At 45.4% G+C, this 115,343-nt stretch carries 103 protein-coding genes and 1 riboswitch (2 of these 104 cut by a window edge); of the genes, 30 read left to right on the top strand and 73 right to left on the bottom strand.

Translation table 11 applies throughout. The features are described 5' to 3' along the window. Positions 1 to 97: the 5' end (the start) of a DUF1003 domain-containing protein gene (locus MRBLPE1_RS11725; RefSeq protein WP_364145461.1), read on the bottom strand. The gene continues 458 nt to the left of window position 1, outside the view; the window shows 97 of its 555 coding nt (coding positions 1-97); the start codon lies at positions 95 to 97; its stop codon lies beyond the left edge, outside the window. Positions 98 to 364: 267 nt separating this feature from the next. Here MRBLPE1_RS11725 and MRBLPE1_RS11720 point away from each other — a divergent pair, with 267 nt between their 5' ends. Continuing rightward, positions 365 to 1,522 (top strand): GAF domain-containing hybrid sensor histidine kinase/response regulator, encoded by a 1,158-nt coding sequence (locus MRBLPE1_RS11720; protein ID WP_364145459.1) that lies wholly within the window; start codon positions 365 to 367, stop codon positions 1,520 to 1,522. 80 nt (positions 1,523 to 1,602) lie between these two features. Here MRBLPE1_RS11720 and MRBLPE1_RS11715 read toward each other — a convergent pair whose 3' ends face one another. Beyond that, positions 1,603 to 1,974, bottom strand: a complete 372-nt coding sequence (locus MRBLPE1_RS11715; protein WP_364145457.1) for an iron chaperone — start codon at positions 1,972 to 1,974, stop codon at positions 1,603 to 1,605. Between the two features lie 418 nt (positions 1,975 to 2,392). Here MRBLPE1_RS11715 and MRBLPE1_RS11710 point away from each other — a divergent pair, with 418 nt between their 5' ends. The 4 genes from MRBLPE1_RS11710 to MRBLPE1_RS11695 all read left to right on the top strand — a co-directional run bounded on the left by MRBLPE1_RS11710 (position 2,393) and on the right by MRBLPE1_RS11695 (position 7,135). Then, a complete protein-coding gene (locus MRBLPE1_RS11710; protein WP_414698881.1) occupies positions 2,393 to 3,781 on the top strand; it encodes an ABC transporter substrate-binding protein in 1,389 nt (462 codons plus the stop codon). A 96-nt stretch (positions 3,782 to 3,877) separates the two neighbouring features. After that, entirely contained in the window at positions 3,878 to 4,768 is an 891-nt protein-coding gene (locus MRBLPE1_RS11705; protein ID WP_364145454.1) for a carbohydrate ABC transporter permease, read from the top strand. Positions 4,769 to 4,787: 19 nt separating this feature from the next. Then, positions 4,788 to 5,621, top strand: coding sequence for a carbohydrate ABC transporter permease (locus MRBLPE1_RS11700; RefSeq protein WP_364145453.1), 834 nt, complete (start codon positions 4,788 to 4,790; stop codon positions 5,619 to 5,621). 557 nt (positions 5,622 to 6,178) lie between these two features. Further along, positions 6,179 to 7,135 (top strand): HAMP domain-containing sensor histidine kinase, encoded by a 957-nt coding sequence (locus MRBLPE1_RS11695; RefSeq protein ID WP_364145451.1) that lies wholly within the window; start codon positions 6,179 to 6,181, stop codon positions 7,133 to 7,135. Positions 7,136 to 7,178: 43 nt separating this feature from the next. Here the strand turns inward: MRBLPE1_RS11695 and MRBLPE1_RS11690 are convergent, their stop codons facing one another. Next, complete coding sequence (locus MRBLPE1_RS11690; protein ID WP_364145449.1) at positions 7,179 to 7,538, bottom strand: hypothetical protein; 360 nt, start codon at positions 7,536 to 7,538, stop codon at positions 7,179 to 7,181. Between the two features lie 169 nt (positions 7,539 to 7,707). Here MRBLPE1_RS11690 and MRBLPE1_RS11685 point away from each other — a divergent pair, with 169 nt between their 5' ends. Then, the gene (locus MRBLPE1_RS11685) at positions 7,708 to 10,068 is read left to right on the top strand and encodes a PAS domain S-box protein (RefSeq protein WP_364145447.1); all 2,361 of its coding nucleotides are present in this window, start codon (positions 7,708 to 7,710) and stop codon (positions 10,066 to 10,068) included. A gap of 169 nt (positions 10,069 to 10,237) precedes the next feature. Here MRBLPE1_RS11685 and MRBLPE1_RS11680 read toward each other — a convergent pair. From MRBLPE1_RS11680 to MRBLPE1_RS11670, 3 genes are all read right to left on the bottom strand, one after another. Further along, a protein-coding gene (locus tag MRBLPE1_RS11680) for an IS3 family transposase (protein ID WP_364145445.1) occupies positions 10,238 to 11,595 on the bottom strand; the annotation gives its coding sequence in 2 pieces (ribosomal slippage) (positions 10,238 to 11,142 and positions 11,142 to 11,595; 1,359 coding nt in all). A gap of 122 nt (positions 11,596 to 11,717) precedes the next feature. Beyond that, a complete protein-coding gene (locus MRBLPE1_RS11675; RefSeq protein WP_364145443.1) occupies positions 11,718 to 13,850 on the bottom strand; it encodes a GMC family oxidoreductase in 2,133 nt (710 codons plus the stop codon). Between the two features lie 206 nt (positions 13,851 to 14,056). Further along, a complete protein-coding gene (locus tag MRBLPE1_RS11670) occupies positions 14,057 to 14,413 on the bottom strand; it encodes a VOC family protein (protein ID WP_364145442.1) in 357 nt (118 codons plus the stop codon). 296 nt (positions 14,414 to 14,709) lie between these two features. Between MRBLPE1_RS11670 and MRBLPE1_RS11665 the strand changes: the two genes are divergently transcribed. After that, entirely contained in the window at positions 14,710 to 15,489 is a 780-nt protein-coding gene (locus MRBLPE1_RS11665; RefSeq protein ID WP_364145440.1) for a stalk domain-containing protein, read from the top strand. Positions 15,490 to 15,632: 143 nt separating this feature from the next. Here the strand turns inward: MRBLPE1_RS11665 and ypfJ are convergent, their stop codons facing one another. Continuing rightward, positions 15,633 to 16,448: a KPN_02809 family neutral zinc metallopeptidase gene (gene ypfJ / locus MRBLPE1_RS11660; RefSeq protein WP_364145439.1), complete on the bottom strand. Its 816-nt coding sequence runs from the start codon at positions 16,446 to 16,448 to the stop codon at positions 15,633 to 15,635. Positions 16,449 to 16,749: 301 nt separating this feature from the next. On the opposite strand from ypfJ, the gene MRBLPE1_RS11655 reads away from it, so the two are divergent. Further along, positions 16,750 to 17,859, top strand: a complete 1,110-nt coding sequence (locus MRBLPE1_RS11655) for an N-acetylmuramoyl-L-alanine amidase (RefSeq protein WP_364145437.1) — start codon at positions 16,750 to 16,752, stop codon at positions 17,857 to 17,859. Between the two features lie 212 nt (positions 17,860 to 18,071). Further along, on the top strand, positions 18,072 to 18,560 hold the full coding sequence (locus MRBLPE1_RS11650; RefSeq protein ID WP_364145436.1) for a CcdC family protein: 489 nt from the start codon (positions 18,072 to 18,074) through the stop codon (positions 18,558 to 18,560). On the opposite strand, the gene MRBLPE1_RS11645 is transcribed toward MRBLPE1_RS11650, so the two are convergent. The 11 genes from MRBLPE1_RS11645 to nikA form a co-directional block, all read right to left on the bottom strand. Beyond that, positions 18,523 to 19,053 carry a DinB family protein gene (locus MRBLPE1_RS11645; RefSeq protein WP_364147237.1) on the bottom strand — a complete coding sequence of 177 codons (531 nt, stop codon included), beginning with the start codon at positions 19,051 to 19,053 and terminating at the stop codon, positions 18,523 to 18,525. The genes MRBLPE1_RS11650 and MRBLPE1_RS11645 overlap by 38 nt on opposite strands. A gap of 172 nt (positions 19,054 to 19,225) precedes the next feature. After that, on the bottom strand, positions 19,226 to 24,931 hold the full coding sequence (locus MRBLPE1_RS11640) for a HAMP domain-containing protein (RefSeq protein ID WP_364145434.1): 5,706 nt from the start codon (positions 24,929 to 24,931) through the stop codon (positions 19,226 to 19,228). 4 nt (positions 24,932 to 24,935) lie between these two features. Further along, the gene (locus MRBLPE1_RS11635) at positions 24,936 to 26,588 is read right to left on the bottom strand and encodes a response regulator (protein WP_364145432.1); all 1,653 of its coding nucleotides are present in this window, start codon (positions 26,586 to 26,588) and stop codon (positions 24,936 to 24,938) included. A gap of 323 nt (positions 26,589 to 26,911) precedes the next feature. Further along, positions 26,912 to 27,823 carry a GDP-mannose 4,6-dehydratase gene (locus tag MRBLPE1_RS11630; protein WP_364145431.1) on the bottom strand — a complete coding sequence of 304 codons (912 nt, stop codon included), beginning with the start codon at positions 27,821 to 27,823 and terminating at the stop codon, positions 26,912 to 26,914. Beyond that, entirely contained in the window at positions 27,820 to 28,971 is a 1,152-nt protein-coding gene (locus MRBLPE1_RS11625; protein ID WP_364145429.1) for a glycosyltransferase family 4 protein, read from the bottom strand. The genes MRBLPE1_RS11630 and MRBLPE1_RS11625 overlap by 4 nt, the downstream gene beginning before the upstream one ends. 222 nt (positions 28,972 to 29,193) lie before the next feature. After that, a complete protein-coding gene (gene nikE, locus MRBLPE1_RS11620) occupies positions 29,194 to 29,997 on the bottom strand; it encodes a nickel import ATP-binding protein NikE (RefSeq protein WP_364145427.1) in 804 nt (267 codons plus the stop codon). Further along, on the bottom strand, positions 29,994 to 31,205 hold the full coding sequence (cntE, locus tag MRBLPE1_RS11615) for a staphylopine family metallophore export MFS transporter CntE (protein WP_364145426.1): 1,212 nt from the start codon (positions 31,203 to 31,205) through the stop codon (positions 29,994 to 29,996). The genes nikE and cntE overlap by 4 nt, the downstream gene beginning before the upstream one ends. Further along, the gene (locus MRBLPE1_RS11610) at positions 31,202 to 32,038 is read right to left on the bottom strand and encodes an ABC transporter ATP-binding protein (protein ID WP_364145425.1); all 837 of its coding nucleotides are present in this window, start codon (positions 32,036 to 32,038) and stop codon (positions 31,202 to 31,204) included. The genes cntE and MRBLPE1_RS11610 overlap by 4 nt, the downstream gene beginning before the upstream one ends. After that, a complete protein-coding gene (nikC, locus tag MRBLPE1_RS11605) occupies positions 32,038 to 32,889 on the bottom strand; it encodes a nickel ABC transporter permease subunit NikC (RefSeq protein WP_364145424.1) in 852 nt (283 codons plus the stop codon). Before nikC ends, MRBLPE1_RS11610 begins: the two co-directional genes overlap by 1 nt. Continuing rightward, positions 32,886 to 33,830, bottom strand: a complete 945-nt coding sequence (gene nikB, locus MRBLPE1_RS11600; protein ID WP_364145423.1) for a nickel ABC transporter permease subunit NikB — start codon at positions 33,828 to 33,830, stop codon at positions 32,886 to 32,888. The genes nikC and nikB overlap by 4 nt, the downstream gene beginning before the upstream one ends. An 18-nt stretch (positions 33,831 to 33,848) precedes the next feature. Beyond that, positions 33,849 to 35,486, bottom strand: a complete 1,638-nt coding sequence (gene nikA, locus MRBLPE1_RS11595) for a nickel ABC transporter substrate-binding protein (RefSeq protein ID WP_364145421.1) — start codon at positions 35,484 to 35,486, stop codon at positions 33,849 to 33,851. Positions 35,487 to 35,746: 260 nt separating this feature from the next. Here nikA and MRBLPE1_RS11590 point away from each other — a divergent pair, with 260 nt between their 5' ends. Next, on the top strand, positions 35,747 to 36,139 hold the full coding sequence (locus tag MRBLPE1_RS11590; RefSeq protein WP_364145419.1) for a YmaF family protein: 393 nt from the start codon (positions 35,747 to 35,749) through the stop codon (positions 36,137 to 36,139). Between the two features lie 52 nt (positions 36,140 to 36,191). On the opposite strand, the gene MRBLPE1_RS11585 is transcribed toward MRBLPE1_RS11590, so the two are convergent. The 5 genes from MRBLPE1_RS11585 to MRBLPE1_RS11565 form a co-directional block, all read right to left on the bottom strand. Then, positions 36,192 to 37,922: a methyl-accepting chemotaxis protein gene (locus MRBLPE1_RS11585; protein WP_364145417.1), complete on the bottom strand. Its 1,731-nt coding sequence runs from the start codon at positions 37,920 to 37,922 to the stop codon at positions 36,192 to 36,194. Next, on the bottom strand, positions 37,903 to 39,591 hold the full coding sequence (locus MRBLPE1_RS11580; protein WP_364145415.1) for a pyridoxal phosphate-dependent decarboxylase family protein: 1,689 nt from the start codon (positions 39,589 to 39,591) through the stop codon (positions 37,903 to 37,905). Before MRBLPE1_RS11580 ends, MRBLPE1_RS11585 begins: the two co-directional genes overlap by 20 nt. Positions 39,592 to 39,677: 86 nt before the next feature. Beyond that, positions 39,678 to 39,763: riboswitch (cyclic di-GMP riboswitch) on the bottom strand. Between the two features lie 300 nt (positions 39,764 to 40,063). Further along, a complete protein-coding gene (locus MRBLPE1_RS11575; RefSeq protein ID WP_364145413.1) occupies positions 40,064 to 41,236 on the bottom strand; it encodes an MFS transporter in 1,173 nt (390 codons plus the stop codon). 3 nt (positions 41,237 to 41,239) lie between these two features. Continuing rightward, entirely contained in the window at positions 41,240 to 41,641 is a 402-nt protein-coding gene (locus tag MRBLPE1_RS11570) for a MerR family transcriptional regulator (RefSeq protein WP_364145411.1), read from the bottom strand. Between the two features lie 279 nt (positions 41,642 to 41,920). Beyond that, positions 41,921 to 42,442, bottom strand: a complete 522-nt coding sequence (locus MRBLPE1_RS11565; protein ID WP_364145409.1) for a cysteine hydrolase family protein — start codon at positions 42,440 to 42,442, stop codon at positions 41,921 to 41,923. A 445-nt stretch (positions 42,443 to 42,887) separates the two neighbouring features. On the opposite strand from MRBLPE1_RS11565, the gene MRBLPE1_RS11560 reads away from it, so the two are divergent. Next, a complete protein-coding gene (locus MRBLPE1_RS11560) occupies positions 42,888 to 43,925 on the top strand; it encodes a LysM peptidoglycan-binding domain-containing protein (protein ID WP_364145408.1) in 1,038 nt (345 codons plus the stop codon). Between the two features lie 68 nt (positions 43,926 to 43,993). On the opposite strand, the gene MRBLPE1_RS11555 is transcribed toward MRBLPE1_RS11560, so the two are convergent. The 8 genes from MRBLPE1_RS11555 to MRBLPE1_RS11520 all read right to left on the bottom strand — a co-directional run bounded on the left by MRBLPE1_RS11555 (position 43,994) and on the right by MRBLPE1_RS11520 (position 50,765). After that, positions 43,994 to 44,215 (bottom strand): hypothetical protein, encoded by a 222-nt coding sequence (locus tag MRBLPE1_RS11555; RefSeq protein WP_364145406.1) that lies wholly within the window; start codon positions 44,213 to 44,215, stop codon positions 43,994 to 43,996. Positions 44,216 to 44,313: 98 nt separating this feature from the next. Beyond that, positions 44,314 to 45,150, bottom strand: a complete 837-nt coding sequence (locus MRBLPE1_RS11550; protein WP_364145405.1) for a carbohydrate ABC transporter permease — start codon at positions 45,148 to 45,150, stop codon at positions 44,314 to 44,316. Between the two features lie 30 nt (positions 45,151 to 45,180). Beyond that, positions 45,181 to 46,128, bottom strand: coding sequence for a carbohydrate ABC transporter permease (locus tag MRBLPE1_RS11545; RefSeq protein WP_364145403.1), 948 nt, complete (start codon positions 46,126 to 46,128; stop codon positions 45,181 to 45,183). Between the two features lie 103 nt (positions 46,129 to 46,231). After that, positions 46,232 to 47,680, bottom strand: coding sequence for an ABC transporter substrate-binding protein (locus MRBLPE1_RS11540; protein WP_364145402.1), 1,449 nt, complete (start codon positions 47,678 to 47,680; stop codon positions 46,232 to 46,234). 192 nt (positions 47,681 to 47,872) lie between these two features. Beyond that, entirely contained in the window at positions 47,873 to 48,979 is a 1,107-nt protein-coding gene (locus MRBLPE1_RS11535) for an SGNH/GDSL hydrolase family protein (protein ID WP_364145400.1), read from the bottom strand. 45 nt (positions 48,980 to 49,024) lie between these two features. Beyond that, a complete protein-coding gene (locus MRBLPE1_RS11530; RefSeq protein WP_364145399.1) occupies positions 49,025 to 49,789 on the bottom strand; it encodes a Cof-type HAD-IIB family hydrolase in 765 nt (254 codons plus the stop codon). Next, on the bottom strand, positions 49,786 to 50,094 hold the full coding sequence (locus tag MRBLPE1_RS11525) for a hypothetical protein (protein WP_364145398.1): 309 nt from the start codon (positions 50,092 to 50,094) through the stop codon (positions 49,786 to 49,788). Before MRBLPE1_RS11525 ends, MRBLPE1_RS11530 begins: the two co-directional genes overlap by 4 nt. Before the next feature lie 116 nt (positions 50,095 to 50,210). Further along, entirely contained in the window at positions 50,211 to 50,765 is a 555-nt protein-coding gene (locus tag MRBLPE1_RS11520) for a YdcF family protein (RefSeq protein ID WP_364145396.1), read from the bottom strand. 195 nt (positions 50,766 to 50,960) lie between these two features. Between MRBLPE1_RS11520 and MRBLPE1_RS11515 the strand changes: the two genes are divergently transcribed. Then, the gene (locus MRBLPE1_RS11515; protein ID WP_364145395.1) at positions 50,961 to 52,133 is read left to right on the top strand and encodes an ROK family transcriptional regulator; all 1,173 of its coding nucleotides are present in this window, start codon (positions 50,961 to 50,963) and stop codon (positions 52,131 to 52,133) included. 72 nt (positions 52,134 to 52,205) lie between these two features. On the opposite strand, the gene MRBLPE1_RS11510 is transcribed toward MRBLPE1_RS11515, so the two are convergent. From MRBLPE1_RS11510 to MRBLPE1_RS11495, 4 genes are all read right to left on the bottom strand, one after another. Beyond that, the gene (locus MRBLPE1_RS11510) at positions 52,206 to 56,675 is read right to left on the bottom strand and encodes an FIMAH domain-containing protein (RefSeq protein WP_364145394.1); all 4,470 of its coding nucleotides are present in this window, start codon (positions 56,673 to 56,675) and stop codon (positions 52,206 to 52,208) included. A gap of 449 nt (positions 56,676 to 57,124) precedes the next feature. Continuing rightward, positions 57,125 to 57,664, bottom strand: a complete 540-nt coding sequence (locus MRBLPE1_RS11505; RefSeq protein WP_364145393.1) for a GNAT family N-acetyltransferase — start codon at positions 57,662 to 57,664, stop codon at positions 57,125 to 57,127. Positions 57,665 to 57,854: 190 nt separating this feature from the next. Continuing rightward, complete coding sequence (locus MRBLPE1_RS11500) at positions 57,855 to 58,379, bottom strand: tubby C-terminal domain-like protein (protein ID WP_364145392.1); 525 nt, start codon at positions 58,377 to 58,379, stop codon at positions 57,855 to 57,857. A gap of 381 nt (positions 58,380 to 58,760) precedes the next feature. Continuing rightward, a complete protein-coding gene (locus MRBLPE1_RS11495; protein ID WP_364145390.1) occupies positions 58,761 to 59,624 on the bottom strand; it encodes an aminoglycoside 6-adenylyltransferase in 864 nt (287 codons plus the stop codon). Positions 59,625 to 59,955: 331 nt separating this feature from the next. On the opposite strand from MRBLPE1_RS11495, the gene MRBLPE1_RS11490 reads away from it, so the two are divergent. Beyond that, the gene (locus MRBLPE1_RS11490; RefSeq protein WP_364145389.1) at positions 59,956 to 60,138 is read left to right on the top strand and encodes an XRE family transcriptional regulator; all 183 of its coding nucleotides are present in this window, start codon (positions 59,956 to 59,958) and stop codon (positions 60,136 to 60,138) included. 161 nt (positions 60,139 to 60,299) lie between these two features. Here the strand turns inward: MRBLPE1_RS11490 and MRBLPE1_RS11485 are convergent, their stop codons facing one another. Next, a complete protein-coding gene (locus tag MRBLPE1_RS11485) occupies positions 60,300 to 60,911 on the bottom strand; it encodes a TetR/AcrR family transcriptional regulator (protein ID WP_364145387.1) in 612 nt (203 codons plus the stop codon). Positions 60,912 to 61,376: 465 nt separating this feature from the next. On the opposite strand from MRBLPE1_RS11485, the gene MRBLPE1_RS11480 reads away from it, so the two are divergent. The 3 genes from MRBLPE1_RS11480 (at position 61,377) to MRBLPE1_RS11470 (ending at position 63,977) form a co-directional block, all read left to right on the top strand. Beyond that, positions 61,377 to 62,138 (top strand): SDR family NAD(P)-dependent oxidoreductase, encoded by a 762-nt coding sequence (locus MRBLPE1_RS11480; protein ID WP_364145386.1) that lies wholly within the window; start codon positions 61,377 to 61,379, stop codon positions 62,136 to 62,138. A 211-nt stretch (positions 62,139 to 62,349) separates the two neighbouring features. Next, positions 62,350 to 63,327 carry an SDR family NAD(P)-dependent oxidoreductase gene (locus tag MRBLPE1_RS11475; protein WP_364145384.1) on the top strand — a complete coding sequence of 326 codons (978 nt, stop codon included), beginning with the start codon at positions 62,350 to 62,352 and terminating at the stop codon, positions 63,325 to 63,327. After that, on the top strand, positions 63,324 to 63,977 hold the full coding sequence (locus MRBLPE1_RS11470; protein ID WP_364145382.1) for an NADPH-dependent F420 reductase: 654 nt from the start codon (positions 63,324 to 63,326) through the stop codon (positions 63,975 to 63,977). The genes MRBLPE1_RS11475 and MRBLPE1_RS11470 overlap by 4 nt, the downstream gene beginning before the upstream one ends. Positions 63,978 to 64,587: 610 nt before the next feature. Here MRBLPE1_RS11470 and MRBLPE1_RS11465 read toward each other — a convergent pair. The 5 genes from MRBLPE1_RS11465 to MRBLPE1_RS11445 form a co-directional block, all read right to left on the bottom strand. After that, a complete protein-coding gene (locus tag MRBLPE1_RS11465; RefSeq protein WP_364145381.1) occupies positions 64,588 to 64,965 on the bottom strand; it encodes a hypothetical protein in 378 nt (125 codons plus the stop codon). Positions 64,966 to 65,086: 121 nt separating this feature from the next. Continuing rightward, positions 65,087 to 65,461, bottom strand: coding sequence for a DUF2750 domain-containing protein (locus MRBLPE1_RS11460; protein WP_364145379.1), 375 nt, complete (start codon positions 65,459 to 65,461; stop codon positions 65,087 to 65,089). 73 nt (positions 65,462 to 65,534) lie between these two features. Then, positions 65,535 to 65,894 (bottom strand): DUF7674 family protein, encoded by a 360-nt coding sequence (locus tag MRBLPE1_RS11455; RefSeq protein WP_364145377.1) that lies wholly within the window; start codon positions 65,892 to 65,894, stop codon positions 65,535 to 65,537. Between the two features lie 317 nt (positions 65,895 to 66,211). Then, a complete protein-coding gene (locus MRBLPE1_RS11450) occupies positions 66,212 to 66,808 on the bottom strand; it encodes a TetR/AcrR family transcriptional regulator (RefSeq protein ID WP_364145376.1) in 597 nt (198 codons plus the stop codon). 75 nt (positions 66,809 to 66,883) lie between these two features. Beyond that, the gene (locus MRBLPE1_RS11445; protein WP_364145374.1) at positions 66,884 to 68,353 is read right to left on the bottom strand and encodes an FAD-dependent oxidoreductase; all 1,470 of its coding nucleotides are present in this window, start codon (positions 68,351 to 68,353) and stop codon (positions 66,884 to 66,886) included. A gap of 433 nt (positions 68,354 to 68,786) precedes the next feature. On the opposite strand from MRBLPE1_RS11445, the gene mraY reads away from it, so the two are divergent. Both mraY and MRBLPE1_RS11435 read left to right on the top strand, forming a co-directional pair. After that, entirely contained in the window at positions 68,787 to 69,737 is a 951-nt protein-coding gene (gene mraY / locus MRBLPE1_RS11440; protein WP_364145372.1) for a phospho-N-acetylmuramoyl-pentapeptide-transferase, read from the top strand. A 367-nt stretch (positions 69,738 to 70,104) separates the two neighbouring features. After that, positions 70,105 to 70,422 carry a hypothetical protein gene (locus MRBLPE1_RS11435; RefSeq protein ID WP_364145370.1) on the top strand — a complete coding sequence of 106 codons (318 nt, stop codon included), beginning with the start codon at positions 70,105 to 70,107 and terminating at the stop codon, positions 70,420 to 70,422. A gap of 273 nt (positions 70,423 to 70,695) precedes the next feature. Here the strand turns inward: MRBLPE1_RS11435 and MRBLPE1_RS11430 are convergent, their stop codons facing one another. The 5 genes from MRBLPE1_RS11430 to MRBLPE1_RS11410 form a co-directional block, all read right to left on the bottom strand. Further along, a complete protein-coding gene (locus tag MRBLPE1_RS11430) occupies positions 70,696 to 71,259 on the bottom strand; it encodes a GNAT family N-acetyltransferase (RefSeq protein WP_364145368.1) in 564 nt (187 codons plus the stop codon). A gap of 236 nt (positions 71,260 to 71,495) precedes the next feature. Then, a complete protein-coding gene (locus tag MRBLPE1_RS11425) occupies positions 71,496 to 71,825 on the bottom strand; it encodes a hypothetical protein (protein ID WP_364145367.1) in 330 nt (109 codons plus the stop codon). Positions 71,826 to 71,894: 69 nt separating this feature from the next. Continuing rightward, a complete protein-coding gene (locus MRBLPE1_RS11420) occupies positions 71,895 to 72,170 on the bottom strand; it encodes a tyrosine-type recombinase/integrase (RefSeq protein ID WP_364147234.1) in 276 nt (91 codons plus the stop codon). Between the two features lie 15 nt (positions 72,171 to 72,185). Continuing rightward, a complete protein-coding gene (locus MRBLPE1_RS11415) occupies positions 72,186 to 72,596 on the bottom strand; it encodes a tyrosine-type recombinase/integrase (RefSeq protein WP_414698880.1) in 411 nt (136 codons plus the stop codon). 131 nt (positions 72,597 to 72,727) lie between these two features. Next, positions 72,728 to 73,354, bottom strand: coding sequence for a DUF5412 family protein (locus MRBLPE1_RS11410; protein WP_364145365.1), 627 nt, complete (start codon positions 73,352 to 73,354; stop codon positions 72,728 to 72,730). A gap of 740 nt (positions 73,355 to 74,094) precedes the next feature. Here MRBLPE1_RS11410 and MRBLPE1_RS11405 point away from each other — a divergent pair. Then, positions 74,095 to 74,412 (top strand): hypothetical protein, encoded by a 318-nt coding sequence (locus MRBLPE1_RS11405; protein ID WP_364145363.1) that lies wholly within the window; start codon positions 74,095 to 74,097, stop codon positions 74,410 to 74,412. Between the two features lie 621 nt (positions 74,413 to 75,033). Here the strand turns inward: MRBLPE1_RS11405 and MRBLPE1_RS11395 are convergent. Both MRBLPE1_RS11395 and MRBLPE1_RS11390 read right to left on the bottom strand, forming a co-directional pair. Then, positions 75,034 to 75,510, bottom strand: coding sequence for a hypothetical protein (locus MRBLPE1_RS11395; RefSeq protein ID WP_364145359.1), 477 nt, complete (start codon positions 75,508 to 75,510; stop codon positions 75,034 to 75,036). A 614-nt stretch (positions 75,511 to 76,124) separates the two neighbouring features. Further along, positions 76,125 to 76,724, bottom strand: coding sequence for a hypothetical protein (locus tag MRBLPE1_RS11390; RefSeq protein ID WP_364145357.1), 600 nt, complete (start codon positions 76,722 to 76,724; stop codon positions 76,125 to 76,127). A gap of 659 nt (positions 76,725 to 77,383) precedes the next feature. Here MRBLPE1_RS11390 and MRBLPE1_RS11385 point away from each other — a divergent pair. Both MRBLPE1_RS11385 and map read left to right on the top strand, forming a co-directional pair. Beyond that, positions 77,384 to 77,968, top strand: coding sequence for a TetR/AcrR family transcriptional regulator (locus MRBLPE1_RS11385; protein WP_364145355.1), 585 nt, complete (start codon positions 77,384 to 77,386; stop codon positions 77,966 to 77,968). A 7-nt stretch (positions 77,969 to 77,975) separates the two neighbouring features. After that, positions 77,976 to 78,722, top strand: a complete 747-nt coding sequence (gene map / locus MRBLPE1_RS11380; protein WP_364145353.1) for a type I methionyl aminopeptidase — start codon at positions 77,976 to 77,978, stop codon at positions 78,720 to 78,722. 95 nt (positions 78,723 to 78,817) lie between these two features. Here the strand turns inward: map and MRBLPE1_RS11375 are convergent, their stop codons facing one another. The 4 genes from MRBLPE1_RS11375 to MRBLPE1_RS11360 all read right to left on the bottom strand — a co-directional run bounded on the left by MRBLPE1_RS11375 (position 78,818) and on the right by MRBLPE1_RS11360 (position 82,627). Further along, entirely contained in the window at positions 78,818 to 79,033 is a 216-nt protein-coding gene (locus tag MRBLPE1_RS11375; protein ID WP_364147230.1) for a diguanylate cyclase domain-containing protein, read from the bottom strand. 139 nt (positions 79,034 to 79,172) lie between these two features. Then, the gene (gene lepB, locus MRBLPE1_RS11370; RefSeq protein WP_364145351.1) at positions 79,173 to 80,600 is read right to left on the bottom strand and encodes a signal peptidase I; all 1,428 of its coding nucleotides are present in this window, start codon (positions 80,598 to 80,600) and stop codon (positions 79,173 to 79,175) included. Positions 80,601 to 81,046: 446 nt separating this feature from the next. Further along, a complete protein-coding gene (locus MRBLPE1_RS11365) occupies positions 81,047 to 81,964 on the bottom strand; it encodes a DUF3885 domain-containing protein (RefSeq protein WP_364145349.1) in 918 nt (305 codons plus the stop codon). Between the two features lie 198 nt (positions 81,965 to 82,162). Next, entirely contained in the window at positions 82,163 to 82,627 is a 465-nt protein-coding gene (locus tag MRBLPE1_RS11360) for a hypothetical protein (protein WP_364145347.1), read from the bottom strand. 501 nt (positions 82,628 to 83,128) lie between these two features. Here MRBLPE1_RS11360 and MRBLPE1_RS11355 point away from each other — a divergent pair. After that, positions 83,129 to 84,880, top strand: coding sequence for a fibronectin type III domain-containing protein (locus MRBLPE1_RS11355; protein ID WP_364145345.1), 1,752 nt, complete (start codon positions 83,129 to 83,131; stop codon positions 84,878 to 84,880). A gap of 88 nt (positions 84,881 to 84,968) precedes the next feature. Here the strand turns inward: MRBLPE1_RS11355 and MRBLPE1_RS11350 are convergent, their stop codons facing one another. From MRBLPE1_RS11350 to MRBLPE1_RS11325, 6 genes are all read right to left on the bottom strand, one after another. Continuing rightward, on the bottom strand, positions 84,969 to 85,421 hold the full coding sequence (locus MRBLPE1_RS11350) for a hypothetical protein (protein WP_364145343.1): 453 nt from the start codon (positions 85,419 to 85,421) through the stop codon (positions 84,969 to 84,971). A gap of 342 nt (positions 85,422 to 85,763) precedes the next feature. Next, entirely contained in the window at positions 85,764 to 86,627 is an 864-nt protein-coding gene (locus tag MRBLPE1_RS11345; protein ID WP_364145341.1) for an RNA polymerase sigma-70 factor, read from the bottom strand. Further along, on the bottom strand, positions 86,605 to 87,906 hold the full coding sequence (locus MRBLPE1_RS11340) for an NAD(P)/FAD-dependent oxidoreductase (protein ID WP_364145339.1): 1,302 nt from the start codon (positions 87,904 to 87,906) through the stop codon (positions 86,605 to 86,607). Before MRBLPE1_RS11340 ends, MRBLPE1_RS11345 begins: the two co-directional genes overlap by 23 nt. Positions 87,907 to 88,124: 218 nt before the next feature. Next, positions 88,125 to 88,631, bottom strand: coding sequence for a GNAT family N-acetyltransferase (locus MRBLPE1_RS11335; RefSeq protein WP_364145337.1), 507 nt, complete (start codon positions 88,629 to 88,631; stop codon positions 88,125 to 88,127). A gap of 431 nt (positions 88,632 to 89,062) precedes the next feature. Then, the gene (locus MRBLPE1_RS11330) at positions 89,063 to 90,268 is read right to left on the bottom strand and encodes an acyl-CoA dehydrogenase family protein (RefSeq protein ID WP_364145335.1); all 1,206 of its coding nucleotides are present in this window, start codon (positions 90,266 to 90,268) and stop codon (positions 89,063 to 89,065) included. Between the two features lie 26 nt (positions 90,269 to 90,294). Then, positions 90,295 to 91,674, bottom strand: coding sequence for an MFS transporter (locus tag MRBLPE1_RS11325; protein WP_364145333.1), 1,380 nt, complete (start codon positions 91,672 to 91,674; stop codon positions 90,295 to 90,297). 291 nt (positions 91,675 to 91,965) lie between these two features. On the opposite strand from MRBLPE1_RS11325, the gene MRBLPE1_RS11320 reads away from it, so the two are divergent. After that, positions 91,966 to 92,385: a hypothetical protein gene (locus tag MRBLPE1_RS11320; protein ID WP_364145331.1), complete on the top strand. Its 420-nt coding sequence runs from the start codon at positions 91,966 to 91,968 to the stop codon at positions 92,383 to 92,385. On the opposite strand, the gene MRBLPE1_RS11315 is transcribed toward MRBLPE1_RS11320, so the two are convergent. From MRBLPE1_RS11315 to MRBLPE1_RS11305, 3 genes are all read right to left on the bottom strand, one after another. Continuing rightward, a complete protein-coding gene (locus tag MRBLPE1_RS11315) occupies positions 92,365 to 92,631 on the bottom strand; it encodes a hypothetical protein (RefSeq protein WP_364145329.1) in 267 nt (88 codons plus the stop codon). The genes MRBLPE1_RS11320 and MRBLPE1_RS11315 overlap by 21 nt on opposite strands. An 87-nt stretch (positions 92,632 to 92,718) precedes the next feature. After that, a complete protein-coding gene (gene sfnG, locus MRBLPE1_RS11310) occupies positions 92,719 to 93,795 on the bottom strand; it encodes a dimethylsulfone monooxygenase SfnG (RefSeq protein ID WP_364145327.1) in 1,077 nt (358 codons plus the stop codon). A gap of 333 nt (positions 93,796 to 94,128) precedes the next feature. Further along, positions 94,129 to 94,740 carry a TetR/AcrR family transcriptional regulator gene (locus MRBLPE1_RS11305; RefSeq protein WP_364145325.1) on the bottom strand — a complete coding sequence of 204 codons (612 nt, stop codon included), beginning with the start codon at positions 94,738 to 94,740 and terminating at the stop codon, positions 94,129 to 94,131. Between the two features lie 226 nt (positions 94,741 to 94,966). Between MRBLPE1_RS11305 and MRBLPE1_RS11300 the strand changes: the two genes are divergently transcribed. After that, positions 94,967 to 96,412, top strand: a complete 1,446-nt coding sequence (locus tag MRBLPE1_RS11300) for a 4-hydroxyphenylacetate 3-hydroxylase family protein (RefSeq protein WP_364145323.1) — start codon at positions 94,967 to 94,969, stop codon at positions 96,410 to 96,412. A 33-nt stretch (positions 96,413 to 96,445) separates the two neighbouring features. Then, positions 96,446 to 97,609, top strand: a complete 1,164-nt coding sequence (gene ssuD, locus MRBLPE1_RS11295; RefSeq protein WP_364145321.1) for an FMNH2-dependent alkanesulfonate monooxygenase — start codon at positions 96,446 to 96,448, stop codon at positions 97,607 to 97,609. A 300-nt stretch (positions 97,610 to 97,909) separates the two neighbouring features. Here the strand turns inward: ssuD and MRBLPE1_RS11290 are convergent, their stop codons facing one another. After that, on the bottom strand, positions 97,910 to 98,389 hold the full coding sequence (locus tag MRBLPE1_RS11290) for a DinB family protein (RefSeq protein WP_364145319.1): 480 nt from the start codon (positions 98,387 to 98,389) through the stop codon (positions 97,910 to 97,912). Positions 98,390 to 98,683: 294 nt separating this feature from the next. Between MRBLPE1_RS11290 and MRBLPE1_RS11285 the strand changes: the two genes are divergently transcribed. Beyond that, positions 98,684 to 99,094, top strand: a complete 411-nt coding sequence (locus tag MRBLPE1_RS11285; RefSeq protein WP_364145317.1) for an HNH endonuclease — start codon at positions 98,684 to 98,686, stop codon at positions 99,092 to 99,094. A 181-nt stretch (positions 99,095 to 99,275) separates the two neighbouring features. Here MRBLPE1_RS11285 and MRBLPE1_RS11280 read toward each other — a convergent pair whose 3' ends face one another. Continuing rightward, on the bottom strand, positions 99,276 to 100,361 hold the full coding sequence (locus tag MRBLPE1_RS11280; protein ID WP_364147227.1) for an NAD(P)H-dependent flavin oxidoreductase: 1,086 nt from the start codon (positions 100,359 to 100,361) through the stop codon (positions 99,276 to 99,278). Between the two features lie 389 nt (positions 100,362 to 100,750). Here MRBLPE1_RS11280 and MRBLPE1_RS11275 point away from each other — a divergent pair, with 389 nt between their 5' ends. Together MRBLPE1_RS11275 and MRBLPE1_RS11270 are read left to right on the top strand one after the other, a co-directional pair. After that, positions 100,751 to 100,972, top strand: coding sequence for a hypothetical protein (locus MRBLPE1_RS11275; protein WP_364145315.1), 222 nt, complete (start codon positions 100,751 to 100,753; stop codon positions 100,970 to 100,972). A gap of 1,290 nt (positions 100,973 to 102,262) precedes the next feature. Next, on the top strand, positions 102,263 to 103,396 hold the full coding sequence (locus MRBLPE1_RS11270; protein ID WP_364145313.1) for a hypothetical protein: 1,134 nt from the start codon (positions 102,263 to 102,265) through the stop codon (positions 103,394 to 103,396). 370 nt (positions 103,397 to 103,766) lie between these two features. Here MRBLPE1_RS11270 and MRBLPE1_RS11265 read toward each other — a convergent pair whose 3' ends face one another. Together MRBLPE1_RS11265 and MRBLPE1_RS11260 are read right to left on the bottom strand one after the other, a co-directional pair. Further along, positions 103,767 to 104,249, bottom strand: a complete 483-nt coding sequence (locus MRBLPE1_RS11265; RefSeq protein WP_364145311.1) for a hypothetical protein — start codon at positions 104,247 to 104,249, stop codon at positions 103,767 to 103,769. A 375-nt stretch (positions 104,250 to 104,624) separates the two neighbouring features. Then, entirely contained in the window at positions 104,625 to 105,071 is a 447-nt protein-coding gene (locus tag MRBLPE1_RS11260; RefSeq protein WP_364145309.1) for a hypothetical protein, read from the bottom strand. Between the two features lie 386 nt (positions 105,072 to 105,457). Between MRBLPE1_RS11260 and MRBLPE1_RS11255 the strand changes: the two genes are divergently transcribed. Continuing rightward, positions 105,458 to 105,874, top strand: coding sequence for a hypothetical protein (locus tag MRBLPE1_RS11255; protein WP_364145307.1), 417 nt, complete (start codon positions 105,458 to 105,460; stop codon positions 105,872 to 105,874). A gap of 161 nt (positions 105,875 to 106,035) precedes the next feature. Here the strand turns inward: MRBLPE1_RS11255 and MRBLPE1_RS11250 are convergent, their stop codons facing one another. The 7 genes from MRBLPE1_RS11250 to MRBLPE1_RS11220 all read right to left on the bottom strand — a co-directional run bounded on the left by MRBLPE1_RS11250 (position 106,036) and on the right by MRBLPE1_RS11220 (position 112,983). Next, positions 106,036 to 106,422: a VOC family protein gene (locus tag MRBLPE1_RS11250; protein ID WP_364145305.1), complete on the bottom strand. Its 387-nt coding sequence runs from the start codon at positions 106,420 to 106,422 to the stop codon at positions 106,036 to 106,038. A gap of 467 nt (positions 106,423 to 106,889) precedes the next feature. Then, the gene (locus MRBLPE1_RS11245) at positions 106,890 to 107,339 is read right to left on the bottom strand and encodes a cell wall hydrolase (RefSeq protein WP_169090881.1); all 450 of its coding nucleotides are present in this window, start codon (positions 107,337 to 107,339) and stop codon (positions 106,890 to 106,892) included. A gap of 312 nt (positions 107,340 to 107,651) precedes the next feature. Next, on the bottom strand, positions 107,652 to 108,179 hold the full coding sequence (locus tag MRBLPE1_RS11240; RefSeq protein WP_364145303.1) for an AAA family ATPase: 528 nt from the start codon (positions 108,177 to 108,179) through the stop codon (positions 107,652 to 107,654). Positions 108,180 to 108,389: 210 nt separating this feature from the next. Next, entirely contained in the window at positions 108,390 to 108,749 is a 360-nt protein-coding gene (locus MRBLPE1_RS11235; protein WP_364145301.1) for a hypothetical protein, read from the bottom strand. Positions 108,750 to 109,689: 940 nt separating this feature from the next. Next, positions 109,690 to 110,337, bottom strand: a complete 648-nt coding sequence (locus tag MRBLPE1_RS11230) for a 2OG-Fe(II) oxygenase (protein WP_364145299.1) — start codon at positions 110,335 to 110,337, stop codon at positions 109,690 to 109,692. A 183-nt stretch (positions 110,338 to 110,520) separates the two neighbouring features. After that, complete coding sequence (locus MRBLPE1_RS11225; protein ID WP_364147224.1) at positions 110,521 to 111,288, bottom strand: arylamine N-acetyltransferase family protein; 768 nt, start codon at positions 111,286 to 111,288, stop codon at positions 110,521 to 110,523. Positions 111,289 to 111,408: 120 nt separating this feature from the next. Further along, positions 111,409 to 112,983: a GGDEF domain-containing protein gene (locus tag MRBLPE1_RS11220; RefSeq protein ID WP_364145297.1), complete on the bottom strand. Its 1,575-nt coding sequence runs from the start codon at positions 112,981 to 112,983 to the stop codon at positions 111,409 to 111,411. Positions 112,984 to 113,607: 624 nt separating this feature from the next. On the opposite strand from MRBLPE1_RS11220, the gene MRBLPE1_RS11215 reads away from it, so the two are divergent. After that, positions 113,608 to 114,012: a CBS domain-containing protein gene (locus tag MRBLPE1_RS11215; RefSeq protein ID WP_364145295.1), complete on the top strand. Its 405-nt coding sequence runs from the start codon at positions 113,608 to 113,610 to the stop codon at positions 114,010 to 114,012. Between the two features lie 127 nt (positions 114,013 to 114,139). Here the strand turns inward: MRBLPE1_RS11215 and MRBLPE1_RS11210 are convergent, their stop codons facing one another. Then, a protein-coding gene (locus MRBLPE1_RS11210; RefSeq protein ID WP_364145293.1) for a lipase/acyltransferase domain-containing protein crosses the window boundary here: on the bottom strand, positions 114,140 to 115,343 show its 3' portion. 2,927 nt of this gene lie beyond the right edge of the window; 1,204 of the gene's 4,131 nt are visible here — the last part of the coding sequence; its start codon lies beyond the right edge, outside the window; its stop codon occupies positions 114,140 to 114,142.

Here is a 115,343-nt window from a genome sequence, read left to right as displayed (position 1 = left end):
CCCGGTCCGGGTATTGTTTTTCCAGTTCACTAAGTAGAGATGATTCCGAATCCGCTGTATGATCTAGGTTAGTTTTCATGCGACGCTTGGGTTCCATTATCATCTCTCCTTCATTGGCATCTTAACTTATACCCTTTTTCAACGCCTCCAACTCGTATTTTTTTAATCCGTCGCCAAAATATGACCAATTGTTTCTCTAGGTATTAAGTTACCCTTCCGCATTGAGCACGTACTGATGAGAATGCTATAATACTAGAATTGATTCATTTAGTCATTGTGGGAGGACGACAATATTTTAAAAACAGATTTTATAGATGTAATGTCCATTATTTCCAATAAACTGTATGAATCGGCTGCAAGTGTAATGGATACAGCCAGTAAAATGATGCCGGCGAATACTTTTTGTATTGCGAATTTAGATAAGGATTCAACGAAAGTGATTAAGGCTTTCAATCGCAGCAAAGTGATTCTTGCAGAGGGACTTGTCGTTGCGAATCAAGATTCGTACTGTGCTCTTGTTACCGAACATGCGCAAGGTCCGCTAATAATAGATAATAATATGACACACTTTCTTACCAAAGATATGGATGCCACACCTTATGTTGGAGAGTGCTCTTTTTTGGGTGTTCCAATCAAATCGGAAGATGGAAAAATCTATGGTTCTCTTTGCGCCTTTGATCATGAAATGTATCAATACCAGCAGAATGACGTAGAATTATTACTTTCATTGTCGGCGTTTTTTTCCACACTCTTGGAGTTGGAAACAAACATTCAGAACCTGAAAGAAGCTGAAATTAAAGCATCTAAGCTGATGACAGAAAAATCAAATCTCTTGGCGGTGCTTAGCCATGAAATTCGTACACCAATGAACGGTGTATTAGGTATGGCAGACTTGCTTCATTCTACAGAATTGTCATTAGAGCAAGCCAATTATGTAGATATTATAAAAAAGAGCGGCAGCAGCCTTCTTTCAATGATGGATCAAATATTGGACTATTCGAAAATAGAGGCAGGTACAATGGAACTGGAGTATACCCCGTTTAGTATCCGAGAGAACGTAAATCATGTGATGCAATTGTTCGCTGCTGAAACATTGAGCAAGGGCCTTAGATTATACGCAGAGTTTGATTCGGGGGCAGATACCATTGTTATGGGCGATAGCAATAAAATCCGGCAGGTACTTATCAATTTGATCGGAAACGCGCTTAAATTCTCTCGACAGGGCTATATTTCCATTAACGTTCAAATGAGTCTATCCCAAGGAGATACGGTCGATTTGATGGTAAAAGTGAAAGATACAGGCGTAGGTATACCAGAGAATGAGAAGGCGCATTTATTCCGGGCTTTCTCCCAAATTCTCGAAAAAGATACGCCTGGAAAATACACTGGCGCTGGTTTGGGTTTATCGATCTGCAGGCAGCTTGTGGAACTTATGGGGGGAGACATATGGCTTGTGGAATCAAGTGAGAGCGGCAGCCTATTTGCATTCCGAGTAAAATTAAAGAAATATTTAATGCCCTAAAGGAACATTCGCTTAAGCGCCGCTATCTTATAAAGATCGCTGCGCTTATTCGTTCTTGTTCCTAAGAAATATACCGGTTTCTATTTCCGCCAAAAAGTTGAACAGTCTGCCTTATCCAAAATATTGAACTCGATCATTCTCTCAAGTAAGGAGAAATCAACCGGACTATCCCACTTGATACGTACCAATTCTTTGGTATGATCATAGCCAGACTTCACAATATCATCAGAAAAATGATTAATCCCTACTCTTTCAGGGGCAACGGCCAAATGATGTTTGGCTACGCTAAAGCCAATAATAAATGTGTCGTGATCGGTAAACATGGGCTGATTCCACGCGATTTTCGGCATTAAATTCGGAAATTTCCGAGTTACCGAGCCCAAAACTTCTTCCGTTCGGGCCCGATGCAGCGGGTTATCGATACGCTCTAAAAATTCTATAAAAACTTCCATGTTATTCCCTCCTAAAATATTAATTATGTCATTCAGAGAAGTTCCTCAAACCCATTCGTCGTTAAATCCACGTTAGTATAAGTACATTATTCCACAATTTTCAGTCTCATTTTATCATGATTATAAAGTTTAAAAGCCCTCTGGTCAAAATTACTAAAGGGGGTGAAACAATTTGTTCAGATGATTTCTAACCATAAACACCACTTCCCCGGAAGTGGTGTTTATGGTTTTGTTGGATAAGTATTTAAGCGAATGCAATTCGCAAACTCAAGTACGAATATAACTCCGGCTTTTTAAATAAGCATACATAAGCAATACATCTGGCAAGCGCATTCAAAAAAAATGGCTTGCACTTCGACTAGCAGCAACTATTTGAGGAGGGAAAAAAGTGATAGCGAGCAAAAGGAAATTCATCCTAATGACAGCACTGATCATTTGTGTTTCATTGTTATTCGGTTGTACGAGCAATACCGGCAATAATGGAACGTCGACGAACGAACCCAGCAATACGAAGACCGAGGATGGGAATGCCGAGACGACAAAGAAAACGATCACGATAACGTATAGAGATGATGGAATTGGCGAGGAAGGATCGTTTTATAAATGGATTAAGGAAGTATCAGCCAGTTATCCGAACAAAAACGTGGAAATCAAACCAACGCCCATTCAAGCGTCCGAAGGCGATTATTTTGCCAAAATTGCATTGGCACTGAAGTCCAAAGATACGGCGCCTGATATTGTAACGGAAGACACGTTTATTTTGAATTCGGATGCAAGCGCAGGATTTCTGGAGCCCTTGGATGAGAGATTAAAAGGTTGGGAAGATTGGACCAATGGTTCCTTTATTGAAGCGATGAAAAAGGGCGTTACAGCGAGCGACGGCAAAGTCTATGGCGTTCCCTACAACACCGATTCAAGAGGTCTGTGGTATAACAAGGAAATCTTCAAGAAAGCAGGTTTGCCTGAGGATTGGCAGCCGAAATCATGGGATGACATCCTAAGTACAGCGAGAACGATCAAAGAAAAAGCTGGCGAGGATGTTGTACCCATCTGGATGAACCTAGGCAAAGCTACAGGTGAAGCGACATCGATGCAAACCTACGAAATGCTGCTCTATGGAACGGGAGATCGATTATACGATAACGACACCGGCAAATGGATCATTAAGAGTCAGGGTATATTGGATGCGCTAAGCTTCATTGAGACGATTAACAAGGAGAAGCTTGGGCCGCCATTGTCTAAAGTATTGAATGGTCAGGCAGGAAACACTTCTTCGAGGGAATATTTGCCACAAGGCAAGCTTGCCATTTCTTTAGACGGCTCTTGGATCACAGGCAACTATTTTGATAGCGGCGCTTCGCCTTGGCCGGAATATAAGGATGTTCTAGGCTTTGCCCCAATGCCGACAAGCAAAGGCCAGGCACCAGGATCGATTACATTGGCAGGCGGTTGGGCGTTATCTATCCCTAGCAATGCTCAGCATAAAGATGAGGCTTGGGACTTCATCCAATACGCATTAAACAAAGAGAATACCCAAAAGCTCGTTATTGCTCAAGGTAACATTACGGTTCGGACCGACGTAGCAAAGGATCCTGAATATACAAAAATGCCGTTTAATGAAATCGCGACGGAGTATTTGCAAAATGCGGAGTTCAGGCCAGCGCAGGATAAATATCCTGAAGTGTCCACTCAAATCCAAACGATGGTTGAATCCGTGACTACAGGCACGTCACCTGAGGATGCACTGAAAAAGTACGCGCAGGATGTAACAAGAATTGCCGGCAAAGAAAATGTAATAGAAAAATAAAAGAGAAAAGCTTGCTTGCTCAAGCAGATCCTAACAAGCGGATTTGCTTGAGCAGCCGCTTTTTTTGATTTTCAGCATGCGGGAGGAGAACGATGCATGAGCAGTTTGACTGGAAATGTTCTCTATAAGAAAAGAAAATCATATGCATGGCTCTATTTTTTGCTTCCATCCATAGCCATCATGCTCGTTTTTTTTATTTATCCGATTTTGTTGACCTTCTTCTATTCCTTCACGAATTTGGCATTGACCGGAGAAGCGGCCAAGGAGCTGAAATTTGTCGGGATCGACAACTATACCCGTATGTTTGAAGACCCGACAGTCAGAGTCAGCATATGGAATACGCTTGTTTTCTTGATAGGCTCTGCTGTTATCGGCCAGCAAGTGCTGGGATTTCTGATTGCGCTTCTCATGAAGCATAAAAATAAGATGTTTAGGCGCGTCGTGGGCACGATTGTGCTGGCAGGCTGGGTAACCCCTGAAATTGTATGTGCATTATGCCTATACAGCTTTTTCGGAGATGAAGGTACACTCAATGCCATAATTACATCCATTGGCCTCCCTGAGGTCCTTTGGCTGTACACCGTTCCTATGGTCACCATCATAATTGCAAACATTTGGCACGGCACGGCTTTCTCTATGCTTGTGTTCCAAGCAGCGCTGGATGATGTGCCGACGGAGATTGAAGAAGCGGCCGTTGTAGACGGGGCATCAGGTTGGCAGATTTTAACGAAAATTACGATTCCTTATATTAAAGATACGATCACAACGAATATGATGCTCGTAACGCTGCAGACGCTTGGGGTGTTTGGACTGATCTATGCGATGACCGGCGGAGGACCGGGAACTTCGACCACTACCTTGCCTATCTTTATGTATAACCAAGCCTTTGTAAATTATCAGCTCGGCTATGGCACCGCAATATCCTTATTGCTGCTGTTCATCGGTATTATTCTTAGCTTGTTCTATATCCGCTCGATGAAAGAGTAAATGTACAAGGAGACTTCGTATGAATGCGAAACATCGTAAACTGATTTATCGAGTCCTGCCGTATACGATTCTTACTTTGATCGGAATTTGTTTCTTGCTTCCTCTTCTATGGGTATTCGTGGCATCCGTTGACCCCAACGCGATGCAATCGCTTAAATTACCGGATCAAATAACGGGCAGCAATTATGTTGACGTGATTACCAATCGTGTCAATCAGCGCGCATATGTCATTGGCCTTATCATGTCAGTTGGCCAAGCTATACTCGTCGTTATATTAGCTTTGCTCGCTGCCTATCCTTTGTCTCGCTATCAAATGAAACATAAGAAATCATTTATGCTGACGATTTTATTTATGACTTCTTTGCCGATTACAGCTGTAATGGTACCCGTATATCAACTGTTTTTAAGCCTGAAATTGTATGATAATATTTTCGGGGTCATATTATTTTATGTCGCATCCTCGATGCCATATGGCATTTGGATGCTGAAAAACTTCATGGATTCGGTGCCGAATGACTTGGAAGAAGCCGCTTGGGTCGATGGGGCGTCTGTCTTCGTTGGCATCCGCAAGGTTGTTGCGCCATTAATGATTCCGGGCATTTGTACGGTAGCGATTTTCACATTTTCCGGAAGCTGGGGCAACTTCTTTGTTCCGTATATATTATTGCAGACACCTGAAAATTTTCCGGCTTCATTGAAGCTGTATCAGTTTTTCGGGCAATACGGCATGGTGGAGTATGGCAAGCTTGCGGCGTTTTCCGTGCTGTATGCGGTTCCTTCGGTCGTGATGTATATCCTCTCCCAGCAGTTTATGTCCAAAGGTTTTGGACTGCAAGGCGGGACGAAAGGGTAATGATATTTAAGCGGTTTGAACCCTATCCTATTCATTGAACATGCCTGTTAAGGGCATGTTTTTTTTGTAACCTCCGCTAATCCCCATTACTGTTAAGAAATTTTAAAACCCCAAGTAATTCCCAGTCTATCACCTATTAAAAATTTCATGTCTATTGTACAATAATGACTATTTAATGGACGATTGTGATAGATTAAAAGTGCCTATTATTACAATGGCAGAAAGGTGACTTCTCTTGAGCATAACTCGGGATTTCTTGCTGCAGTTCTCATTAGTTATTGTGCCTTTCGGCATTTATCTGGCTTATTTGTTTGGTCATATACGGATAAAAAAACACATTCGCATTTTTTTGATGGCCCTATGGGGAAGTTCGATTATATTATGCATCTCATTTCCGATGAGTTACGGTTACAATATGAACCATGACTTCAGAATCGTCCCCTTACTGATAGGGACTTTGTACGGGGGGGCGGATAACCGGCGTAATCTTAGCCGCATTAATTATTCTATATCGTTTATACCTGTATGGAGCGAATATAGGCAGTCTCACTACCTTTTTGGCCATCATCATTGGATTTTCTCCCATTTTGTATTTTCAGAAGAAATTCGAAAACTCATCAAAAGGAAACCGCATTAAACTTGCCATTATGCTTGCAGGGTTTTATTGTCTCGTAGGCGCTTCGCTTGTTGGCTTATTCCGAGGAATCTCAGCAGAAAGCATTACAGTGCAGATCGCCCACTTCGGATTGGCTGCAGGTTTTGCCTGGCTAATGGTCGTTTTAATTGAAAACATGGCAGAGATCTATACCATGCGTAAAGAACTGCATAACGCCGAGCGGTTACGACTTATTGGGGATTTAACTGGCGTATTTGCTCATGAAATTCGTAATCCAATGCAAGTAGCACGGGGGTTTCTCCAATTGCTAGATACACCAGACCTGCCGGCTTCAACTAAGAAGCATTATATTAAGTTGTCTATTGAAGAACTGGACCAGGCAAATGATATCATTCGTGAGTTTTTACTATTGGGTAAGCCCTCCACTGAAAATAATGAAGACGTGGACGTTGGTATTCAACTAGAACGAACCGTGAATCTCATTCAAAACTATGCTTTGAGCAAAAATGTTTCTATCGAAACCAAAATCGATGTTAACTGTATGGTTAACGGAAATACGCAGAGATTGAACCAGTTCTTACTCAATATCATGAAGAACGCGATCGTAGCAATGCCTGACGGCGGAACAATAGTTGCCTCATGTTTTTTTGCAGATGATTCATGTATTGAAATCCGTGTCAAAGATGAAGGTATTGGGATGTCGAAACATGAAGTTGAGCGACTTGGATCTCCCTATTACTCTTTGAAGGAAAGCGGTACAGGGTTGGGTATGATGGTTAGCTTCCAGATCATCGAATCTTTTGCCGGAAAACTCCACGTATTCAGTGAAAAAGATATTGGAACGGAAGTAGTAGCAAGAATTCCAGGCGTAAAACGATCTATGAACAAGCCAGTATGAGCAGTATAACTGCCCCTTTATACAGCTAATTTTGCGTTCGATTTTATCTTTGCAGCTCTAGTGATGTTCCCCATTCAATCTTAACAACTGGTTTCGTTTGAACGATCAAAGGGGTTACGTAATTTTCCTTATCAAAATGCACCTTAAAGCCCTCTATTTTTCCTTCTTTTATGATTTGGATTTCTGTTACGTTTTCTAAATCTAAATGTATGATTGTTTCTCCATTAACTTCCAACCTAAGTTCGCCGTTGCCGCTTGCAGGATTAACATAAAACTTGATCAATTTATTCTCTCTCATCAGCGAAAATGAAACACCTGTATAATACCAAGGTATTTCTTCATCCACTATTCGAGCATCACATTCAAACAAGTACTCCAACTCATACAGTTCTGGAGTTTTCAATACGATCACCACCTACTTTTATATGAACACGAAATCCGCGAAGACGTACTGTTATGTACCCGCCCGCTGTTTTCAAGCATCACCGCAAGGTGTATTATAAGGTGTATTATATCGAATATAAATTCATTTAGCTCGGGATACCTACCTAGCTGCGAGGAGCTGCAAGAGAATGAAGGTTGACCCCCGCGATTCCTTAATTACCCGACAGTCCGATGAAATCGCCGCTTTGCGTTCCCAAATAGAAGAACTTAAGCATATCGAGCGTCGATACCGCCTGTTGACCGAAGTATCGCCGGATTGGATTTCCCTGCACAAGCCGGACGAAAACACTACCATAACCTATTCATCCCCCAGCTGCCGGGCCATTCTGGGTTATGAACCCGAAGAGATAATCGGACTCAGCGGCATGTCTCTCGTGCATCCCGAAGATCGGGACAGAATCCGGGAATTCTTGTCCGACAAGAACCCGGAAGGGCGCATCGTGAAAACTCGTTACCTCTGCAAGGACGGCCAATATAAGTGGCTGGAGATTTCCACTCGTTATTTGTTTGACGATCATGGCCACCTGGAAGAGCTGATCGCCATCTCGCGGGACATCACGGATAACATCCATGCAGACCGGCTTGTTCAGGAAAGCGAGCAGCGATACAAATCTCTGTTCGACCACAACCCGGCCGCCGTATATTCGATGAATCCGGACGGAGATTACCTTACGGCCAACGCCAATCTGGAGAAGATTACCGGCTACACGCTGGAGGAATTGATAGGCATGTACTGGGGCCCGATCGTGCATCCTAAAGATTTGTCTAAGACCCTTTACTATTTTAATCTGGCAAAACAAGGCGAGCCGCAGAGCTATGATCTTACGATCATCCACAAAAACGGCCACCCTGTGGAAATCAATTCCACGAATATTCCGATCATCGTAAACGGCGAAGTCGTCGGCGTGTACGGCATCACGGTTGACATCACGGAACGTCAGCGTTATCTGGAACATATCGAGAATCTCAGCGGCGAAAACAAGCTGATATTGGATTCCGTTTCCGAAGGCATTCTCGGCACGGATTCTCTAGGAAAAGGAATGTTCCTGAACCCCGCCGGCGCAGAAATGCTGGGATATAAGCGACATGAGAACGAATATGCAGGTCGCCCTCTGCCGACGGACGATCTTCCGCTGGTTCAGGCTATTCGGGATGGAAGGCCGCATTACAATTCGGAAGCCATATTCTGGCGTAATGACGGCTCTACCTTCTTGGCGGAATATCACGCGGCACCACTGCGGGATAAAGGCGAACTGAAGGGATCGGTCGTTGTTTTCCGCGACATTACGGGGGAGAAAGAAATCCTTCGGGCCAAGGAGTCTGCGGAAAAAGCCGATCGGGCGAAGTCGGAATTCCTGGCCATGATGAGCCATGAGATTCGTACCCCGATGAACGGCATTATCGGAATGACGGAGCTTCTCACCGAAACGGAGTTGTTGGAAGAGCAGCGCGTATACGCAGATACGATTAAAGAAAGCAGCTTTGCCCTGCTCCGGATCCTGAACGAAATCCTGGACTTCAGCCAGATCGAAGCCGGCAAGTTGGATCTGCATATGGAGGAAATTGTTCTGGAGCCGTTGCTTCAAAGTGTCATGGAACTCTTCTCTCCCCGTGCATCCAGTCAAGGGATCGGTCTATCATTTCGGAAGGAGGAGCGCGTCCCGACCTGTCTGATCGGGGACGGAGGCAGACTCCGTCAGATCCTGGTGAATCTTATCGGCAACGCGGTCAAATTCACCGACCAAGGCGAGGTAATCCTCTCCGTGGAGCTGCTGTCGAACCGGCATCCGGGCGAAATCATACTGCAGTTCCATGTAACGGACACCGGCATTGGTATCCCAAATGATAAGTTCGACCTTCTCTTCCAATCCTTCTCCCAACTGCACCCCGCCATGAACCGAAAATACGGGGGTACGGGCCTCGGCCTTGCGATTACCAAGAAGCTGGTGGAGCTGATGGGCGGAACAATCGGAGTGGTAAGCCGTGAAAAGGGTGGCTCCACCTTCTATTTCACGCTTCCGTTCCGGGCGACGCAGGAAGAACCGAGTCAGGAGCCGTCGTCACCCGCGCTAAAAAATAACGAGACCGGAGCTGGGTCAGCCGTCTATTCGACGTTGAAATATGGGCCCTTGAAAATCTTGATCGCGGATGACGATGAAGTCAACCGTTTTTTGCTGGCCACTTGGATGCGCAGGCTGGGGTACGAGCCCGAGTTGACCCAGGATGGGGACGAAACCGTACGGGCCGTCGCACGAGAAGATTTCGATATCGTGTTTATGGATCTGCAGATGCCCGGAATGGATGGGCTGGAAGCCACAGCCGCCATCCGGCAGCTACAAGGGAAAGCCAAACGTCCGGTTATTGTGGCAGTAACGGCATTGGCCCGAAAGGAAGACCGGGACCTATGCCTGTCTTCCGGCATGGATGATTACATCAGCAAACCGCTGGGGGTGGATGAAGTAGAACGTGTTTTGAAGCATTGGTCGTAATGCTGCAAAGCCGGTTGGCGTCGCGCTGGCAATGTTAAGAAAGCGGTTGATAAACCTAACCAAAGATGGCGATCCATTGTTTTTAACACCGAACTACTCGGCTCCCGTTTAATTTAATAAAATGAGCAGGCACATCGTGAAGTGACCCCTTAAAGTTAGACAAATATTTTTATGCAACCTGTTGGGCATGAGCTCGGTACTGTACCGGGCTCATGCCTTTTAATTTTGACTTGATACGTTTGTGATTGTAGTAATCAATGTATCGTTCTAGTTCTTGCTTAAAGTACTCTACACTTTCAAACTCATTAAGATAAAGAAACTCCGACTTCATAATGCCAAAAAAGTTTTCCATTACCGAGTTATCGTAACAATTTCCTTTGCGCGACATGCTTTGGGTAATTCCTTGTTTCTTCAAAGCATGTTGATACTGCTTCATCTGATAGTGCCAGCCTTGATCCGAATGCAGGAGGAGTTCATCCTCGTCAGATAAGCGTTTAAAGGCCTTATTTAGCATCTCGGAGACTAAGGAATAGGTAGGGCGAGTCCCTATTGTGTAGGTGATAATCTCGCCGTTAAACAAGTCCAGAACAGGTGATACATACAGCTTTTCACCAAACAACTTAAATTCCGTAATATCGGTAACCCACTTCTCATTTGGCCTATCTGCTTGAAAATTACGATCCAGCACGTTAGGCGCAATTTTACCTACTGTTCCTCTGTAGGAACGATATTTTTTCATACGTACCACAGATTTCAAATCTAATTCTTTCATGATACGTTGCACTTTTTTTTGATTAACTTGGTGGTCCCGATTAACTAGTTCATCACGAATACGACGATATCCATAACATCCCTGATATTCCTCATATAAGGATTGAATAAGGAGTTTCAGTTCTTCGTCTGGGTCTGGCTTCCCAAACTGTTTCACCCAGTAATAAAAGGTGCTACGTGGGACTTCAGCGAGCTTTAGCAATTCAATCACCGGGAATTTGAGCCTTAATTCATAGACTACTTGCGCTTTGTCTTGTTTGGTGATTTTTCCTTGTTTTGAACTAAGGCATTCAACTTTTTTAAATAGGCGTTTTCCATACGCAAACGTTCTAATTCAGCTTGTAGTGCTTCAACTGAGCCCTCGGCAGGTTCTTGTCTTTTGGTTCTCTTTTTATCCGTCATGGATGGTGGACGCCCCTTTGGCTTTGGTTTTAGGGCGTCGATTCCATCTGCATTAAATTGGCTGCGCCATCTGCGAATAACCCCTGGAGAAGAGATATTGAAGATGACAGCTGCTTCATTTGGAGACGTCCCATTCTCTTTCATAAAGTTGAGTACGTCTAGTTTATATGGAATGCTGTAAGCTGTATAGGATTTTTCGAAAGCTTTCTCGCCGTGGTGTTCGTATTGCTTTATCCACATTCGTAAGACCTCATGATTGATGCCTAGTGCTTTCGCAATGCTTTTCACTCCTTCATTCCCTGACAAATAACGATGAATAGCCTCTATTTTCAAATTCATATTAAACTTAGACAAAAAAACTGAACCTCCAGATTGTTAGATGGTGTCTAACAATTGGGGTGCAGTTCATCTGTGCCTGCTCATTTGCGTTTGTTATTTAACTATAATTTCTCGTTAGCGTAATAATCATCATTTCTCTACCCTTGTTTCACCAGGTTTTCCGCCGTGCGGAAAGCCAAGGCAAGAATCGTCAACACCGGGTTAACGCCGCCATTGGTCACATGCACAGAGCCGTCGCTCACCCAGAGATTATCGTATCCATGTACGCGGCCTAAGGGATCCGTAACGGATGTCGCAGGGTCATTTCCCATACGCAGGGTACCCGCCTGATGCTGACCGGCGCTAAGCCCGCCGCCCGGCCGAGTCCGCCATACCTCGTGTGCTCCCGCGGCCCAAAGCCACTTCTCCGCCTGCTCTGCCATCATGGCTGAAGCCCGAAGAGACTCGGGATGGACACTTCCGGAGAGTTGCGCTGCGGGCATGCCAAAGCGGTCTTTTACCGTCCTCGATAGCCGCACTCTGGATTCGGCGCTCGGGATCTCCTGGATCGGCCCCTGAATTTGGCTGGTGCGCAAGTAACTCACGCGCATCGTTTCCTTGCCCGCGCTTCCCCATCGCGCCGCATCCGGCGCAAGCGCTCGGTACCAGTGAATGAGCGGCAGCCGGGTGAACTCGTTAGCAAGCAGCCCTCCCCCGATAATTCCGCCTTCGTTACTATGGTCAAAGCGGAAGGTGGCAATACTAACCCCCGGACCTAGACCATCTTGAACCGGTTCATCGAAGAGGCCGTAAGCACCGGAATAGACATGGCCTTGAAGGTTTCTTCCTACTTGTCCGTTCCGATTGCCTATTCCGTCCGGTTCCGAATCACTTGCCGAGTTGAGAAGGAGGCGTGCGCTTTCGATGGCTCCGGCGGCAACCACAACGTGCCCGGCCCGTACTTGCCTGCGCTGAATTGAGCCTTCCAATTGCTGCACAAGACGTATGCCTGTGGCATGCCTTCCTCCCTCGGCATCAATGCGTTCCACCGTAGTATCGCAGATCAGATCACAGTTACCGGTAGCAATCGCCCTCACTAACATCGTATTGTGCCCGCCATTCTTACTGTTGGTTGGGCAGGCAAATCCGACACACTGGCCGCACCGCCCACAAGCCGGCCGACCGTCCCGGTCGATGGAGTTGATGAGGAGAGGCACCGGCCCCGCTTCCCATCCGAGTTTCTCTGCCGCCCGAGCCAGTCGCTCTGCTTCCAGCGTAAGCGGCAGCGCTGGCATTGGATAAGAGCGCTGCCGCTTCCCGCGTCCAGAGTGGGCATTCCCATCACCGGAGACGCCGACTTCCCACTCGGCCCGCGCGTAATAAGGTTCGAGCTCCTCATAGCGAATCGGCCAATCGCTTAGCGAACTCCCGTCTGGTATCCCATAGCGACTCGCCATACGGAAGTCATCCGGATGAAACCGCCATGCCTGCGCCCCATAGATCCGTGTTCCTCCCCCCACCGTCATTGCGTTATTATGATAGTCGCCTTCAAAAGGCGATGTGATCCGCTCATCTCCGCCCGGCAATAGAATCGTACGAGGATTACCTTCCAATCCTGGTCCCGTATTATGTCCATACTTGCTAAACCGATGGTTACGCAAATGATCGCTGCCTACCTGACTGTATCGAAGCCAGCTTCCGCGCTCTACGACGAGAACCTGAAGCCCAGATTCGGCTAATACAGCCGCCGCTACCGAGCCTCCAGCCCCAGCACCTACGATGATGACATCATAATGGTCTCGAAGTTGATCGAAGTTTTTTTGCGGTAAATCGGTTTCCGGGGCCGGGGCATGGCTTCCGGATACAGGGCCTGGCCGAAATCCGATCATGTCCCATGACCTGCCTTTACTATTCCCTCCCGCCTCAGGGCTTCCATAGTAACCTTCGATGACCAGACACAATAAAGTGTCAAAGAAGCGTTTTGACGATACGGGCCAGTCCCGAAAGGAATCCTGCTCGACGTCGTTAAGCAGTCTATCTTTCTCATGAGCCGACAATTCCGAAAATGGTTGGTCATGAAGAGCAAATGCTTCTGTATCCAATGAGCGAAGTCCAGGTTCTATCACATCTGTCCAGGTAGCGGCATCTTGAGCGGCACTGCGTTTCAGATATTCCAGAACTCCACCATCGGTCGCCGATGGCCATGCATCCTCCGGAATCATTCGATCAGCAACCGCTTTCAAAAGCAATGAAACCTCGTTCGTAAAATACTTCTGATCTCCTAGCCTCATCTACCTTCCACGACCCAATGACATTCGGCAGCAGCATATTGACTCATCTTCATGAACGCCCTCCTTTATTTGTCCAAACGGTAGCTTTATATCCATATTATACTTTTCACCGAGTTGTTCAAGTACTTTCCATACCTTGTTCATCCAAAAAATAAACGGGTGCCTTCGTCGTACATGTGAAGAAACCCGTTTGTTTGGAATCCCTCTTAACATTTGCAAATCATCAACATGTTCCCATCCGGATCTTTAAAATTAAACCAGTGGCCATTTTCAATAGCTGTAATGAGTTCAACTCCGCGTTCTTTCATAAAATAGTAAGCCTTATCTATATCGTCAGTGTTAAAATGAAAGGCAGGATTTCTAAAGTATGAATCCTCATTGTAAATCTTGCTATCTAAAACAAGATTTAATCCGTTGTTATCCAACGGAATGCAGCAGAGATGGCCTGCGATAATATCAAACGCAGGTTCCAAACCAAGAATGGAGCAATACCATTCCCGTGCTTTTCTAATGTCGCTTACCGGGATAAAAATAGCTCCTACTTTACTCGAAATTTCACTCATACTGTTCACTCCTATACTTTATTATCTCGGTGATCTCGGATGGTCACTTCACTCCATCCCTCGGTCCAAACTCCCCGTTAAAGGATGTCACCAAACCAATAATACTATATTTAGGGAATTATGCGCCGTAAAATTTTATAAGATATAGGTCAGCAAAGCCATCTCACGCGTATAAAGTGAGAAGTCGATCTTATTCATAGATCTCCTTAAGTCTTTCAGTGTACCCTCAAAAAACCTTTATGCCCTCCGAATAGTTGTAGGTGTCGCACAAACTACATACTCATGGAGGTAATAAAATGAAAAAATCCGTAATTTTAGCTGGTGCAATATCACTTAGCCTAATGGCATCCACTGCTTTTGCCGCACCTGGAAATCAAAGCAAAAACGAAGCAGCTATCAAAGTAGAAGCAGAAGGTACTACTGTCAGCGGCTCCGTCTATGGCGACGGAAATAACGCTGGCTCTAAAGGTCTTCAAAATGCGTATGAGAACGTTAAAGACAAACCCGCAGGCGTTCGGATTGCCGAGCTGCTTAAAACAAAATATAACATTGACGTGAATGCTGACACTAGTTTAGCTGCTCTGGTTACGACATTGGAGAAGGATGGAGAACTAAAAGCCGCAGCAGAAGTACAAGCCGAGGTTGTCTTGCAGGATCCTGCCAATATTGAAGGATATAAGAAACTTAGCAAGATTAAAGTGAAGCTTGGCGACAAAAAAGTGAAGGTTTATGTAAATGGCAAAACACTAGGTACTGAAGTATCTCCCGTTGTTGAGAGCGGACGCACGCTTATTCCGTTCCGCGCGATCTCCGAATCGCTGGATGCCGTAGTTACTTATGATAATGTTTCGAAAACGGTGACCGTTACGCGTGATGGTGTAGTGGTCAAACTGACGCTGGGCAGTAAAATCGCTACGATTAATGGAAAAACCGTTACGCTTGACGTTGCCGGTAAGGTTAAAAGCAACAGAGTTTTAGTACCGCTGCGTTTTCTTAGCGAAGCACTGAACACCAATGTAACATGGGACACAGAAACCTCCAGCGCAATTATCATCGATAAAAACACGGAAGCATGATTATCTAAGCATGTTAACTGATCTTAAAAAAACAGCCCTCCATATTCTCATGAATATGGAGGGCTGTTTTTCATTTGTGTTGATCCAATGCGGCTTTTCGAATGAAAATCTCGTCAGGCTTCGTAAAATAAATAGGAGCAGCATTAGAGCTCGTTCGTACGAAAAGTATCTCCGCCTTCGATCGAGCCGAGCTCGAAGCCTTTATAAAACCATCGCTTTCTCTGCTCGGCAGTTCCATGCGTGAAGCTCTCGGGCACTACATATCCTTGACCCTTTTTTTGAATGGTGTCATCGCCGACTGCGCTCGCCGCATTCAAAGCTTCCTCAAGATCACCCGCTTCAAGCACATTCATATCCTTAGCATGATGGGCCCACACGCCAGCCAGATAGTCAGCCTGTAACTCCATGCGGACAGAATCTTCATTGGACATTTGCCGACCCGGCGCAGCCTTCCCTGTTCCCAACAGGGTCTGCACGTGATGCCCCACTTCATGCGCGATCACATACGCCATTGCAAAGTCCCCGGGAGCCTGAAACTTTTGCCGGAGCTCATCATAGAAGCTTAGGTCAATGTATAGCTTATGGTCACCCGGACAATAGAACGGCCCCACCGACGAACCGGCAGCTCCGCAGGCCGACTGGACGCTGTCCGTGTACAATACCAGTATCGGCTTTTCGTATTCCAAGCCTTCCTGCTCGAATAGCTCTGTCCATACTTCCTCCGTATCTGCGAGGACAACGGATACGAATTGCGAGAGCTCCTTCTCCTGCTGCGTTTCCTCATATGGAACGACGCTAGAGCCTGTATCCATATTTAGAAGCTCTCCTGGATTTCCGCCTAGCAGTGTCACTATAAGTAAAATGATTATTCCGCCAATTCCGCCTCCGACGAGTGTTTTGCCTCCTCTTCCCCGTCGGTCCTCCACGTTCGCGCTTCCTCTTCTTCCCTTCCACTGCATAGCGATTCACCCCTTAGCCATGAGATTCGTAGATTGCACACAATTACTCATGTCTAAGTTATTTACCCACGATTGCTAGATTTATTCGAGCTAGATGAAATTAACAAAAACAGGGCTTGCCTCGATACGGCCAGCCGTTCCGCTAAATTTTTCTGTTATAAATTTTATGGCTTAAACCCTAGCTTTTTGGCGGTGCATGGAGAATTCGGTCGAAATTTTACATATATAGGTCTGCAAGAATCTAGTAATTGCTGGTATAATAGTAGACCTACATAGCCTAAGAATACTAAAGGAGACTTGTATGAAAAAAATTGTATACCTGATGATTTTGATCTGTGGGTTGATTAGTATTTCCGGTTATACACCAAACCGGGCGGAAGCAAGCGGTAGTTATACAGCCAAAGTATACACCGACTCATTGAATGTCCGCAGCGAGCCATCGCTTGAAGCGTCGATCGTGGGTGCTTTGAGCAATCGAGAGATCGTCACCGTTTCGGATGAAGCGCACGGCTGGCTGCGCATCAAGTCGGATCGGGTCTCTGGCTGGGCGGCAGGTTATTTTTTCAAGAAGGTCGATGGCAGTATCGTAACGGTATCGTCGACAGATCAAGTGGACACTGTGCAAACGAGTTCTGCAGCCAACCGTGCGACTGTGCTGGCGGATTCGCTGCGAATCAGGTCCGGCGCCGGATTGGACTATAAGGTTCTTGGAGGCCTAACCAAGGGCGAGACTGTTACGATAGTGGACAGCCTGGAAGGATGGGTTCAGATCCAGACTCCGGATGGGCAAACCGGCTGGGTATCAGATCGTTATATCGCGAAAGATACAATACAAACGGCAGCGGTTTCTTCGGGAAAATCGAAGGGGCTTCAAGGGAAGGTAATCGTCATTGACCCCGGTCACGGCGGAGACGATCCCGGAGCGATCGGAATGAAATATGAAACGATGGAGAAAGAACTTAATTTGAGCACTTCCTTCTACCTCGAGGATGAGCTGCGCAACCGCGGAGCGCGCGTCCTCATGACCAGAACGAAGGATGAGGAGAAGCCCAAGCTTTCCGACAGGGTGCAGATAAGCGAATCCGCCGGCGCGGACGCTTTCGTCAGCATCCATTATAATTCTTCGGAGAAAAACACGTCCGGCATACTTACCTTCTATTATTCGGAAACGAAAGACCGGTCATTGGCCCGCGCGATAGAAAACAGGCTTGCGGATGGCATCGGCTTGAAGAGCAATGGGATTTCTTTCGGCAATCTTCACGTTTTGCGGGAAAATGATACGGTATCTACACTCGTTGAGCTCGGTTTCTTGACCAACGCAAAGGATGAATCGATCATCCGCAGCTCCGACTACCAAAAGAAAGCAGCCAAAGCGATAGCGAAAGGGCTGGAGGATTACTTTAGCATGTAACTGCATACTAGGACGAAAGCAGACCGCCAGCTATGGGCGGTCTGTTTTTTTAATGAAATGAACAAAATGCACAAGAAACTAACCTGTCTTCTAGTGTGACGCAATATCCATCAAATGACTCTCGTCATCTCAATATAATTACCTTTGTCACTATCTTGGACATGTCAAAGCCATTAACATAAGAGTATCCAATTGATGAGGCGGGCGAGATAATGAACGGAAGCACTTTTTATGTGATGATTGTTTTTATAGCAGCTTTGGTTTTGTGGAGAAGAACGAGAAGCATGTACCGTCCTATACGGGGAAACGGGATTCGACTACTGGTGCCTCTGTTATTCTTGTTGCCTGGCCTGTCTTTGATTTTTAATTCTAACGTGCATGAACCAGCATGGACTTTTGGAGCTGCCTTCGGACTTGGCATTTTATTTTCCATCCCATTGATTTGGACTACCAACTATGAGGTAAGAGAAGACAACTTGATTTATGCCAAGAAAAACTGGGGATTTTTCGCAGCTTTCATTGGCATTGTGCTCCTACGGTTTGCTCTTCGTCAAGAATTATCCGACATAGATCCTCAAGGTAAAACGGCATTGTTCCTATTAGTGGCTTTTGGATATATCATTCCTTGGAGAGCTGTTTCGTTTATCAAATTTCGGCGTGTGGTCAACCAATCGTATTCTTCCCAAAATACCACCTTCTAAGCTGATTAATTTGAGCTTGATGATAGCGGTTATGGTCAGCCATATGCCATAGGCCCCAACGTTTGGTTGCTTTCTTTTCATTCTCATGTCCAAAAGTGACAACTTTATCTAGATCGGCATCCGATAAGTGCATACACGAATCCTTCAACATCATAAAGACATCTTCATATTTAGACATAAGTGTGGTCAAAGATATCCCTTTGATCATTGGGAGCCTATTATTCTCATCTATCATGGGGCCATATTGCTCTTTTAATGACTGAGGAAGCGGCCGTCCTTTTATTCTATAAACCCAATTCAAATCAACATACATAATATGTTTTATTAACTGAGCGGTACTATTAAAATTGTTATTAGGCCCCTTGTAATCTACTTCTTCTTGTGACATGCCATCCGTTATTAATTGTAGTCGTTGGCTATTCTCTTTTACGGCAGAATATAATATTCCCACAATAGGCGACATATTGGCTTCACCTTTTAAATCGCAAATCATCCTAGCTCTTCCTCCTCTTTTTTTGCTTACTAACTTCGTAAACACTTCAATAGTATACTTTTTACATATTCGTGTATCGATTGAACTCTCCTGCACGTTAGCTGAGCGCGGCTGCCGTTTCATGCAAAAGCCCCCGTCTTCAAGACGGGGGCTTTTGCATGAAACGCAAGGGTCATTTATCTAACCATGTGCGCATCATTGTTAACAAATGAGCGCTGTTGACCGGTTTTGTGATGTAATCCGAGCAGCCGGCTTCGAGGCACAGTTCCCGGTCACCCTTCATGGCTTTCGCCGTGAGCGCAAGAATGGGAAGGTTCTTGAATTTCGCCATCTGCCGGATAGCGCGGGTCGTTTCGTAACCATCCATTCCCGGCATCATGATATCCATCAGCACGATATCGATGTCCGGTGTCTGTTCCAGGAGGCTGATGGCATCCTGGCCGGTCTCCGCCGTAATGACTTTCATATGATGGCGTTCCAAAATCGAGGTGAGCGCAAAAATGTTCCGGATATCATCATCCACAACAAGCACTTTCTTATACTCGATCATTTCATCCGAATTATGCAGTTTAACCAGCTTGTCCCTTGAGGCGGACGGCAAGTTCTCTGCCTTGCGGTGCAGGAAGAGGGTCGTTTCATCGATCAATTGGACATTCGATTTCACCTCTTTGAGAACCGCCATTTTGACCAACTCATCCCACTCGCTCTCCTCCGCCGGCGTCAACTTCTTGCTCAGGTGGGCCACGACGGGAACCCGTTTGTTTTTGGCGTTCTTGAGCATATCCCGGACGAACCGGATGAGATTCAAATCCGGCATGCTGTTGTCTAATACCACACAATCAAAATCTTTTGTGTTGATCTGGTTCAAAGCTTTGCGCCCCGTGTCCACTGCCGTGATCTTGAGATCCTGATTGCTAAGCAGGTTGACGATTTGCTTGCGCTCTTGCTCGTCATGGACGGCCAACAGCAGGCTTTGAGCCTTCCTGTCCGCAAATTGGTTCAAACGATCCAACGCATTCTCGAGCTCTTCGTTCGTCACCGGTTTCCGGAAGTAATCATGAACACCTTTCTGCAGCAGGTGCACCTCGTCCTCGTCGACTGTCATGACACAAATCGGAATATGGCGCAACTGGATATCGTTCTTCAACTGCTCAAGCACCAGCCAACCATCGGTATCCCCCAGATGCAGATCCAGCGTTATAGCAATCGGCTTGTACTTATGAACGAGTTCCAGGGCATCCAAACCGCCGGCCGTAATAACAGCTTTGATCCCTTTCTTACGGAGAAGATCGAGAATAATTTCATTGAACTTCTGGTCGTCCTCCACAATCAGGAATACACGGTCTCCCGGCTTGATGTTATCCCGGTCGTCAATCAAAGCGTCAACCGCAGGTTTGGCCAGGTTGCTTCTACGTTTGGGCGGGGTAATATCAATCACCTCCGGAACATGTGACTTTTTCGGCTCCGGTTCCGTGAATTCCGCTTCGGTTGGAAGGTACAGATTAAATACGCTTCCCTTGCCCACTTCACTGTACAGGGTGATTTCTCCGCCCAGCATCTCAGCAATCTCGCGGGATATCGCAAGACCCAAGCCCGTTCCGCCATATTCCCGGTTCGTGCTGCCGTCCGCCTGCTGGAAGGCTTCAAAAATGATCTGCTGTTTTTCATGAGGGATGCCGATCCCCGTGTCGCTGACGGAGAAGCAAATGACCGTTTTGGCACGATTCAGCGATACATTTTCCGGATGCCAGCCCTCGCTCGCTTTCCGGATCAGGAGCATGATCTGTCCTTGTTCCGTGAACTTAAAGGCGTTCGAAAGCAAGTTTTTCAAAATTTGCTGAAGCCGCTTGAAGTCCGTTACGACGCCCGCCGGCACGCCGGGATTAACCTTGATTCGGTAGTCCAGCTTCTTAGCGTCCACCATGTGGCGGAAGGTACGGTCGAGCCCGTCTGTCAGTTCCGCCAAAATGACTTCGCTGTAATCTGGCGTAATGGTGCCCGATTCGATTTTGGACAGATCGAGAATATCATTAATAAGGTTAAGCAATTCGAGGCCGGAGTCTTGAATTGTCTTCGCAAACTTCACCTGTATCTCGTGAAGATTTTCATCCGGGTTCTCGGCAAGCTGTTCTGCCAGCAACAGCAAGGAGTTCAGAGGGGTACGAAGTTCGTGCGACATGTTGGCCAAAAATTCGGATTTGTACTTGGACGTGAGGGCAAGCTGTTCCGCTTTCTCCTCCAGGTACCGCTTGGCCACCTCTACCTCATGGTTCTTGCTTTCCACTTCCGCCTTCTGCAGCACGAGAAGCTTCGCTTTATCCTCGAGCTCGTCGTTCGTATTCCGCAGCTCCATCTGCTGCTTTTGGAGCTCTTCGGTGAGAGACTGCGATTGGATCAGCAGCTCCTCCGTACGTTGGTTCGCCTGCATCGTGTTAATCACGATTCCGATGGATTCCGTAAGCTGATCCAAGAATGCGATGTCGATATCACTGTATGATCGGAAGGAAGCGAGTTCCAGAATCGCGAGCACTTGATCTTCGAAAATGATCGGCAGCAAAATAATGTTGAGAGGCGTAGCTTCTCCCAAAGCGGACGATATGACGACATAGTCACCCGGCACATTGGTTAGCAGGATCCGCTGTTTCTCAATCAGGCACTGGCCGACCAGCCCTTGCCCCGCTCGGAATTCATTCGCCAGATGTTTGCGGCTTTGGTAAGCATAGCTCGCAAACAGCTTCAGCACCGGTTCGCCGTTGAACGGTTCATTGATGTAGAAGACGCCATGCTGCATGGACACGAGCGGAGCCAGCTCGGACAGGATCATGCGGCTGACCGCATACAAATCTCTTTGTCCTTGCAGCAGCCGCGAGAATTTGGCGAGGTTGGTTTTGAGCCAGTCCTGGTCCGTATTGATCCGAGTCGTTTCCTTCAGGTTCCGAATCATTTCGTTGATGTTGTCTTTCAGCGTCGCGACTTCTCCGGATGCGGATACGTCGATGGCACGTGACAGATCGCCCTTCGTCACCGCTGTTGCGACGTTGGTGATGGCGCGTACCTGAGTGGTCAGAGTACTCGCCATGTAGTTAACGTTGTCGGTGAGGTCGCGCCAAGTACCGGCTGCGCCAGGCACGTTCGCTTGTCCGCCCAGTTTTCCTTCGGCGCCTACCTCCCGCGCCACGGTGGTCACCTGGTCGGCGAAGGTGGCCAACGTCTCGATCATATTGTTGATTGTATCCGTCAGTTCGGCGATTTCGCCTTTGGCTTCCACGGTCAGTTTCTGCTTCAGGTTGCCGTTCGCAACCGCGGTCACGACCTTGGCAATCCCGCGCACCTGATCCGTCAGGTTGGTCGCCATGATGTTAACGTTGTCGGTGAGGTCCTTCCAGATCCCGCCAACGCCGCGCACTTGCGCTTGTCCGCCCAGCTTGCCGTCCGTGCCTACCTCGCGTGCTACCCGCGTAACCTCGGAGGCGAACGAATTTAGTTGATCCACCATCGTGTTGATCGTGTTCTTCAGTTCCAATAGTTCGCCTTTTACGTCTACGGTAATTTTCTTGGACAGGTCCCCGTTCGCAACCGCCGTTGTAACGCCGGCAATGTTGCGCATCTGAATGGTCAAGTTGCTGGCCATGTAGTTAACCGTATCGGTCAAATCTTTCCACGTACCGGAAACATCTTTAACCTCCGCTTGCGCGCCGAGTTTTCCATCCGTGCCGACCTCGCGCGCTACGCGCGTAACCTCGGAGGCGAAGGTCGAGAGCTGGTCCACCATGGTGTTGATCGTATTCTTTAATTCAAGGATTTCGCCTTTGACGTCGACGGTGATTTTCTTGGACAGATCGCCTTTCGCTACCGCCGTTGTAACGTCCGCGATATTCCGCACCTGGTCCGTCAGATTCCGAGCCATGTTATTAACGCTTTCGGTCAAATCTTTCCAGGTTCCGCCGACCCCTTTAACCTCCGCTTGTCCGCCCAGTTTCCCATCCGTGCCTACCTCGCGCGCCACCCGCGTAACCTCGGAGGAGAACATCGAGAGCTGGTCCACCATCGTGTTAATCGTATTTTTGAGCTCGAGGATTTCTCCTTGTACATCCGCCGTGATTTTCTTGGACAGATCGCCGTTCGCGACCGCTGTCGTCACGACGGCGATGTTGCGCACTTGGTTGGTCAAATTCGAAGCCATATAGTTAACGCTCTCGGTCAAATCGCGCCATGTACCCGCAACGCCCTTAACTTGGGCTTGTCCGCCCAGCATGCCCTCGGTGCCAACCTCTCGCGCCACCCTCGTAACCTCGGACGCGAAGGTAGAGAGCTGATCCACCATCGTGTTGATTGTGTTCTTGAGCTCAAGAATTTCACCTTTTGCATTTACGGTGATCTGCTTGGATAGATCGCCTTTCGCTACCGCCGTCGTCACCTCGGCGATATTACGCACCTGATCGGTCAGCGTACCGGCCATAAAGTTAACGCTGTCAGTTAAATCCTTCCAAGTGCCGGATACCCCTTTAACGTCCGCTTGGCCGCCAAGGATCCCTTCCGTTGAAACCTCCCGCGCCACCCGCGTAACCTCGGAGGCGAAGTTGCTGAGCTGATCCACCATGATGTTGATTGTGCTTTTCAACTGGAGGATCTCGCCTTTCGCATCAACGGTAATCGTCTTCGACAAGTCGCCTTTAGCCACGGCGGTTGTCACTTCCGCGATGTTACGCACCTGGTTGGTTAAGTTAGACGCCATGTAGTTTACGCTTTCCGTCAAATCCCGCCATGTGCCGGATACGCCTTTAACGTCCGCCTGCCCGCCGAGTATCCCTTCCGTACCGACCTCGCGCGCCATCCGGGTAACCTCGGAAGCAAAGGTCGACAATTGATCCACCATCGTGTTGATTGTGTTCTTCAATTCCAGGATTTCGCCTTGCACATCAGCGGTAATCTTCTTCGACAGGTCACCATTGGCGACCGCTGTGGTAACAACCGCGATGTTGCGTACTTGGTTGGTCAGATTAGACGCCATGTAGTTTACGCTTTCGGTTAAATCCCGCCAAGTACCGGATACGCCTTTAACGTCCGCCTGCCCGCCGAGTTTGCCCTCCGTGCCGACCTCTCGCGCCACACGGGTAACCTCGGAAGAGAACATGGAGAGCTGGTCCACCATGGTGTTGATCGTATTTTTAAGCTCGAGAATCTCTCCCCGCGCATTTACCGTGATTTGCTTCGATAGATCACCGTTTGCGACTGCCGTTGTTACCGCTGCGATATTACGCACCTGATCCGTGAGGTTTGTCGCCATGTAATTCACGCTGTCGGTCAGATCCTTCCAGGTGCCTGATACGCCTTTGACGTCTGCCTGGCCGCCCAAGATCCCTTCCGTACCGACCTCGCGCGCCACACGAGTAACCTCGGAGGCAAAGGTGCTGAGCTGATTTACCATCATGTTGATGTTGCTCGCCGTTCTCTGGAATTCACCGGTGAGCGCCCGTCCTTCGATTTCCAGTTCCACCTTTTGGGACAGATCGCCTTTGGCAACGGCGTTTATAACCCGAACCATCTCGCTCGTCGGTTGAATCAAGTCAATGACCAGACCGTTCAACGAATCGGTGACCGTGTCCCATGATCCACCCAGATTTTTCTGCACGAACCTTCTCGAAAGATTCCCTTCTTTTCCGACAACCCTGGCTACCGTCTGGACTTCATATACCAGACCTTCCTGTATATCCATGATCTCGTTAAACGTATCCGCTACCTTGCCGGCCACACCCGTGCGGTCATAGGGCAGTCTGTAGGAGAAGTTGCCTTTCTTCATCGCCATTAAGGCGTTGAGCAGTTCGCCGACGTCAATTTGATCGTCATTCTTTTCGTTGATTTGGTTTTGATCACTCATATTCTCAACCCTGCCCCTTTTTCAACATATATTTTTGAATGACCTGTTTCATATCGTCCAACCGAACCGGCTTGGCGATAAAATCATCCATGCCCGAGGATAAACAGCGCTGCATCGTTTCCTTGGAAACGTTCGCCGTCATGGCAATGATCACTGGATGCTTGTCCGTAACATTCGTTTTGATTTCTTGCACCGTCTCCCAGCCGTCCTTGAATGGGATTTGAAGATCAAGGAAAAGCAGGTCGTAGGACGTTTGTTCCAAAGCTGCCAGCACCTCTGGGCCGTTCTCCGCCATATCGGCGGAGAAACCGAGTGCTCCCAGCATTTGTTTCATCAGCCTCCGGCTTACGTTGTCGTCTTCTCCGACCAAGACGCGAATCGGAGCCGACGTGTGGCTGTCGGTCGCGATTCCCGTTATTACCGGCTTCCGATCCGACTTGTCCTGAGGCTGCGCGGGAGGATCTGTGCCCAAGAACGGCTTGACGGCAATCGTAAAGATAACCGTCGCGCCGGGCTCATTCGACGGTTCTACCCGAATCGTGCCGCCCATTAGTTCAACTAAGGATTTGCTGATCGATAATCCGAGTCCCGTGCCTCCGAACTTACGCGTGGTTGAGGCATCCAACTGGGAGAACGGCTGAAACAGTTCGTTTATCTTATCCGAAGGGATTCCGATCCCGGTATCTTTTATCATAAATTCGAGCGTTAGCGAATTCTCCGTCTCCGCCAGCAAGCTAACCATGATGTACACACTGCCTACATGCGTAAACTTTACGGCATTGCCCACCAGGTTATTTAACACCTGACGGAGGCGGTTCATATCTCCTTTTAAATAAGTCGGCAGCGACGGATCAACCACCACCACCATTTCCAGATTTCGTTCCCTGGTTTTGGCCGTAAACAAATTAATCGTTTCAATTAGGCACTGCTGAAGGGAGAACGGCTCCTCCGCCAATTCCATCTTTCCGTTCTCGATTTTGGAAAAGTCGAGAATATGATTGATGACAGAGAGCAGTGCGTTGCCGCTTGTGTGGATGATTTCCGCCATCTCGGTATATTCTTCCGGCAAATCGGAGGCAAGAAGCAGATCCGACATGCCAATGATCCCATTCAATGGAGTCCGAATTTCATGGCTCATCATGGCCAGAAATTCCGATTTCACGCGGGAAGCGATTTCCGCCGTTTCCTTGGCCTGGCTGAGCGCCTGATTGGTTTTCTCCATCTGCCACGTTTGTTTCTTCAACATTTCGCTTTGGATCTGAAGGGTTTTGTTCGCTTCATACATGCTGACGTAACCTTCGATTTTGGATTTGAAAATTTGCGGAACGAACGGTTTCGTCATATAATCCATAGCGCCGACGGAATAGCCGGCAAAGCTATGCTCCATTTTATTGCTCGCGGCCGTCATAAAGATAATTGGCACGTATTTGGTTTTCTCTCGGGTCCTGATCATGCTGGCCGTCTCGAGCCCGTCCATTCCCGGCATATGCACATCCATGACAATGACGGTAAATTCCTCTTCCAATAAACATCGCAAAGCTTCCATGCCGGAATATGCCCGAACCAGACGATAGGGTTCTCCGCTGAGAACCGCCTCAATGGCAACCAAGTTTTCCGGGTGATCGTCTACGATCAGGATGTTGACTGGAAAGTCCATGGCGCCCCTCACTTTCCAACACTTTTTTTGATTCCGTTTATATTTCTAAAATATAGGCTATATACCCATCATTCCTAATATTGAAACTCTTCTTTTGAAAAACTTTTTTTGATTCCGAATCCTTGGTTTTCGTGGTTTTTTATTTCAATTACGACCATCATGGGATCGCTAGATTCGGACTAAAGTGCACGTTAGCACAACGAGGCTGCCGTTTCATGCAGGCAGCCTCGATCTAGTGATTGTTAAGCTATAGTTTCCTATTAACTTGTTATATTCTTCTCTGCGTTGTCTGTCGGTCCAGTATTGCACCCTATGCTATTTACTTATGTTCTCCAGGTATTTCGAATCGTTTCTTCCAAGCCTGTTCTTATGTTGTAGGCCGGACGCCAATTGAGCAGTTGTAATGCCTTTCGGTTATCAAGGCAGCTATGCTTAACATCACCGGGATTTCCTGGCTTGTAAACCAATGGAATCGGCGCTCCGACAATTTCTTTAAATAAGTCTGCAAGCATGCGGATCGAAGTCGATTCACCCGTGCTGATATTAAACGTTTGCCCATCTCCCTTCTGCATGGCCGCCGCATTGGCGGAGACGATATCCCGAACATAGATGAAGTCCCGCGTCTGTAAACCGTCTCCATGTATAGATAAAAGCTCCGATCGCTGCAAGCGTGCCAGGAATACGGCCACAACTCCGCCTTCCCCTTTTGGCTGCTGCCCCGGACCATACACATTTCCGTATCTGAGAATCGTATAGGAAACTCCGAATAGCTGGCGATACATTTCCATATATTGCTCCGATGTCCGTTTGGAGAGTGCGTAAAATGAAACCGGTGAAACCGGATCAACCTCTGAAATCACTTTTTTCTCCAGTTGGCCATAAACACCGGAAGTAGAAGCAAATATAATTTTTCTAACATGACTTTGCCGGCACGCCTCTAGCATATGGATCGTCCCCATTATGTTGCTGTCCGCATCCAGGCTAGGGTTCTGAATCGATTTTTGCACGTCCGATTGCGCTGCAAGATGAAACAAATAGTCCGGCGCTATATGCCGTACGAGGTTAACGGAGTCCGGATCCGAAATATCTTGAATATGGAGAACGGCCGATGCGGGAACATTTCCATTCTCTCCAGTATGCAGATCCAAGATGTGTACCTCTGCATGCTCCCCGAGAAAATAGCGGACCAAATGAGAGCCGATAAATCCCAAACCACCCGTGACGAGTATTCTCATGAGTAACCCTTCTTCACCGTTTGGATATAAAGGGACCGAATTCGTCGTGAAACGTTATTGACGGAATATCGTTGAACGGTCATTTCGCGCCCCATAGTACCTAGTTCTTTCGCCCATTGCTGATTGGATAGAACCGTTCTGATATCGCGGGCAAGCTTAGCCGCGGTAACCGGATCTTTCCCTCCGTGATCCCCGAATTGGTTGTATAAAGACTCCTTCAGATTACTTGGGGTTACAATGCCAAAGTAACCCTTCACTCCTGCCGCAATGATCGTTTTCCCGCATGACATTGCCTCATTAGCAACGGTTCCGGTGGCGACAATGACGTCGGCAGCGCCATATAAATATTGAATTTGCCTTACTGCCGGCTTCACGATAATCGCCCGTCTCCCGATTCTGCGATTTGCCGTTTCAGCTTGCTTTATCAGGTGTTTCCGGTAAGCTCCAGGCCCGGCCAGTACGAATATACTTTTCTCTCGCTTTAGAGCAACAGCCTCACCGGCGGATATGACCTTGCGGGCGATGGGGTATTTATCCCGGTCAAAACGGCTAGCATAGGCCGTAACCTCCCATCCTCGGGGAATAGCAAGCTTCCTCCGGCATTGAGCACGAGATTGAGGACTGAAACGGACGGTGTCGATGCCAATCGGGATATGAACGACCTTCGAAGCGGGGATATTCAGGCTCCGCACCCAGGCCTGTAATCGCTGTGTTACAACAATAATTTTGCTTGCACTTTTAGCTGCTTCTAACAAAGGAGGAACGCCATGATAGCGTCCATGAACCGTAAGCACCGAAGTTACTTTAGATATACGGAGTAAGGTGGCTGTAAGACGGTAGCCTAGGGTATCGTGCGCATGAATCAGCTGATAGGACTTCGTCTTGATCGTCTTTGTCAACATCGATACCATTTCACTATGCTTCGCATTAGGAGGGAACAGATGGACCGGAATGTCATGCTTCAGGAATTCGGCCGTCAACGGACCGCTATGTGCTGCGATGCCGACATGAACTCCCAGTCCCTTCAATGCACGTGCCAGGTTGAGCACATAATACTCGGTCCCGCCTATATTCATTCGATTGAAGAGCATGAGAACGTTTATCGTAATCCTCCTCTGCTGGTGAATATCTAGCCATGATGATCTCAAAGATAAATTATTCTAAAGGGAAGTGCAGGGTTTATTGATTAGCCTATGAAACACTCACTGTCTATTCCTTTATTTTACGGTGTTTTCAATGAACAGCCCTATAAGTACTGCATAGATAGGATAAAATATCGATAAAACAAATAAACCCGCGTTTCCAATAGGAAAAGCGGGTCTATTTGTTTTCAATCCATAAGTTTATTGGGAATGAAGGGGACTGCTCTGTCATCTCAGCAATCGATCCCTAGGATGCTCCGAAAGGACCGAATCGAATAACTCGCGCACCGCGGGATGCGTGGATGCTGCAAGCTGGGATTTATCGCTGCACAGCTCCACAATCTGTCCTTTGTCCATTACAGCGAGTGAATCCGAAATCACATGGGCCGCCTTTATATCATGCGTAATAAAAAGATACGAAAGGCCAAGCGTCGCTTTCAGCTCACTCAGCAGACTCAGGATCAAAGCTTGATTCACCGTATCGAGGCTGCTGACAGCTTCGTCCAATACGATCAGCTTCGGCTTCAAGGCGATTGCCCGCGCGATATTAATACGCTGAAGCTGGCCGCCGCTGAATGTATGCGGGTATTTCCGCATATCGTCTGCCTTTAACCCGACTGCCTCGAGCAGTTCGCCAACCCGTCGTTTCCCTTCGTCTCGTGTGAGTTTCTCGTAATTATTCAGCGGCTCCGCGATGATCTGCTCAGCCGTCATTCGCGGATTGACCGAGGAATAACAATCTTGAAACACCACCTGCAAATCCCTGCGAAGCTGCCTTGTTGCTTGTGAATCTGCGTTGTACAGGTCGTGGCCCTGGAAGATAATCCTCCCCTGACGCGGCTGTTCCAAGCCAAGAATAACCTTGCCCAGTGTACTTTTGCCTGCTCCGCTCGTTCCGAGCAAACCTAGGCACTGACCGCGTTCAATCTCAAATGACACATGTGAAAGCACGGTCGTTAGGCCTCCTGACCCCCACAACCGTTTGGATGAACGGTACGCATGAGAGATCTCCTCAACCTGTAAAAGACTCATCCAATCCTCTCCTGTCTTCTTGATGCCAGCAGGACAAGCAGCAAGGCCGCTAGCCCGATCCCGATACAGCTCGAGAACATCACTCGATACGAATAGCTATCCGCGATGAAACTAAGAACCATTGTGCCGACAGACGTGCCGAAATCAGCAGCTGCAATAAACAGCCCCAGCCCCTTGCCCCGGGCACGTTCAGGCACGATAAACGTTACATGTGTCACCAGAGTCGGATACAGCATGGACAATGCGCAACCGCTGCAAATGGCAGCAAGCACCAGTAGAACCGGCGATCCCCCGAACCGAATCAGCGTTGCTGATACCGTCAGGAGCAGAATGAAGATTGCGATCATGCGAATCGGAAAATATCCGTTTGTCGGAATCTGCTTGCGTCCCATAAATCGCAGCGATACCAGAACAATCGTCTCGGTCAAGAAGAACAGACCCGCGTAAGGCATACTCTTCTGCTGCAAATAAAGAGGCAGAAAAGAAGCCACCGTACCGATGATTACGGAAGCAAGCAGCATGATCATCGAAGGATGCAGCAGCTTGGGATCGTCCCACGCTCTGTACGGCCTTTCACCCGCCGCCCCATCCGTTTCCGGTATAGCATTCATGATGCGTTCCGGAAGCTTGATGGTCATCCCGACAACCAGCGTCAGCAATGCAAGCGGGGTGAGCGCACCAAAGAGGTAGGACATCGGCACACGATCCGCAAAATAAATAACCAGAAAGGGCCCGTACGTATAAGGCAGCATGGAGGAGAGCGAGAAAAGCGACATTCCTTGCCCCCTGCTCTTCTCCGGCAGCGCCTCCACGATCATCAGATGAAGCACCATAGAGACGAACGAGAGAATGACTCCCTGCGCCATTCGCAGGGCAGCAAACACAGCTAATTCGTCGATCAGATAAAGTGAGATGACGGCTGTATGCAACAACAAAGCAGCGGTAAATACTCTTCTGGTTCCCAGTTTATCGACAATTTTTCCGGCTGCCGGCCGCAAAAACATTGAGGTAAACATGTACGCGCCCATAATCAGACCGATTTGAGACGGGCTCGCTCCAAGCTTGTGCGCGTGAAGCGGAAGAAGCACAAGAAGCGTATGGCTCGCCGTATAAAACAACAAGGAAACGATATAAATACGAATGGCATTCGTTCCAAAGGGACGATTCTCCGCCTCCACATGCAACTGCTTTTGTATCTGCTGACTCATGCGTGTACAAGCTCCGTTAATGGCTCAGGCACACTTGACTTCAAGTTTGGCCGTGCCTGTAGAAGCTGCTTCGTGTACTCATGCTTCGGATGATCGAACAGCGTATGCACATCCGACCTTTCGACAATCTGCCCCTGCTGCATAACGATCACATCATCAGCCAGTTCCGCAATAACGCCCAAATCATGAGAGATCAACAAAACCGCGGTGCCCTGGCTTTGGCGCAGCCGGTCCAGCTGTCTCAGAACCTGCAGTTGATTCGTTGCATCCAGCGCTGTCGTTGGCTCATCCGCGATGATAACCGCAGGCTTCAAGCACATGGAAATAGCGATCATCACACGCTGCAGCATCCCCCCGCTCAGTTGAAACGGGTATCGCCGCATCAATTCAGCCGGGTTCGGCAAGCGGACATCCTCCATCGAGGCAATGGCCAGTTCTGCCGCTTCTCTCCTGGTCATGCGGGAATGCGTTCGAATCGTCTCGACAAATTGGGAGCCAATCGTAGCTACAGGCGAGAACGCATTCATCGGATTTTGCATAATAAGCCCAATTTCTTTCCCGCGAATAGATTGCATGGCATTAGGCTTCATGCCAATCAATTCGTTTCCATTCAGTCGAATACTTCCCTCCATGCTCGTTTGTTTCCGATCAAGAAGCTGAAGCAGCGCAAGACTTGTCACTGTCTTTCCGCTGCCGCTCTCGCCTACAAGGCCAAGCACACGGCCAGGCTGCAGTTCGAAACTGATTCCATGGACGAGAGAAGCGGTGCCATCTGGCGTTTTCGCTTGCACCTTCAGTCCGTTTACTTCCAATACAGGCCCCGATTGCACCATTAAAGCTCTCCGTCCTTCCCAAAACGCTTCTTGACGCCAAGCCGTTCCGACAACGCTTCACCAAGTAGATTAAACATGACAACAACAAGCAAAATGAGAAGCCCCGGGTACATCATAAGTTCCGGGTTACTCCGAATATAAGCTTTTCCTTCATGAATCATAGAGCCCCACTCAGGCGATGGAGGCTGTATGCCAAGCCCCAGAAAGGAAAGTGCCGCGATATCCATAATAGCCCAGCCGATCTCCAGCGTCCCCATGACAACAATCGGCGGAAGCACGTTCGGAATGATATGCCTCCGAATGATATTCCACTGTGAGGATCCGCTGATCCGTGCTGCGGCAATAAAGTTTCGCTCCTTCAAGCTGATCACTAACCCCCGGAACATACGGGCATAATATACCCACTGCACGAGCACCATTGCCAGCACGACCTGCGCAAGGCCCGGACCGAACACGCCGACCAAACCAAGCACGAGCACGAGTGTCGGGAAAGCCATGACACCTTCGCAAAACCGCATGAGCACATAATCCATCCATCCGCCAATATACCCCGACAAGGTTCCGATAAGCAGCCCGATCCCGAGCGATGAAATGAAAATGAGCGAAGCAAAGCCTAGCGAAACACGCGCTCCGTATAACAGACGAGATAGCGTACAGCGCCCCAAATGGTCTGTGCCCAGCGGATATTCCCATGAAGGCGGATTTAGCTTAAGAGCCAGGTTCACCTGTATGGGATCATGCGGCGCGATCCAGGGCGCTAGAACCGTAAGCAGAAACAGCACGAACAAAGCAACTGAGCAGGCGATTGCGATTTGGGGGCTTCTGATGCTGGCTCGTAAGGTCGCAATCATCGCTGAGCCCTCCCTTCCCTGGAAATTCGAGGATCGAGCACCATTTGCAGAAGATCTACGATCAAGTTGCAGACGATGAACAAAATGGCCGAGAGGAGCACATAGCATTGTATAACCGGTATATCCCGGTTAAAGATAGCTTCAATAAAATACCTCCCGAAGCCCGGCCAGGAGAACACTTCCTCTACGATGATCGTACCGCCGAGCAACTTGCCCATGTTCATCCCGAGTCCTGTCAACATGGGAGAAATCGCAATTCTCAGCACATGCTTGCCCAGAATGACCCGCTCTTTCATTCCTCTAGTTCTCGCATACAACACATAGGGCTCCTCCAATTGCTCCAGGACAGTCGTTCGCAGCAGACGGGAATAAATAGCGATCAACCCCATTGCCAGCGTTAACGAAGGCAGTACTAAATGCATCCACGTGCCTGCACCCTGGACAGGCAGAAGATCCAGCTTGACGGAGAAAAAGAAAACGAGCAAATACCCCAGCCAGAACTGAGGTATCGATGCTCCAAAAAAAGCAATAAGCCTGCTCATATGGTCGACAATGCCGTTCTTGTACATAGCCGAAAAGAAACCGATTGGAACGCTAATGATTACGGCTAAAACAATGCTGCCGAACGCCAGTTTAAGCGTGGCAGGGATACGCATGGCTATTTCATCCCAGACCGGCTCATTCGTAAGATAAGATGTGCCGAACTCAAGTCGGCACATCTTCATCAGGAATTGGGCGTATTGAACGGGAAGCGGCTGGTCCAAGCCGAACTCATGTCTTTTCTGCTCGAGAATCTCGTCGGTCGGATGAATATGTGCCGCTACCAGATAGGCTTCGGCCGGATCGACCGGCGAGAGATGGACTAAGATAAACGCCAGCAGCGTGGCAAAGAAAAAGAGTGGTATGACGGCAAGCAGCCGTTTTCCAATAAAGCTGCCCATGAATGGCCTCCCTGGCGATTACTCGTTAATCTGCAGACTAGAGAATGCATTGGCATCCCGATTTGCCGGGAATTCAACGCCGCCCAGTTTTTTGTTGGCAACGACCATTTTCTTCACATAGGAGATCGGAACGATTGCTGCCTGCTCTTGAAGTGTCGTCAAAATGGAACCGTACAGCTCTTCGCGCTTCTTCTCGTCCGTCGAGCCGAGCGCATCATGAATTTGCTGGTCGAGCTGTGCCTTCATCGGCAGTTTAGCCAGAGCTTCCGCAATGCCAAAGCCCTTCTCAGCCGTAATCTGGATAAAGGAGTGCGGATCATATGGCGAACCATAGTTGCTGAAGAAGTTTAGGTCAAAGTCATTTGCACGGAACCGTTTAATTTGCTCGGTCAGATCAAGACCGGTAATGTTCAGCTTAATGCCGATTGCGGCCCATTCAGCCTGCAGCGTCTCGGCCATCGGCTTTTGAATTTGCTCGGCTTTCTCATAGATCAGCTCAAGTTCAAGCGGTTTGCCATCCTTCTCACGAACCGTTTTGCCCTCGGGCAGCTTCCAGCCCGCTTCATCCAGATAGGACTTGGCTTTCTCTATGTCGTAAGGAATAGGTGTAACGGTAATATTCGTATAAGGCAGGTTAGTGGACAACAAATTATCGGCCTTCTCTTCGAATCCCGACGTTACCCCGTCGACCATCGCCTGTTTGTTAAAGCCCGCCTGCAGCGCAAGACGCACGTTCAAGTCTGCTAATGCTGCATTAGCCGTATTCAGTATCAGCTGTCTCGTAGCAACAGGTTCGGAAAGTTTGGTCTCATATTCGCCGGACGCCTCAAGCTGCTTATATGCATCCAAGCTAATGATCCCTTCACCATAAATCAGGTCGAGCTCGCCTTTTTCGAAAGCCAGTACGCGCGTATCGCCGTCTGGAATGATCTTGATGACGATTTTGTCGACCTTCGGCTGCTCGCCCCAATAGTTCGGGTTACGGGTGAATGTCGCATACTCGTCCGTTTTATAATCGCTCAACATCCATGGACCTGTACCGATCGAGGCTTTCACGCCTTTCGATGTGTCACCGTCATCTGGGAATCCGGCCTCTCCAAGGAAGCGGACAGGTCGTACGACTGACAATTCCTGGATCGTCGGATAGTAGGCTTCTTTCAAATTCATTTTAAATGTATATTCGTCCACTGCTTCGGTCTTCTCAAGAAGAGCGATAAAGCCGAGCCAGCTATGATTGTCAACATTCTTCATGATCGCATCAAAGTTCTTCTTAACGATCGTTGCGTTAAAAGCAGAACCATCGGAGAACTTTACGCCTTCCCGGATTTTAAATGTATATTCCTTACCGTCCTCGGAAATCGTCCAAGACTCGGCCAATGCAGGCTCCAGCTTGCCGCCTTCTTCGTAATCGACCAAAGGCTCGAAGATCATCGATTGTCCAATGAGCTGCGACGGATTGTACACATGCGGATTCATGGGCCCGATATCACGCGGCCAAGATAGGGTAACGACTTTCTCTGCTGACGTTTCGTTTGCCTCAGCATTTTTTTGCTCCGGCGCATTGCCCCCGTTGGAACAGCCTGCAAGGGCGGTGGACAAGAGCAGCATGATTGCCGCTGCCAGTAGAACCATTGGTTTTCTCTTTCCTGCAACCATTTCTAAGATGACCCCTCTCATTCTCTCTATTCTCTCAAAATGATAATCATTATCAATTTAGTAAGAATGATAACCTTTATCATGTAGGCATGTCAATAACAATTTCCCCCATGATTCTGCATATATAAGCAACTCGTGCTTTCCGTTCGTAATGGTCGACGATGCTGCACCTCATTGTTTTAGGCTTTAGCCGTTACCTGACAAACATGAATCATCATAGACTAACTCAGTACCTAACTCATTAGGAATGGGAGCAAAAAATGAAAATTCCAGTTAACGGATTTGTAATGGGATCTTCCGAAGATGACGATAACCATCATTCGCATAAGCTATATATAACGTCTTGGAATGGAACACCCGTCCATGTTCATGCCTTTTCCGGTCAAACCTCCATTGATGACGGACATTCCCATCAATATATGAGTTGGACCGCTCCTGCTCCTACCGGAGTGCCACATGTGCATGGATATCAAACTGTTACTTCACAGAATCAAGGCCATACCCACCTTATTCAGGGAACGACCGGCCCGGCCATCGCTCTTCCCGGCGGTGGGCACTATCACTTATTTGAAGGATATACCACTATTAACGGCACTCATCCTCATTCACATGCTTATCAAGGAAGAACAGGAAATGAAGTTAGCAATATGTAAAAGCGTTGGCCTAAAAAAGAAAGGTGCTCACATGAGCACCTTTTTTTCATTCTTAATTATCTAGCTTGTATTGTTTTATCGATTCATTTAAATCAACAGAAAGATTGGAAAGTTGTATAATTACTGCGGATATTTCTTGCATAGAAGCGCTTTGCTGCTGCGCAGATGCAGCAACCTCTTCCGTTCCTGCAGCCTGTTCCTGCGTTATACCGGAGATTTGCTGCATAGATTCGGTTATCTTTTCAAAAGATTCATCCACTTTGCCTAATGCACTGAACATATGGTTAGTATGCTCGGTAAACTCCGATACGCCGCCATAAATTCCTTTAAAGTTTTCATATGTTCCCTGTATCCATGAATGCCCTTGCTCAACGGCTTTACTTCCATCGTTAATACTTTTCATCACTAACAAACTATTTTCTTGCGTACTGGATACAAGATCTGTCACAGACAGTGCTGCCTGGGCAGATTGTGTCGCTAATTTCTTAACCTCACCGGCAACGACTGCAAATCCTCTCCCCACATCTCCTGCGCGAGCCGCTTCTATTGAAGCATTTAATGCGAGCAGATTCGTTTGATTGGATATTTCAGAGATAATGTTTATGATTTCACTTATCTCGTTAGATCGTTCCTCTAGTGCAGCAGCAGCTTCTTGAGATTGAAGCATTGCTTGTTTGATTACATACATCTGTTGAAGAGTTCGTTCAACAAGGTCCTGACCTTGTTCTGACTGGTTATGCACTTCCGCAGCGATGTTCTGAATATCCTTCATACCGCCTGATACATCTTTAATTTCAGAATCGATGTGGTTGATGTTCGTTTGACTATCGGTCACGCTCAGAACAATTTCATTAATTCCCTCTGTCATCCGGTTGGTTGAATCAGCAACCTGTTGCGCACTATTCGTTGACTCATTTACAGTTTGCTCTAAGTGTTGACTTGTTACTGAAATAAGATTTGAAGAGGCAACAACCTGTTGAATAAGACTTTTAAGGCTATTAATCATTAATCCAAATGATATAGCTAATTTTCCGATTTCATCATTGCTCTGAACTGCAATAGCCGTTTTCATATCGCCGGCTGCAATCTTATCTGCTGCTAACATTAAATTGCGTAGTGGATTCGTAATTACCCTACCGATAACGATTGCAATTATGCTTCCGACTACGAGCACTATAATTGAAATAATGATGGTAGTCAGATTTGAGCTTGTTGTCGTATTGGGCACAACGGAAGCATCTAAATCAATACCAAGGATTCCAAATGCTTTACCCGACTCATCGGACAGTGGAACGAAGATTGATTTATGTGTACCGTACTCATCATTATAAATAGGACTTATTACAGGACTATTCGATGTGATTGCTTCTTTCATTTCAGCTGTAAACGGGTAAGGCGTTCCAAAATCATCCGGCACACCGGATAGGATAAGAATTCGTTCGTTATTCTCGGTGTTAGATAGAATGTAAATATTCTCAAGGCTATGTATCTCTTGCAGTTTCTCTAACTCTGTTTTGATCAATGCATAATTTGGGTCATCCGTGCTTGCTAGCAGCTTCCCTGAACCCGGGATAACGGATAAGGTATTGCTTGCAATTTGTATATCCGTACTCAGTCGATTATCGAATTGCTCCAGCAATTTCTCTGAAAGATTATGCTGGGTCATATAGCCGGATACGGCAAAAGCAACACAGGTGATAACTTGCAAGAGAAGAATGCTGAACGCGATTTTTACAGCTAGATGTTCTTTATACCAATTAAAACTAAATATAGACTTCTTCATGAGTGAGCTCCCTTGTATTTGTTCGATTATATTCCGAATATGTTTCTTCGATTTTGCCTTTTAAATAATGAACGATTGCATCAACATCGGACACTTGCGTATACGGTGAAATTACGAACAGCTTGCTGGCATATAGCGCAATTCTCTTATTATCCCTTGTAGGAACGTAAAGATGCTTTTTGGTATCGCCAAAGAACATTTCTCTCCGGTCTCTTCCCAGTATCTCAAACAAAATTTCATTTAATTTGTTTTCTTTGTCTACTTCCTCATAGCTGCTGGCTCCGGCATATTCTTTTGCATAACCATTCTGCCCGTCCGTATAGAGGCGGAACAATGTGATGATGCCTGGATTTAGAGGATTAACAATGATTGCTTCCGGTATTTCCCTCTGCAGCGCTTTTCGGAAGGCGGCATTTACTTCAACAAATTGAGCTAGCAGTTTTTGATAACCCTCGATTCCAAACGCCAGCAAAGCGCTGTATATGCTAATGGAGCTTCCCATTCTTGAGCATTCTAACGTGTAGCTCGTATGATATTGCCCGTATCCCCGGTGTCCGACATATGGAGTCTCGTCTGGATCTAAATCCAGAAGCTTTAAATCAGAAGCATTTTTGACTAAAAATAGGCTTGTTGAATAAGGGGTTTGTCCCAACTTCTGAAAATCGAAGCAAAGAGAATCTGCTTTGTTCAAATGTTTCATTTTTGCTTGAATGGCTTTTAGAGCTGCAAGCGCTTCGTCCGCAATATTCAAAGGATTATTGGCAAAATCGTAGTTGTTGAAGAAAGCGAAGAATCCGCCCAGAGCCGAGTCGGCATGGATATGGGGCCGTTGGATACGGTGCTCCCGTGCTAACCGTTCTGTCATTTGATATACTTCATCAAGGTTGTCAATGCCCATTGCATCTGTCGTACCCGTAGTGGCAACCACGTATATCGGAATGCCGCCCTTTGCGATAACCTGTTCCATTTTCGCTTTCAAATCCTCGATATCCATGGAGCTATCTTCATGGGTACGGATTTTGATTAAGTGATCGCTTCCAATCCCTGTGGCTTCCATCGACTTATAAAGGCTGTAATGTGCCGCCTCCGAGCAGAACGCATATAAGTTTTGGGGCACTCCGGTCTTTGCGGCAGAAGAGCTTGCTTTATTAATCGCCAGCCTCAATCCAGTGAATATTGCGCCCTGGCCGCCCCAAGTTGTATATCCTCCGCTTACTGCCGTGTGATAGCCGATAAGATCCGACATCATTGCAACGACCTTAACTTCGGCTTCGGCGCCAGCCGGTCCATATACATCCCATAAATTATTGCCATTCACCATAAATGCCGTAAGCATGCCGAGTATTCCCGGGGTGCTGGCCATAGGCAAAATGTTGGTTAAAAAGTATTTGGTGTGATAGGGATGAGCGTGAAGCAAGGATAGAAGCTCTTTATTAACCTCATCCAACGGGCTTCCGCTATGTGGAATTCTGCTAGCATCCGCCAGCTCCTTATAAAAAAGCGGTCCTCGCTCTTTATTCCCTTTCAAAAAAACCGATTCTGGGTCCTTTAGCTCATCGACACCGCTAACGATCTGCCCAATTAATTCTAAAAACTTGTTACGCTGCTCTACATTGCCATCATCACTTGGAAATAAGCTGCGAATATTAGTTTGATGATTCATACTCATACTACCTCACTCCACCATTGATATTTTTCTCTCTAAATAAAAAAGGCACACCTATAAACTCTCATAGGTATACCCTTTGCTTATAACATTGCAACTGGCTGACATTTCTTTTTAAGAAGTAGTCCCTATAGCTTTGCGCCACCATCTTTCGATGGATTTGCCAATATTAAATTTGGAGAAATTTACAGGTTAATTAGAAAACATTTACATCTAATAGGAACATTCTACTATCTCGCTTTTCCAGAATCAACGTTTTTTTAGTTAAATATGTCTAAAGAACTAACGAATGATGTCGACAGTTATTTTTTTTGTCACAATTCTCCTATTATTATAAATGACACCGTTTTCTTTTATAAAATCCCTTTACTATCTCTTATCTTCTCTTTTTGCCGGAAATAAAAAAGCATCGTGCCGATAAAAAGGGAAACTCCCCATTTATTCGGACGATGCTTTCGCCGGTCATGTTATTTGATTAGTTTGATGATAGCAGAGTAGAAGGACTAAACATGTAGTTTCTTAGAAGAATAGATATTAAACTTAATATCAAGAATAGTACTCCCCCGAAGACGATGTATTGCGTACCCATTCCTGATATAAATAATCCACCTACTGCGGTTCCAATCGTTATTCCTAAGTTACCGCATGATAGATACAATCCATTAACGAAATCAGGAGCTTCTGGCGCCGCGGAGGTAATCCAATATTGACCGACATTATTTCCTATAGCAAATAAAATTCCCCATAACATAATTGTTACCAACATAGGTCCAGTGGACATGCCTGTAAGGAATGACAATAGGAGAACGATTCCTAATGCGATTGGGAAAAGTATTGCAGTCTTCATAGCATGTTTGGTAAGTAACCTTCCTCCTACCAAATTTCCAAGCAGACTTGCTAAACCTAATAAAAATAATGCCAAAGTTAAGGTTTTCCCCGATATATTCGTTACGGTCCCAAGATATTCTGTGATGAAAGTATTAATACTCGCAGTTGCAGAACCAATAAATACGACAGTAGCAATAGCTAACCAAAGAACCGGCTTTTTTAATACGCTTATTTGGGAGCCATAAGAAAGCCTTTCTTTAACAGGCATGGATGGCACAAATATCATTGTCGCTATGAATGCCATAGCATTAACGATAGCAAAGAATAACATGGCCTTTTCTATAGAAGCCCCACTAGCAATATAATTAGTGATGGGTACGCCAAGTATCATACCTGCGGTTACGCCTAAAATCACTTTAGAAACAGCCTTAGGAGCTTCTTCCGCTCTAACAGAGGTAGCAGCAACTGTCAAAGCCAATGAACAATAAATGGGATGGAAAAAGGCTGGGATCACACGAGCAATTAGCAAAACGGTAAAGTTTGGTGCAAATATGGAAACAATGTTACCTACTACGAAAATACCAAGTACAAGCAGCATTACCGTCTTACGGTTTATTCTTGAAAACAATAACGGCATAATAGGACCAGATATTGCAACAGCAAGTGCAAAGAGGCTCACTAGCAGACCTGCTTTGGATACACTGATATCAAATTGCTCAGCAATTGAAGGTAGTATCCCAATTACGCCCATCTCGGTAGTTAGAATACCGAAAACGCCTACAGCTAAAATAAATATAAGCAAATTATTTTTTTTTATCATAAGTTAAGTTTTATCTCCTCTGTCTTCTGTGCTTTTCAGGTTTTTTTCATTCGGTACCACAGATTGTTCATAACTATCAATTTTCCCGTTCAAAAGTTGCAGGGATTTCTGTAGTTTATCAATTTTTGGAACCAACTGGTCTCGTTGTTGAACTAATAGTTCCTTTCTTGTTTGAATAGTCGCATCGCCTTGATGAACCATTTCTACGTACTCAAGTAACAACTCTATGGACATACCTGCGTTACGCATATAAATTATGACTTGAATCCATTTACAGTCCTGTTCTGAATACTCTCTTATCCCACTTTTATTACGATTTATACGAGGAATAAGACCTATTCGCTCATAATAACGCAAGGTATCAGGTGAGATTCCAAATTTCTCGCATATTTCTGAAATCATCATAACAATCGCCTCCTTAACTTATCGAAGCTTAACAGTTGAAGTGAACTCCAAGTCAAGGGCTTTTTTTTGATGCCGTTTAACGACATAAAAAAAAGCCCTGATTAACAAGGCAACTCTCAATTATTTTGTAATTATGCCCAGTTCGGCAATCATTTATTGCGTTATCCTGCCAGTTAGCTAAACAAAAAAAGGGAGCAGCTGCCGCAGCAACTGTCCGCTATCCTGCAGCCCTCAATATAAAAGCCCTCACTGAGAGGGCTTTTATCCATTCTTTTACACCTAACAGAATTCAATATTTGACGATTCAAGATTTTCCGCGAAAGATCGAAATTGATCATTATAGTGCTCTATAATTTGTGCCGCGCTTTGATTACCTTGACTCCAGGTACTATGACAGTCTTTGACCACAGTCACTTGATAACCTAATTCATTGGCTCGACGGCATGTTGCATCGATACACATATCTGTTTGAAGTCCAACCAATACAACTTTTCTAATCCCGAGCGCTGCCAATTCCGAATGGAGATTAGTATCATGGAACGAGTCGGGCGTATGCTTTTGAATGATGGTGTCTCCGCCAACGGGAGCTATCATGGGGTGTATGTTCCAATCTGGACTATTGGTTACCAAACCTTCATCTTCATTATGTTGAACATATATAACAGGAGTATCACATGATCTAGCTTTTTTGATAAGTCCGCTTATGCGCTCAAGTAAACCATCGCCGTCGTATACTGGGTATTCATCCTGAAACATGCCGTTTTGAACATCAATTACTAACAAGGCAATATCAATTTTCATTATCTTGACCTCACCCCATGATTTGATATTTTTTTGCAATCCTTACTAGTTTTTAAGCGCTACTGCCCGTCAGCTGAATTGGCAGCTGATACTATCATCCTCAGAGGGAGTGTCATATATCCATTCATCTACTCTAATCCATTCATTCATCGTTGAATTATCACTTTTAAAAGTTTTTTGCTCGATATATACATGAATGATTGTCCCCGATTTGTTCCCCTACCTTTCATCAAAGAAGTCGCCCGAAGTTCATTAACCTCCCTAATTTTAACACATATTGGAACTATCCTGCCCGTTAGCCTAATAAAAATAGCAGGCCACTACAGCACCATTATATACGGAGCATTTGGGGTACTACTTAATTGGCTGTTTAGGCCCATTCCACAGGGTTCAATAAGTCCGATAGAATAGGATTAAGTTGAGGAACAAAGGAGAAGATTACGTTTTGAATAAGAGAAGCACACGCAGAAGCAACCGTTCCAAAGGCCGCCTGTCATCTTTAAAGCAAACAAAACTCATCATCTATCTGGCGATATTCATTATTTTTGTTGGTATTTGCGGAGCATTGTATGGTAAATATACGAATAAAGTTGATTCTACGCTTCCGCTTGCTGATTCGGATTCCCTTAGTAATGGGAATAACGGAAACGAGCCCTTGGCAGATGACCCCATCCCCGCCGGAACCCTTGACAGTGGAGAGGAACAAGAGTCCACAGAGGAAAACAAAGATGTGACGGAAGAGCCTGCTCCTACTGCATCCGACGCAACGGTCAAAGAAGGTGATAATCCGACGGAGACTCCTAAGCCTGCACAGACAGAACAACCAACGCAAGAAAATAAGGATTATGGCAATAAATCAACGGAAGCCCCTTCTAAAACGGTGAAGCTTCCAACCACCTATGTTGTCCAAAAAGGCGATACGCTAAGATCGATATCCGAGAAGTTCTATCAATCTAAGGAGCACTATGCGCTGGTTGCAGCGTATAACCATATCGTGTTTATTAATGATATGAAAGCCGGTGATACGCTTAAGATCCCAGTATTGTCATCAACAGCCGGCTCGATAGGTGGCAGCCAGCAGGGAACCAAAGACTATTCGAAAATTAATTTGCCTGCTACCTATCTGATCCAAGTAGGCGATACTCTGTCAGGGATTTCCAGAATGTTTTACAAATCTGCTGAATATGTGAATTATATTGCGAAAGAAAACAAGCTTGATAAAAATGTAGGCTTGAAAGCAGGCACCAACCTCCTTATTCCGTCCCTGAAAAATTATAAGCCGGATGAAGAAAAAGGCGCAGTAAAAACTTTACCCGATTACGAGACTTCCGTTCATACCGTAAAGAGTGGCGAGACGCTCTACAGCATCTCCAAAATCTATTACGGCTCCGACAAAAATGTGAAGTTCATTGCGAGTTACAATCATATTGTAAATATTGATGATGTAAAAGCCGGCACGGTGCTGAAAATTCCAAAAACTTAGGTCAACGAAGTCTGACAGAAAAGGCTCCGCCATAGCGGAGCCTTTTCTGTGTGCCTGAGATGTACTTTTTATTCTGACAGCATAATTCCTAATTCTTTATCCTGCGGAAATAATGTTTGCCCAAATACTAATGCTCCAGTTTGAAAGATAGTGGAAAAGATTAACCATACAAAAGCTTTTGTTTTATGAATAATCGACATTCTTATTAAAGCATATGCGTTTAAAAGAAAAATGATCGTAATGCAAGTGATAAAAAGTGTCCATGTTCCCTCTTCCAATTCTAAGTGCATGAAGCCGCCCCATTCCGCTAAAAATACGAACGCCTACATCCATAATACGTTAATCAATCACTTCCTGCCGTCGGAATGGGTTCTCGACTTTACTTATGTCAGCCTTTCACCGCGCCCATTGTCGCGCCTTCCATCAACAGCTTCTGGAACAGAATGTAGATGATAATGCACGGTATCATAGAAATTGTTACTCCCGCAAACAGCGTCACCCAATCGGCGGTATACTCCATCTGCTTGTTCGCAGAATACATTTGTACCGCGATCGGATACTTCTTAGGATCGCTTAAGTAGATGAAAGGCCCCAAGAAGTTATTGTAGAATCCAAGAAACTTAAATACGGCAACCGTAACAATACCCGGCGTTGATAGAGGAACGACAACCCGCCAAAATCTTTGGAACAGCGTGGCACCATCCATCGTTGCGCTCTCTTCCAATTCCTTCGGCAGAGAGCTCATAAAACCGCCCAGAAGCATGAGATAAAATACGCTTTCCCCTAGGCTGGACAATAAAATTAAGCCTGTCAGGCTATTCGTTAATTCCAGTTCCCTCATAACCACGTACTGAGGAACGAGAGCATTTACACCAGGAAGAAATAAGGATAGCATAATCAAGCCCCAAATTACTTTTCTCCCCTTAAACTCCATACGTGTCAGCGCGTAAGAATTGAGCGTCGTGAAGAACATACCGAGTACCAAGCTTCCACCCACATAATAAAGGGTATTCAGAAGCGACTGGCCAAAACCGTATTGGTTCCAAGCCTTCGTATAGTTCTTCCACTGCAACTCCGTTGGCAGCGCCCAGATGTCCTGAAAAAATTCCGGATTGCTCTTCAGAGACTCATAGAAGACCCAAGCAAGCGGAAAGAGAATCGTCAGCGCCCATAAGAATAACAGAATGCGCCAGATGGCATCCATAAATGCATGCTTTTCTTTCAACCCTATCCCTCCGAACCCTTTAAATGAAAATTAAAACTCTACGTCTTTTTTCGGCAGAAACTTATCCGTTAGGACTTTTGCGGTTACTAATATAACAAATAGAATCATACCAATTGCGGAAGCATAGCCGTAGTTCCGATACTCCTCCCCAAAGGCCAGATTAAACATATACAAACCGATGACATCGGTGGACCCGTACGGCCCGCCATTTGTCAGGATGAGAATATTTTCGAAGCTCTTTAAGGTTCCAACGACTAAGAAAAGCACTGCAACCTTAACAATTGGCATAATAAGCGGCATCGTAATTTTAAATAATCGAGTCATATGATCCGCACCTTCAAGAATGGCTGCCTCGTATAATGATTTTGGTATAGCCAGCATCGCGTTAGCGAAGATGATCACATACAAAGCGACCCCACCCCATACCCAGGGCGGAATTACTGCTAAAATCGCAGTCCGTTCGTCACCAAGCCAATAAAAGTTTTTCATGTCGAAACCAAACAGTTCAATGATTCCATTTAATAAGCCATACGAGCCGTCATAAATAAACGCCCATAAGAGCGCGATAACAACCGTAGAGAGCACGTTAGGAAAGAAAAATAGCACTTTCAAAAATTTATTTTCACGATAGTTTTTATTCGAAATTAAATAACCAAGCAGCAGTGAAATGAACACAACAAACGTTGGGATAGCCAGCATAAATATAACGTTGTGTCCCAATGCACGCCATACATATTTGTCATTGAAAGCGGTAACGAAGTTATCGAACCCTACAAACTTTGGTTCTGTAAACCCATCCCAATCCAGAAAAGCATAATAAAGTGATAGTATATTCGGAAATAGCGTGAACAGTAAGTACCCTCCGAAGGGGGGGACAATGGCAACGAACAGAAAAATCCATTTTTGCGTGTTCTTTTTATCAAGACCCAGTCTTTGCAGCCAAGTGCGCTGTGTCTTTACTACAGTCGTATCAGACATGGGAGGACAGCTCCTATTCTACAAACTTAAGCGGCTGGTGCCGTTATTATTTTAAAAAAGCAAGCGGAGAGGAAGCCTCCCCGCTCGCTCGCAGCAAAACTGTTTATTTCTGCGCTTCTAGAGCCTTCGTCAGCAGTTTTTCTGCTTCTTCCAAAATTGGCATCGGATCTTGCTGACCCAGGACGAACTTGATTGTATTTTCATCCATTAGTTTCGTCGCTTGAGCAAAGTTTGGATCGGAAATACTAACAGACCTGCTTGCTTTATAAGCTCGTGCATTGTTTTCTGTGATGTATTTCAGAACAGCTTGTGCCGAGCTGGACAGGTTAACCGTTCTAGCAGCATCTACTGTCAGGTCACTGCGCATAGGTAAAGCGCCCGCTTTCTCAGCGATATATTGCTGATTGTCCAACGTCATCAGCTCAACGATAAATTCCTTTGCCCATTTCTTGTTCAGCTCAGGCTTGTTTGCCCAAATGTAATTGAAGTTTGTCGTTCCGCTTCTTACCCAAAGCGTCTGATCTGTGCTCTCTCTGAAAGGAACAATCATAAAGCCCCAGTCAAAGTCTGCCGGTGTCGCTTCCTTCATTTCATTCTCAACGTGGCTTCCTGTTGATACCATTGCTGCTTCTTTTTGAATAACCTGCATTTGAGATTGCGTATGAGACAAAGCTGGCAAGCCTTCAGCAAAATACCCTAGTTGTCCCAGTTCAAAAAGGCGATTCCAGTGTTCAACAACCTCTGTGCTCTTATACTGCGGGAGCGTAAAAGTTTTGTAGTTCTCAATATACTGGTCTGCGTGACCGCTCATGTCGGCAAGCTCAAATAATTTCGCTGCTCCGAAAGCCCAATCGACATAGTTCGGATGCATGCCTGGGAAGGTAATCGGAGCGATTCCATCCGCCTTAATATCCGCAAGCAGCTGCTTGAACTCATCCCATGTTTTCGGATTTTGGTTCCAGCCATGCTCATCAAACAACTTTTTATTGAAGAACAAGCCGCCGAAACTGCTGGACGCCGCGAATTCATACCTTTTTCCGTTGATCAAAGAGGTCGATTCGTACATGCCCGGCAGCGTGAGGTCTTTAACGGTTTTATCCGGTGCATCCGGAAGCTTCATATCCCAAATGCCATCCATTGGCTCAAGCTTACCCGCTTCCGCGAGGGATACAATTCCGCCCGCTGGCGTTGTGTTGAAGAGGTCGAACATCTCCTTATCATCGTTTGCGGAAATTTTAGTCGAGAGGATTGTTTTCATATCAGCTGAAGCTGTAATATCAAACGATACATTTGGATACTTCGCTGTAAAATTTTCAACTGCATGATCGAACCATTCGCGTCCGTATCCGCCAACGAAGAAGCCGACCTTCAAGGTAACCTTCTCATCCTTAGGAAGCCCATTTTCATATACAGCGACTTCTGCAGGCGCGTTGCTTGCTGCTGGTGCATTTGCAGCGTTGTTTGCGTTATTGCCACCGTTACTGCATGCTGCAATAACGCCCATTGCTATAACCAGACCAACGGATGCAAGCTTCTTAAACGTTTTGTTCATAAATCTTAAACCCCCTAATTAATAAATAAATTTGATTTATTCAACTTCTGAAGTTATTTTATCGGTCTTGTGTTATCTAACTGTCAAGAAATTATTAGGGTTACGTAAATTATTCCTGTTGAATAACCAAAACAAAAAATTCCTCAAAATTACCTGCAATGAGCGGGTAATCAAGGCCTTTCTCTTCTTTACTTACAGGTTAAGAAGCGGTCTGATAATTGGCGCAAGCGACTGCGCTATGCGAAGAAACCCTAAGTCGGTCGGATGTGTTCCGTCAACGGTAATTTCGCTGATGGAGTCCTCCCCGAGCAGATCGAAGCCATCTGCAAAATGGATATGGCTATCCCCTTCTGCCCGCCTCTGTTGAACGTTCTCAATCTGCACAAGTCTTCGGCGGTTAAACAGCTCCTGCCTCTCCTCATAGAAACGGTCGCCGTCATTGTGGATTTTGGAGACAATTAATATAGGAACTTCAGGGTGCCGCTCTCTTAATATGCTGATGAATACAGGCAACGTCCTTGCTATGTTCTCAGCTGCTCCAGTGTTGCCTTCATAATCTAGCACATAGAGCCCAGGGTCTTTAATATCCGCCATGATCTGAGCCAGCTCCGGTTCTCCTTTGCCGGAACCGGAAAAGCCGAGATTCACGAACGGCACCGGTAACGTGCGGCTGAGAATGTTGGAATAAGCCATGCCTGGTCTCGAAGCGCATCCGCCTTGTGTAACGGAGGTGCCATAAATGACAACGGGTCTATTGCTGTAATAGGAAGGAGGAGCACTGACAGCAGCATCCTCATCTATACCTATTAAGACCTCCTCCACGCCTTGATATAATGGAAAGTTCAAGGTTACAGCGAAATCTCTTTTGGTATTCCACCGAAACAGCTGTGCTTCATATTCTGTATTTTTATGGTTAAATTTGGTTGTGGAGATGTACTTTTGGTTGCCAGGATCCCCTAAATAGCAGTCAAAACCGCACTGCCCGCTTGCGGGCATATGGTACATATTCGCAGGCCCAGCTAGACGCACCTTAATAACTAACCGCGAAGTATTCGTTCGAAAACGAATCTGGCCTCCAGCAGTACAATAGGCAAGAGTATCGACTGCGGACGGCAAAGGCACCCCCGGATTAAGAGGGAGACGACGATAAACACCATCCTGGGCTAGCCATGGGAAGCCTACAATTTGAAAAGGAGGCTTCAGTGGAGAAAGCCACTGAAGCGGTTCTCCTTCAAACGTCTCCGGGCCATCGTTTTCACCTAGCAGGTTTATGTCGATTTCTTTCGATTGAACGGACATCTGTATCCACTCCTCTATATTTTTACGTCCAACCCATACCGTTTTTTACTCCATATCAAAAACATATTTCCGTATTGCTAGAGCAACCCCATCCTCACTATTGGAGGCGGTTATTGCACCCGCTATCGCTTTGACGTGCTCCTCGCCATTGGCCATAGCTACGCCAAGCCCTGCTGCTTGCAGCAGTTTGACGTCATTGTCACTGTCTCCCATAGCGATGACATCAGACATGGTGATGCCCAATATTTCACAAACCTCGCGTACTCCGCTTTCCTTGGTTACCCCATGAACGGAAATTTCAAGGTTAATCGGGGCTGACCGGGTGATCTCAAGCGTTCCCCAGCTCTCTAGCTCTTCCCTTATCTGTGCAAGCATCTTCACATCATGGCTGCCGATGCCGATCTTCATCCAATCCCGCTCGAACATCTCCGGCGTCCAGGCATCCTCGTTCGTCAAGCTTTCCACACTGTAGCCCCAATACCATTGACCCCGCTGTACGGCAATCTTGTGCAGTCGCCGAACAGTGTCCCGAGGCAGAAAGATACGCTTCCGCAGCCTCCCGGGGCCTTCCCAAATTTCCGCTCCGTTAAGAAGCACCATTGGAGAATCCAAGCCAAGCTCGCCCCAAAATGATTTGGCATTCTGCAAGCCTCTGCCGGTTGAGAACATAACCTTAACGCCGTGATCGACCGCGTAGCGGAGCCACTTTTTGGACTCATCAGAAATCCGTTTATCCTCCGTCAGAAGCGTTCCGTCCAGATCAAGGGCAATTAACTTATAGCCCGCCTTTACGGTATCCATAACACTCATCCTTTCACCGCTCCCATCGTAACTCCTTCCATTAGAAGCCTTTGGAACATGATGTAAATTATAATGGAAGGGACCATTGCAATCGTTACGCCAGCGAACAGCATCGGTAGCTTATAATCCCAGATATCATCCAACGGCTCAAGCTTCCCTGCTTTGGCGAGCGATACGATACCGGCTGATGAGGTCGTATTGAATTGATCAAACATATATTTGTCGTCGGCTGCAGAGATTTTGGTGGAAAGGATTGTTTTCATGTTAGCTGATGCGTTAATATCGATCGTTACATTTGTGTACCGAATAGCCAATATGCGGCCCTCTCAACCGCTAAGCCCCACCTCCTATAAGCATCTACCTTGCCTGCGATTTGTATCCGCTTTCAAACAATGCTTAAGAAGGAGCAGCCTCTTCGGCTCCACTTCCATCAACCAGCGGCATTTTGCTCTTTTCTGTTATTGACCGCGCTATTTGTCTTCAAGGCTTTCTCAATCCAAGGCAGTGTCAAACGGAATGCGCGAATCTCGAGGAAGGTTAACCGAAACTGCAGCGTCAGGATGCTGCGTATATCCCTTTTGGCATAGAAAATAGCCGGAATGCCAAGCTTCTTCATAATGTACTTCATTCGCCGAATATGAAATGAATTGGAGACAAGCACGCACGTGCTGAGTCCATGTTGCCTGAGGAGCTGTCTGCAGTTGACTACATTTTGCACCGTATTGCGTGACTTCATTTCTAAGATCAGCCTCTCTTCAGCAATGCCCTGCAGAACCAGGTAGTCCCGCATAAGCTCTGCCTCTGACCGGTCCGAGCCTACAGCTCCGCCGGAAAGCACCATATAGGAATAATCATATTGACGAAAGAGCTTTAGAGCCGTATCGAGCCGTTCCTTCAGAAGCGGATGAATACTGCCGTCATCGGAACGGTAACCGAGTACAATAAGAGCGTCGGCGCGTCCCTGTCTCAGGCTTGCTGTATGCATCCAACAAAAAAACGCAAGTGGAATGCAAAGTACAAACATGATGATTACAATTCCAGCTATCCACATTTACTATTCACGTTCCTCTTAAAGTAGGTTATAATAGGTGTAATATTAATAAATCAAATGACTTTATTAATATTCTACACAAACTGTATGTACTGTCAATCAAAAATTAATAAAGTGAGGGTTCCATTCGTGCACTCCTTAAAAAACACTAGCCACAAGCTGCTGAAATCCATCAACCAGCAAAAGGTACTTTATTTGATATTTTCTGAAGGGTCCATTTCGCGCGTTGAGCTGGCACATAAGACAGGCTTGAGCCAACAAACCGTAACCAATATCGTCAATCGCCTGCTGGAGGATGGTCTCGTGTTCGAAGGCGAGCATATGCCATTAGAAGCCGGCAGCGGCAGAAAGCGGGTTGCGCTCTCCGTCAACAGCTCCAGCCATTATGCATTAGGCATTGAAATCGCCGGCAAATATATCCGGGGCTGCGTCTATAACTTCCGCAATGAACGGCTGTCATCGACCAAGCGTTCCGTGGACAAGTACAAAAGTATAGACAACCTGCTTCAACTGCTGCATGAAGTCATTGACGAGCTGTTGGAGCAGGTTCCGGAGCTTGCCAAGACGAAAGGTATCGGGATCAGCGTACAAGGGCTGGCCGATTCGAAGCAGGGCATCCTGCTGCGTGTTCCAGGCCTCGGCTTCTTACAGCTTCCGCTCAAGTCACTGCTTGAGGAGAAGTATGAGTTGCCTGTCTATCTTGAGAATGATGCCAATTTATTAGCGGTTAATGAAAATATGAATGGCTGCCTTAGCGGTTCCACAGACAATATTACTTTGAAATTCGATTACGGAATCGGCGGGGCGATCTTTTCGGATACGCGGCTTATTTCCGGATCGACTTTCGTTGCAGGTGAATTCGGTCATTATAAAGCTTTCACAGGGCCGGAAGCTTATCCATGTCATTGCGGAGGAACAGGCTGCCTGACGACGTTGTTATCCATAAGCGGACTCCAATTTAACACAGGGCAAACGCTTGAAGCTTTCCAACAAGCCGTCAGATCAGGCGACGAGTCCATGCTTCATTTGCACGATACAATGATCAGAACCCTGGCTGTAGCCATCAGCAATTTGGTGACTTTTCTAAACCCTGGCCGCGTGCTGCTGACAGGTAGTGTATTAGAATCTTGGGGTAGTGATATCGTTTCGAAGCTGAAGGAGACGCTTATGGAAAGCGTTCCTATGACAAGCCGCGGCGTTGAACTTCTCTATATGGAGCAGATGCCGGATGAAACCCTTCTTGCAGCAGGCCTAGTACTCAAGCATGTGTTCGAAATTCCACTGGATGCGTTATCGTTATAAACGAGCGGTCGCAATACTGGCAAAAAACCTCCATACCAACTTTGGCATGGAGGTTAATTTTTGTCTTATCGATTAATTTTGCCGGCCGTTCCATAGCTGTATCAGCCTTTGTGTCTTCTCCTCTAAAAGCTGCTTGGCATCCTCTGACACAGATGAGGCTAATGCTTCATTCCGCAGATCCTTGAGAAAATCCTCCAGCTTCTTGACTGCTTGGTCATGCTGGCCTTTCTCCTTATGATGCTCCGCTTGCTTTAGAGAATTGCTCAATTGATTCGTAAGCGGACTTAACACCCCGCCTGAAGCGATCAACTGGTCAAGCGTTGCTTGAAGCGAAGGAAGGGTGATCAGTGTGCGGACAACCAGCTCTTCGCTCGGCGCTGACACAACCCCTGATTCATGCACCGCTATGACTTTAAAACGATACTCCGTATCCGGCTCAAGGCCTCCAGCCGCATAAACGGATTCCGTAACCGTCGCAGCTTCAGCACCATTGACGGAAATACGATAAGCCACCGCTCCGCCGTCGCTCGGGAAGACTGGATTCCAGCTTACCAATGCTCCTGCCGCATCAATGTCAGCTGCCTTCAGCCCTGACGGAGCAGGAACGACGAGACGCGTGCGGAAGCTCGTCAGCTCTGACGCTTTAAGTCCGCCGAACGCATCCTCTGCAACCGCATACCAATAATAGGTCTGGCTTCCGGCAAGCCCGCTCCATGTCATCTGCACGGTATCCCCGCTTGCAGCTTGAACGGTGCTTCCGATTGCCTCATCCGAATAGATCCGCACCTCCATCATATCGGTAGCGACTCGTTTTACTTGAGGCTCAAGATCCATCTTAAGTGACCACTCGTCCCTTTGAGGCTCATAGTAATTATAATCATCAAGTACAGGTGAATATGTGTTGACGTACACTTGACCCGTTTCCGTATTGAAGTGGAACAGCTTCAAATAGCCGGAGCCGCCGGTAACGCCGTCTTCAATTCCTTGGTAATCATTAAGAATTTGGTGCACATAGCGATCAGCCGTTCCGTCGTTATTGTCGTCCAGCGCATCGGTTTTTACCGAGCTGCCGGTATAGTGGCCGCTAATGACCATGACAACGTTCGGGTTAGGTATAACTACGCCGTTATAAATCATTTCTCCTGTTGCGGAACGAGTCGCATTCGCCTTCATGTATTCGTGGAACACGAGTATCGCTTTTCGTTCCGGATGTTGCTGCAGCACCTCGTTCATCCAGTTCATATCTTCCTCATTAACGCCCCAGCCCATGTAGACGAAAATATAGTCATTGCCGCTCGCTGAGATCAAGTCGTAATGACCGCGATTGTCCTTATAGGATTCACCATAGAAAGGTTTATCCTCGAAGCGTGCCTTGCCAAAATACTGCGAAAACGCCGAGTAATCCGGTACCGAGTTTGCTCCTCCATCAAATACATCATGATTCCCGGCTACTACTCCGTAAGGAATGTCAGCATCTTCAAGCACCTTCATGTACTTATTCGCCCGGTCCCACTGATCCATGTTAGCTGAGAAATTAACGATATCACCAACGTGCGCCACGTAGCGAATATTCATCGCTTCCTTATTGTCTCGAATCCAATCGACCTGAGCTTGGAAGTATTCAGGTAAAATTTCCGCATAAAGCTGCGTATCAGGCATGGCTACAAACGTATAGTCGTAATCATCCGGTCCCGGAATCAGGTCCTGAATAAGCGCTTGAACCCGGCCGTTACTAACATATTCAGCGGCTTGTACGGAAGCAGCCAATGTGAAGTCCTCCTCTGAAAGGGCAACCATCGATGCGAGCGGCTTCCATTCGCCCGACCGATAATTCCAGGCGTACAGGCTTACTTTCCGTCCTTCAAGCGAGTGTCCTTCCCAATAGAGTTCGATAAGATCACCCGCTCCAACATCGGGGCCAACTTCCACCTCGAACCTTTGATAAGGGAATTGCAGGGTTGCATCAATTGTTACGTACTCATTGTCTGAAGCGGCTAGTTTAGCTTTCTCGCTTTCTGACAGCAGCGCGTCGCCCGGGGAAACGAGCGTAAGCGGCGGCTCTCTGTCTACAGCATTGGCATAAGCTGTTACAGCTTCACTTCCTGCGCTAATCTGCTTCCCTTGGTAGAAGGTGACCTGCATGGAATCACCTGCAGGGTCCTGTACCTTCGCCTGCAGCACGGCATCCGTATCGACATCTGTCGTTCCATTTGCAGGTGCTTGCGGTACCGGTTTATACGGATGCTCCTCTGACGTAACGAAATGGACTGTTTTCTCCATAGTCTGTCCCGCTGCATCTGTCGCTTTCATATACAGCACATGCTCCCCTGCATCCAGTACAGCTGAAGATGCCGAATAGGGTACTTGAATAGCAGCCCCATCCAAAGTCACCAAGAATGATGAGATGGCCGATACAGTATCATTCGCCTCCGCAGTTATCATGAAACTGCCCTTGTATGACTGGCCCTCTGTCATATTGCTCGTAATGACCGGACCATTATTGTCTACGAGTACATTAGCGACAGCACTCTGGCCATTCGCTGACGCCAGCGTCACTTTCCTCGGTCCATCCGCAGCTTCTGTCGTATCCCAACGATAGGAGACCGCATTCCACTTATCTTCCGGTAAAGCAAACTCGAAATAAACAATCGGCAGGAAGCGCCCGTTATCCCCCATATCAAACTTAAGCGAAGGACTCGCATACTTAGGGTCCCTCAGCTCTGTGCCGTCAGCAAGCACAAGCCGGACGTTGCGGATATCAAAGTCATCCAGGCCGCCCTCCGGCGCATGCTCGTAGTAGGCTCTGTTCACCGAGCCCGCCCGGATGGCGATTCGATTCGGCGATGTCGAACGGAACAGCTCCGGCCTGACCGGAACAGCAATCGTTGTGTAGTTCGTCGTGCCAAGCGGAATCATGCTTAACTCCTCACGGCCAACTGTCACATAATTCCTCCCGTTGTCAATTCCATTAGCTTCAAAGACGAAGTACGAAGGCTTGTCCATCGCCTTCTCGATACCTGAAGTCTCCACCCACCCGCTCTCTGGAATGTCGTAGTTGAAATTGACGATTGGCAAGAACCTGCCGTCATCCCCCATATCAAAATTAGCCGCAGGTGCGTATTGCGGGTCCCGCAGCACTGTACCGTCAGCTAAAATAAGCCGTACGTTTTGGATATTATAGTCATCCAGATCCAGCGTCTCTGGAGCTTCCTCATAATAAGGCCGATTAGTCGAGCCAGCCTGAACGGTTATGGTGTTCACTTGCCCATATTTAAATAGACCCGGACTGACCGGTATTTGAACCGTTACATAGCCGGTCGTGTTGTGCGGGATGATTTGCACAATATCCCCATCAACCGTAATCGCATTTTGTCCGGCGTTAATACCACTGGCTTCAAACGTAAAAAAAGCTATGCCGTCTAAACCCATTTTCGTTCCGGCGCCTTCGATGGATAACGTCAGGTCATTCGGCGAAATACCGTTGCCCGAAGCAACGACAACCTTCTCTCCGGATATGACGTTACCGTCTTTTAGATTCAACGCCGGTACGTTTTGCTCTCCTAGAAGCGATAGCTGCGCATAGCTTGTCTCGGTCACATTCGTACCGTCGGATACCCTGAAGAAATAGTCTATCTTCGTGCTGCCGTACCATTCCGTAAAATCCAGAGAATGCCGGAACAAACCGTCCTTGCCCCTGGCAATATGGGAAGACTTATAGACCTGATCCCGGGCCTTTTTATAATGAAGCACTACCGATGTGAGCAATCGGTCATCATTTGCTTCCGCAACGAATTCGATCGGATGGTTTAAGTCGGGAGCGGCTGTGCTCGTCATATTCCGGACGGTCGGCTCAACGAAGTCCGTTTGAATCGAAACAGGCTGTGCCGGAGCTTGTCCAGGCTCGAGACTGCCCGGTGTTCCTCGCACTACCTTAGAACTCAGCAGTTTCGCCTCGAGACTCCCAGTGTCTGGAATAGTATAGAGAATGCCCATATCCGGCTTCGTATCCACGACACCTTTGTTGTAGCTGGCTGTCACAATATCCTGCCCCGTGCTGGTCGCTATCGCAATCGTGCGCTGACGCAAGTCATTCATCCCGCTGGGGATCCGGATAATGTTTACATTCTCGATAAGATTTGTACCGTAGTTCGCATTGAATTCGCCGACTGTCCGGTTTGGCGTATCTGCTGTTGTCATCCCCCAAAGCACTAATGTTTGCTGCGGAGGTATAATAACTGATGCGTAAGGCCTCCAGTGCAGATCATCGTCTGGGGCTCCCGGGTATCGGTAAATAATCATATAATCTCCAAAGTTGATCGGCTGATCGGTATTGTTGTACACCTCTACATATTCGTAGGCGTCCTCATCGCCAACATTCGTGGAATCAGGAACAAGTTCTGTTATGAGCAATGTTGGAGGTGTATCAGAGCTCTGTACCCCAGACGTATCAGCTGCAGCATAACCTATTGGAAGCAAAGAAACCCCTAGCATGACTGCCGTTAACAAAAAAGATAAACGATACCTCCATCTTTTTGCTGCCATTAATCCCTTCATCTCCTCTTTTATTCATTTCGCCTCGATTCTGGATGCAATTGCGTTAATACCAAAATTCGATAAGTAAAATTTGCCTGCTCATCACCACCTTTTAGAAGTCCGGCCAATAGGAAAGAAAGAGAAAAATGCCAGATAACCTTTTATTTATTAATCCATTTGATGTATTAATTTAATTTTTCGCTCTTTTTATTTAAATTCCTTTTTTATCAAGCCATTGTTACAAAAACTTATAAGAACAAATCCCCTGATGGTCAAAGTAAAATATAAAAAAGATCCCCATCTATCGACGAGGATCTCTTATAGAGATATTTGTTACAGGTGCGCTTTCTGCCCTTTCACTTTTTACCCGTTCTGCACACCTGCATCCGCTTCAAGCCATTGAATAACATCCTGTTGATTTTCTAACGAGACACCGTGATAAACTGCTCCTTGACTGTTCAACTATTGTTACCCGTTAGCTCAATTCTCCATTCCTTTAACATCCATAAATATCTAAACTGAATTAATTCTTTACCTCTACTTATTAATCTCTCTGCTCCATCACGAACAAAGCCTTGCTTTTCATAAAAGCGGATTGCATTGTGGTTTTCCCTTAACACCCAGATTGCTACTGTAGTGCATCCAAAAGCTTTTAATCTCTCTATACCCCATTTTAGGAGCGTCTTTCCAAGGCCAATGCCTCTATATTTTTGAAGCAGGTAAATTGCCGTTATTTCTCCGCTGTGGCTTTGTATATCATCGTCACTACAAGCTTTTAATACAATACAACCCACAGTTTTTTTATCAATAAGCGCAATAGCTACAAGTTCTTCTCCTTGTGTAAGAACTGTATGAAAATACTCCTCTCTAACATTGGGGGTGACTTGATTAAGGTATTCATCGGGAATTATCCCTTGATAAGCATTGCGGTATGCCTCAGAGTGGACAAGACCTAGCTCTTGGATATCCTCCAGTTGAGCCCAGCGTATTTCAACCATATAACTTCTCCTTGAACCAGATATTAATAGTAAATTTCGCCAAAGTTTCTCAAGTTCCTTTTTCGAATATTCTGTCCGTTACTTCAATGAAAAAAGAGGAACTGCATCGCTGCTAGCTCCTCCACTATCATTACCCGTTAGCTTAATAAATGCCGAAAATCCCCTTCACTATCGCACCCCGAGTCCTATATCAATCGCCAATATAGAAGATACAGTGGAACAAAGCGACGAAAAATTCCGGTTCTTGGATTGGGCATGCAGCTTCGATCTCCAACTGTGTCTTGAACCATTCCGTCGGTTTCATCTTCCACCTGGCCAACTCCTCGCCTGCCTGTAAAAACTTAGCCCAATCTAACACTTCTTTCTTCAACACGTATTCATGATTCAGATGTGTAATTTTAAATTCTGGGGCGAACTTTTGCCATGTCGTATAAGTAACACGGTAGGTGGCTTGTGTATTACAATGCTGAACGACATACTCTGGTCTCCCGAACCATGGCGTCGTTTTTTTGCATTGAAAAACCGGTAGACCATCCGTAGAGTATACGTTTACCTGAGCGGACCAAGCAATATCGAACACATAATTGCACACTCTTGCTACGGCGTTCGGATAAACTCTCTGGTACGTACAAACCACATTTCCTTCCTCGTCCGTTACCTCAATACGTTTAGTCGAGGGCTTCAGCTTTGGCGGAACGTAGGTATACCTCTTCATTGGCGCACTTCCCTCCTTTTGCATCAAAGTCCGATAATGCGAATGAGGTTGCGGAATGACCTACGGTAGCTCAAGATGTGTTATTGAACTCTTAGTACCCGTTAGTTCAACAAGATAGGCGAAGATGCTACCTCTGCGCTATTTTCTGGAATTGCATATTACAGTAGTGCCAACGACTAGCGTAACTGCAATGACCACAATAATAAATGCAGTTTCTTCTATGTCGTGAACCTGATGAATTAAATTAGCAAAGTACAGTAGTTCAATTAATAAGATAATTATCCAGATTCCTAAATAACGATTGAGATTGATTTTTAACACCTCCTATTGAGACGGAAGCCATTAAACCGAATGCCTTTCTCGTTAAGCTATCGTTACCCGCTAGCTTAATCTCACACCTACTTGGTGTTCCTCAACCCAAGTTCTGATATTGGAAAATAAGTTGGCTGGAAAAGTATAATTATACGTGTTTGCGACTTCAGAAGATAATCGACAGAATAACTCAAACGATAAGGTTAATGCTTTCCAACTGCTCTTTTGATCGTATCCCCCAAAAGAAAGCTTCAAATCGTCTATTACATCTTTATCAGCCCATTCTTTGATAAACCTTCCTGCATGCCATGTATCAAATGTCGCTCCATGTGAGGCTTTTGCATGCCATTCTATCATTTGTAGCAGTAACTGTTTACAGTCTTTATCTCTTTGGTTGACTACCCAAAATTCATTACGTAAAATTTGCTTTGCCACGTACAGACTGGCAAAACAAAACATACTAACAACCTGCAAAAAAGCCTCTTGTGAAATGGGATTATTCCCAGGGGCAATTATGGTTTGAGGTACTAGCTTGTGTCCCTTTCCCGTCTTATCAAGTAGAATCTTGACACCACGATGAAAGCCTTGGGGAATCTGGTCTAGATTAATTGAACGTTCCAAATCCGAAATATGACGAAATAAAAAGTCAACTTGCAAACCTTGATCAAATAGAACGATTTTCTCAGGATCCCCATCAACGGTTCGAAACATAAAGTTTGTCCAGACCGTACCGATTTGTAGTAACCATTCGTCATTTTGAAGATAGTAATCTGGATTAGTTGAAAAGATGACTAGATCTAAATCGGAATATTCGTCAAACGGCTTGTCCAGTCTTGCTCTTGATCCAACTATGTAGATCGTGATTATCTCCTCATTACTAAGTCCCCAGTTAGATATACGCTCTTCAAGAATCTCATATAGATCACTACTCATTGTTCTCCCCCCAGAGTATGGTTACATGCCCATGTTAGCATATTGAGCTATGTACCATCCAACAAATTTTCCTAAACGATTGTTGAGTTAAACTGCCCGTTAGCTTAATGAAGCGCCGCCAGTTTAATACTTTATTTTCTAAGTCTACTTCAGTACAATAATTTATTTTCATTGGACTTTATATGCCCACTTGAACAGTGTAAATGTACAGGTGGGTTAATCTCGTGTCACAACATATAAGAATTCATAATCTACAAACGTATTAACGATAACCACGTCAATTAATTATAAAGGAACTCCGTTCCTAGGATAATAATTAAGGGGGCTGTAAATGAAGCAGGAAAGAAGGAGGCAACAGTGGGTTGCAGAAAAAAGTAAAGTAAGTCGGGGGACGATTAGTCAACTTGCTATAGATGATGGAAGGTTACCAGCATACAAGAATGCAATAAAAGTAATAAAAGTTCTACGGGAAATAGATCCTTCAATTCGAGCTGATCAATTTTGGGATATATGAAGCCATTGATTGAGAGCAGCAAAATGATTTTTCCGGAACATGTAGTGCGAATTAATGATAGGGGCCATTGGAACTATCCTGCCCTTTACTTCAACAACAAACCAGCAGCGGATCTCTGATCTGCTGCCGGTTTGTTGTTTCATATTCTTCTGAACTAAGGATTAGGATGACTTTCCAGAAAGTGTGGAACTGCCGGCAGGCCAGGTCGAGAGCGCTTGCTCAACAACAGCCTCTAACATGTCCCGACTGAAGCCGGCCTTGGCTTGAACAGCCATACCGTGGAGCACCGTCAGCACGAATACAGCTAACGCAGCACAGTTAGTAGTCTCCGGCAGATCTCCCTCTTGCTTTGCCCGTTCGAAGCGATTGCGCAGCGACGCTTCTCCGTCTGCACGCGCATCGATCAAGGCACGCCGAATAGGTTCGGTATCGTCCGTACCAGCCAAGGCGCCGTGGACACCTAGACATCCTTTGCGATCCGGGTAACGAGTATTTAATTCGGCCGCTCTAAGGAGGATGTGTGCGGCCACCTCCCGCGAGGTCGGCAGCTCCAGCGCCACCGGGATGAAATCCAGGTACTGCTCATAATAGCGCGCCAGAACTCGGCGGAACAACGCTTCCTTGTTGCCAAATGCCGAATAGAGCGCGGGTCGTTCGACACCAGTGGCCTGCGTCAGGTCGGTGTACGACACGCCCTCGTAGCCTTTACTCCAAAACACGCATAGCGCCGCGTCCAGTGCTTGATCCACATCGAATTCGCGCTTACGTCCCATCAGTCAGATCACCTCGCTTTTTTTGTAACGGCCGATATTAAAAAGGTTCATGTCCAATTTTCATACTATACGTTATCGTAACACACGTTACAGATCGCTGCCAGTCCATCGGGCAAGGACCTGCGGCAGCGCACGACGGCGAAATACTCGGCCGTCTGGATCTTGTGTCACACATCAGGCGCCAAACCCGGCCCGAGCTGATGGCCAATCTTGCCAGAGCGCGACGCATCATCCTAACGTGACGCCACCTGACGTCCCTGCAATTGACCCATTGACAGTGCGCGATAAAATGTATAAAACAACTTAACGTAATGATCGTTATGATATATTGACGGCGAGCGACAAAATGTATAATATAAATTAACGTAATGATCGTTATGATATTTCGCCGATCACCAGGGCGAGGGTGTCCAGCGACGTACAAAGAGGTTATTTTCATCTGAAATCATTATAGGAGGTTTTTTCATGCAGAAATCATTGAAGGGCAAGGTCGTCCTCATTACGGGCGGCTCACGCGGCCTTGGCGCCGCTACGGCGGAAGCGTTTGCCGATCACGGAGCAGATGTTGCGATCAGCTACGCGGCTTCGGCCGAAAAGGCGGAGGCTGTCGTAGAGAAGCTGAAGGCCAAGGGGGTTCGTGCATTGGCAATCAAAAGCGACCAAGCGGACCTTTCTTCCGCCAAGCCACTAATTAACTCGGTGATTGCCGAATTCGGCAAGCTCGACATCCTCGTGAACAACGCCGGCATCGCGATCCAGGGCCAAATGGTAGATGATCCCGGCTTCGACGAAGAAAAATACAATCGTCAGTGGCAAGTCAATGTCATGGGATCGATCGCCAATACCCGCGCGGCGGCGCCCAAACTGGCGGACGGAGGTCGCATTATTTTTATCGGCTCTCGGCTCGGCGATTACGTACCCTTTAGAGGAGTCGCCGACTACGCCGGAACAAAGGCAGCGCTCGCAGGATATGCGAGGGGCATCGCGCGCGACCTCGGTCCCCGTAATATCACTGTAAATGTCGTGCAGCCGGGCGTCATGCCTACGGACATGAACAAGGATGTGGCTGATCATCTTCCACCCCTTGAAACCATCTTGGACATGCATGCGATCCGTCGCATTGCAACCCTTGAAGAGGTGGCAGAAGCCGTCTGCTTCCTCGCTGGACCACATGGGGGCTACATCACCGGTGAGACCATCAATATGGCCGGTGGTATCGGAAACTAAGGCCGTCCGGAGCAGGTGCCCATGCATGGGCACCTGCCTAGCTTTCTGACGTGCGCTAGTCGTGATCGCAGTCAACCGACCAAGAAGTGTATTGAGATCTTTGAACCTACCAATCTGATGCAGCGAAGCACTCGGCATCGGTATGTCAAAGATCGGACCGATAAAGAGCAATGCTTCTAAATTAAAAATATGTATTTAAAGGAGAAAATATATGACTAGAAAATTCAGTGCAAAGTCAACTGCCGATCAGGTGCTTTCCGGCATTGATCTCAAAGGATATCGTCTTCTCATTACGGGTGTATCATCGGGCATTGGCCTCGAAACCGTCCGTTCACTGGTCTCTCACGGCGCCAGCGTCGTCGGCACGGTCAGGGATCTAGCAAAAGCCGAGGCAGCCACTGCATCACTCCTTGACGCCGCGGCGCGAGGAGGCGGCAACCTAGAGTTGATCGAGCTCGATCTCGCATCCTTGCAAAGCGTTCGCGCATGCGCGGATAAGCTGTTTGCCGACGGTCAGCGGTTCGAGGCCATCATCGCCAACGCTGGCATCATGGCAACCCCGTTCGGTCGGACGGCCGACGGCTTCGAAGTCCAGTTCGGGACGAATTATCTTGGTCATTTCGCTTTGATTAATCGGATCGAGCCGCTGCTCGTCGATAACGGGCGCTTGGTGGTGCTATCGTCCCAAGCTCATCGCGCCGCCGATGTTGACTTGGACGATCCGAATTTCGAGCAACAGGCATACGACCCATTTGTCGCCTATGGCCGATCGAAAACGGCCACTACTCTCTTCGCAGTGGAATTAGATAAGCGGTATCGCAATCGTGGCATCCGAGCTGCCTCGGTGATGCCCGGGAATAGTCTTACCGATCTCCCGCGCCATTTCTCGCAGGAAGACTTGCAGGGTCTTTTCGAGACCGTTGGCAAAGCTCGCGCCGAAGCAGGTCTTCTGCCAGCGGAGTTCAAAGAAATCGCGCAGGCAGCCGCAACTTCGGTCTGGGCAGCAGTCGTGGCTGACAAAGAAGAAATCGGCGGACGCTATCTCGAAGATTGTGCGGTCGCGCCGATTGATGACACGCCTAACCCGTTTGCCGACGGCGTAAGGTCGTATGCGCTCGACGCTAACAAAGCCGAGCGGCTTTGGGCGAAAAGCGAGGAAATGGTAGGCGCGAAAGGTACGTACTCATGACAGTAGTCGGCATCATTGGCGCGGGCGAGGTCGGCAGCCAGATCGCGCGTGCGGCGATCGCGAACGGGTATGAGGTCGTCATTGCCAATTCACGAGGAACCAAGACGTTGAAGGACCTCATTGACGAGCTCGGGCCGTCAGCGCGCGCCGCGACTGCGGCCGGCGCTGCCGAGGCTGGTGACTTCGTCGTCGTGGCCGTCCCCCTCAAGCTGGTCAACGACATGCCTGTGGAGCAGCTCGCGGGCAAGATCGTGCTCGACACGAACAACTACATGCCTTGGCGCGATGGCCATTTCCCCGTGATCGACTTTGGTGAGAAGACAGTTCATGAGCTCCGGCAGAAGCACCTTCGTACCTCGAAGGTGGCGAAGGCCTTCACCCACATCCAAGCGTCCCGCCTCTTCATTTCGAGCAGACCAGCTGGCGCCCCCGACCGCCATGCGTTGTCGGTCTCGAGCAACTTTCCTGAGGCCACGGAACTCGTGACGCGGCTGTACGACCAGTTCGGTTTCGATACTGTCGACAACAGTCCGCTCAGCGAGTCATGGCGCAGCGGTCCCGGCCAGCCAGCTTGGGCTGCGCACGCGCACCAGACTCGTGCTGAGCTGATCGCCAATCTCGCCAGGGCGCGACGGATCATCTTGGCGTGAGTGAAGACCCCCATCACGACCCGCAGGACACTATCTCGAAGATTGCGCGGTCGCGCCGATCGATGACACGACCAACCCGTTTGCCGACGGCGTAAGGTCGTATGCGCTCGACGCTAGCTTTGGGCGAAAAACGAGGAATTGATAAGCGTTGCGTCGTGAAGGTTGTCGCGCACACGGTAAGTTGATCGCCCTGATTTACTGAATGCGCTGACGATCCATTCTCACCCCATTTTTTGGCTGAACTGCCGAAAGTAGGGTGAGAAATGTACGCTAAGAACGTGCTAAAGACATCAATACATGAATAGGGCCTTAAGCTAAGGCTGACTAAACGAGAGCCAGGCGGTCAACAATTCCAAATCTTTAAATTCTGCACTTCTTAAATGAAGTTTCATTAGTACATCGTCCTTAAAGTACGATTGGCTTCGGTCTGTCGTATAACTTCTTTTTTACGAACTTCGTAAAATCCATACTCCATGAAGTGTTCGCGAAATGATTAAACTATCCTGCCCGTTAGCTTAACAAAGAAATGGAGCAGCTGCCGTAGCAAACTGCTCCTTGATATTGTTCTACTATCGTTCTCCGTTAGCTTGAAGGCATCTGCCACTTTCAATCACTTATTAATTTTATGTGCAATAGCTTTTCCATAAATATTTTTATAAGAGGTTCCATAAGCAACAGCTTCAGTGGGTTTAATGCCTGGAATTAAGTAAAGTTTTGTTCCATTTGGAAAATAAGAAGTTGAATTGTTTGGTTCTATAAGACTTATTGGACTATAAATTATTTCACCAAGAAAATCACCAACATTTGAAACATTATATGATGTGATTCTGTATAAACGGTTATTCCATTTCAACATCGGATAAGGAAACGATTTGAAAACATGATATTCAACAACAGGTTTTTTATCTTGTTTTTGAATTTTATTTTGAATAGAACTTCGAGTCATAATACATGTAAGTAATATGACTACAAGAATAGTCCTTCTCATATGACGCACCTCACCAATGGGATACTTTACTTTTCCCCAATCAATGAAAAAGATGCGATGGTGATTTATCAATTCAGCCTGTTTTCATTGAACTATCGTTTCCCGTTAGCGTAACGATGGTTCAATAATTTTCGAGTTCCTGCATTATATCATTCAGCAGCACGTGAACCTCAAGAACTGCGGAATCATCTCTGTTCCAAAATATGGAAGGTTTATGCTGTGCTTCCTCAATACCAGGTAACCAGTCATTAATAAACTCGTCCAATGAGATACTCTGTGCGTTATAATTAGACCAATCTTCAAAGGCACAATACTCTGCAAACTCTTTCTTTGGCCAAAATGGAATAAGCAATTTCCCGTTAATGTCTGAAGTGATTACCCAACCGTCATCATACAATCCCCAAACTTCTTCAGAGTCAGCAATCTTCTTTATAAAGTACTCATATCGAATATTCGCGGGAAGCTTGATGACGGCTTCGAATTCTTTCTGATTCAAGATATCTTCTCCTTAATAATAGAACTAAAGTATCCCGTTAGCGTAATAAATCTTGCCGAATGGCTCGATGCTCTCATAATCTCCCCCATTCTCTTTCAATATTATCAGACGCTTTTCTTGTTTCCTTACCCATATATTTATAAGCAATTTCTAGTATTTCCTTTTCGTCCCCAAGCCTCTCTAGAATAGTGCAAGACAAAACTTCTTTAACTAAAGTATCCCCCTTTAATTCCATCCTCTCATAAAATTCAAACAATCGTACTAGTAACTCGGTTTCTATATCTTTTCTTAGTAATCGGATTAAATAATCATTTAAGTCACCAAAAAACACATGGTTAAGAACTTCTTTAAATTTTGCTTCGTGTTCAATAAGGTTAAGCCTGAATTTTGGGAATTCATTAACAAATATTTTTGAAAGTTCATTAAATTTCAAACCTAACCCACCTTCTTAAAAGTCTAATATCTTGTTCTTTAATGGTGGTTTTATTGCTTCCACCGATTTCTTCTAACATCTTTTTCGCGAAGTTATTAAACTATCCTGCCCGTTAGCTTAATGCCAGTGGCCAGTCTACAACTTTATTTTCATCAGACAAAATGAGCAGGCCACCCATTCAGCCACCGTCCACATTTTCTCTTCCGTCAGCTTGCCACCGATTTATTAATGATTCCTGTCCGTTGCCTTTATATCCATGAAAAAAGACAACCCGTTATGACGGGCTGCCTAATTTTCATTGCCTCGACAACTACCGGCTAAACGCGGGCAATCAATCGCATCAGCATTTCTACCTTCGGAATCTGATAATCGTCAGTTCCATTCGAATTAATGACCATAATGCCGGAGAGGACGGATAAATAACAGGAAATCAGTTCCCGCGGATCTTCATTCATGAGTTCTCCAGCCTGCTGGCCCGCTTGGAATAACGGCAGCAGCTTGTCGATAAAATTGTCCATGGGATACTGCTCAAGCAGCTGCTTCACCTGTTCGGGAACCCCGTCGGAGGTGCGTGCCTGGTGGATGAGCATGAAGTACGGAGCACCTTTCTCATCGAGAATCTCTGACGAGAGCGCCTTGATTTTCTCGATCGGCGTTCCCGGCAAGGCATAGACGCTTCTCATCGCCTCATCGGTCCCGGCCATCGCGTCTTGGACGAGCATCGTAAACAACTCGTCTTTCGATTTGAAATAATGATAGAGCAGGCCATTGCTGATGCCTGCGGCTTCCGCGATCATGCTCATTTTCGCGCTAAGGATGCCTTTCCGGGCAAACACATAGATGGCCGCCGCTTTTATTTGTTCTCTTCGTTCGTCATGGATTTGCTGTAGTTGTGTATCGTTTAACGGTGCCAACGCCTTGCACTCCTTTTCCGAGGGACATCGCTGTCTTCTTATCAGTATAGCAAATCCGGATTGCCTAGCGTGAGGTTAAACCTCCGGAAAGGAGCTTTCGGCGAATCGGGGAAGCCGCTCCTCCAGAATCTCCTCGATTGACCGACCATCTCCCTCTTGAAGCCCGGCGAGCAGCCGCTGCCCTTCATCCGATGCGGATAGAACGTGAAGGGCGGTGTGCGGGTTGAGAATGTGGCGAGGGGATAAGGACAGCGTGTTCACCGCCCAATAGAGTCCGTAAAGCTGCCAATCGGGCTTGCTCATCGCGTGCTTGAGAAGCAACTCCATATATTCCCGGCTGAACGCATGGCCCGCGCTCGCGTCGTAGCCCTCGTATTCGACGTTTGCCCATCGCAAATCAGCGGTGCAATTTAACCAGAAGGCCGGTTCAATCGCGTCCTTGATGTGACGAAGCACACCGTGCTCCCAATCAGCCTGCAAGCCAGCGGCCCGATCGCGCAGGCAGCTCTCCAGAATTTCGGCAGAAACTGCAGCGACCGTCATGCCTTGGCCGAAGATGGGATCATATATGCAGTAGGCGTCTCCCAGGACGAGCAATCCTGTAGGCCAGCGGGACATCTGCTCATAGCGATGGCAGTACAACTCCGGAACGCGGAAGCCGCGGGGAGAGGAGATTGGCTCCAAATCGCGCACGATGTCCGCTATGATCGGGCTCGGAAGCTGCTTTACAGCCAGTTCGAACTCATCAGGATCTGTTGGCGGATAGTTTCCGCCTGGACGGTAGAGGAGCACTTCGGCCACCTGGTTCTCGATAAAAGAGAATACACCCGTGTACGTGTTGCTCGCTGGCTGGCCTTGGAGGTTAATAACCTCCCATTGATCGACCAAGTGAGAAAGATGGGCAGGCACCTTATACCGGCGTGTGCTATACCCGAGCGACACCTTGAGCAGATCCGGCTGGGGAACTTTGTATCCGAGAACCGTCAGCCATTCCGACAGCTTCGAGGAGCGTCCACTTGTATCGATGACCAGATCGGCAGCGAGTATTACAGCCTGCGACGATTGATCCCGATCTCTGGCCTGAACGCCGGTAACGGCAGCGTGATCCGGAGTGGTGATGAGCCCGGTCACATCGTGGCGGGGCAGAAAACGCACATTCGGAATGGCCTTCACACGCGCCCGGATGGCCCACTCCAGTACCGCTCGGCTGAATTTGATATCGTCGCGGTCATACTTTCCTTCGAGCGTCCCGTGCTGGTTCATGAAGTATATCGTTTTGCCCAGCGAGGAGGGGGAGCCGAGCGCCGTCAAATCGTGTTCATATCCTGGGAAGAGCCGGTCCGTGATTGATTTTCCGCGCGTTGTGAAGCGATGCGGATGAAACGCCTGCGGAGTTCCGGGGCGAATGTCCGGGCGTTCGGGAAAGCCATCTTTCTCGACGATGAGCACCTCTTCGTAATAATCCGAAAGTACACGTGCAGTCATCAATCCCGCCATACCCCCACCAATAACGATTGCCTTGCTTTCATTAGGTTGAGTATACATGATTCATTCCTCCTCGTTTTGGTTCGATTCATTCAACAATGGAGCAAAAAAAGAGCTCCCAATAAAGACTACTTAATAAGAATACTTAACTCGGATTCTCCGCAATGCACAGTCTCAAACTCGCTTTTATTTTAGATTGAACCGTTCAGTCAACGATATTATGTCACTGCTTCTAATTTTTGTCAATCGGTTTTCCGCACGAAAACCGCCCATTTGAGCGCAACGACGGCAGCCGAACTTTCTAACCAGCTGCCGTCGTGTCATCATTGAGCAATAGTTCCCCGTTAGTTCAACGACATATACTGAAATTAGGAAAAAAAGCCAAGCAAACTTTCACTTTATTGAATTTGAACCCTTATGTATAGTTGATTTAGAGGTATAACTGAATCGTGCAGGATATTTCATTATATGACAAGGAAGGGGTGAATTCAGAATGTTTGGAATGTTGGGTATATCTGGTCTGTCGCTTTTGCTTGTGGCGTTTTTTACACCACTACTCATTTGGGGGCTACGCAACCTGAAGCTAACGCAGCCCATACGGTCTGAGTTACCCCCTGATCATCAAGCCAAGCAAGGGACTCCACTGATGGCTGGCCTCATTTTGCTTATCGGTGTGGTAACATCTCTACAATTTCACCCTGCACCATTGATGATCTTTTTGTGCGTTACGTTTCTCTTATTCTGTTCTATTGGTTTTATGGATGATCTCAAAAAGGCAGCGTGGCAAGATCCATCAGGCATCTCCGGACGGACAAAACTTGTGTTTCAATTCGCATTTACCGGTATTCTGCTTATCACTTTGTTCCATTCGTTTACGCTGACGAGCGATATTTCGTTGTTCAATGGTTTTCAGCTACACTTGCCCGTTTACGTGTACATAGCTATCATGTTACTATTTGTGGTTGGATCAGCGAATGCTATCAATTTTACAGATGGTCTAGACGGGCTATTGATCAATGTTGCAATCCCGACATATTTTTTCTTTTTTCTAATTTCAGACAAGCAGGAAGTACAAACATTTTCGCTCGTAATGATTGGCTGTCTGCTCGGATTATTTCTATACAATATTTATCCCGCCAGAGCATTTATGGGGGATACTGGATCGCTAGCAATTGGAGGTTCACTCTCCATCTTAGCGGTAATTGAGAAAGTAGAAATATTAATCCCAATCCTGTTTTCAGTTTATCTGGCTGAACAATTTTCGGTCATCCTGCAAGTCTGGTACTATAAACGCACGAAATTGCGCCTATTTAAAATGGCTCCGATTCATTATCATTTCAGCTTGAAGTATGGCTGGAGCGAGAATAAGATCGTCATGGTGTTTGGTTTCATTTCTTGGGCGTCCGCTTTTATCTGTTGGTTTATTTGGAAATATGCCCTCTAGGCTCGCCCTCTCTTATAAGGGACAAGTCAGAAAGGGCAATGAGCACCAAAAGTATTAGTGTCCGTATAAAAAATAAGGTTTATAGGCTTTTACTTCTGAAGTCAATCACCCTTTACCCTCCTCTTATTAGACCCTACCAACCGAATGGTGGAGCCTTTGTCTTTCTCCCTCAACAAGAAATGTGGTTTTCAACTATCCTGCCCGTTAGTTTAATCATAATTGAGCAAAAAACTTTAGAAAATTGTGCTATCTTATGCCTGCCTCCGCCAGTTTCTCGTCCAGTTTCGCCCTTGAAATCTTTTCAGGTCTTAAATTAACCAGTCCAATTTCCGAAAAAGAATATATGAAGAGATTAGGGGAGATAACTTTGTCACAAAATAAAAGAATAAAACTAAACAAGTCACGCGTGCTTCTGGCGACTATGGAGCGGATCTCGTTAATTCTAAATCCGGAAAAAAAAACATTGTACAAACCACACACTGGCGGCCACATGTTCGTATTCATCGCGTTACTATTCGCGTGCATCGGCATATTTGCCGGCTCAGCGGCGGGACTCTACGCAGTCCTCGAACTGTGGTTCGGTCTTGGCATGACTTTCGCGGAATGCTGCGTAATGACCGCAGTCTTATTCATAACAGCGGTAATATTAATGTTTAAGGATGCGCGTGAACTTGAGGCGGATTAAATGCAATATAAGCGTCTGTATCCCGCTTGAACAAGCTGAAGGATCAGAGATTAACAGGCTAGAAGAAACTTTCTTGTTCAACTAACGTTCTCCATTTTAAATTGATGTTTATAAATTCTAAAAAACGATTGTTTTATGAACAGAGGGTGATCACCGCATAGAAAAAAACCAGTCCCTGAAACGGACTGGTTTACGCTGCGTTCATTCAACTATCGTTACCCGTTAGTTGAATCGACTGGCTTGTTCTTATGGGTGTATCAAACTAAATTTAGTTCAGCATATAGATTGAAACTCATCCTTTAGTATGGAGTACATTTTTAAATCCTGATGTCTCCCTTTTATGAAGAGCCCCTTTCTAATAATTCCTTCAAATGACATTTCCGCCTTTTCCATAACTCGTGCAGAACCGATATTTTCTAAATAGCATTTTGCTTGAATACGAACCAAGTCCATATTGGTAAAACCGAATTTAATGACTTTTCTTGCGGCTTCCGTTGCGATACCCTTTCCCCAATAATCCGGTGATAAGGCATATCCAATTTCGGCAATTTTATGCTGTCTATCCCATGTGGCGAACTCTATTGTACCAATCAACCTACTATTTTCTTTATATTCAATACCCCAATGAATCAAGCTTTTATTATTCCACTGGATAAGTACTCGCTCAATCGCCTCTTTTGTTTCTGTGATTGTTTTGTGAGGATTCCAAGAAGCGTACTTCGGTACTAACTCATTAGAACAGTAATAATACATATCCTCTGCATCTTCTAATGTTATCTTTCTTAGTTTAAGTCGATTGGTCTCTAAGACTGGTAGCGCATTGAACACATCTTCCATATGAACACCCACCTAGTTTTGTATACATTGGTTATAAGGGGATAGGCCTAGTCCTCCTAAGATAATATTTAAATAAATTCCAGACCGGGTCTGTGTCTTCCTTCCTGAACAAGTTCGCACTAAACTGCCAAATAGCTTAATGAAAACAGGTGGAGCAGAGCCTCACTATCTGTTTTCCTCTGTATCTGACGTTTATGTTGGTCCGGCGGAGGCCATTCTGTCTAGCTTATTATAATTTAGGTTTTATCTTCATACCCCCATCGTTCCAGTAGCCACTTATTATCAATAATATCCTCCTCAGTTAATCGGTCCAATTTCATTTTGGCAAGTAGAAGGAGGTCTTTATGATCTGTGTATGTGAAGTCCTTGTAAATCTCCTGATTCTTTTTATGGAATCCGTGGATTAGCTCAGATAGTTCGAAATAAGGCAAAGCCCCTGATTTCCATTCCAAAAAAGATTGATACAAGGGTTCCAGAGCTTGTTCAGTTACTAATTTGTGATACTCATCAATAGTTTCACGCTCTTGCTGTCGTTTTTGTTGTTTAGGAGTTAATCTGTTCTCCAAGTTATTTGTCTCCTTTTTTTATATAGAGCCATCCCCTGTAATACCACCGCTACTCCAAAACAAACGACGCTAAAAGAACCGACGATAAAGTTCTCGCCGGAGCTGGCATGCATAGGTATGACGAAAGCGATGAGGGTATACATTTGCTTCGAGCTCGCCCCGATCTGCAAGCCGCTTTAATGCACACCTGAGCGTTGGAATTGCCATTCGTTTAACTGGATTTGTATCGGTTACAAATAAGGCTTTACATGAGTCCTCGCGACAGGCTAAATACTTCTTCAACCATACTTTACACTCGGTGGTGAAGTAAACCTCCCTCTGCTTTGAACCCTTGCCATTTACTATGGCAGAGCAGTTCTCTCAGTTCAGATCCTCAATATTTATCTTCTCCACCTCTCCAATTCTGCATCCTGTGCTGTAGAGAAACTCAAGTAGCGCTCTTTCCCATAATGTCTGACATGAAATCTTCAAATGAATAACATCTTCCTCCATCAAAAACTTAGGAATTCGCTTATCCATTTTTGGTTCACGTAATTTTAGAGAGGGGTTGGAAGATAAATATGTTTCTTCATAGGCAAAACGGAAAAGAGAACGTATTAAACGGATGCGGTGCCCCAGGCTGCTTGGCTTCAATCGATCGGACTGCTTAGCTAGATATACCTTCAGCAGATTCAAGGTGACCTCTGAAATATTGATGTCACCGAGTTCTGTGACCAGCATCTTGAGCTGTAAGGCATAGGCTTTCAATGTATTCGGACTAAACCCCTGGATTCTTTTATCCGCTTCATATTGACGCCAAAGCTCACTTAAAAAATTAGAGCAATTAATTCTAGTTTGCTTCTAATGGGAGGTTTTAGACTGCTTAATTAAACAAGCGTTTCCCGTTAGCGCAATAAGAGATATTAGTTTTGGTAGCAAGTCTCATATTCGCCTTTCATTAACAAACTTTTACAAGCCAAACCATTTTCGTGATAAATCTCTTTACCAATTTCTAATTTGATACTTCTATTCGAATTTGGATAATTAGGTTCGTCATTTAGAATGTACAGTGTATCCTCATCCACCCATTCCATAGAAAAATTACTTTTTGCATCACTATAATAAACAATTTGCACTTTATTCTTCTCATTATTGTTTGTGATTTCAACCCATACATTAACACCGCCTGCTGCACCACCATAAAGTTCATAATAAGCATTAGCCGTATATTCTTCAGTGGGGGATGTTACAGGTCCAGGTCCCTTTTGGTTGAATTCTCTATCAATATCACTAAATGTAAAAAAGTACATTTCATAAAAATAGATTGAAGATGCCAGAACAACCCCTGACAACGTTGCAATCATCAATTTTTTAGGAAAAGCTCTCTTATTAATGAAAAAAATTATAATGTTAGCACATAAAATCAAAAATAATATAACAGTAATGAAAGAAATTAAGAAACCAAATAGAATTAGAATGATAATCCCCCCCTTCTTAAGTTCAATAACAATCATCTCAAATAATGATAATTTAGCAATGCTCTTCTTCAAGTAAACTGCCCGTTAGTTGAACGAATGGCTGTGTGGCAGCCCTTTCTTTTTGAACTATCGTTACCCGTTAGCGTAATGCCATTATGGTTCTTGTGCAGTTAGATTGTGTATAACTATCGCTTCCCAACGCCTGAACATGAATGTGGTCATGAAGTCTCTGATTGCCGAACTTCCATGTTACAGACCATCCATCATTTCCATCTTTGTCATAACCAATGAGTTCTCTTTCACTCCAAGTCTCCGTCCCTGTCGGTATTAACCAAAAAAGAACGGTTTCTGTATTTTTGGGATCGGCATGGATTGTCATCTTACTAACGCCTTTTGGAACAACCCACCACCCTGATTCCTCGGGTAAATCCGTGTATACTCGCAAAAGCTGGGCACGATTATCGTCATGGTTATGTAATTGTCCTATAAGAAAGCTTATTACTAATATTAAATTACATAGCTTCACTTAAAATTCACCCCACTGGTTAATCTACCCAGTAACATGCAAATGTATTAAGTAAAACTGCCTGTTAGTTGAACGAAGGGCTACCTAACGGCAGCCCTGTCAGTATTGAAGTATCGTTGCCCGTTAGTTTAATCATAATTGAGCAAAAAGCTTTAGAAAATTGTGCTATCTTATGCCTGCCTCCGCCAGTTTCTCGTCCAGTTTCGCCCTTGGAATCTCTTCAGGTCTTAAATTAACCAGTCCAATTTCCGAAAAAGAATATATGAAGATATTAGGGGAGATAACTTTGTCACCAAATAAAAGAATAAAACTAAACAAGTCACGCGTGCTTCTGGCGACTATGGAGCGGATCTCGTTAATTCTGAATCCGGAAAAAAAAACATTGTACAAACCAAACACTGGCGGCCACATGTTCGTATTCATCGCGTTACTATTCGCGTGCATCGGCATATTTGCCGGCTCAGCGGCGGGACTCTACGCAGTCCTCGAACTGTGGTTCGGTCTTGGCATGACTTTCGCGGAATGCTGCGTAATGACCGCAGTCTTATTCATAACAGCGGTAATATTAATGTTTAAGGATGCGCGTGAACTTGAGGCGGATTAAATGCAATATAAGCGTCTGTATCCCGCTTGAACAAGCTGAAGGATCAGAGATTAACAGGCTAGAAGAAACTTTCTTGTTCAACTAACGTTCTCCATTTTAAATTGATGTTTATAAATTCTAAAAAACGATCGTTTTATGAACAGAGGGTGATCACCGCATAGAAAAAAACCAGTCCCTGAAACGGACTAGTTTACGCTGCGTTCATTCAACTATCGTTTCCCGTTAGTTCAATGGCGCTTGTTGTAATCCTTTTAGATATAATGTTTTTAATCGTATTGCCATACAAGCTGTCCCTTTCACATTTTTGCTGCATAGATGATTTGCCCCGTATGATAATGGACTTCTCTCACCATCGCTATCATTAGATTGTTTTGGTGTCACACACTATACTACATAAATTTTGGTCGACAAAAATATAAGTTACTCTTTTACTCGTTCTAAACCGGTCGTGGTACGCGGCAAGGTGGTCGACTCCAAGCAGATCAACGGCGTCACATACGTCGCAGCGCGGGCCTACGGTGAGGCGCTCGGTGCAACGGTGACCTGGGATGTCAAGATAAATATCATAACCGTCGAGTAAAGTGAAATCCCCGCTAGCTTCGGCTAGCGGGGATTTTTGTGTTAGCTTAACGGTATAGCATCAATTACCACTATTATAGGTTTTCTTCTTAGCTCCTCAATTTCCTCGTAATCATTAGCCTCTAAATAATATACAAGTCTATCATTTGGCTGGACTATGGTGTTATATACTTGTGCGACGCCGTCCGAAACTGGCTTCGGATTTGGATCCAGATAGCCTCCAGCATCATAAACCCAGGCCCGGATCTTTAAACCTCCTGGTGGTGGAAAAATTCTTATTGTTACCTTTAGTGGCTTGCCGCTAATGTTTGTCCAATCACCTATAGGACCATAGTCCGTAAAATAACCAATTCTCCCAATGGTACGGTGCTTTGAGGTGCGGACTTCCAGATTGTAATCTCCCGGTTTCTCGTCGAGCCATAAACCAGAAGAAGCGGAAGCCGTTCCTGCGGTTATCGAAAACAGACTAAACCCAACCAACGCAGCAGCCATAAACATTTTTATTCTCTTCAAATCCAACACTCACTCTCCCCCAACTAATGGTTGAGTTTATTATCCTACTTGGATAATAATTTGTTAATATGTACCAAGGACTAGTTTTTGTTGATATGTGTCGGTAGAGTTTTATTAATAAAATTTGCCGGTGAATTCTTACGATATTAACCAAGACATCATCACCGCCTGAATAAACATCATTATTCCAATGAATATTAGCCTAGTGTACTTGAGCCTTCGATTTACCTCCCCCATTTTCCCTAGATATTTTAATTCGTTCTCTACGGGGTCTTTCGAATTCTCCATATCAATGGGTACAGGGGATCCAATGAATCTAATCCCGAAAAGTAAAACAAGGCCGATGACAAGAATTCCAAGCAGGGCAATAGTATTTATACGTTTCAGTATGTTTCCTCCGAATCAAAATATAACTAATCACTTCAACGAAAAATGCAGTGGAACGTCTGGCCGTCTGCCGTCCTGTCCTTATTGAACTATCGTTACTCGTTACCTGTTAGTTCAATCAAGAAACGTTCATTACTTGGGTAAGCTATATAGCTCAACGAGGCTGCCGTTTCATGCCGGCAGCCTCGTCCTGGTGATTGTTAAGTTAATGTCCCGTTAGCGTAATAAATCCATTATTTTTTGCTCCAGATATTTTTAAAAAGTTTTGTAACGGTTAAATGTACTATGCCTGTTTCGTTTAATGAGATTTCTTGTATTTCATAAGATTCAGTCGGGAAAATATAGAAAGAAAAATCATCTCCGTCTTTATAGTTTAACCCACTCACACCCGATACTGAACTGGTATAGTTTTTGCTTTTATATTGTGCTGTCATTTTAGCAGTAATAATTGTTGTAAATGAATTTCCGTTTACGGTAGCATGATGCCCCCCTGAAATTAATGAAGCACCTGTTAGAGAATAGTGTCCACTTGACCTAAAACCAATACTATACCCGCCAGAATTTATATTTCCTGTATTATCAATCCAGGATACATATATTCTATGGGTACCATCATTGTATAACTCTTTTCCAATGTTACTTTTTAAATTTGACAGGTCAATCGCAATGGTAAATTCCCCTTGTACAACATGACCGTTTCTATCAGTAAATTTTTTGGTGTTATCCGCAATATAACCTATCCCTCCAGCCCATAAACCAATCAAGCCTGATAACCAAAGAAAAATTACGGCAGTAACTGGTGCCATAATAAATAATACTTTTTTTACTTTCATTTGTTAAACCTCCCTCCTTGAGACTCTGTCGACATAATAAAATTTTTCATAATCCAAGTGTTACGACAACCACATACTTACTTTAACGTATATGTATGGATCTAGTTACGCTCTACTAATGGTCACAATGATGTTCTTTATGATCTTTTATAAATTGATTGAAAAAATAATGAAATTCCACAAACTATATAATGGTATCCTTTCAGGTACGATTGTATCTGTTATTATGTATCTTTGGATGATGAGCACGATGAAGAACTTACTAACTCCTATGCCATGAGACTCCAAATGATTGAACTAACGGGTAACGATAGCTCAATACTCACCAGATCAAGGCTGCCGGCATGGACCGGCAGCCTCGCTGTGTTTTTGGATAAAACCAATTAGAAATATTATGAGCATATTAGAGCACGTCCTCATCTTATTTAATTGATTAATTACTATAATACTTATTTTTCTATACGAAGTTGCGCTATACTGCCCGTTAGCTTAACGAGAGCATGCAGTCTACAACTTTATTTTCACGGTCTAGTACTTTATTTTTCAGTCTAATACTTTGTTTCGCCGAACACCAATAGATAATTGCATTTCTCCGCCCTATGCGTTACACTCTTTATATTGACAAATTTGCAGGTCTACAAAAGGAGGTTCACGCGCCCATGTGCCCCCGCACCAAAGAACAAAATGAGCTTATACGCATGCAGCGCAGAGAACAGATCCTGGACTTCGCTGCGCGCACCTACTTCCGCACAGGCGGCAGCTTTGATATTCGCGACGTCGCCCGCGAGGCCAAGCTCGGTTACGGCACGGTTTACCATTATTACCCCAACCGGCATTTACTAATAGAAGATGTGCTGGGCAGTGGCTTCGACCGATGCGAGCAAGTCCTGGCAGAATGGGCGAACATCAGCCGCGGCACCCCGGATAACAGGAAGCTATTGACGTATTGCAAGGTGCTGCTCCGGCTGTGGCAGTCGGACGCCCGCGCATATCTCGTCTACAAAATGGCGGCGGAACATTATGCAGGCTTGCCTGAGAAGGATCGGTACCCTGCCAAGAGTCGATTCATGGAACAGCTGTACGTTCCGCTTCAATCGATCGCCCAGCGCGAAGACGACAGCGTCGACTATATGCTTGCCGTGCTGGTCGGCTGTTGCGGGCTGAACTACTATGCGAGCACTTCCGAGCTGGATGTCGATCGAATCGCCCAGCTCGCGATGCAAGCTATTACGAAGGAGTCCTGATACAAACATGGTCATCTTAAAAAGCAGGCATGAAATCGAGGCCATCCGCAAGGCAAGCCAAGTGGTGGCCGAATGCCATCGCACGATCGCCCCGCTCATCAAACCAGGCATCACGACGAACGAGATTGAGCGCATATTCGAGGAAATTATTTTGAAGCACGGCGCCAAGCCATACACGAAGGGCTACAATGGCTATCAATATGCGACCTGTGCCTCCGTCAACGACGTGATCGCACATGGCTTCCCTACAGATAAGCCACTTGAGGAAGGCGATATCGTGACGATCGACACGGTCGCGGAGCTCGACGGCTGGCTCGGCGATTCAGCCTGGAGCTATGCGGTCGGGAAGATCTCGCCGACGGCCGAGAAGCTGATGCGCGTCACGAAGGAATGCCTTGACCTCGGCATCGGGCAGGCGCAACCCGGCAATCGGCTCGGCGACGTGACGAGCGCGATCCAGCGGCATGCCGAATCGAACGGCTTCGGCGTCGTGCGCGACCTTCTCGCCCATGGCATCGGTCGGGACCTGCACGAGGCGCCGAACTATATACATATCGGCAAGCCTGGTAATGGCCTCCGCATCAAGGAAGGCATGGTGTTCACGATCGAGCCCATGATCACCGAAGGCACCTACTACATGACAATCGATCCGGACGGCTGGACCGCCCGGACGCTGGACCGCAAGCTCGCCGCCCAATACGAGCATACGATCGCCATCACCTCTGAAGGTCCACAAATCCTGACCGCGCAATAGAATAATTAGAGGCCGACCAACGAGATGGTCGACCTCTTTTTTACGTATTCAGCGTAGTATCTTTCTTCATCCGATACTTGCGTTCATCTGCTCTCTTATAGAGTCCCAAGGAGCTGGTGCAGGTTTGCGAACAGCATATCATCAAGGATCGTGATGAGGCGGCTCTCCTGGAAGCGATCACAAGCCAGTACGACGAATTCATCTCCCGTCAACCACGCGACAAAATCGGAAACGCCGGCTGAATCGGACAATAACCGGGCCAGATGATACAATACAAGATCTCCCGCATGATGGCCATGAGTGTCTTTAATCGAGCATTTCTGTCCTTTAGTTCGATTGCGCTCCGTTGCGTTATCATGCCCGTTAGCTTAATAAAATGAGCAGACCCTCACAGAGCCTGCTCATTCATGTGTATTATTCAACTATCGTACCCGTTAGTTCAATCGCTTACTATTTGTTAAGTGTAGATTCTGAAAGTTGTCCGTTACTAGCATATCCCAATACCCTTCCCTTGATAATGGTGACAGGTAAAGAACCATAGATTTGACTGTCAATACTTCTCCACCACGTATCACCCAAAACAAAGAGATGTCCTTCAGGCACTTTAACCTTATCCATTTCCATGTTGAAGTATTCTTTCATGGTTTTCTGGCATGATACATCACATTGAGCTGTACCTGGCTTATTGACTGTCTTAAAATACTCTTCTTCTTCGAGTCCCCAACTGAGAGCCTTACCATAGAAGGTATCTAACCTTTTATCGTTAACATAAACTTGGCCTTTTTTTATTTCAATTTCTTCGCCTGGAAGAGCTATAACCCTTGCAATATTATACTCGGGCGGATTTAGCTGTGGATATTTGTTCTTATCAATTGTTGGGGTTTTATAGTAAATTACATCGCCGCGATTAATATCATTCTGATTGAAATACTTCGGGTCGACAGCGCGCCGGCGGTCATGCAGCACTAGCAGGATGATCATCCCCATCATCACACCCAAGACGATGCCGGCCTCTGTGGTCAAAATTCGTGCCAGCGGGTACTCCGGGGAGTACTGTGAATCGGGGCGAATGGCGGAAAAGAGGTTATAAGAGAACAGCATTCCCGACGAGATCCATACCGCCGCCATAGGGGGTAGGAATCTCCGAGTCCCACGGCGGGAGGTCATCACCATCAGGCCCCACGCCCCCGCGATGGCCCACACGCCAGTACTCAAAGTCAGGAGGTGCCACCATATATCACGGTGATTCAGCATGGCCTGGTCGATGCCGAGGGTGCCACCCGCCGCCCAGAACACCTTGATGACGCCGAGCAGGATACAGCCGGCAGCGACGAGCCTAGCCGAGGAAACTTGCAGCTGTCGGGTGTGTCCCGGCAGCTCCGCGTAGTCGGTCGGTCCGCCCATCGCCTCGGGCCACCGCGCCTTGGCGTAACCTGCCAAGGCAAGTGGCAGGCAAATGCCGACCCCGGCCAGCGAGATCATGACGAAGATCTGCTCGTATGCCCAGAAGTGGGCGGCGCCAGCCTCCTTATCCCGGGTCATGGCGGCCGGTCCGAGCACTGGTGCCAACAACAGCATGGGTACGAGCAGACCGGTGCCCATCCATACGGGAAGAGCAACCAGCCACGCTGGCAGCCGTTCACCCCACGGCCTGCAGAACGCCATCGCCAGCAGGATACCCACCGCAGCGATCACCGCGGTTGCTGCGTTGATCGCTCGCCAACTGGAGTCGCCCATTTGCTCGGTTGGAAGAAAGAGACCAAAAGTCCAGACAATTTTTATAAGCAGATATGGCGTCACCGCTATGGCGGCGCCATATCCGCAGATTCTACGCATCTTCCCTAATCGTGAGGCCGGTGGCTCTGTCATTACTTTCATGTCGTCATCACCTGCTTTCTTGTAACTTCGTCAATTGTAAAACCAGCATGAAAATACATGTATGCGGATCGAGTTGCTAATCAATAACGAAGCCTTAATTACTTCTACTCATCTTTTTCTGCATCCTGAAGTGCATCATTTTGTTCTCTAGTTTCATAATATCTTATGCGCTCAGAAGAGACATCTGATATTGGATGGAGAAGACTCTAGACTTTAGTCCGGTTTTTAACAATTTATCCATGCGTATTTCACGTGTACAGATATTAGATAAAGTTTTATTATACATTAAACTGCGTTCCGCTATTTGGATAATGTTACCGATAATTATGATTATACTAAACTGCCCGTTAGCTTAACAAAGAAAGGGAGCAGCTGCCGCAGCAAACTACTCCATGTTTGTTCAACTATCGTTTCCCGTTAGTTGAATAATTGTAGATTCTGCTCAGCTAGAACGCTCTTGCTATTTCCCAGCTACAATATACTCCTCCATATTTTTTAGAATATAGGTTCATAAGCTCACTCTGATAATCAATAAGCGCCAGCGCCTCTGTCTTTGTAACTTGGTAAACGGAAGTATCCTGATCTTTGCTTTGAAGCCTCAACGTGAATCCCGTTCCCCCGATTTCCTCTTCGAACTGTTTGTTCTGGTTATTTGGTATCTCAAGCATGTGCGAAATATGACAAGTGTTATTATTATATAGATTAATGTCAGTTGATTGCACTTTTAGCTCATTGGCATATTGACGTGCTGACCGCTCTGTCTCTGTCTCGAAGACACCTGCGAGCCCTTCTTCAAAAACATTGTCTATATGTATACGATCATAATCAAGGATCCAACTGCGGTACTGGTGATACAATGGCAGTAAGCTTTCTTTACTCACCCCATATACATCACAACCACGGTCATCGTAAATATACAACAAGATTTGTTTGGTTGAATTAAATAGCATTACGTTGCCGTGTACGCGCGGTTTCCTGCCAAAATCTTGATTAGCAAGAGCAATTAGCAGGTATGACATTCGTATGTCTTCGAACTTCACTCGAACTCGATACTCGCTGGTTACCATTTGTGCATCGTCTTCATATTCGTAGGGAATCACTTGGTGTTCTAGATGTTTTACTGTTTGTTTTGTTTTAAAAAAACGGTGCATATCAAGTTTGTCGTGCTTACTTTTTTCTTTCAAGTAGCTAATGCGATTGATCACATGAACTTCGTCATTTTTTGAAAAGAGAAAGTTACATATGCTGTTCGAGCGTTGCATTACCTCATTAACGTATGCTTTTTCCTCAAGACCAACTGGTCCAAGTTCAAATCTTATCCAGTATTTTTGCTTGAACATATTATTAACTACACTGGTTTTCATATGCTGCCCTTTCGTTAACACGTAATTTTTTTGTTAACTTGTTAACTGTTCGTGTTTCCATGAACCTCTTAGCTATCAAGCTTATTGCAAGTTTTACGGAGTATTGGGCTAACACTTGGAGCCCCTACGCTATTGAACTATAGTTTCCCGTTAATTCAATCATTCACCATAAACGAGGTTTAATCTAAAAAAACTTTATTATTCTTTGGTGTCACGATTAGATTTTGATAACTCCAACAATGATTCTTTTGCTACATTTCGCACATTAAGATTTTCATGATTTTCATATCTGATAAAAATTGGTACGTACTTTAAATTAAAAGTAGAGCCCAAAGCATAAATTGCATCTGCGAGTAGTTCGAATTCGATTAATTCGATTTTTTCTGCCAAATAATCTAATGAATCCTTTGAATAATCAGTTAATAATTGCAAAACATCTTCTTTAACTTCTTTGTCATGATTTTCAAACAAGTGTTTTTCTAAGAGAACTATTATCTCATCAAAAAAAGGCAAGTTGTATCCAAAATAAGGGTCTAGGTATTTATCTAAGCAAAATAATATACTTCTTTTTTCATTAACATTAGCACTTTTTAAGATTTCACCGATTGCATCTACACCTTTTTTAACAATATCCTGATGTTTCTTAGTATACGATATCAACATAACCACCACCTTATAATTATGACAATTGCATTAAACAAATCTGCCCGTTAGCGTAACGAAGAGTACCATGCAACAGCCCTTTCGGTGTTCAACTATCGTGTTCCGTTCAAAGCAAACACACCTTCTTGATTTGATTTAAGGCTCGATGTAAAAGTATGTCCATACTCTAGTCCCGATGTTGGATAGCGCTTCTAAGCTATTTTCAAGACTGCCAATTTCCATGCGTCCAAAATTATTGATAATAAATTCATAATAAAGTGCTGTTGGGACGATCTTTAGTCTTTATCTTTACCCTCTGTTATGACAATTGCACCAGATTTGTATAGTGCAACGGGCAGATCAATAGATTTCCGTAATATGGTAGATTTAAGGTAGATCAAAGATGGGAGTGAAGATTGAATGAGACGACGGTTTATACTTTTAGTTTGTGGATTTTTACTGCTGACACTGCTCCTGCCCTTTCAGGCAGCCGTCGCTGAGGTCGATTCCGTGGTGGCAGCAGTGAGTTCGAAATCGGGTGTAACGATGGTTGCAGCAGGACACAGTCATAGTCTGGCTCTTAAAGAGGACGGAACCGTCTGGGCGTGGGGAGGAAGTTTCACACTCGGCAACGGAATCCCGTATTCCAGTGCCACTCCCGTTCAGGCAAAAGATCTCGATTCGGTGACCGCCGTAGCTGCAGGTGGCAATCATAGTTTGGCGCTCAAAAGCGACGGAACCGTCTGGGCGTGGGGAATGAATGAGTATGGTGTACTCGGCGAAGACCCATATAAAACAAGTTGGCGTTTAACCCCCGTTCAAGTGCAGGGTCTCAGTTCGGTAGTCGCCATCTCTGCGAGCGGTCAACATAATTTGGCGCTCAAAAGCGACGGAACCGTTTGGGCGTGGGGAATGAATAGCGCTGGGGAACTCGGCAATGGAACAACGTCAGACATTTATACTTCCTTCTATACTCCATCTCAGGTACGAGGTCTCGATTCGGTGACCGCCGTAGCTGCGGGTACTGGCACTAGTTTGGCGGTCAAAAGCGACGGAACCCTCTGGGCGTGGGGAGGTACGGTCGGCGATGGAACAACTGAAATCCGTTCTAACCCCGTCCAAGTACAGGGTCTCAGTTCGGTAGTCTCCTTCGATGCGGGAAATGGCCGTTTCGTGGTCAAAAGCGACGGAACCGTCTGGGCATGGGGATGGAATGGTTATGGCGTGCTCGGCGATGGAACAAACACAGACCGTTATACCCCTGTTCAAGTAGTGCAGGAACTCGGTTCGATGGCCGCCATCGCTGCGGACGAATGGCATAGTTTGGCGCTTAAAAGCGACGGAACCGTCTGGGAATGGGGATGCAATTTGAAAGGCAGTGAATGTTACGAATCTGACATTCGTACCACTCCTGTTCAAGTGCAAGATCTCAGTTCGGCGGTAAACATAGCCGCGGGTTTTGAGCATAGTTTGGCGGTCAAAAGCGACGGAACCGTCTGGGCGTGGGGATGGAATGGTTCTGGTCAACTGGGCGATGCAGCAAGGTCATACCATTCTATTCCCGTACTAGTTCTAGGACTTAGCGAGTCCAGTCCCAACACTCCTGAAGCGCCGCAGTGGCCTGAAGGCGACTTGCTGACGGTTACCGATGTGAACTATAACAGCGTACGCCTGAATTGGCAGCCGGCCACAGATGATACGGGTGTATACAAGTACTATGTATACAAAGACAATGCGCTGCGGGCTGCCCTGGACGGAGACGTGAACAGCTATGAAGTGAAGGGGCTGTCTCCAAATTCGTCCTACCTCTTTTCTCTAGTCGCCATCGATGCCTATGACAACCAAAGTGTGAAACAAGAAGTGACGGTCACTACTTCTGCATATACGGCTCCCGGCTCTTTTCAGCTTTCCGATTCCAAAACTTATTCCGATGGCTGGTACAATTATGAGTTTTCGTTATATTACGGGTACATTTCGTCCTCAGGACAAGAGTTGATTGGATCTTGGAGCCCCCCTGAAGGTTTCCATGGAGTCGTTAAGGTCTCCATGGCTTCCCCGGAAGGGGAAGATTATGACCTAAGTCTGGAGACTGTGGGCGAGGGTAACCGATTGCCGGAAGATACGACGTTACTTACAAATGGTACCGAGTACAGTGCTACCGAGGTGCCCGGAGGGTACAGAGCAGAGTGGAGAGTTAAGGGACATACTGGCAATGATTATAGTCCGGATAAGAAAGTTTTCGTCTATGTCAGCATCAAATATGACAATCACTGAAGATATCGCTATGTTTACGGAAACTTAATGGCCGGCCGCGAGGTCTCCCCCCGGCCTTTCAGTTGCGCTATGCTTCTTTTAACTATCGTTACCCGTTAGTTGAACGCCAACTATAACTAAAAGAAGGCGGTTTAATACTAGCGAAGTCTCTATGTACTAAAGCAAATCTGTTATCTGGATCCCACAATGGTTTTGAAAAAGTAATCACCTCGTTTTCCCCGCGGGGAGTAAGCTCTTTCTTAATATCTACCTTTACATCGAGGATTTCCATATCAGATATTTCATCAAAAAAGCTATCCAGCGCTAACTCGTCGCCTTCGTCTACATCATAGAACATTGTTGACGTCGTTCCTTTAAGGTGTAATAAATCGTGCTCATCGATTGCCCATTTGAACTTTTCCACAATATTTTGGCATGGATGAGCAAAGCACAACCAACCTTCACCACTGGGGAGGAAAGTAACAATAACATCCTCCATAGCTCCTGGAGCATATAAGTAATCTAAGGACCACAAACCAGTAATTCGCATTTCTAAAGACAACGTATTCCCTCCGTATTCATTGGAATAAGTAACCGGCATTAGACAGGCTTTCCTTGCATTTTATTGCGCTATCGTACCTGTTAGCGTAGCGATCTGGCCATTCCTCGCGGGACGGCCTTTCTGAGTTGTTTTTCCTTTAATAATTAAACATACAAGAGAGAGGGGTTACTCTTGATTTGTGCTCAAAGTAACCCTAAGCTATGTTGAACCGATGAAAACCGTGACTTGTTTGAATATATGTTACGGTTCTCCTTAACAGGTTTACCGGCGAAAAAATGAAAGGAGTGCCTCGGCAGCCCCTTTCGTAGAATTTTACTATACAGCTCTTTTTAAATAGTGTTTCTATAGATGTCTTAACTTTTCCGGATTTGCGACAGTATAAATCGCTTCGATCTTATGATCCCGATAAGCAAAAGAATAAATATATTGAATCCCTTCATCCAAACGAATGCGGATTCCGGGGAGCCCATTCACCATGAGTAACGAGTACGTAAATTGACCCGCATGCATGTTGATCACATTTTGATGAAGCTTCAGCACTTGCTCAAACCCGACAACAGGCACTTGTGCCGCGCTTACTTTGCCTCCGCCGTCCGAGTAGAGCACAACATTCTCACTAACCAGTTCAAGAAGCTTCGTCGTATTTCCTTGCAACAGCGAATTCACAAACTCTTTAATCCTATCCTCCGCAATGGAAACCGACGGTTGTTGGTCCGGGTCGAAATGGATGCTTTTTTTGGCGCGGTGGAAAATTTGCCGGCAATTCGCACTGCTTTTACCGACTATATCGGCAATCTCTTCAAACGAATAATGAAATATCTCTCGAAGAAGAAAAACCGCCCTTTCCGTTGCACTCAATTGCTGCAGAAGCAGAAGATAAGCCGTGGAAATCGACTCCGACCGCAAATACCTATTAGATGGATCGTTGTCCGAAGACCCTTTTTCAATCAGGGGCTCCGGAAGCCATGGACCGACGTACATTTCCCGTTTTTTGGCTGACGAGCGCAGAAGATCAAGACAACGATTCGTTACAATTTTGTATAGGAATGCCCTTTCGTTACGGATTGTCCCGACGTCGTACATTCCGTCATAGCTCAAAAAAGTATCTTGTACGATATCTTCCGCATCCATGACGCTGCCGAGCATTCGATAGGCTAACGAAAACAGCTCCGTTTTATGACGTTTATATAATTCCTCTGTGCTCATTAAAGGCATTCCTCTCCTTACTCTCAAGGGAGAGCATGTGTTGTATGGCTCTTTTGGCGCTTGCCGTCGCGGCATCAACCAATACTTCACCGTGCGATGCCCATTCTCCTGCTACATATAATCCTTGTATTTCCGGGACAGCGGGTCCGGGATTCTCATGACGTTTCATATGCATAAAGTCGTGACAAACCGTCATTTTAGGAAGGTATTGCTTGACAATCAATTCTCCCCGCCATCCCGGTTGCATCAAATCCAGCACGCCTTCCAGTTCTTGTAAATCTTTATCCGGGTCCGGTTCTTTCCCTTGGTACTTAATGAGCGATATGACTTGCGCGCCATCGTCGCTTAGATAAGCCGCACGCGAATAATTGCTAAGAAGCACGGTCTGATCAATCCCGTAAGCAAATTGTTGTTTAGGCTTGGGAAGTCGTTTCAAGGCCACATCCAGGCAAGCTGCGTTGACCTCAATCGCTTGTTCTTTCCAGATATGAAGGGCGTTTTTTTCTGCAAAGGGCACCAACTGATTGGCAATAGAAGGCGATGTGGCAAGGATAACATGGTGCGTATCGATTTTCGTTCCGTCTTCAAAGAGAACCTGCCGCACGATCCCGCCACGGGTATCGATGGACGAGACTTTGGTATTTGTTAATAACCGTACTCCCAGGTCGGATGCCTTTTTCCGCAATTCCTCGATCAATTCGCCCCAGCCACGATCCAGGTACAACGCGCCTTTAAGGGCATTCTGCAGCTGTTTCAATACAGGACCCGCGGCTGGCAAATCCGGCCCGACCACATAACTGGCGGCACGAAGTAACGAATAAAAGATATTGCGCACCATGGGATCTCGCAAATTCCCTTCTACCCATTCGCGGATACTGATCCGGTCAAATTGACGAGTATCCGCTTTTTTAACTTTCATAAGACAGGAAGCAAACTCCATCTTTCCTTTCCAAGACAACAGCGGGGTCGTAAACAAGGATTTCATATCCGAAGGCAAGGTGTTCAATTTCCCTTTCCAAACGCCATAAGCGAACGATGAAGGCCGCTTTCCTTGCAAGGTCAGCCCCAATTCCCGGAAAGTCTCGTACGCATCTCCCTTATACAAGGAATGCGCCCCTAAATTGAAGTAAGCTCCTTTTTTCTTATTGGAAATGGCTCGGCCGCCTATGCGATTCTGTTTTTCAATGACCACCGTTTGTTTCCCAGCTATGGCTGCGTAAATTGCTGCGGTTAAACCCGCAATCCCTCCACCAACCACGACCACATCAACCTTTTGCATCGCTCATCATCCCTTTCAAATTTTACCTGTATGACGGGCAAGGGATGTGAAGTGTGACAGAAAAGCAAAAAAAATTTAAAGGAAATCTCCTCGGTTAACCGGAATTAATATTCAACTATCCTGCCCATTAGCTTAACGACAGAGAGCGCAGATGCCGCGGCGGCAAACTGCTCCCTGAATTCTGAACTAACGTACCCGTTAGCTCAACAGCAAACTGGTTATATGCTATCCCATCCAATGGCTAATTCAACTAAACTATATCCACCTATTGAAATAGACTTCTGCCCAAAAGTTTGACCGCCTTGTAATTTGTAAAATGTAACCGATGGATTGTCTCTGAGAACCCACAACATCATTGAAGAATAGCCATTATCTTTTAGTGACTCAACAACTGAATTAAAGAGCATTGTTCCTATCCCTAATCTTTGGTAGTCCCTTAATAGATAAATTGCATAAAGCTCACCGTCATGTTTAAATTCGTCACTCCGACTTCTTCCACCATTAGAAAATCCAATGATGTTACCTTCTCTGTCTTCTGCAACGAATATTTTTTCGTGTGCGTTGAGATTTTTAAATGTCCATAACCAATTCTTAGTCCTCTTCTCAACGGAGAGACTAGATAAGTATGACTCTGATATGATGCCTTTATAAGTGGTTTTCCAACTATCAACATGAACAATTGCGATTCTTTCTGCGTCTTTAATGCACGCTTCTCTTACCTTCATTAGTTCAGTCCCCCATCCTCCAGAACGAACACTTTACCCATATGTTACCATACGAATTCACTGAAGATAACTGCCCGTTAGCGTAATCCGTAGTATTTATCCTTTTGTTGGAGCCAGTTGACAATTATGTTTCTAAAGGTGGATATGGGTAGCTCACAATAAGCTACGTCGTCGGAGTATGGGTCGATTATCCTTACGGTTGTATTGTTTAGCTCGACCAAATGATACTTCACACCAGATAAGGTTTTGCTGGTCACTTTACCGCTCAATATTTCATTAATCGAATCAATCACCCAACGAAGATTCCTGCGCATAGCCAATCTGCGATGTTGAGTACTAAATCTAAAAGCATCAAACCATTAAAAAGGCATGAGACCCCTGCTCAAAGGTGTCTCATGCCTTTTTTATTAACACGGTTGAGCAGCTTACAGTTACTCCCCACCTTCATGCCACAGTTCAAGCGGCAGGCCGACTAGTGCTTTACCGATCCATTCCCGAGCAATGTTGTTGGATGGCCCCATGGCGATACCTGCACGTGCATCTCGGAACAGTCGTTCAAATACGCCTTTCTTATACCCGTAACCCCCAGTAACATCAAGTGCAGCTTTTGTCGCTTTATTCGCAACCTCAGCTGCATGGATCTTGAATTCAACCAGGGGCAGCAATAGTTCCACCTGAGGCCGCCCCTGGGCCTGCAGTTCGTCTAATTGTTTGGCAAGAGAGATTTGCCATGGCTTCAGACTTTCAATGAGCACTTTAACTTCAGCCAGCTGCTGACGGATAATTTGATAATCCGCCAGGCGTTTATTGAAGTCGCGGTGAACCATGCCTTTAACGTATTCGGTTGCCGCTTCAAGTGCAGCCTCCGCAACTCCCAGCCAAGTAGAACCGAGCCCGATCAGGTAAACGGGAGATACGCCGCTCTCTAAAATTTCACGTCCTTGTCCTTCCGTTCCAAGTTTATCTTGAGGTGCGACTCTTACTCCTTCATATTTAATAGGACCGCTGTGATTGCCGCGCACACCAAGCGCTTCCCACACGCCCGGTGTAATGCCAGGAAGCTTGCCATCGACGATGAAGAAGCTTACGTCCGTAGGTGTCTGTGCACCTGGCGTTCTCGTTTGAAAGACATAGAAGTCCGCTTGTCCAGAGCTTGTCGTGAAAGACTTTTCGGCATTGAGGATATAATCCTCTCCGTCACGCGAAGCCTCACTGAAGTTAAACCACCAATGGCCGCCGGATGCCCTTTCACTCGTTGAATACGTGCCAATCGATCCGCTTCGCAACGGCTTCAACCAGCGTTCTTTTTGATCATCATTCCCATACAAAGCGATTGTTTGAACAGCTCCGACATGCATAACGTATACAAGCGAGGTAGATGGGCATCCTTTACCGATTTCCTCTGCTGCTATCGCAAATGCGACATGATTAAGCCCCCGTCCTCCCCAGCGTTCAGGGATCAAGACGCCGTTCCAACCGGCTTCCGCGAGAGCCTGCAGATTTATTCTAGGAAATACTCCTTCACGGTCGGTTTCTTCCGCTCTTGGTTTAATGATCTCATCTACAATGCCTCGGATTTCGGCCCGCAAGCTCTCGTAGTTGGTTTGTGAGCTTGTATTTCCAAGATCAATGCTCATTGTTTATCTCTCCTTGTTTTATGAAATTATGAAGCTACGTTTTCTACTTTGATCATTTTTTCTAAGGATGTCCCTTTACCTTCTACTCCCTTGAAGTACCAAGGTATCATGGCAAACGCTCCGATCAGCCAAAAGGCGGCAAGTACGCATAATGCGGCTACAATCCCCGCTGACGATGCGATGGCAGTTAGCATGATCGGTGATATAACTCCTCCAATTCGGCCGAAAGCGACAGATAGCCCTATGCCCGTTGAACGTAGATGGGTCGGAAATATTTCGGCAAACGTGACGTATGCAGAAATCCAGCTGCCATTCGCGAAAGTTGTCGCAATCGTGAAAGCGGCAAGTACCCATCCCCAATTATGTGTTTGCGTCGATAAGGCAAGCAGCACAACTGATACTGCGGCCATTGTGTAGAACAGCGGCACTGTCCGTTTACGTCCTATGCGCTCAAGAAGAAATGCAACAATTAGCCCGCCTATTAACCCGCCAATATTGGCAATCAAGTAGAAGAACGGAACATTAGATGCTTTGACATTAATCTCCGGTAAAATAAAGATCGGCATGAAAGCAAAGATGCCGTAGTAGCCGGCCGCCTCCGAGAAATCCAGAAGACTTCCAAGCGCTAATCGTCCGGGATACTTGGTGATCAGTTCCCGGGACTGTTTCCAAATCGATGTGGAAGTTTGTTTCTTTTTCTTGCCCTTTACAACAATTCGTTCCGTACTCACCTCAGCCTTCTCAATACCCTCAACCACTTTGGCCGCAGCTTCCAGTTCTCCCTGTTCGATCAACCAACGCGGGGATTCCGGAATATATCTGCGTATAATCAGTGCCACGAGCGAAACCAGGGCACCAAAACCAAAAGCGACGCGCCATCCCCACTCAGGGGGAAGGATATTAATAATGAGAAGTGTTACAAGCGATGCAAGAATGGGCCCCAGTGACCAAAAGTTCATTACATGTGCATTGGCTTTTCCCCGGTATCTTGTCGGAATGAACTCACTAATTGCTGCGTTGATAGCTGCATATTCAGCTCCAACGCCAATAGCTGTCAATAACCGAAGAACAAGCAGCGATTCATAATTCCATGAAAAAGCCGATAACAGCGTAAATGTTCCGTAGAGCATGAGTGTAATCAGGAATAATTGTTTCCTTCCGAAACGATCCGCCAGATATCCCAGTACATAGGAACCGATCATAATCCCAATAAACCAAATACTTAATATCCACGATTGCTCGTATTCGGTTAAGCCCCACATATCCTTAAATACACCGATGATATTCCCAATGATGGTGACTTCAAAAGAGTCAAGCATCCAGGCAATACCAAGTGCCAAGGAAACATTGGTATGAAATTTGTTCCATTTCAGTTTATCGAGCCTAGCAAGAAGCTCATTCTTCACGATCAGTCCCCTCCTTTCTATTAAATAGCCTCTCGGCATTCGCCGAGGCTTATGGGACAAGGGTTTCCTTGAACCATCCAACTAACCTTCCTCCCACTTTCGTAGGGGGATTTTTTATTTCAACACCATCATCGTGTGTACTCCCAGCCCGATTGCAACTCAGGCTGGGATAGCGCCAGGGAGCGGTACTTTAACGGGTACCACTTGTACATGATCTCTGCGGCGGACAGTAAACACGACTTTCCTTTATATCCCAGACTGCAGCCTGCTTCCCGGCATGATGCTGTATGTTTGGTTATGAGCTCGGTCGAATTCAAGCAACGTTTCACCTTAAGCACGGTAGACAAAATGCTACTGGATGTCGCTCATGATGCTGAATCCATCTACCTTCTTTTAGAACACCAAGGCATGGAACCCTTCATTGATTTGAACGTTCGTTCCAAGAAGAACACAGCGAGCAAAGGTGCAAGTGACATCCATATCTCTCCCAAAGGCATTCCCATTTGTCCGAAGGGAAATCCCATGAAACCCAAATGGCACGGACCACAAGCTCCATCGTCGCAAGTGGAGATGCACACCGACTTGCGGCTGCTCTACAGCCAAGTATGGCCGTACCTTCTACACGAAAACCAGCGACAATCCAAGGCTCTTCCCGAAAACTCCCCGCGACTTAGTGAAGTGGAAGCTGATTTACAAGCGCCGCACCATTGAGCGCTCTAACAAGAGAGAGAGAAGATTGACTACAAACTCGAATCCGGCAGGCATCGCTCTACCATGATGTGGTACATACGCATCTACGGCATTATGATCTGCCAACACATCGATGCTTGGTACGTCAACCAGAAAGAACAGTAGGATCTGCTTCGGACTAAAATCTGCCCTTCCGCAGCCTAATTTTTTTAAAAAAATCCCTGTTTTCACCGGGGTAGTCTGCCCATTTTTGAAAATGGCTTTCATTATCCAGTTTTTCCAACTCAATATTGTCTATTTCCAGCGAAATCCCCTTTCAACCTCTGCTGAATGCCGTGAGGCTATTTAATGATGTCAAGTAGCAGAAATACTGATTAGGGCCGCTTCCTTCTCCCTTACGAGCGGAATGACCTTCTCTCCGAATGCTTGAATGTCCTCATCATAATGAAGAAACCCAGTAAGTATCAGATCGATGCCAATTTTTTTCAATTCGATAATGCGATCTGCAACTTGTTCAGCTGTTCCGATCAGGCCGGTTTTGAATCCATCATTGTACTGTACCAAATCTTCGAAATTGGAGTTTGCCCACATCCCCTCTCTTTCCGGAGACGCCTTACCTGCAAATTGAACTTGGCTGCGGAAGCCATCAACAGCCTCTGGATCAGCATGACTTATAATGTCATGCAGGACCTGACGCGCTTCTTCTTCCGTATCCCTAACGATGACAAATGCATTAACGCCGAAGTTCAATTTACGGTTATTAGCCGCAGCCAGTCCGGATACTTCATCTATTTGAGTACGGAATCCGTCAATTGTATTCCCGTTCATGAAATACCAGTCCGAGACTCTCGACGCCATCTCGCGTGCGGCCGCGGAATTTCCTCCTTGGAATACAGGTGGTATCACGTTAGGCTTCGGTTTATGCGGAGCACCATTGATTCGGTAAAAATCGCCACGGAAATCCGTTGATTCCTCTGTCCACAGCTGCTTTAGAACACGGATAAACTCCTCTGAACGGCGGTAACGCTCGTTGTGGTCCAGCCATGGCTCGCCAAAGCCATGAAACTCGCCTTTAAACCAACCGCTTACGATATTGATGGCTGCGCGGCCCTTGCTGATCTGGTCGAGTGTCGAAATCGCTTTAGCAATTGGACCTGGATGCCATAATCCCGGGAGAACAGCAGCGATTAACTTAAGATTTGTCGTGACTGTCGCTAAGGCAGATGCCAAGACTATTGCTTCCAATTGATTTTCTGCCCCATAGCTGGCGATAAAGCGTGTTTGAAGCAATGCAAACTCAAATCCGGCATTTTCTGCTATTTGGGCATATCTTGCATTGTCATCAAAAGTCCAGCCTGTGTTCTGTGGAATTTTGGAAATGACTAACCCTCCGCTCACGTTTGGAACCCAATAAGCAAATTTCAAAGACATTAGCTTCACCTCTCCATTTCATAAATTTGTTCACATCCTTTTAACCGAGCAAATAAAAAAACAGACTAATTCGAATTAATGAGCACGCATGTGTCCATTGATAACGACAGTCTGTCTCTGGTGATCCAGTCGACAAATATACAAACACCATACCTCATTTCAAACTAAACCAGTAGGATTTGTGTTATTAGTGCCATTATAGCTATGAAAAAATTCAAATTCAACAAACAATATCAGATGAATTGAAGCATATCCAACACTTTATGCCCTATTTGTTGTAAATAAATGAATAAATATATCTATTAAAATTTTACAATCTAATGGCCGAATGAATCATTGTTCTACCCCGATTGCTTTGTATATTCCAAGTGACGAAAGTCGGGTTAACTGAAGCGCCATATGATGCGGCGAGAATACAGTATCATTTTTCAACCAGTTTTGCGCTACGCCCAATATAGAAAAACTTGCATAGTCCAAAACGATATCAAGTGGAACAGACAGTCTCTGCTCCATTTTCAGACCGGAGATTCGTTCATATAACGCCTCACGAATAACCTTTTGTATCTTGATCGTAAAAGCATCCTTCTCAAGATGTGTAAACATCGCCTGATAAAATTTCAAACTTTCCGCTATGTGTGCGAACAGCACGGATAGAAACGGATCTGGTTCGTCGAACCTTAATTTAGTAACCAAAAATCGGTTATTGACGTTGTGCAACGAATCAGATAATACAAGTAATTTCTCTTCAATCACTTTATCCAGCAGCTCAAACTTATCCTGAAAGTGCGCATAAAAGGTGGAACGATTAACATTTGCGTGATCAGCGATGTCTTTGACCGATATTTTCTCAAAGCCCTTTTCTAAAATAAGTACAATCATTGATTCTTGGATCATCTGACGTGTTCGGCTAATCCGACGGTCTTGCGCTCCGGAATGAGCAGCCATTTTCCATTCCCCCTTCATAATCGGTTGAAATTGCTCATTTCACTAATATCTGTGGTTTAAACGTCTACTTTCCAACACATTTTGATTAGGTGTTGTATATCAAACACTAACTAAATAACTGTCGATTGCTTGAACTTAGAATGTAGCTATAATGATAAACATACATTACCTAGTTTTACAATGGGTTTTATCAACTTATTTCATCATAAGGAGTTGAGTAATCATTTTGCGAGGAGAACAGTTTATTCAAAGCCTCAATGACGGGAGGAAGGTATGGCTGGACGGTGAATTAGTTACCCATTTGTCGCAGCACCCAGCCTTCAGTGGAACATTGAAGACCATCTCCCGATTATTCAATATGCTGGATGAGCCCGGCATACGCGAGAGCATCGGTTTCGTTCCTCCTGGAGGCAAAAAGTATGCCCATGGATCCTTCCTGGTTCCTTATTCTCCCCAGGATTTGGCGAAACGAAGAAACAGCTTTGACCTTTGGTCCAGAGAAACCAATGGAATGATGAGTCGGTTGTCTGATTATGGCCGATCTATGATTACGGGCTGGTTTGCGGCACGCGAGGAGATTGGAAAGCTCGATCCGCATTTTGAATCAAAAATTACTGCGTACTACGAAGAAGCCAGGGATAAGGATCTCTTCCTGACTACTGCAATACTGGATCCCCAGATCGACCGTTCCAACGGGCTGGAAGATAGCCGGATCAACGAGCGCTTCTTGCATGTAGTGAAAGAAACAGATGAAGGCATTATTGTTCGGGGAGCCAAAATGATTGCGACAGGCGCACCCTACACACATGATTTCATCATATTCTCATTCCTAAACTTTGAAGAGAAGGATCATAAACACGCTCATGTGTTAATTGTTCCTGCAACTTCAGAAGGCCTGCATATCGTTTGCAGGGAATCATTTGCAGATCAACGTGCGCAAAATCATATTCTTAGCTCACGTTATGAGGAAATGGATGCCGTCCTCTTTTTTGATGATGTATTTATTCCATGGGAAAGAGTGCTTCTTTATGGCAATCCGGATGCTGTATTGAAGCTTCGAGCCAACAAAACGGCCAATGCGCTCGCATTCCATCAAACTGTGGTCCGATCTGTAGCAAAGCTGGAATTCGTTACCGGAGTCGCCTTCGCTGTGGCGGAATCGATCGGCGTTCAAGGGTATTTGCACATCCAGGAGAAGCTGGGCGAATTAATTACCCAGATTGATGTGATGAAAGCATTGGTAATAGCATCCGAAACGATGGCCGAACCAGATGAATCCGGGGTGCTCGTACCTGAGCTGTCTTATATCGATACAGCCAGAAATATTGGGACGAAATATTACCCGAGAGCAATAGAAATTGTGCAGCAGATAGGCGGTGGCGGATTCGTTCAAACCCCTTCCGGAATGGAAGACTTTTACGGTCCAATTTCCAATCTGATGCATTTGTATTTCGAAGGGGCTACCGTTAGTGCCGAGAAAAAGGTACAGCTCTTCAAGTTGGCTTGGGATTTAATCGGTAGCCCTCTTGGTTCACGGCACGAATTGTATGAACGTTTCTATGCCGGCGATCCGGTACGCGCCTATGCTAGCCAATATGTGAAATTTGATAAAGGAAGCCTTACCGACCCGGTATGGAAGCTATTAAAGGAATCCAGTAAAGACGTGTACTAATAACCTTAAATGAAAAAGAAGGGATGATGTAGTATGGAACTATTTTGGTTTATTCCCACTCATGGCGACGGCCGTTATTTAGGCACACGTGATGGAGCAAGGTCTGTCAGCTATTCCTATTGCAAACAAATCGCCCAAGCCGTAGATGAATTGGGCTACCAAGGCGTGCTGCTTCCGACTGGAAAATCATGCGAGGATCCTTGGATTGTCGCTTCTTCGCTGGTACCTGTAACAGAGAAGCTAAAGTTTTTAGTAGCGGTTCGTCCAGGCTTGGTCTCCCCTACACTTGCGGCACGAATGACTGCTACGCTGGACCGTTTTTCCAAAGGCCGGCTTCTCATTAATGTCGTGACCGGCGGTGACCCGGTTGAATTAAAGGGGGATGGCTTGTTTTTAGATCATGATGAACGCTACAAACTTACGGATGAGTTTCTAAGCATTTGGCGTAAGCAGTTAGAAGGCGAGCGTGTCGATCATGACGGAACACATCTTCAAATCGAAGGCGGCACGGTGTTGTATCCGACCATTCAAAAGCCCTACCCTCCCCTTTATTTTGGGGGTTCTTCGGATGCCGGGCACGAAGTTGCGGCTGCACACGTCGATGTCTACTTAACATGGGGGGAACCTCCGGCGCAAGTGGAAGAAAAAATAAACAAGATGCGAAAGCTGGCAGCAGACAAAGGACGTTCCTTAAGGTTCGGCATCCGTCTCCATGTAATTGTTCGAAAAACGGAGGAAGAAGCCTGGCAGGCGGCCAACGAATTAATTAGTCATCTGGACGAAGAAACGATTACTTCTGCGCAGCAGATATTTGACCGAATGGATTCAGAGGGGCAGAAACGTATGTCCGCCCTGCATAATGGAGATCGTTCGAAGCTTGAGATCAGTCCGAATTTATGGGCAGGTATCGGACTTGTACGCGGAGGGGCTGGAACGGCCTTGGTCGGAAGCGCAGAAACTGTTGCCGCTAGAATGAAGGAATATGAGGACCTTGGTATAGAAACGTTCATTCTGTCCGGATACCCCCACTTAGAAGAAGCATATAGAACGGCGGAACTGTTGTTTCCGTTATTGAAGCCCAGCCATGTTCAGCACGATGAAACGACCTATATCAGCCCGTTCGGGGAAATGATTGCCAATAACCAAATTCCTGCAGCAGAACAGAAATCGACAGCATTACTCCGGCATTTGAGGTAGATGTTGCTGACAACGACTACCCATACGGAATAAAAACCAAAAATGCTGGGAACAAAAATCATCAGACGGCTTCGAAATAATATACCCGACAAGCAGGAAAACAAGGTAAGGGGCTGATAAGCTAAGCATAACCCCAAATAAGGTCTGACTCTTTGTAAGTCTCATGTCAATTACATCCTATCTGTTTAAACTAGTACATCATGCCTTGCCCCCGTTAGCTCAACTAGGCTGCCGTTTCCTACCGGCAGCCTGTTGGCATTGCACTATCGTTTCCCGTTAGTTCAATAGGATATATCAACGTTAAATATCGAATAACCCTCTGCCAATCAAGTTTGCAGTAATCGGCTTCTTTCCGATTTCTCGTGACCATATAGACAATTGACCGGTATGATGAATTTCGTGGGCAATCACGTGCCGCATCACTTCGCCGAATTTAAAGCTTTCCCGTTCCCCGTCTTGGTTTGTGTCAAACATGATACGGTCTTCCAAGCTTTCATTCCAAGCGTAGATGAAGGGTGCAATTTCCGCGTGGCATTGGGCCGAAAATTCTCTTATTCCTTGCACGCCGGCGCAATCCTCGAAGGAAGGGATCTCTAACTCTTTCCCTTGCAAATCCCCGCACAACCAGGCATATTCGACTGTCACGATGTGATACAGTGTGTAGAGAATGCTTCCTATGCCGCCGGTGCGTCTTTTCAACAATTCTTCCTCGCTCACCGTATCGCACCAGTCAAACCAATCTTTGCGAACTTGCCAGTTATACTCGAATAGTTTCAACATGTCGCTTCCCCCTGTGATAATAAACTTTGTTACTCCTACCATGATTCGCGATATAATCCTGCTATCCTGCCCTTTAGCTTAATGGTAAAATCAACATCGAGTTTTAACAGAGCCAAAATCAAAAAAAGCCTTGCAGGGATGCTTTCCCATACAAGGCTTCTTCAACGTTATCGAACTGTTAAGGTATTAAAGATATCCGATACTCCTCTCGTCTCCAACATACATATCCTCCACATATCAAATAATCAGATTGTCTGTGGTTATACTAACTGTAGCCTTAGGAGGCGATTGACTATGATAAAAGTGCTCAATGTGGATGGACAAAAACTAACCTCATGTTTACTTCACCGGGCTTGGAGGGAAGTTAATCGAGCTCGTGCCGTCTGGATCGACGAGCAGACAATCCAGTTACTTTACAACCCATTTTCATTTCGAGACTATAGAAAAGCTGCATTAAAACGGGATCATTACACTTGTTTGTGGTGTGGACGTCGCGCAACGACTGTAGATCATATTGTTCCTTCAAGCAAAGGAGGCTCAGATCTTCCCCAAAACTTACTCGCTTCTTGCATTGAATGCAACACGAAACGAGGAAACCGTTCAGCGTTTTCATATCTTTTAGAAAAAGTACTTTCCGTGCCGAATTCTATAAAGCTCTGTTACCGCATCATTAAAGCTAAACATAACCATCGTCGAGCGAAATGATGTAAGTACTCTTCACCGCCTTGAGGCGGTTTTTATCCTTTGCCTGTTTTCGAGGAATTTATTGCGGATCGAAACCTACCTTTAAAATCAAGGTTTTGTTATTCTATAAATTTGATTTTCAACAAAACGAAAAACCGCCTTTTAATAAAGGCGGTTAATTGAACTATCGTTACCCGTTAGTTCAATCACGCTTACCAAGATTACCCATACTTTTGGTGAGAAGGTAGGCCTGTTCAACTGTCTGTTTCACGATTTCAGCGGCTGCATGATCTTGGGCTAACCTAAGACCTTGGCCAGCCCAGAGTGACATATATTCTGGATTACTCACTTTAGAAGCCGCTTGGCGAATATCTCTCGTCAATGCATTTTGTATCGGATAGTCGGGTATAGTTCCCTCATAGCAGCGCATATCTTTCATGAAGCCCGTGAAAATGCCACGTGCAGCTTTGCCCGAATAGATTTTTGTAACTTCGGTTGAATCCTCGTTTGATGAAAGTATCCTCTGCTTATAAACTGCATGGGCGCCGCTCTCAATGCTTGCTAAAAAAGCGGTTCCCATCTGTATTGCTGAAGCCCCTAGTGCGAGGCTTGCAACAAGCCCACGCCCATCCATGATGCCACCCGATGCGATTACAGGAACCGAAACATGATCAACGATCTGAGGAACAAGAGCCATAGTACCAATCAGTGTGTCTGCGCTATTCGTTAAGAACGATCCGCGGTGTCCTCCCGCCTCACTTCCTTGGGCGACAACGGCATCTACTCCGGCGGCTTCTAAAGCTATAGCCTCATCGACTGTCGTAGCTGTACCAGCGATGAGAATTCCTTTCTGTTTCATGGATTTAATAATACCCGGTGACGGTATACCAAAGGTGAAACTAAATACGGTTATATTTTCTTCAAGCACGACTTGTAATTGTTCTTCGAACCACTCCGCAAACTTTGGGATTGATGTATTCGGTGCGATACCTATCTCCAAGCGATGTTTATTAAGGTAACTGTTCATCTCGGCAATGGTGTCTTCGGGTGTACTTGGTTGCTCTGGAACGAACAAGTTTACAGCAAAGGGCCGATCTGTTCTTTTCTTTATCTCCCTGATCGCATTTCTGATTTGCTCAGGTGATAAATAACCTGCCCCTAAGCTTCCTAGACCTCCTGCGTTTGAAACCGATGCAACTAGATCTGGTGTCGTCGGACCACCTGCCATTGGTGCTTGAAGAATAGGGTATTCAATTTTGAGCTTGCGTGTCAGTTCTGTTTTCATAATTTTGAACCTCCTCTTGGCTTCTTTCTCCAAAATTCCCCTGTTCTAATTTTACTGAATATGATACCACATGTTGGAACTATCCTGCCCGTTAGCGTAGCGAAGGGCTGCCATGTGGCAGCCCTTTCGAGTTTGAACTATCGTTGCCCGTTAGTTTAATCATAATTGAGCAAAAAGCTTTAGAAAATTGTGCTATCTTATGCCTGCCTCCGCCAGTTTCTCGTCCAGTTTCGCCCTTGAAATCTCTTCAGGTCTTAAATTAACCAGTCCAATTTCCGAAAAAGAATATATGAAGATTTGTCACAAAATAAAAGAATAAAACTAAACAAGTCACGCGTGCTTCTGGCGACTATGGAGCGGATCTCGTTAATTCTAAATCCGGAAAAAAAACATTGTACAAACCACACACTGGCGGCCACATGTTCGTATTCATCGCGTTACTATTCGCGTGCATCGGCATATTTGCCGGCTCAGCGGCGGGACTCTACGCAGTCCTCGAACTGTGGTTCGGTCTTGGCATGACTTTCGCGGAATGCTGCATAATGACCGCAGTCTTATTCATAACAGCGGTAATATTAATGTTTAAGGATGCGCGTGAACTTGAGGCGGATTAAATGCAATATAAGCGTCTGTATCCCGCTTGAACAAGCTGAAGGATCAGAGATTAACAGGCTAGAAGAAACTTTCTTGTTCAACTAACGTTCTCCATTTTAAATTGATGTTTATAAATTCTAAAAAACGATCGTTTTATGAACAGAGGGTGATCACCGCATAGAAAAAACCAGTCCCTGAAACGGACTGGTTTACGCTGCGTTCATTCAACTATCGTTTCCCGTTAGTTCAATCATTTGGAGTCTCATGGCATAGGAGTTAGTAAGTTCTTCAACGTGCTCATCATCCAAAGATACATAATAACAGATACAATCGTACCTGAAAGGATCCCATTATATAGTTTGTGGAATTTCATTATTTTTTCAATCAATTTATAAAAGATCATAAAGAACATCATTGTGACCATGATAAAACCAATTAGAAATATTATGAGCATATTAGAGCACGTCCTAATCTTATTTAATTGATTAATTACTATAATACTTATTTTTCTATACGAAGTTGCGCTATACTGCCCGTTAGCGTAATGAAGCAGCCGATCATTGTCGTCGGCTGCTTCCGTGTTTTTATTGAACTATCGTACCCGTTAGTTGAGTAAAGTAAAAATTCCCCTTAATTACCTTTAGAAACGAATATTACTTTGTATCCGTTCTGCCAGTTCGTCTATGGTGACCCAGCGGGGGTTATGTGTGTGGTCGCCTTCTTTGAGTAATTCACCCTCCGCCCTGCAAACAAAGTAGTAACCGACCGAATCGACTTCGTACCATACAATAATAAGTTGATTCGAGTGATTTCCGTCAAACAATATAAAAAAATCGACCCTGTTCGCATCTGCAAAAGGTCGGTTTTTTTTGCGTTAGAACTCGTTACCGTGTCCTGTTATTAGGTTAATAAATAGTACAAAATGCATCAATTCCCGACTCGGTAACTACTGCCCTAGTAGTCGCCCATAGCCTGAAACTTTCAGGAATTACAAAGGCTTGGTGATTTTTGTCATTTAACCCCAAAATATAATATTCAATTAGAATATATTGTAGTATATTATTATTCAAATTGAATAATCTTCCTCAATTTCCCGAAAGAAACAACATAGACATGAATTCCCGTAAGGGCCCCAGATAACGATCTTTCGGTGATTCTGCTGAATGTTATTCTTTTCAGACCCTGCCTTCTCAACTACACCATGTTTTACTGTCAATTCGACACAACAAGGGGGTGTTTAATCAAAACATGTTTAAAACGAAATACCGATGGATAGTCAACAAAAATAAGTTTATAGGTGAGGTGCATTAATGAAACCACGATTTATACCTTTCGTTTTGGCATTTACGCTGCTGCTACTGATTTTGCTTCCGCCGCTGCAGGCAGCGGCCGCTGATGATTGGAGTTCCGAGGTGCTCCTTAACGAATTCGACGGAATCATCTTCGGCTTTGACGAAAGCCGTATTACTTGGAAAGAAACAGGCGATAAGGTGCTCTGGCTGTACAACCGTACGGACGGAAACGAAGTAAAGGTTTACGATGCCACCGGGTCAAACTATACGATCCATTCGGCAAAGTTATCCACTGAAGGCGTAGTCTTTACTTTATCTATTACAGACCCTAGCGGATGGCCTACTTATCATTCTGTTTATTATTGGAACGACGGAAACGTTCGAAATCTGATCGATGGCAATTATCCATATGGGGATGTTTATGATGTGAAAGGGAATTTTGCGGTATTTACCAATAGAGTGCTGGATTTAGCTACGGGACAGTCCCTTACCTTACCGGATTCGGGTTTTCAAGGTACAAATCGCTTTGATCTGTCGGCTGACGGAACCGTGGTTTATACGGATCCAACTTATAATTCGAACCTCTACAAGTCGCTTCCCGACGGTACGTTGGTGACATATGTGCTGCCTGCCGGCTACCAAACCTACAGCGGGCCTTTGATGGACGGGAAAAATATGATCTACCAGGTTAAAAGGAACAGTAGCCAGAAATGGTTGCTCCGATTGCGTGACGCCGATGACAATATTACCACATTGGCCCTAAATCCTTGGTATGGCTTTTTTCCCAACCCAAGACCATCCTATCAGATCAATAACGGCTGGATTACCTATCAGGAGTATAATATAGAAAAAGATAATTGGATCTTGTATGTCCGGTCGCCGGAAGGCGAAACCAGACAGATTTTTGAAACCCCTTTACAGACGTGGAAACAGTCGTGGTACTCAAGAGACAGCATCTCCATCAATCAGTTGGGCGCGGACGGCTCGGTGGTGTACACGGTGCGCTACGGGAAGTTGAAATACTCCAAAACGTACCTTTATTCCTCTCAAACGGATACACATGTGCGTGTTTCCAGCGGTACGAAGTTCCAATACCAGAATGGCGCCTGGTACCGGATGACTAGCAATTCGTTGTTCGCCATTCAAAGCTAATACTTCAATACTACCGCCTCCGTATGGCCGACGGAGACTTTAAGCGGACCCGCCCTTTCAATCGGTCAGCAGGGAAACGGAAAACCGAAGATTTTTGAGCATATGTCCCAGAACTAGTCCCGTAAAATCCCCAATGGAACCTGCATCCGGGGGATCAAGCCCTCAATGACTAGTATTCGTTGAAAATAAAGTCCAGACTGCAGCCACTATTCTGCCTGTTAGCTTAACGCCAATCAGCTACATCTGTACAAAATCACTTATTTTGTGAAGATGTAAAAAGGAGCCGCCGCAGCAGCTCCTTTTTCGTTTGTATAGGGTCCTTCATTGAACTAACGTATCCCCTTAGCGTAATAGCAAATACAAACACACTTTATGAAACTTTGATAACGAAAGGTGTTGATTCGATTTCAAAGTCATAGTTTTTACCGCCATGTTTAACTCTGAATTTTGCCTTTGAAACGATTTCATAACTTCCTGCTTGTAATGTGAGTTCATTATATTTTGGGAAAACATGCCCCTCCCCATCGTGACTATAAGAGCCATTCGGATTTAATGTAATCCCTCTTCCAATGCCAGTAACAAATCGCTCCTTTACATCTTGCAGGACAAGTTCACCCTTCATATCATAAACATCATAAGTAAACATATCTGCACCATGCTCTAATTCCCAAGAACTATTGGAATTATTGACCAAAGCACCATTTACAATAAAAAGCTTATCGGCTTGTAAATCTTTAGGCGTATCTACTTTAATACTGAACATCTTAGCTTTTGGTATCGTCTCAATGTCACTTTGACATCCAACAAGTGTAATAATGATGACTAATAAACTAACTAAAACAGAATGTTTCACAAATGCAACCTCCTTCGTATGTGCATAATTTAGAACGAACGAAATGAATTTTTAATAAGTTGTTAATATACCATTTCCTTTTTTCGCATTACTGCCAGTTAGCTCAGCGAAGGTCTGCCACATGGCAGACCTTAATTATTGATGTTAGGATGCTGGTTCAGGTATAATCGCAGCCCCTCCAATAGTTAGACGGATATTTATGGGAATTGTTGCGTTATCCTGCCCGTTAGTTCAACAATTGAGATGAACGGTATGGTCCTATGCTGATATATCCATAAACGTTGATATATAAGCATTTATAGGCATTTACAAAGACAAATAGATAATACTGTGCAATAAAAAAGCGCCCAATTATGGGCGCATTTTTATAACATGTTATAACGTAATTGAAATAAGGTCACGATCCAGAACGATGTTACCATCTTGCGGTACATCCCCAGCTACTCCGAAATGGTTAACAATAACATTTGAAGTAGCTGAAAGGATGACAACTACTTCATAGTGATCGTTGACACCAGCGAGATTTGTATTGAAAAATCTAAGGGAATTGGCTGGTATGGTAACGGTGTTGTTACCAATTCTTACTGGTGAATTGGTATCCCAATTAAAGACCATAACGGTTGCGGTTATCGGTGAAGATCTCCGATTCATGACTTCGGTATGGGCAAATGTTGTACTCGGATTTTTTTTGAGAACACCTGTGCTTCTAACAGTACCCGAAGTGGTGTTTTTCACCCGAACTTGCTTTTTTAACTGAGTGTTCAATTTTTTCTTCATCGCGCTGGTCTTTACTACTCTCTTAGCTGATGTTTTAATTTTCACTATATCATCTCCTATATGGGGAATAATATAGTATATATAAAATTGATAGATTTGTTTGTGCGGTATTACTAGTAGATAAGCACATTTAATAGAATTGAAAAACGTACTTTCTATTGTACATGAGTGGATATCAATACACACTAATAGACAGTTTGGTCCGAATACGACGGCAGCCATGGACGAGAAATAAAGTCCTAGAACGCCGCTGCTATCATTGAACTATCGTTACCCGTTAATTGAATAACACAACGAAATCCAGAAATGAGTTACTTCTTTATCACTTGCATAGCGACTAAAAAAAGTTCCTTCTAACGAACAATATTATATAAAACCAGAATGGTAACAGCTCTTTATAAAACTATCCCGTTACTAGGAGGGAAAAATCTATGACTATCCAACTCGCTGAAAGTATTAATCACTCAGCTCAAAATAATCACAATATAATTTCTATTATATCCGAAATGATTGCAACTATGGAGAATGACGCCAAACTCAAAAAAGAAATACTTTTTAAAGTTGATGAAATCAGTATGGAGATTTCCAAAAAAGACAAACTCTGTTATGACGTAGTGAATGCTACTCGTAATAACGGTGACTATTACAAAGCTAAGATGGTATGGAAACAATTTAGAAATAGAGTAGAGCATGCCCTTGGAGAGCTGAATAAGCGAATTCAATGGACAAGATACCCTGACGAGTGGAGCGAAACATATGAACTCCTAAAGCGTCGAGCAGCTTTACATGATGATGAGGTGGAAAGATTAGAGCGGCAAGAGTTATTGAGCGCATCACCTAGCATTTAGATTCTCTCAAAATTGGCTGCAGTTTTGTCATCAACACTTATAATACCACATATTGGAACTCTCCTGCCCGTTAGCGTGATGAAGCAGCCGATCATTGTGATCGGCTGCCTCCGTGTCTTTATTGAACTATCGTTCTCCGTTAGTTAAGCGAGATGCAATTTCTACTGATGATTTTGACAGACCGTAATGACGTTGAAATCAGGGTCCCTCATATTAAAGAAGGAGACTGAATCATTTCTGTGGATACCACCATAAATAATTTCGAATCCGAGCTCTTGTATGAATTCGGACGCTTTATCAATTTCCGTAGCTGGAATAAAGAATAACGGTGGTGCCTTATCTGGAAGAGGTACTTTATCCATTCCGTTCGAATCGATCATGATATCCGTGCCAGTCGGAAGATGAAGAATATGGAGATGTCCAAAGCGATCCTGCTTCTCTGGTGAAAGTTGAAACAGCTTACTATACATCTCGGCGGAACGATCAAGATTTCTGGACCACAAAATCACTGAAGTAACCTTGCTTTGAATTGGGGACAAATTATCCATATTCACACTCTTTCTTAGAAATCGGGATTTTGTAACACCATTTAATTACCATTTAAAACCAAATTCGTCAGCCCTCCTGAAATTCCTTTTTTTCTAATTTCTCCAGTGTAAAATGTTAATCTATCCTGCCGCTTAACGACACATTCAGTACATAACTTATCTTATGTATTGAAAAAACCAGCCCCTCAAAAAGGACTGGTTTGGGCTGCTATCATTCAACTATCGTACCCGTTAGCTTAATCTTCTTCCGATACTACTTGAAATTTGATAAAAGCTCACCCTTGATTATTTAAAGTTTGGATTTGCAACTACTTTTAATTGATCAACTATTTTTTCACAGTCAGGTGAGGACTCTTATCAAGAAGAGGCTGTGCTTCTTTTAAGGCAACTTTTCGTAGTCGATGGCATACCAAAGTGTTTTTTATTTGCCATTGAATGCCTTATGGCATTCGCCCTTATAAAGTTTTTTATCGGTAAATTTCCGCGCATTCCGTGCTTGTTGGTTGGTAAAAACAATGATTTTTCCAAGTACCCGCGAGCGGTTGACCGTACCACATTGCGGGGCAAGCTTGAGATGTTGGCCCCCACGGATTGAAATACCACAGAGAGTATTTTGAAGGCCATTCTCGCCAGCCTTTTATGGTCTGTTCAGCTAGCCGCCGCTCTCGTTCCCGTGTCTTCTGATAAAAATCGGGTTCTAATATGGCGTCGAACATGGCATCGCCATTCATATAATGATAAATAACATCATTAATATTGTTGACGTTCTTGAAGTCCGAACACCTGACTACGGCCCGATTAATCACGACAGCACCAACCGTTAACATACCCTTTTCGCCTTCCGCCTGTGCCTCGCCCCTCATAAGCCGCGCCAACAAATCAACGTCAGACGACCTATACTTAACCCTCGCACCCATGGCAAAACCCCCTTTAACTGGTTAACACACTATATTCACATTTTGGCAAAATGATCGTTGGCGTGCGGGGCGGGTCACATGTGTGCCAGGGTGTCAAAACTTAAAAAAGCAGCCGATCGTTTGGCCGGCTGCCGCTGTGTAATAATGGTTGAACTATCGTCTCCCTTTAGCTTAATGACCTACGTGGTCGCCCCACGAAAAAAGAAGCACTTAAAGACATGTATTCTACAATTTGCTTACTTGGAGTACCCTTTGACGGATTGAATGAACCCTGATTCGACCTTTACTAGTGCATTAAGCGTACCAGTAATTCTAACCCTGTATCCGAAATCTGGCATTTTTTATGATTTCTTCAGCAAGTTCATCCGGCTTCTTACCATCGGTGTCCAGTAGGAATGGCTCATTAGTCGGTGACGCCATCAACTTGTTCCGAAGGAAGAGCGAGCGGTGGATATATTGCGCATCTCCTCGCTGATGGAGTCGAGCGGTAAGTGTGTCCGGTGGTTCCGCGTGCAGCACAACATAGTGGAGCGTCGCCTCGAGATCCGATAGTTGGTCAAAGAACCATTGAAGTTCATCTTCGACGACGAAATCGATAACCACGTCTAGCCCGTTCAGGAGAAAATTCCGCGTCACCGCAGCGATATTAAGCCATGCCAGTCGAAGTCGTTCCTCCCAGGGCGGTTCGGTCTCCCCTCGGTAGACATGGAGAAGGAGATCACCTTCAATCAAGACACATTGGTTCATTACACTAGCCAGAGTCTTGGAGACGGTTGATTTCCCTACACCAAGTGGACCAGAGATAAGATAGACGGTTACTGATCTTTTGGTGAAATTCATATAATCCCCTCCCCCATATTTTACCCGTTCGTAACGAAGCTGCCTTTTCATGCCGGCAGCCTCGCACTAATCATTTGTTCAACTCTCGTTACCCGTTAGCGTAATAAAGATCAGGTTAAAAATCTTCGAAATGCCTCGGTCTGCCCGAGGCCCGAATGGCCCGAAGTGTGATTACGGCGTTAGATGAAGTGCCTGACTCTCTAGAATGCGCTAAATTTTTCCTTCACTCACTTGAATCAATAGTTCTTCAATTTTATTAATGACATCACTGATACTTCGTGTTTCATATTTAATTATTGGATCAGACCAGGAGTTAGTTTGATCATCTACATTATCATTTTCTTGAATTAAGACTAGTCGATATTGGCCATTTGGTTGAAATTCAGGATACCAACCAAGATCTAATATTCTCTTTTGTCTATAGTTTACGAACTGAAATAGGTCTTCATTATATTCCCATCGATGTTCATATTCTTCATCTACAAAATCTTCAGGAGATACCTGGGTAAAAATGTTCCACTCAATTGTCCAACCTATTGGAAATCTAAGAGGTACTAATGGAATTGTCATTTAGGTTACTCCAATATTTTTATTTTTTAGAAATTTCAACTAACACGTCTTTTTTTACGAACTACGCAAACTCTCCATACTTGAAGATTCGCGAAGTGATTAAACTATCCTGCCCGTTAGCTTAACAAAGAAATGGAGCAGCTGCCGCAGCAAACTGCTCCTTGATTGTTCAACTATCGTTACCCGTTAGCTTAATGAAAAATATTCCGTTTTGTATCTCAGCATTTTCTTGGTCGTTGAATGCAAAAGAGTTAAGTATTGAAGAGAGTCTTAATAAAATTAATTAGTCGATCGGTAATCCAACCAAGTAGAAACCAAAAAAATAAAGTTAAAATATAAAATTGAGGAGCATGCTTAAAAGCAAAGTGTTGGTCCACTACAAGGAAGGGGGGGCTAGTATAGTAAGCTAATAAGCCTTTGTCATCAAATCCTGTATTTGCATCTAACCCAGTTAAATGAAAAACAATGATAAATAGAGATATAAGTGGTAACCAAAAACTGAATTTTCTAATCAATTTTGTACACCTCAATTAAAGATAGTATCAGAAAACACAAGCGAATTTTCTTGATTAATTCACCGAACAACTTCAGTTAATGTATGTAGGACTGCATCCCAATGAAAAAAGTATAACAATATGATTTTACAAGAAATAGTACTAAATATACGTAGTACCTCATCCAAGTTTATTAAACTATCCTGCCCGTTAGTTTAATAGAAGAAGTGCCCATAACATGACTAAAAATCAAAAAACCGACCTCATGAGGTCGGATTTTTCCATGGAGGAGACGGATACTAGGGGATTTGAGCCCCTGTTCAAAGATCACGCCACATAGGCTTCTACGGGTGTAGTCACAGTTTTGATGGCACTTGAGAGTTGCTAGAATTAGTAACAACCTGACTTTCCATTGCTTCCAAATCACTCAGTACATGATCATGCGTCTAGGAAGAGCGAAGGGCTTGCCTTCTCATCCACAGCGTTGCAACCCACTTTTCTCCTTTGATCACTGGTGTACCTGCATGCAGGGTAAAATCGTTTAATTCATGATTGCTGTAAAAATATTCAAAGTAGACAGCCATGCCTTTGTTAGGAAAAACTGAAATATTAAGCTTAGGGAACGCCGTTTCTCCGCCTTCCTCCACATCATTCAAATACATCACGAGCGTACTAATTCGATTGTTTGCACTTGCTCGACTCGTTTCCGCGAAGAAATCATAATGAGGTTGATACTCTTGACCAGGGGTATACAGCAGAACTTGCAAACCGTCACCATGCTCGATAGGAATATTCATAATTTGAGAGAATCGCTTCTCGATTCTTGTAATCGTTTCATTCTCCTCACAGAAAACCCCACTGCTCGTTCTAATTTGATTGACTGCACGATTTCCACCTATTTTTGAACGTTGCAATTGTTCCCTAGAATGTTTAATGAGCTCAGCGCATTCCTCATCGCTAAGCACATTTCCTAGTACGACAACCAATGGCGCCTCATACTTGGCAAGAATACGAATCTCTCGATCTTCTGTCTTGATCGTATTTCCAGCATGATCAAATATCGTCCGCTCTTTCTCAGTCGTATCCCCTATCATCCTTATGCAGCCCCTATAGTATGACATTCACCACAAAGTACCATACCATAGATTGGAACTATTTACTCTACTATATTCAGAAAAATCGAAATAATCAAACTGTATGGTGTTGGTAGAAGGCGCAGCAACTCTAACCTCTCTTATTCCTGCCGAACGTATTATAAGGGCTCAATGAGCGGGCTTTTACAGCTCTATGCCAAAATACAATAACAAAGCTGATTTATACGCTTCATCGGTCTGCGGGGTGAAGGTCTTTACACCTGCAGAAGTGAAAATCCGGAACTCGCGGTCAGAGATTGTACACCGTCCCTCTGGGGTTCGTATCGCAACGATCGGGTATTTATTGAAAATGGAATCAGGGGCATTTTCACACCAGAAACTCGCAAATAGGTAGTCTTTCGGCAGTTGCGGCTCCTCTGTGAAGGAGTAAATGCGATTCCATCCCTTATTTTTCTGTTCACAAAGCGCCCAGCCGTAATCAAGATCTTTTTCGAGGCGGTAGCACTCTTCGCCTTGCTGCTGTTCAAGACCTTCGTTGAAAGAAATTGGTCTGCAGGGTACGATCCCACCCACACCAACATCGCACAGGTAGTCGATGCCTTCTGCTTCTACCTTCAAGACGTGATGGCGCCTTTTTGGCGGGAGATCCGGCTCGTCACGCCAAAATCGGGCGACCAAATCAGTAACCGTATAACCAAGTTCCCGCAGCAGCCAGCCGAATAAGGCATTTAACTCGAAACAGTACCCACCCCGCTGGCGCGTAACAATTTTCTCATACAGATCCTGCGGATCAAGTGATAAAGATCTATGTTCTAGAATATCCAAATTCTCATATGGAACCGTGAATAGATGTCGTTCTTGCAGGTCGGCCAGCGTCTTTGCGCTGCCATCGAGCGAACCTTTAAAACCGATACGATCTAGATAGCTCTGAATTTGATTGTTTTTACTAATCAATCTTGAGACACCGTCCTTAAGAAAGTTTCTTATGATGAAAATAGCCGTTACATGGATCTTACCCTTACAACGCATCCATAAAAATCTTCATTATCCTTCAATTTATAATCAACGATATTAATAATTAGTCGTAAAAACAGAAATCCTATTTTTACCTGTACGTTTCACGCTATACATTGCCTCATCCGCGTTCTTCAGTAACGTAGTAACGTCCGACGCATCTCTAGGGTATAAGCTGACTCCTGCACTAAACGAAACCGGAATTTCAATCCCCTCATGCTTAAATGGGCTCTTGGATAAAAGGGACAAACGACTATTGACCACATGATTTAAATCGCTGCTTTCGTCCACACAAGAAATCAAAACGAACTCATCTCCCCCGATTCGCCCTATAAAATCACCAGTTTGTGCATGATCTTTCAAAATACGTGCAATATGCTGCAGATAGAGATCTCCAATTAAATGCCCGTATGTATCATTAATCAGCTTAAAATTATCTAGGTCCACTAATGTAAGGGCAAACATTTCACGCCCCGCTATTTTCTGCTGCACCCGCTCCTGAATGGCCACGCGATTATACAAATCCGTTAGTGAATCATGGTGCGCCAAATATTTGTAGCTTCGTTCAGATTCCAATAACTTGCGTTCTGTATCCTTTAAGGAGGTAACATCAGTAAGGTGCATGACAAACAGCTCCTCGTCAGCCTCCTCAATCAAATCAATCCCCATAATCAAATCCAAATAGCCTTTATTCGGATTATACATTCGAGCCACCCACTGGGCTTCTTTCTCCTTTTTCTGAAGAAACAAAGCCAACCTATCACCTATATTTAACCTATCTTCAAATTGAAAATGGCTCAGAATATCATATATTGGAATTCCCTCACACCATTGTTTCGCCCGGGGATTCATTTCTCTAATTGCGCCTTTTTGGTCCAAAAGCAAAATGGCTGTAGGAGCGGATTTGAATAAAATATGAAACAGCTTGCGGTAATCCGGCATAATGTCATGTTTGCCAACTAAATGACGAAGTGCAACAGCCCAAAGCAAATATCCTATAAAATAAAGGATCATAGCATTCCGTGACGTTAAAAACTCCAAATGTAAAAGAGCTGTGACAAAGACAAACCAGGCAAACAGCGTAAATAAACTGAAAAGAAGGGAACGCAAAATCTTTCTTTGTTTTGCTTCCTGAGTACGATACCAGGAAAATACGAGGATAGAGACCGAAAGTAGGATATATCCGGCTACAAAGAGAACCGTAAGATGCAGAAACAGCGGATCAAGAGGACTGCGGCCATCCGTCACAGCGGCATTGTATAATACCCGATGATCCTCGGTAATTAAAAAAACAATCCACAATACAAAGGGAGCTGCGTAAATTAAAGGCAACCAACGCTTCAAAGAAGACGTCGCAGGACTTCCAATGAGTATACAAAGATGGACTAGAAAACAAATGACCAGCAGAAGCATGGGACTATTTCCATAAAGAACAATCTGCATTTGATACTGGGGCAGCAAAGATGTTTTAATGTATTCCCCTAGAAAATAAAAAAGAAAAGCCAGCATGAGAAGCGCGGCAATTCGATTTAGCATACTCTTCTTGTTTCGATTGATTAACGTAATTGCCATGTAAAAAAAGAAGTAAGTAGGAAGCAAAATCGTTAAGAAGTCCATGAAAAGTTCGTTCATTTAATGTACCTTATGGTGATCCTCTAGTTGAATTAATTTCTAGGTAACATCATCCTAAAATCCACTCCAAGTAGAGCTGGTTTTTACAGGATACATACAGGTTAAAATCCCCAAACCGACCACTCCTTTCTTTTTAGTTAGCGTAATAAAAGTCATTTTGTTTCTATTCTTGGCTTTCCCCTTATAATAATATTTTGTACACGAATTTCGTATATAAAAATATTCATCAAGAAAAGACCATTACCTTCTTTCGTGTGACAAGTAATTGCGTTAACCCGCGCGTTAGCTAAAAAAATAAAAGGAGTAAACTGTAACAAACTGCTCCTTAAACCCTTTAGCAAAATAAGCTAATGGTTTCAAATACTATTCTTTGGCTTAAATAAGTCGTATACTCTTATTTGTCAATAAGTTTACCAATGAGATAAATGACGATTAAATTAACCCTTCATTCACAACCAAACTAAGTATGAGATAGAAAAATGATTAATGTTCGACGAATCTGCCAGTATGTAGAAAACGGCAGCCATATATCCGGCTGCCGTCTCTTCGTGCTTATTGTGCTATCGTACCCCGTTGCCCGCTATTTGCACGAACATAATTCGTATACCAAAGGAGCGTTATTCAATGGACATCAAATCGTTTCTATACCCCAAAAACGAAGTCTCTTACCTCGTGACATCCTCTAATATGAAAGAAGCCATGGACAAATTGGAGGCCAGCCATTATACGGCCATTCCGATCCTGGACGACAATGGCTTATATTTCGGAACGCTATCCGAAGGAGATTTGTTATGGAAGCTCAAAGCCACACCCGGCCTCGGCTTCGATACGATGCACGAAATTCCTGTCGTCTCCATCAAAAAACGGATGAAAGTCGAATGCGTCGAGATCAGCGCCGATTTGGACGATATGCTGGCGCTGGCGGCCGATCAGAACTTCGTTCCGGTCGTAGACTCCGATCGCGTCTTCCTCGGTATTATTCGCCGCAAAGATATAATCGAATACTATACCCGGAATATTGCTGATTAGTTGGAAAGATCTGATCTTGCGGATCATGAAGGCTGCCGTTCGCTGAACTTACTCTTATTTCAATAGCGATAGCGATAGCAAGAGCAAAACCCTCATCTTATTTCAAGATGAGGGCTTTTTGGTATCGTTATTCGTATATTTCCGGTAATCCGAGATCGGATTCTTCGTCATCGGATTCGTAATCTTCCGGCAATCCGAGATCGGATGCTTCGTCAACAGATTCGTAATCTTCCGGCAATCCGAGATCGGATTCTTCGTATACAGGTTTCTCTTGTACGGAGATGCCTTGAAACTTGTTCGGCTGCGCGACGGAATTGCTTACCGTAAACGATTTGAAGGTCCCCGATACTTGAACGTCATAAGACGTTTGGTACACGTTGTTCTGGAGATCGTATACGCTAACCCCCGTTAAGTTCGCTCCCGTCCAGCTAACTACGGTTCCCGAATCTACGGGAGTGGTAATCCACAGCGCGTTGCCTACATTGTCAATGGTGACTTTTTTCGCTTGATTTTCAGCGAGGAAAGTATTATCCGCGTAAATCTTGATCGATGTTTTTTCGCCATTCTTTAACGTCAGCGTCACCGTGGATTCTTCACCGGTTAACGGTATGGAATATACGGTTGCGGTTACACCCGCGGATGTCTCGATTGCCGTTGTTTTTCCAGAATCATCCGACATCATACCCGTACGGTTCTTGTACACGACTCGAAGATCCGCTACTGGGTTTTCATTGCCGTAAACCAGGATTTGCTTTACCTGCTGACGGTTTCTCTCGTCTTTCACGAGCGGCATATGTTCGACTCCCGAAACCCCGTACACCACTGTGTTTTTCGTACCGAGCGGGAAGTTTAATTGTCCGCGGCTGCTTTCAATGGGAACGGTGCCGTCCCCGCTCACATAGTTAGGAACAACGCCGCTTCCGTTGCTGGCCAATTCCGATACATCGTTAACGGACTTGACATACGTATAGCCGCCAACCGTAGGCATACCCTCCCCAGTGATGTTATAGAACGGAATGTTCGTCTGGGCAAGATCGTACATGGTCGCATGTTTATTCCAAGCTCGATCCAATAGATCTTCGCGGAAGTTCAAATAATCCCCGAGCTGTCCTTTATTCACGTTAGACAAGAATTCCGCCATTTCAAAATAATCATCAAGCACAACAGGATAATGATCGTTACGTGCCTCGCTTCTCTTCTTAAAGTAAGTGAGCACGCCACCTGCTAGATGATGGTAGCTAGGCGATGGCAGCAATCCATAGGCCGTAGGAGAATGCATCGCAAGCTTGCGGCCTACTTCATTGGATAGAATCGGAATATCCAGATCATAG

Origin of the sequence: Paenibacillus sp. LPE1-1-1.1 (assembly GCF_040676435.1) — a bacterium.
Lineage (GTDB): Bacteria > Bacillota > Bacilli > Paenibacillales > Paenibacillaceae > Pristimantibacillus.
The sequence above is the reverse complement of the archived record's forward strand: the minus strand, read 5'-3'. Positions and strand labels throughout refer to the sequence as shown.

Coding starts and splice junctions, on each gene's coding strand:
- MRBLPE1_RS11720 (WP_364145459.1), top strand. CDS start 365: ATGGATACAGCCAGTAAAATGATGCCGGCGAATACTTTTTGTATTGCG.
- MRBLPE1_RS11715 (WP_364145457.1), bottom strand. CDS start 1,974: ATGGAAGTTTTTATAGAATTTTTAGAGCGTATCGATAACCCGCTGCAT.
- MRBLPE1_RS11710 (WP_414698881.1), top strand. CDS start 2,393: ATGACAGCACTGATCATTTGTGTTTCATTGTTATTCGGTTGTACGAGC.
- MRBLPE1_RS11705 (WP_364145454.1), top strand. CDS start 3,878: ATGAGCAGTTTGACTGGAAATGTTCTCTATAAGAAAAGAAAATCATAT.
- MRBLPE1_RS11700 (WP_364145453.1), top strand. CDS start 4,788: ATGAATGCGAAACATCGTAAACTGATTTATCGAGTCCTGCCGTATACG.
- MRBLPE1_RS11685 (WP_364145447.1), top strand. CDS start 7,708: ATGAAGGTTGACCCCCGCGATTCCTTAATTACCCGACAGTCCGATGAA.
- MRBLPE1_RS11675 (WP_364145443.1), bottom strand. CDS start 13,850: ATGAGGCTAGGAGATCAGAAGTATTTTACGAACGAGGTTTCATTGCTT.
- MRBLPE1_RS11670 (WP_364145442.1), bottom strand. CDS start 14,413: ATGAGTGAAATTTCGAGTAAAGTAGGAGCTATTTTTATCCCGGTAAGC.
- MRBLPE1_RS11665 (WP_364145440.1), top strand. CDS start 14,710: ATGAAAAAATCCGTAATTTTAGCTGGTGCAATATCACTTAGCCTAATG.
- ypfJ (WP_364145439.1), bottom strand. CDS start 16,448: ATGCAGTGGAAGGGAAGAAGAGGAAGCGCGAACGTGGAGGACCGACGG.
- MRBLPE1_RS11655 (WP_364145437.1), top strand. CDS start 16,750: ATGAAAAAAATTGTATACCTGATGATTTTGATCTGTGGGTTGATTAGT.
- MRBLPE1_RS11650 (WP_364145436.1), top strand. CDS start 18,072: ATGAACGGAAGCACTTTTTATGTGATGATTGTTTTTATAGCAGCTTTG.
- MRBLPE1_RS11645 (WP_364147237.1), bottom strand. CDS start 19,053: ATGATTTGCGATTTAAAAGGTGAAGCCAATATGTCGCCTATTGTGGGA.
- MRBLPE1_RS11640 (WP_364145434.1), bottom strand. CDS start 24,931: ATGAGTGATCAAAACCAAATCAACGAAAAGAATGACGATCAAATTGAC.
- MRBLPE1_RS11635 (WP_364145432.1), bottom strand. CDS start 26,588: ATGGACTTTCCAGTCAACATCCTGATCGTAGACGATCACCCGGAAAAC.
- MRBLPE1_RS11630 (WP_364145431.1), bottom strand. CDS start 27,823: ATGAGAATACTCGTCACGGGTGGTTTGGGATTTATCGGCTCTCATTTG.
- nikE (WP_364145427.1), bottom strand. CDS start 29,997: ATGAGTCTTTTACAGGTTGAGGAGATCTCTCATGCGTACCGTTCATCC.
- cntE (WP_364145426.1), bottom strand. CDS start 31,205: ATGAGTCAGCAGATACAAAAGCAGTTGCATGTGGAGGCGGAGAATCGT.
- MRBLPE1_RS11610 (WP_364145425.1), bottom strand. CDS start 32,038: ATGGTGCAATCGGGGCCTGTATTGGAAGTAAACGGACTGAAGGTGCAA.
- nikC (WP_364145424.1), bottom strand. CDS start 32,889: ATGATTGCGACCTTACGAGCCAGCATCAGAAGCCCCCAAATCGCAATC.
- nikB (WP_364145423.1), bottom strand. CDS start 33,830: ATGGGCAGCTTTATTGGAAAACGGCTGCTTGCCGTCATACCACTCTTT.
- nikA (WP_364145421.1), bottom strand. CDS start 35,486: ATGGTTGCAGGAAAGAGAAAACCAATGGTTCTACTGGCAGCGGCAATC.
- MRBLPE1_RS11590 (WP_364145419.1), top strand. CDS start 35,747: ATGAAAATTCCAGTTAACGGATTTGTAATGGGATCTTCCGAAGATGAC.
- MRBLPE1_RS11585 (WP_364145417.1), bottom strand. CDS start 37,922: ATGAAGAAGTCTATATTTAGTTTTAATTGGTATAAAGAACATCTAGCT.
- MRBLPE1_RS11580 (WP_364145415.1), bottom strand. CDS start 39,591: ATGAGTATGAATCATCAAACTAATATTCGCAGCTTATTTCCAAGTGAT.
- MRBLPE1_RS11575 (WP_364145413.1), bottom strand. CDS start 41,236: ATGATAAAAAAAAATAATTTGCTTATATTTATTTTAGCTGTAGGCGTT.
- MRBLPE1_RS11570 (WP_364145411.1), bottom strand. CDS start 41,641: ATGATGATTTCAGAAATATGCGAGAAATTTGGAATCTCACCTGATACC.
- MRBLPE1_RS11565 (WP_364145409.1), bottom strand. CDS start 42,442: ATGAAAATTGATATTGCCTTGTTAGTAATTGATGTTCAAAACGGCATG.
- MRBLPE1_RS11555 (WP_364145406.1), bottom strand. CDS start 44,215: ATGCACTTAGAATTGGAAGAGGGAACATGGACACTTTTTATCACTTGC.
- MRBLPE1_RS11545 (WP_364145403.1), bottom strand. CDS start 46,128: ATGTCTGATACGACTGTAGTAAAGACACAGCGCACTTGGCTGCAAAGA.
- MRBLPE1_RS11540 (WP_364145402.1), bottom strand. CDS start 47,680: ATGAACAAAACGTTTAAGAAGCTTGCATCCGTTGGTCTGGTTATAGCA.
- MRBLPE1_RS11535 (WP_364145400.1), bottom strand. CDS start 48,979: ATGTCCGTTCAATCGAAAGAAATCGACATAAACCTGCTAGGTGAAAAC.
- MRBLPE1_RS11530 (WP_364145399.1), bottom strand. CDS start 49,789: ATGAGTGTTATGGATACCGTAAAGGCGGGCTATAAGTTAATTGCCCTT.
- MRBLPE1_RS11520 (WP_364145396.1), bottom strand. CDS start 50,765: ATGCATACAGCAAGCCTGAGACAGGGACGCGCCGACGCTCTTATTGTA.
- MRBLPE1_RS11510 (WP_364145394.1), bottom strand. CDS start 56,675: ATGGCAGCAAAAAGATGGAGGTATCGTTTATCTTTTTTGTTAACGGCA.
- MRBLPE1_RS11505 (WP_364145393.1), bottom strand. CDS start 57,664: ATGGTTGAAATACGCTGGGCTCAACTGGAGGATATCCAAGAGCTAGGT.
- MRBLPE1_RS11500 (WP_364145392.1), bottom strand. CDS start 58,379: ATGAAGAGGTATACCTACGTTCCGCCAAAGCTGAAGCCCTCGACTAAA.
- MRBLPE1_RS11495 (WP_364145390.1), bottom strand. CDS start 59,624: ATGAGTAGTGATCTATATGAGATTCTTGAAGAGCGTATATCTAACTGG.
- MRBLPE1_RS11490 (WP_364145389.1), top strand. CDS start 59,956: ATGAAGCAGGAAAGAAGGAGGCAACAGTGGGTTGCAGAAAAAAGTAAA.
- MRBLPE1_RS11485 (WP_364145387.1), bottom strand. CDS start 60,911: ATGGGACGTAAGCGCGAATTCGATGTGGATCAAGCACTGGACGCGGCG.
- MRBLPE1_RS11480 (WP_364145386.1), top strand. CDS start 61,377: ATGCAGAAATCATTGAAGGGCAAGGTCGTCCTCATTACGGGCGGCTCA.
- MRBLPE1_RS11475 (WP_364145384.1), top strand. CDS start 62,350: ATGACTAGAAAATTCAGTGCAAAGTCAACTGCCGATCAGGTGCTTTCC.
- MRBLPE1_RS11470 (WP_364145382.1), top strand. CDS start 63,324: ATGACAGTAGTCGGCATCATTGGCGCGGGCGAGGTCGGCAGCCAGATC.
- MRBLPE1_RS11465 (WP_364145381.1), bottom strand. CDS start 64,965: ATGAGAAGGACTATTCTTGTAGTCATATTACTTACATGTATTATGACT.
- MRBLPE1_RS11445 (WP_364145374.1), bottom strand. CDS start 68,353: ATGTATACTCAACCTAATGAAAGCAAGGCAATCGTTATTGGTGGGGGT.
- mraY (WP_364145372.1), top strand. CDS start 68,787: ATGTTTGGAATGTTGGGTATATCTGGTCTGTCGCTTTTGCTTGTGGCG.
- MRBLPE1_RS11430 (WP_364145368.1), bottom strand. CDS start 71,259: ATGGAAGATGTGTTCAATGCGCTACCAGTCTTAGAGACCAATCGACTT.
- MRBLPE1_RS11390 (WP_364145357.1), bottom strand. CDS start 76,724: ATGAAAGTAAAAAAAGTATTATTTATTATGGCACCAGTTACTGCCGTA.
- MRBLPE1_RS11385 (WP_364145355.1), top strand. CDS start 77,384: ATGTGCCCCCGCACCAAAGAACAAAATGAGCTTATACGCATGCAGCGC.
- map (WP_364145353.1), top strand. CDS start 77,976: ATGGTCATCTTAAAAAGCAGGCATGAAATCGAGGCCATCCGCAAGGCA.
- lepB (WP_364145351.1), bottom strand. CDS start 80,600: ATGAAAGTAATGACAGAGCCACCGGCCTCACGATTAGGGAAGATGCGT.
- MRBLPE1_RS11365 (WP_364145349.1), bottom strand. CDS start 81,964: ATGAAAACCAGTGTAGTTAATAATATGTTCAAGCAAAAATACTGGATA.
- MRBLPE1_RS11360 (WP_364145347.1), bottom strand. CDS start 82,627: ATGTTGATATCGTATACTAAGAAACATCAGGATATTGTTAAAAAAGGT.
- MRBLPE1_RS11345 (WP_364145341.1), bottom strand. CDS start 86,627: ATGAGCACAGAGGAATTATATAAACGTCATAAAACGGAGCTGTTTTCG.
- MRBLPE1_RS11340 (WP_364145339.1), bottom strand. CDS start 87,906: ATGCAAAAGGTTGATGTGGTCGTGGTTGGTGGAGGGATTGCGGGTTTA.
- MRBLPE1_RS11335 (WP_364145337.1), bottom strand. CDS start 88,631: ATGAAGGTAAGAGAAGCGTGCATTAAAGACGCAGAAAGAATCGCAATT.
- MRBLPE1_RS11330 (WP_364145335.1), bottom strand. CDS start 90,268: ATGAGCATTGATCTTGGAAATACAAGCTCACAAACCAACTACGAGAGC.
- MRBLPE1_RS11315 (WP_364145329.1), bottom strand. CDS start 92,631: ATGAAAGCCATTTTCAAAAATGGGCAGACTACCCCGGTGAAAACAGGG.
- sfnG (WP_364145327.1), bottom strand. CDS start 93,795: ATGTCTTTGAAATTTGCTTATTGGGTTCCAAACGTGAGCGGAGGGTTA.
- MRBLPE1_RS11305 (WP_364145325.1), bottom strand. CDS start 94,740: ATGGCTGCTCATTCCGGAGCGCAAGACCGTCGGATTAGCCGAACACGT.
- ssuD (WP_364145321.1), top strand. CDS start 96,446: ATGGAACTATTTTGGTTTATTCCCACTCATGGCGACGGCCGTTATTTA.
- MRBLPE1_RS11290 (WP_364145319.1), bottom strand. CDS start 98,389: ATGTTGAAACTATTCGAGTATAACTGGCAAGTTCGCAAAGATTGGTTT.
- MRBLPE1_RS11285 (WP_364145317.1), top strand. CDS start 98,684: ATGATAAAAGTGCTCAATGTGGATGGACAAAAACTAACCTCATGTTTA.
- MRBLPE1_RS11270 (WP_364145313.1), top strand. CDS start 102,263: ATGAAACCACGATTTATACCTTTCGTTTTGGCATTTACGCTGCTGCTA.
- MRBLPE1_RS11255 (WP_364145307.1), top strand. CDS start 105,458: ATGACTATCCAACTCGCTGAAAGTATTAATCACTCAGCTCAAAATAAT.
- MRBLPE1_RS11250 (WP_364145305.1), bottom strand. CDS start 106,422: ATGGATAATTTGTCCCCAATTCAAAGCAAGGTTACTTCAGTGATTTTG.
- MRBLPE1_RS11245 (WP_169090881.1), bottom strand. CDS start 107,339: ATGGGTGCGAGGGTTAAGTATAGGTCGTCTGACGTTGATTTGTTGGCG.
- MRBLPE1_RS11240 (WP_364145303.1), bottom strand. CDS start 108,179: ATGAATTTCACCAAAAGATCAGTAACCGTCTATCTTATCTCTGGTCCA.
- MRBLPE1_RS11235 (WP_364145301.1), bottom strand. CDS start 108,749: ATGACAATTCCATTAGTACCTCTTAGATTTCCAATAGGTTGGACAATT.
- MRBLPE1_RS11230 (WP_364145299.1), bottom strand. CDS start 110,337: ATGATAGGGGATACGACTGAGAAAGAGCGGACGATATTTGATCATGCT.
- MRBLPE1_RS11220 (WP_364145297.1), bottom strand. CDS start 112,983: ATGAACGAACTTTTCATGGACTTCTTAACGATTTTGCTTCCTACTTAC.
- MRBLPE1_RS11215 (WP_364145295.1), top strand. CDS start 113,608: ATGGACATCAAATCGTTTCTATACCCCAAAAACGAAGTCTCTTACCTC.